101 protein-coding genes and 4 pseudogenes (1 of these 105 cut by a window edge) are annotated in these 114,154 nt (G+C 64.6%); 49 read left to right on the forward strand and 56 right to left on the reverse strand.

Annotation, left to right across the window (positions count from 1 at the left end; translation table 11 throughout):
* Positions 1-214: 214 nt before the first annotated feature.
* A pseudogene (locus PQQ53_RS24765) lies at positions 215-1,021 on the forward strand (ISNCY family transposase); the annotation flags it as partial.
* Positions 1,022-1,565: 544 nt separating this feature from the next.
* On the forward strand, positions 1,566-4,304 hold the full coding sequence (locus PQQ53_RS24770; RefSeq protein WP_408326885.1) for a winged helix-turn-helix domain-containing protein: 2,739 nt from the start codon (positions 1,566-1,568) through the stop codon (positions 4,302-4,304).
* Positions 4,305-4,341: 37 nt separating this feature from the next.
* Here the strand turns inward: PQQ53_RS24770 and PQQ53_RS24775 are convergent, their stop codons facing one another.
* Positions 4,342-5,988 (reverse strand): fatty acid--CoA ligase, encoded by a 1,647-nt coding sequence (locus PQQ53_RS24775; RefSeq protein ID WP_408326888.1) that lies wholly within the window; start codon positions 5,986-5,988, stop codon positions 4,342-4,344.
* A gap of 226 nt (positions 5,989-6,214) precedes the next feature.
* Between PQQ53_RS24775 and PQQ53_RS24780 the strand changes: the two genes are divergently transcribed.
* Positions 6,215-6,664 (forward strand): hypothetical protein, encoded by a 450-nt coding sequence (locus tag PQQ53_RS24780; protein ID WP_408326891.1) that lies wholly within the window; start codon positions 6,215-6,217, stop codon positions 6,662-6,664.
* 18 nt (positions 6,665-6,682) lie between these two features.
* On the opposite strand, the gene PQQ53_RS24785 is transcribed toward PQQ53_RS24780, so the two are convergent.
* The 5 genes from PQQ53_RS24785 to PQQ53_RS24805 all read right to left on the reverse strand — a co-directional run bounded on the left by PQQ53_RS24785 (position 6,683) and on the right by PQQ53_RS24805 (position 13,340).
* Positions 6,683-8,170, reverse strand: coding sequence for an MdtP family multidrug efflux transporter outer membrane subunit (locus tag PQQ53_RS24785; RefSeq protein WP_408155759.1), 1,488 nt, complete (start codon positions 8,168-8,170; stop codon positions 6,683-6,685).
* A complete protein-coding gene (locus PQQ53_RS24790) occupies positions 8,167-10,266 on the reverse strand; it encodes an FUSC family protein (RefSeq protein WP_408326894.1) in 2,100 nt (699 codons plus the stop codon). The genes PQQ53_RS24785 and PQQ53_RS24790 overlap by 4 nt, the downstream gene beginning before the upstream one ends.
* A 7-nt stretch (positions 10,267-10,273) precedes the next feature.
* Complete coding sequence (mdtN, locus tag PQQ53_RS24795) at positions 10,274-11,332, reverse strand: multidrug transporter subunit MdtN (RefSeq protein WP_408326897.1); 1,059 nt, start codon at positions 11,330-11,332, stop codon at positions 10,274-10,276.
* Between the two features lie 19 nt (positions 11,333-11,351).
* On the reverse strand, positions 11,352-11,594 hold the full coding sequence (locus PQQ53_RS24800) for a YtcA family lipoprotein (RefSeq protein WP_408141381.1): 243 nt from the start codon (positions 11,592-11,594) through the stop codon (positions 11,352-11,354).
* Between the two features lie 309 nt (positions 11,595-11,903).
* Positions 11,904-13,340 carry a sensor histidine kinase gene (locus tag PQQ53_RS24805; protein ID WP_408141380.1) on the reverse strand — a complete coding sequence of 479 codons (1,437 nt, stop codon included), beginning with the start codon at positions 13,338-13,340 and terminating at the stop codon, positions 11,904-11,906.
* Positions 13,341-13,873: 533 nt separating this feature from the next.
* Between PQQ53_RS24805 and PQQ53_RS24810 the strand changes: the two genes are divergently transcribed.
* Positions 13,874-14,197, forward strand: a complete 324-nt coding sequence (locus PQQ53_RS24810) for a DUF3331 domain-containing protein (RefSeq protein ID WP_408326899.1) — start codon at positions 13,874-13,876, stop codon at positions 14,195-14,197.
* Between the two features lie 77 nt (positions 14,198-14,274).
* Here PQQ53_RS24810 and PQQ53_RS24815 read toward each other — a convergent pair whose 3' ends face one another.
* The 7 genes from PQQ53_RS24815 to PQQ53_RS24845 form a co-directional block, all read right to left on the reverse strand.
* A complete protein-coding gene (locus PQQ53_RS24815; RefSeq protein ID WP_408326902.1) occupies positions 14,275-15,708 on the reverse strand; it encodes an alginate export family protein in 1,434 nt (477 codons plus the stop codon).
* A gap of 26 nt (positions 15,709-15,734) precedes the next feature.
* Entirely contained in the window at positions 15,735-16,670 is a 936-nt protein-coding gene (locus PQQ53_RS24820; RefSeq protein WP_408326904.1) for a glyoxalase, read from the reverse strand.
* A gap of 47 nt (positions 16,671-16,717) precedes the next feature.
* The gene (locus tag PQQ53_RS24825) at positions 16,718-17,449 is read right to left on the reverse strand and encodes a YoaK family protein (protein ID WP_408326907.1); all 732 of its coding nucleotides are present in this window, start codon (positions 17,447-17,449) and stop codon (positions 16,718-16,720) included.
* The gene (locus PQQ53_RS24830) at positions 17,431-17,667 is read right to left on the reverse strand and encodes a DUF1427 family protein (protein WP_408326910.1); all 237 of its coding nucleotides are present in this window, start codon (positions 17,665-17,667) and stop codon (positions 17,431-17,433) included. Before PQQ53_RS24830 ends, PQQ53_RS24825 begins: the two co-directional genes overlap by 19 nt.
* Positions 17,668-17,712: 45 nt before the next feature.
* Positions 17,713-18,120: a DoxX family protein gene (locus PQQ53_RS24835; RefSeq protein ID WP_408326913.1), complete on the reverse strand. Its 408-nt coding sequence runs from the start codon at positions 18,118-18,120 to the stop codon at positions 17,713-17,715.
* A 13-nt stretch (positions 18,121-18,133) separates the two neighbouring features.
* The gene (locus tag PQQ53_RS24840; RefSeq protein WP_408141373.1) at positions 18,134-20,011 is read right to left on the reverse strand and encodes an amidohydrolase; all 1,878 of its coding nucleotides are present in this window, start codon (positions 20,009-20,011) and stop codon (positions 18,134-18,136) included.
* Between the two features lie 97 nt (positions 20,012-20,108).
* Positions 20,109-20,744 carry a hydrolase gene (locus PQQ53_RS24845; protein WP_408141372.1) on the reverse strand — a complete coding sequence of 212 codons (636 nt, stop codon included), beginning with the start codon at positions 20,742-20,744 and terminating at the stop codon, positions 20,109-20,111.
* A 446-nt stretch (positions 20,745-21,190) separates the two neighbouring features.
* Between PQQ53_RS24845 and poxB the strand changes: the two genes are divergently transcribed.
* Together poxB and PQQ53_RS24855 are read left to right on the forward strand one after the other, a co-directional pair.
* Positions 21,191-22,912, forward strand: coding sequence for a ubiquinone-dependent pyruvate dehydrogenase (gene poxB / locus PQQ53_RS24850; protein ID WP_408326916.1), 1,722 nt, complete (start codon positions 21,191-21,193; stop codon positions 22,910-22,912).
* Positions 22,913-23,128: 216 nt separating this feature from the next.
* Positions 23,129-24,403: an MFS transporter gene (locus PQQ53_RS24855; protein WP_408155775.1), complete on the forward strand. Its 1,275-nt coding sequence runs from the start codon at positions 23,129-23,131 to the stop codon at positions 24,401-24,403.
* A 139-nt stretch (positions 24,404-24,542) separates the two neighbouring features.
* Here the strand turns inward: PQQ53_RS24855 and PQQ53_RS24860 are convergent, their stop codons facing one another.
* Positions 24,543-25,181, reverse strand: a complete 639-nt coding sequence (locus tag PQQ53_RS24860) for a response regulator transcription factor (RefSeq protein WP_408155777.1) — start codon at positions 25,179-25,181, stop codon at positions 24,543-24,545.
* 803 nt (positions 25,182-25,984) lie between these two features.
* Between PQQ53_RS24860 and PQQ53_RS24865 the strand changes: the two genes are divergently transcribed.
* Positions 25,985-29,056, forward strand: a complete 3,072-nt coding sequence (locus PQQ53_RS24865; RefSeq protein WP_408326919.1) for a PAS domain-containing protein — start codon at positions 25,985-25,987, stop codon at positions 29,054-29,056.
* A 23-nt stretch (positions 29,057-29,079) separates the two neighbouring features.
* Here PQQ53_RS24865 and PQQ53_RS24870 read toward each other — a convergent pair whose 3' ends face one another.
* Positions 29,080-29,415, reverse strand: a complete 336-nt coding sequence (locus PQQ53_RS24870) for a response regulator (protein ID WP_408326922.1) — start codon at positions 29,413-29,415, stop codon at positions 29,080-29,082.
* 259 nt (positions 29,416-29,674) lie between these two features.
* Between PQQ53_RS24870 and PQQ53_RS24875 the strand changes: the two are divergent.
* Positions 29,675-29,995, forward strand: a pseudogene (locus PQQ53_RS24875) (sensor histidine kinase); the annotation flags it as partial.
* Positions 29,996-30,010: 15 nt separating this feature from the next.
* A pseudogene (locus tag PQQ53_RS24880) lies at positions 30,011-30,226 on the forward strand (response regulator transcription factor); the annotation flags it as partial.
* 69 nt (positions 30,227-30,295) lie between these two features.
* On the opposite strand, the pseudogene PQQ53_RS24885 reads toward PQQ53_RS24880, so the two are convergent.
* A pseudogene (locus tag PQQ53_RS24885) lies at positions 30,296-30,792 on the reverse strand (two-partner secretion domain-containing protein); the annotation flags it as partial.
* A 427-nt stretch (positions 30,793-31,219) separates the two neighbouring features.
* Here PQQ53_RS24885 and PQQ53_RS24890 point away from each other — a divergent pair.
* Entirely contained in the window at positions 31,220-31,945 is a 726-nt protein-coding gene (locus PQQ53_RS24890; RefSeq protein WP_408141366.1) for a DeoR/GlpR family DNA-binding transcription regulator, read from the forward strand.
* A gap of 90 nt (positions 31,946-32,035) precedes the next feature.
* Here PQQ53_RS24890 and PQQ53_RS24895 read toward each other — a convergent pair whose 3' ends face one another.
* The 7 genes from PQQ53_RS24895 to deoC all read right to left on the reverse strand — a co-directional run bounded on the left by PQQ53_RS24895 (position 32,036) and on the right by deoC (position 41,500).
* Positions 32,036-33,094, reverse strand: coding sequence for an ABC transporter permease (locus tag PQQ53_RS24895; RefSeq protein WP_408141365.1), 1,059 nt, complete (start codon positions 33,092-33,094; stop codon positions 32,036-32,038).
* A gap of 15 nt (positions 33,095-33,109) precedes the next feature.
* Positions 33,110-34,666 carry a sugar ABC transporter ATP-binding protein gene (locus PQQ53_RS24900; protein WP_408326925.1) on the reverse strand — a complete coding sequence of 519 codons (1,557 nt, stop codon included), beginning with the start codon at positions 34,664-34,666 and terminating at the stop codon, positions 33,110-33,112.
* A gap of 90 nt (positions 34,667-34,756) precedes the next feature.
* Positions 34,757-35,761 carry a substrate-binding domain-containing protein gene (locus PQQ53_RS24905; RefSeq protein ID WP_408326928.1) on the reverse strand — a complete coding sequence of 335 codons (1,005 nt, stop codon included), beginning with the start codon at positions 35,759-35,761 and terminating at the stop codon, positions 34,757-34,759.
* Positions 35,762-35,873: 112 nt separating this feature from the next.
* A complete protein-coding gene (locus PQQ53_RS24910) occupies positions 35,874-36,905 on the reverse strand; it encodes an ABC transporter permease (protein ID WP_408141362.1) in 1,032 nt (343 codons plus the stop codon).
* A gap of 34 nt (positions 36,906-36,939) precedes the next feature.
* Positions 36,940-37,902: a ribokinase gene (gene rbsK, locus PQQ53_RS24915; RefSeq protein ID WP_408326931.1), complete on the reverse strand. Its 963-nt coding sequence runs from the start codon at positions 37,900-37,902 to the stop codon at positions 36,940-36,942.
* Between the two features lie 162 nt (positions 37,903-38,064).
* A complete protein-coding gene (locus PQQ53_RS24920) occupies positions 38,065-40,473 on the reverse strand; it encodes an aldehyde dehydrogenase family protein (protein WP_408326934.1) in 2,409 nt (802 codons plus the stop codon).
* 16 nt (positions 40,474-40,489) lie between these two features.
* The gene (gene deoC, locus PQQ53_RS24925; protein WP_408326937.1) at positions 40,490-41,500 is read right to left on the reverse strand and encodes a deoxyribose-phosphate aldolase; all 1,011 of its coding nucleotides are present in this window, start codon (positions 41,498-41,500) and stop codon (positions 40,490-40,492) included.
* 252 nt (positions 41,501-41,752) lie between these two features.
* Here deoC and PQQ53_RS24930 point away from each other — a divergent pair, with 252 nt between their 5' ends.
* The 3 genes from PQQ53_RS24930 to PQQ53_RS24940 all read left to right on the forward strand — a co-directional run bounded on the left by PQQ53_RS24930 (position 41,753) and on the right by PQQ53_RS24940 (position 45,632).
* Positions 41,753-43,390 (forward strand): sugar ABC transporter ATP-binding protein, encoded by a 1,638-nt coding sequence (locus PQQ53_RS24930; protein WP_408141358.1) that lies wholly within the window; start codon positions 41,753-41,755, stop codon positions 43,388-43,390.
* Positions 43,387-44,388, forward strand: a complete 1,002-nt coding sequence (locus tag PQQ53_RS24935; RefSeq protein ID WP_408326940.1) for an ABC transporter permease — start codon at positions 43,387-43,389, stop codon at positions 44,386-44,388. Before PQQ53_RS24930 ends, PQQ53_RS24935 begins: the two co-directional genes overlap by 4 nt.
* 98 nt (positions 44,389-44,486) lie before the next feature.
* Positions 44,487-45,632, forward strand: a complete 1,146-nt coding sequence (locus tag PQQ53_RS24940; RefSeq protein WP_408141356.1) for a substrate-binding domain-containing protein — start codon at positions 44,487-44,489, stop codon at positions 45,630-45,632.
* 173 nt (positions 45,633-45,805) lie between these two features.
* Here PQQ53_RS24940 and PQQ53_RS24945 read toward each other — a convergent pair whose 3' ends face one another.
* Complete coding sequence (locus tag PQQ53_RS24945) at positions 45,806-46,657, reverse strand: LysR substrate-binding domain-containing protein (protein WP_408141355.1); 852 nt, start codon at positions 46,655-46,657, stop codon at positions 45,806-45,808.
* Between the two features lie 100 nt (positions 46,658-46,757).
* On the opposite strand from PQQ53_RS24945, the gene PQQ53_RS24950 reads away from it, so the two are divergent.
* Complete coding sequence (locus PQQ53_RS24950; protein WP_408326943.1) at positions 46,758-47,609, forward strand: alpha/beta fold hydrolase; 852 nt, start codon at positions 46,758-46,760, stop codon at positions 47,607-47,609.
* Between the two features lie 291 nt (positions 47,610-47,900).
* Entirely contained in the window at positions 47,901-48,284 is a 384-nt protein-coding gene (locus PQQ53_RS24955) for a hypothetical protein (RefSeq protein ID WP_408327069.1), read from the forward strand.
* Positions 48,285-48,311: 27 nt separating this feature from the next.
* Here PQQ53_RS24955 and PQQ53_RS24960 read toward each other — a convergent pair whose 3' ends face one another.
* From PQQ53_RS24960 to PQQ53_RS25020, 13 genes are all read right to left on the reverse strand, one after another.
* Positions 48,312-49,358, reverse strand: a complete 1,047-nt coding sequence (locus PQQ53_RS24960; RefSeq protein WP_408326946.1) for a vWA domain-containing protein — start codon at positions 49,356-49,358, stop codon at positions 48,312-48,314.
* Positions 49,355-49,915, reverse strand: coding sequence for a tetratricopeptide repeat protein (locus PQQ53_RS24965; RefSeq protein WP_408326949.1), 561 nt, complete (start codon positions 49,913-49,915; stop codon positions 49,355-49,357). The genes PQQ53_RS24960 and PQQ53_RS24965 overlap by 4 nt, the downstream gene beginning before the upstream one ends.
* Positions 49,912-50,898, reverse strand: a complete 987-nt coding sequence (locus tag PQQ53_RS24970) for a vWA domain-containing protein (RefSeq protein ID WP_408155798.1) — start codon at positions 50,896-50,898, stop codon at positions 49,912-49,914. Before PQQ53_RS24970 ends, PQQ53_RS24965 begins: the two co-directional genes overlap by 4 nt.
* Positions 50,895-51,833 (reverse strand): calcium incorporation protein MxaA, encoded by a 939-nt coding sequence (locus tag PQQ53_RS24975; RefSeq protein WP_408326952.1) that lies wholly within the window; start codon positions 51,831-51,833, stop codon positions 50,895-50,897. Before PQQ53_RS24975 ends, PQQ53_RS24970 begins: the two co-directional genes overlap by 4 nt.
* A complete protein-coding gene (locus PQQ53_RS24980) occupies positions 51,830-52,693 on the reverse strand; it encodes a DUF58 domain-containing protein (RefSeq protein WP_408141349.1) in 864 nt (287 codons plus the stop codon). Before PQQ53_RS24980 ends, PQQ53_RS24975 begins: the two co-directional genes overlap by 4 nt.
* Before the next feature lie 42 nt (positions 52,694-52,735).
* Positions 52,736-53,755, reverse strand: a complete 1,020-nt coding sequence (locus tag PQQ53_RS24985; RefSeq protein WP_408141348.1) for an AAA family ATPase — start codon at positions 53,753-53,755, stop codon at positions 52,736-52,738.
* 289 nt (positions 53,756-54,044) lie between these two features.
* Positions 54,045-54,500, reverse strand: a complete 456-nt coding sequence (locus PQQ53_RS24990) for a DUF3280 domain-containing protein (RefSeq protein WP_408326955.1) — start codon at positions 54,498-54,500, stop codon at positions 54,045-54,047.
* 128 nt (positions 54,501-54,628) lie between these two features.
* Positions 54,629-55,645, reverse strand: a complete 1,017-nt coding sequence (locus PQQ53_RS24995; protein ID WP_408141346.1) for a LysR family transcriptional regulator — start codon at positions 55,643-55,645, stop codon at positions 54,629-54,631.
* Between the two features lie 5 nt (positions 55,646-55,650).
* A complete protein-coding gene (locus tag PQQ53_RS25000; protein WP_408141513.1) occupies positions 55,651-55,989 on the reverse strand; it encodes a carboxymuconolactone decarboxylase family protein in 339 nt (112 codons plus the stop codon).
* 132 nt (positions 55,990-56,121) lie between these two features.
* Positions 56,122-56,877: a hypothetical protein gene (locus PQQ53_RS25005; protein ID WP_408326958.1), complete on the reverse strand. Its 756-nt coding sequence runs from the start codon at positions 56,875-56,877 to the stop codon at positions 56,122-56,124.
* Positions 56,874-57,788: a substrate-binding domain-containing protein gene (locus PQQ53_RS25010; RefSeq protein ID WP_408326961.1), complete on the reverse strand. Its 915-nt coding sequence runs from the start codon at positions 57,786-57,788 to the stop codon at positions 56,874-56,876. Before PQQ53_RS25010 ends, PQQ53_RS25005 begins: the two co-directional genes overlap by 4 nt.
* 29 nt (positions 57,789-57,817) lie before the next feature.
* The gene (locus PQQ53_RS25015) at positions 57,818-58,240 is read right to left on the reverse strand and encodes a c-type cytochrome (RefSeq protein ID WP_408141343.1); all 423 of its coding nucleotides are present in this window, start codon (positions 58,238-58,240) and stop codon (positions 57,818-57,820) included.
* A gap of 197 nt (positions 58,241-58,437) precedes the next feature.
* Positions 58,438-60,255 (reverse strand): methanol/ethanol family PQQ-dependent dehydrogenase, encoded by a 1,818-nt coding sequence (locus tag PQQ53_RS25020; protein WP_408141342.1) that lies wholly within the window; start codon positions 60,253-60,255, stop codon positions 58,438-58,440.
* Between the two features lie 452 nt (positions 60,256-60,707).
* Between PQQ53_RS25020 and PQQ53_RS25025 the strand changes: the two genes are divergently transcribed.
* From PQQ53_RS25025 to PQQ53_RS25065, 9 genes are all read left to right on the forward strand, one after another.
* Positions 60,708-61,106: a 4a-hydroxytetrahydrobiopterin dehydratase gene (locus tag PQQ53_RS25025; RefSeq protein ID WP_408141341.1), complete on the forward strand. Its 399-nt coding sequence runs from the start codon at positions 60,708-60,710 to the stop codon at positions 61,104-61,106.
* Between the two features lie 355 nt (positions 61,107-61,461).
* Positions 61,462-62,487 (forward strand): beta-ribofuranosylaminobenzene 5'-phosphate synthase family protein, encoded by a 1,026-nt coding sequence (locus PQQ53_RS25030; protein ID WP_408326964.1) that lies wholly within the window; start codon positions 61,462-61,464, stop codon positions 62,485-62,487.
* 135 nt (positions 62,488-62,622) lie between these two features.
* Positions 62,623-63,549, forward strand: a complete 927-nt coding sequence (locus PQQ53_RS25035; RefSeq protein WP_408326967.1) for an NAD(P)-dependent methylenetetrahydromethanopterin dehydrogenase — start codon at positions 62,623-62,625, stop codon at positions 63,547-63,549.
* A gap of 7 nt (positions 63,550-63,556) precedes the next feature.
* Positions 63,557-64,786 (forward strand): ATP-grasp domain-containing protein, encoded by a 1,230-nt coding sequence (locus PQQ53_RS25040; RefSeq protein ID WP_408326970.1) that lies wholly within the window; start codon positions 63,557-63,559, stop codon positions 64,784-64,786.
* On the forward strand, positions 64,761-65,789 hold the full coding sequence (mch, locus tag PQQ53_RS25045; RefSeq protein WP_408326973.1) for a methenyltetrahydromethanopterin cyclohydrolase: 1,029 nt from the start codon (positions 64,761-64,763) through the stop codon (positions 65,787-65,789). Before PQQ53_RS25040 ends, mch begins: the two co-directional genes overlap by 26 nt.
* The gene (locus PQQ53_RS25050) at positions 65,786-66,838 is read left to right on the forward strand and encodes an ATP-grasp domain-containing protein (protein WP_408326976.1); all 1,053 of its coding nucleotides are present in this window, start codon (positions 65,786-65,788) and stop codon (positions 66,836-66,838) included. Before mch ends, PQQ53_RS25050 begins: the two co-directional genes overlap by 4 nt.
* Positions 66,831-67,703 carry a triphosphoribosyl-dephospho-CoA synthase gene (locus PQQ53_RS25055; RefSeq protein ID WP_408326978.1) on the forward strand — a complete coding sequence of 291 codons (873 nt, stop codon included), beginning with the start codon at positions 66,831-66,833 and terminating at the stop codon, positions 67,701-67,703. Before PQQ53_RS25050 ends, PQQ53_RS25055 begins: the two co-directional genes overlap by 8 nt.
* A gap of 153 nt (positions 67,704-67,856) precedes the next feature.
* Positions 67,857-68,366, forward strand: coding sequence for a formaldehyde-activating enzyme (gene fae, locus PQQ53_RS25060; protein ID WP_408141334.1), 510 nt, complete (start codon positions 67,857-67,859; stop codon positions 68,364-68,366).
* A gap of 121 nt (positions 68,367-68,487) precedes the next feature.
* Positions 68,488-68,898, forward strand: coding sequence for a hypothetical protein (locus PQQ53_RS25065; protein ID WP_408326981.1), 411 nt, complete (start codon positions 68,488-68,490; stop codon positions 68,896-68,898).
* A gap of 79 nt (positions 68,899-68,977) precedes the next feature.
* Here the strand turns inward: PQQ53_RS25065 and PQQ53_RS25070 are convergent, their stop codons facing one another.
* Positions 68,978-69,469 (reverse strand): dihydroneopterin aldolase, encoded by a 492-nt coding sequence (locus PQQ53_RS25070; RefSeq protein ID WP_408326983.1) that lies wholly within the window; start codon positions 69,467-69,469, stop codon positions 68,978-68,980.
* 350 nt (positions 69,470-69,819) lie between these two features.
* Here PQQ53_RS25070 and PQQ53_RS25075 point away from each other — a divergent pair, with 350 nt between their 5' ends.
* From PQQ53_RS25075 to PQQ53_RS25085, 3 genes are read left to right on the forward strand one after another with little or no spacing between them, the layout of a single operon-like run.
* Positions 69,820-71,871, forward strand: a complete 2,052-nt coding sequence (locus PQQ53_RS25075; protein ID WP_408141331.1) for a sigma-54-dependent Fis family transcriptional regulator — start codon at positions 69,820-69,822, stop codon at positions 71,869-71,871.
* The gene (locus tag PQQ53_RS25080; RefSeq protein ID WP_408141330.1) at positions 71,868-72,464 is read left to right on the forward strand and encodes a flavoprotein; all 597 of its coding nucleotides are present in this window, start codon (positions 71,868-71,870) and stop codon (positions 72,462-72,464) included. Before PQQ53_RS25075 ends, PQQ53_RS25080 begins: the two co-directional genes overlap by 4 nt.
* Positions 72,443-73,825, forward strand: a complete 1,383-nt coding sequence (locus tag PQQ53_RS25085) for a DUF6513 domain-containing protein (protein WP_408326986.1) — start codon at positions 72,443-72,445, stop codon at positions 73,823-73,825. Before PQQ53_RS25080 ends, PQQ53_RS25085 begins: the two co-directional genes overlap by 22 nt.
* Before the next feature lie 7 nt (positions 73,826-73,832).
* Here the strand turns inward: PQQ53_RS25085 and rpe are convergent, their stop codons facing one another.
* From rpe to PQQ53_RS25125, 8 genes are all read right to left on the reverse strand, one after another.
* The gene (rpe, locus tag PQQ53_RS25090) at positions 73,833-74,540 is read right to left on the reverse strand and encodes a ribulose-phosphate 3-epimerase (protein ID WP_408141328.1); all 708 of its coding nucleotides are present in this window, start codon (positions 74,538-74,540) and stop codon (positions 73,833-73,835) included.
* A gap of 21 nt (positions 74,541-74,561) precedes the next feature.
* The gene (gene fba / locus PQQ53_RS25095) at positions 74,562-75,599 is read right to left on the reverse strand and encodes a class II fructose-bisphosphate aldolase (protein WP_408155824.1); all 1,038 of its coding nucleotides are present in this window, start codon (positions 75,597-75,599) and stop codon (positions 74,562-74,564) included.
* A gap of 32 nt (positions 75,600-75,631) precedes the next feature.
* A complete protein-coding gene (gene tkt, locus PQQ53_RS25100) occupies positions 75,632-77,683 on the reverse strand; it encodes a transketolase (RefSeq protein ID WP_408326989.1) in 2,052 nt (683 codons plus the stop codon).
* 55 nt (positions 77,684-77,738) lie between these two features.
* The gene (locus PQQ53_RS25105; RefSeq protein ID WP_408141325.1) at positions 77,739-78,611 is read right to left on the reverse strand and encodes a phosphoribulokinase; all 873 of its coding nucleotides are present in this window, start codon (positions 78,609-78,611) and stop codon (positions 77,739-77,741) included.
* Between the two features lie 78 nt (positions 78,612-78,689).
* Entirely contained in the window at positions 78,690-79,793 is a 1,104-nt protein-coding gene (locus tag PQQ53_RS25110) for a class 1 fructose-bisphosphatase (protein WP_408326991.1), read from the reverse strand.
* A 27-nt stretch (positions 79,794-79,820) separates the two neighbouring features.
* A complete protein-coding gene (gene cbbX / locus PQQ53_RS25115; RefSeq protein ID WP_408327072.1) occupies positions 79,821-80,819 on the reverse strand; it encodes a CbbX protein in 999 nt (332 codons plus the stop codon).
* Between the two features lie 111 nt (positions 80,820-80,930).
* The gene (locus PQQ53_RS25120) at positions 80,931-81,383 is read right to left on the reverse strand and encodes a ribulose bisphosphate carboxylase small subunit (protein WP_408326994.1); all 453 of its coding nucleotides are present in this window, start codon (positions 81,381-81,383) and stop codon (positions 80,931-80,933) included.
* 147 nt (positions 81,384-81,530) lie between these two features.
* Positions 81,531-83,024: a ribulose-bisphosphate carboxylase large subunit gene (locus PQQ53_RS25125; protein ID WP_408141322.1), complete on the reverse strand. Its 1,494-nt coding sequence runs from the start codon at positions 83,022-83,024 to the stop codon at positions 81,531-81,533.
* Positions 83,025-83,493: 469 nt separating this feature from the next.
* Here PQQ53_RS25125 and pqqA point away from each other — a divergent pair, with 469 nt between their 5' ends.
* The 3 genes from pqqA (at position 83,494) to PQQ53_RS25140 (ending at position 85,030) form a co-directional block, all read left to right on the forward strand.
* Entirely contained in the window at positions 83,494-83,568 is a 75-nt protein-coding gene (gene pqqA / locus PQQ53_RS25130) for a pyrroloquinoline quinone precursor peptide PqqA (RefSeq protein WP_113062024.1), read from the forward strand.
* Positions 83,569-83,668: 100 nt separating this feature from the next.
* A complete protein-coding gene (locus PQQ53_RS25135; protein ID WP_408326996.1) occupies positions 83,669-84,271 on the forward strand; it encodes a DUF447 domain-containing protein in 603 nt (200 codons plus the stop codon).
* Between the two features lie 18 nt (positions 84,272-84,289).
* Positions 84,290-85,030, forward strand: coding sequence for a (5-formylfuran-3-yl)methyl phosphate synthase (locus PQQ53_RS25140; RefSeq protein WP_408141320.1), 741 nt, complete (start codon positions 84,290-84,292; stop codon positions 85,028-85,030).
* Positions 85,031-85,156: 126 nt separating this feature from the next.
* On the opposite strand, the gene PQQ53_RS25145 is transcribed toward PQQ53_RS25140, so the two are convergent.
* From PQQ53_RS25145 to PQQ53_RS25155, 3 genes are all read right to left on the reverse strand, one after another.
* Positions 85,157-85,747: an amino acid kinase family protein gene (locus tag PQQ53_RS25145; protein WP_408141511.1), complete on the reverse strand. Its 591-nt coding sequence runs from the start codon at positions 85,745-85,747 to the stop codon at positions 85,157-85,159.
* A gap of 125 nt (positions 85,748-85,872) precedes the next feature.
* Positions 85,873-86,982, reverse strand: a complete 1,110-nt coding sequence (locus PQQ53_RS25150; protein WP_408326998.1) for a hydantoinase/oxoprolinase family protein — start codon at positions 86,980-86,982, stop codon at positions 85,873-85,875.
* A complete protein-coding gene (locus PQQ53_RS25155; RefSeq protein ID WP_408327001.1) occupies positions 86,979-88,025 on the reverse strand; it encodes an ATP-grasp domain-containing protein in 1,047 nt (348 codons plus the stop codon). Before PQQ53_RS25155 ends, PQQ53_RS25150 begins: the two co-directional genes overlap by 4 nt.
* Before the next feature lie 14 nt (positions 88,026-88,039).
* Here PQQ53_RS25155 and PQQ53_RS25160 point away from each other — a divergent pair, with 14 nt between their 5' ends.
* The 12 genes from PQQ53_RS25160 to PQQ53_RS25215 all read left to right on the forward strand — a co-directional run bounded on the left by PQQ53_RS25160 (position 88,040) and on the right by PQQ53_RS25215 (position 99,668).
* Entirely contained in the window at positions 88,040-88,789 is a 750-nt protein-coding gene (locus tag PQQ53_RS25160; protein WP_408155838.1) for a HisA/HisF-related TIM barrel protein, read from the forward strand.
* Between the two features lie 310 nt (positions 88,790-89,099).
* Positions 89,100-90,512: a molybdopterin-binding domain-containing protein gene (locus PQQ53_RS25165; protein ID WP_408327004.1), complete on the forward strand. Its 1,413-nt coding sequence runs from the start codon at positions 89,100-89,102 to the stop codon at positions 90,510-90,512.
* A complete protein-coding gene (locus PQQ53_RS25170) occupies positions 90,509-92,206 on the forward strand; it encodes a formylmethanofuran dehydrogenase subunit A (RefSeq protein WP_408155842.1) in 1,698 nt (565 codons plus the stop codon). Before PQQ53_RS25165 ends, PQQ53_RS25170 begins: the two co-directional genes overlap by 4 nt.
* A 37-nt stretch (positions 92,207-92,243) precedes the next feature.
* Positions 92,244-93,203 (forward strand): formylmethanofuran--tetrahydromethanopterin N-formyltransferase, encoded by a 960-nt coding sequence (gene fhcD / locus PQQ53_RS25175; RefSeq protein ID WP_408141314.1) that lies wholly within the window; start codon positions 92,244-92,246, stop codon positions 93,201-93,203.
* Complete coding sequence (locus PQQ53_RS25180) at positions 93,200-94,024, forward strand: formylmethanofuran dehydrogenase subunit C (protein WP_408327007.1); 825 nt, start codon at positions 93,200-93,202, stop codon at positions 94,022-94,024. The genes fhcD and PQQ53_RS25180 overlap by 4 nt, the downstream gene beginning before the upstream one ends.
* Positions 94,025-94,102: 78 nt before the next feature.
* Complete coding sequence (locus PQQ53_RS25185; RefSeq protein WP_408141312.1) at positions 94,103-94,681, forward strand: cytochrome b; 579 nt, start codon at positions 94,103-94,105, stop codon at positions 94,679-94,681.
* Entirely contained in the window at positions 94,678-95,688 is a 1,011-nt protein-coding gene (locus PQQ53_RS25190; protein WP_408327010.1) for an alpha/beta fold hydrolase, read from the forward strand. Before PQQ53_RS25185 ends, PQQ53_RS25190 begins: the two co-directional genes overlap by 4 nt.
* Entirely contained in the window at positions 95,685-96,623 is a 939-nt protein-coding gene (gene pqqB / locus PQQ53_RS25195) for a pyrroloquinoline quinone biosynthesis protein PqqB (RefSeq protein WP_408141310.1), read from the forward strand. Before PQQ53_RS25190 ends, pqqB begins: the two co-directional genes overlap by 4 nt.
* A 64-nt stretch (positions 96,624-96,687) precedes the next feature.
* Positions 96,688-97,458, forward strand: a complete 771-nt coding sequence (pqqC, locus tag PQQ53_RS25200) for a pyrroloquinoline-quinone synthase PqqC (RefSeq protein WP_408155848.1) — start codon at positions 96,688-96,690, stop codon at positions 97,456-97,458.
* A gap of 5 nt (positions 97,459-97,463) precedes the next feature.
* Entirely contained in the window at positions 97,464-97,754 is a 291-nt protein-coding gene (gene pqqD / locus PQQ53_RS25205; protein WP_408327075.1) for a pyrroloquinoline quinone biosynthesis peptide chaperone PqqD, read from the forward strand.
* Positions 97,755-97,758: 4 nt separating this feature from the next.
* Complete coding sequence (gene pqqE, locus PQQ53_RS25210; protein ID WP_408327013.1) at positions 97,759-99,009, forward strand: pyrroloquinoline quinone biosynthesis protein PqqE; 1,251 nt, start codon at positions 97,759-97,761, stop codon at positions 99,007-99,009.
* Complete coding sequence (locus tag PQQ53_RS25215) at positions 99,006-99,668, forward strand: response regulator (protein ID WP_408155852.1); 663 nt, start codon at positions 99,006-99,008, stop codon at positions 99,666-99,668. The genes pqqE and PQQ53_RS25215 overlap by 4 nt, the downstream gene beginning before the upstream one ends.
* Here PQQ53_RS25215 and PQQ53_RS25220 read toward each other — a convergent pair.
* On the reverse strand, positions 99,638-100,699 hold the full coding sequence (locus PQQ53_RS25220; protein WP_408327016.1) for an ATP-binding protein: 1,062 nt from the start codon (positions 100,697-100,699) through the stop codon (positions 99,638-99,640). The genes PQQ53_RS25215 and PQQ53_RS25220 overlap by 31 nt on opposite strands.
* Before the next feature lie 247 nt (positions 100,700-100,946).
* Between PQQ53_RS25220 and PQQ53_RS25225 the strand changes: the two genes are divergently transcribed.
* Positions 100,947-103,385 carry a TonB-dependent receptor gene (locus PQQ53_RS25225; protein ID WP_408327019.1) on the forward strand — a complete coding sequence of 813 codons (2,439 nt, stop codon included), beginning with the start codon at positions 100,947-100,949 and terminating at the stop codon, positions 103,383-103,385.
* Positions 103,386-103,429: 44 nt separating this feature from the next.
* Here PQQ53_RS25225 and PQQ53_RS25230 read toward each other — a convergent pair whose 3' ends face one another.
* On the reverse strand, positions 103,430-104,521 hold the full coding sequence (locus PQQ53_RS25230; protein WP_408155858.1) for a YVTN family beta-propeller repeat protein: 1,092 nt from the start codon (positions 104,519-104,521) through the stop codon (positions 103,430-103,432).
* A gap of 271 nt (positions 104,522-104,792) precedes the next feature.
* On the opposite strand from PQQ53_RS25230, the gene PQQ53_RS25235 reads away from it, so the two are divergent.
* From PQQ53_RS25235 to gph, 5 genes are all read left to right on the forward strand, one after another.
* Complete coding sequence (locus tag PQQ53_RS25235) at positions 104,793-105,548, forward strand: energy transducer TonB (protein ID WP_408327021.1); 756 nt, start codon at positions 104,793-104,795, stop codon at positions 105,546-105,548.
* Positions 105,549-105,583: 35 nt separating this feature from the next.
* A complete protein-coding gene (locus PQQ53_RS25240; protein WP_408327024.1) occupies positions 105,584-106,345 on the forward strand; it encodes a MotA/TolQ/ExbB proton channel family protein in 762 nt (253 codons plus the stop codon).
* Positions 106,336-106,758, forward strand: coding sequence for an ExbD/TolR family protein (locus PQQ53_RS25245; protein WP_408327026.1), 423 nt, complete (start codon positions 106,336-106,338; stop codon positions 106,756-106,758). The genes PQQ53_RS25240 and PQQ53_RS25245 overlap by 10 nt, the downstream gene beginning before the upstream one ends.
* 134 nt (positions 106,759-106,892) lie before the next feature.
* Entirely contained in the window at positions 106,893-107,708 is an 816-nt protein-coding gene (locus PQQ53_RS25250; protein ID WP_408327029.1) for an HAD family hydrolase, read from the forward strand.
* Positions 107,702-108,394 (forward strand): phosphoglycolate phosphatase, encoded by a 693-nt coding sequence (gph, locus tag PQQ53_RS25255; RefSeq protein WP_408155864.1) that lies wholly within the window; start codon positions 107,702-107,704, stop codon positions 108,392-108,394. Before PQQ53_RS25250 ends, gph begins: the two co-directional genes overlap by 7 nt.
* Before the next feature lie 54 nt (positions 108,395-108,448).
* Here gph and PQQ53_RS25260 read toward each other — a convergent pair whose 3' ends face one another.
* Genes PQQ53_RS25260 through PQQ53_RS25270 form a run of 3 tightly spaced genes read right to left on the reverse strand, consistent with a single transcriptional unit; the run spans position 108,449 to position 111,477 of the window.
* Positions 108,449-109,111: an ankyrin repeat domain-containing protein gene (locus tag PQQ53_RS25260; RefSeq protein WP_408327031.1), complete on the reverse strand. Its 663-nt coding sequence runs from the start codon at positions 109,109-109,111 to the stop codon at positions 108,449-108,451.
* 15 nt (positions 109,112-109,126) lie between these two features.
* Positions 109,127-109,747: a c-type cytochrome gene (locus tag PQQ53_RS25265; RefSeq protein ID WP_408141297.1), complete on the reverse strand. Its 621-nt coding sequence runs from the start codon at positions 109,745-109,747 to the stop codon at positions 109,127-109,129.
* Positions 109,744-111,477, reverse strand: coding sequence for a pyrroloquinoline quinone-dependent dehydrogenase (locus PQQ53_RS25270; protein ID WP_408155866.1), 1,734 nt, complete (start codon positions 111,475-111,477; stop codon positions 109,744-109,746). Before PQQ53_RS25270 ends, PQQ53_RS25265 begins: the two co-directional genes overlap by 4 nt.
* A 492-nt stretch (positions 111,478-111,969) precedes the next feature.
* Between PQQ53_RS25270 and PQQ53_RS25275 the strand changes: the two genes are divergently transcribed.
* On the forward strand, positions 111,970-112,845 hold the full coding sequence (locus tag PQQ53_RS25275; RefSeq protein ID WP_408141295.1) for an endonuclease/exonuclease/phosphatase family protein: 876 nt from the start codon (positions 111,970-111,972) through the stop codon (positions 112,843-112,845).
* Between the two features lie 47 nt (positions 112,846-112,892).
* Here the strand turns inward: PQQ53_RS25275 and PQQ53_RS25280 are convergent, their stop codons facing one another.
* Both PQQ53_RS25280 and PQQ53_RS25285 read right to left on the reverse strand, forming a co-directional pair.
* Positions 112,893-113,561 carry a hypothetical protein gene (locus tag PQQ53_RS25280; protein ID WP_408327034.1) on the reverse strand — a complete coding sequence of 223 codons (669 nt, stop codon included), beginning with the start codon at positions 113,559-113,561 and terminating at the stop codon, positions 112,893-112,895.
* Positions 113,558-114,154: the final stretch of a selenium-binding protein SBP56-related protein gene (locus tag PQQ53_RS25285; RefSeq protein WP_408155870.1), read on the reverse strand. 810 nt of this gene lie beyond the right edge of the window; 597 of the gene's 1,407 nt are visible here — the last part of the coding sequence; its start codon lies off the right edge, out of view — the gene reads right to left on this strand; the stop codon is at positions 113,558-113,560. Before PQQ53_RS25285 ends, PQQ53_RS25280 begins: the two co-directional genes overlap by 4 nt.

Below are 114,154 nucleotides of genomic sequence, written 5' to 3' on the forward strand. Positions count from 1 at the left end.
TCCGAAAGGTTGATAACTCTTATTATGTCAAATACGACAATCCACTGCGGACTCGCGCGCCGTAGCCGTCGGTTTGCGTAAATTTGTTCCCATTCGCTGCAGAATTTTGTTCCTTGAGTGAGTGGGCGTAAATTTCCTTTATAAAATAAAGTGCTCTTTAGTCTGGCGCGGCTGCCGGTGAATATTTTTCAGTTGTTTCTTTCTGACTTAAGGGCTGACCGTGCGCTATCGCAGCCAGGGCGCTTCGGGACTGCTGTCACGGCATCGTGGACACCCGAGCAACTACCGGTTGGCAGACGGCGTGGCCGAGCGCGCGTTGAACCTGATCCGGGATCGTTACCCGGACTTTGGACCAACGCTCGCCTGCGAGAAGCTGCGCGAATGTCACGGGCTGGCGCTGTCGAAGGAAACGGTGCGTCACCTGATGACGGATGCCGGCCTGTGGATTCCGCGACGGCAGCCACCATCGCTGGTTCGAGGAACGGGCGCCGGCGTGCACGTTGCTGGTGTATGTCGACGATGCGAGCAGCCGGCTGATGGCGCTGCATTTCACGGCCACCGAGTCGACCTTCAGTTACTTTGAGGTGACCCGGGCATATCTGGAACAGCACGGCAAGCCGGTCGCGTTCTACAGCGACAAGTACAGCGTGTTTCGCAAGACGGGGGCGAACAAGGATGGCAACAGCGTGACCCATTTCGGTCGGGCGATGTACGAGCTGAGCATCGACACGTTCTGCGCGAACAGTAGCCCCGCCAAGGGGCGCGTCGAACGGGCCCACCTGACGTTGCAGGACCGGCTTGTATAAGAATTGCGGTTGCGTGGCATCAGCACGGCTGCGGGAGCCAATGCGTATGCGCCCTCCTTCATTGCTGATTTCAACCGGCGTGTCGGCAAATCACCGAAGAGCGATCACGACGCGACCGTCCGTTGCGCGCTGACGAGGATCTGAGACAAATCCTGGCCTGTCGGGTGCCGCGCAAGATCTCCAATGCGTCTTGTTTGTCAGCACGGGCGGACCGTTCGGTCCCGCGACCTGCTGTAACGCTGCGCTGAAATTCTGATTGAATTCAGTGTACGTGTGCCACGTGCAATTGACAGCGATACCCACACACGGGCGCAGCCGCGTCAAAGCAGTACTCAAGGAAGAGAATGGGCCGCCACGCTCTGGTACTGGCGCGGGGCCGCAGACTGCCGAAGTCGAGCGTCGGCACCTTTGGACCGAACGGAGCCGCCCTCCCTGTGCATAGCGTTGGAACGCTATCTCGTCGACATGTTCGAGAGCAAGCCCAGCAACCGGTTTGCCGTTCGGTGCGGCAGACACGTCTCCTTCCGGGAGGTGGTTGGCGTATCATCGGGTGAACAGTGTGCCGCGCGGACACTCGCCTGGCGAGTTGCCACGGGCGGTGAGCCCTCGCACTGGACCATTTTCCGGCTGCACTTCGATCTCCTCTATGGAATCCATCGTGACTCCGCGTGGCGTTGCGCAATATCCCCCGCCTGGAGGAGCGCGATCGGCTGGACGGAGAACGGCAGCCAGCGTCGCCCCGAGTGTCCGGAGCCGCCGATGCAAGTGACTGACGAGTGTGCGCCAGGCAAGCCCTTGCCGCTTCTGGCGACGAAGCTTCTTCCGCCACGCTTGCCGCGCGGGTTGATCGAGCGCCCACGGCTGATTGAGCTGGCGGCGTATGCGGAAAACAAGCGGCTCACCGTCATCAAGGCGCCTGCGGGCTTCGGCAAGACTTCGCTGGCGCTCGCGTGGCTCAATCATCTGCGGAGCGACGCGCACGTTGCGTGGCTCTCGCTCGATACGGACGACGACGAACCCGCCCGCTTTCTCCACCATCTCGCGCAAACATTGTGGCAGGCTTGCGGCAACGTCGGCGCTTCGGCGATCGGGCTGACCGCCGAAGCCTCGCTCGTCCCTGCACAATGCATCGTGGCGACACTGATCAACGAGCTGGTAGACGTCGACGACGAAGTCTATCTGTTCCTCGACGACTATCACCTGATCAGCCTCCCTGTCATTCACGATGTCATGGCGTTCTTCATCGAGCACGCGCCGTCGCACGTGCATGTCGTGGTCTGCACGCGTGCCGATTCCATGCTTCCGCTCGCGCGCTTGCGGGCGAGGAACGAACTGCTGGAAATCGACGCATCGGCGCTGCGCTTTAACTTCGAAGAAACGCGATCCTTCATCGAACGCGAGTGTCCGGGCAAGCTGGGCGCCGGCACGATCAAGTCGATGTTCGCGAGCACCGAGGGTTGGGCTGCGGCGTTACGCATTTCTACCTCGGTGCTGGCACGGGAAGAGCACAGGCCAGGGGTGGAATCAGGCACGCCATCGGGCGCGTCCCGGCCATTCGCCGCCTACATCGAAGACATACTGAAACACCTGCCCGCGACGATGGTCGAGTTCATGCTGCGCACGGCGACACTCGAGCGGCTGAGCGCGTCGCTGTGCGAAGCGGTGACGGGCGACGAGAGCAGCCAGAGCATGCTGGAAGCGATCGCCGCGCGCCAGCTTCTGCTGGAGCCGATGGACGTCGAAGGGCACTGGTTCCGCTATCACCACCTGATGCGCGACTACCTGTGCCAACGGTTTGAAACGCAGTACCGCGACGAGGTGCCGGACGTGCACCGGCGCGCGTGTCATTGGTACGCGCAACAGGAGCAATGGACCGACGCTGTCAGACACGCCATCGCCGCAGGCGCGACCGACGAAGCCATCTCGCTGATGGCCCGCTGCGCGATGTTGCTCGTCACGAAAGGCGATCTGCTCACATTGCTGGGCTGGCAGCGCCAGTTCCCGGCGCACCTGATGCGAGAACAGTTACAGGTCAGGCTAGCGATTGCCTGGGGCATGGCGCTGGCACTACGCTTTGACGACGCGCTGGCGATGCTCGATGCGCTGGAGCGCGATGCCGCCGCCAGCACGGGCGCGGAAACCGAGCGCATGCGCTGGGAATGTCAGGCGATCCGTGCGGTTCTGGCTGCGCTGCAGGACGATCCGCAACGAGCGCTCGCGATGGCGCAGGCCTGTCTTGACCGGCCGTCCGCCGATGTCTGGACCACCAACGTCGTATCCAACGTTGTGCGATTCGGACACTGGAAAGCGGGCAACCTCGAAGCGCTGTATGCGACACCCTGGGTTCCCTATTCGATCGAGGACGACCAGCGCAATGTGTTTTCTTCGGTGTACCGGCTGTGCCTGCTCGGTCACACGGAAATGCAGCAGATGCATTTTGTGCTCGCCGAGCGGTATTTCATGGAGTCAATGCATCTGGCCGAGCGTTATTCCGGTCCCCAGTCCATCTCGGCCGCCCTGTGCGCGCCAATGATCGCGCAGCTCCGTTATGAGCAGGGCCGTCTGGATGAAGCGGAAGCGCTCCTGCTCGATCTGATGCCAATCGTCGATCTGGCCGTCATGCTCGATAGCGTGCTGATCGCGTATCGTCTGCTCATCCGGATCGCGGTTGCTCGTTCGAACTTCGCGGAGGCATACGCGCTGCTTGAACGCGCGCGAACCCTCGGCCACAGGCGCGGTTGGCGTCGTCTGATTGCAGCGGTGCTCGTCGAACGCACCCGGCTGCATATCAGCGAAGGAAGAATGGCGGAAGCCTCGGCGTGCGTTTCCGAACTCGATCGGCTCGCGGCCCGAGGCCTGCAACCATCCCCTCCTGTCTCGGCGGAGATCGACAACTATCGTTCACTCGCCACTGCCTGTGTTGCGATGGCCCAGAACCGGACGCACGAAGCCGTCGAATCGTTGAACGCCGCGTGGCGCAGCGCCGAAAGCCGTCACTGCGACTACCTCGCATTGCGCCTGCGAACCACGCTCGCACTCGCCTGGATGGGCGCGGGTAAAACGCGCGAGGCGATCGAGGTGTTTGGCGAGGTCGTGAAAGTGGCCGTGCCCGCTGGCATCTATCAATCCATTCTCGACCAGGGTTCTGAAGTCGGGACGCTATTGCAGGCGGTGCGCGATGGTACACGCAACGCAGCGCAGACGAAGGATGTGGTGAATCACATCGATCGTCTGTTCGATGGCTGGCGCGCGCTCTATCAGCCCAACAGCCAAACTCAGCGCGACGCCGAACGCGAATCGCTCAGCACAAGGGAACGCGAGATCGTCGGATTGATTGCGCAAGGGCAGTCGAACAAGGAAATCGCACGCAGTCTCGGGATTACGCCTGAAACGGTCAAATCTCATGTGAAGAGTATTTTCGTCAAGCTTGCGGTCGACAAACGCGCGCATGCTGTCTCACGCGCGCAAGCGCTGGGGCTGCTGCGCACTGGCAGTTAGCCAGCGCGCACGTTGCGCGACACACGGGTTCACCTCGCTATGCCAGGAACTGCGCGCGCAGCCACTTCTTGTTCATCTTGCCAACGCTCGTCTTCTCCAGCCCATCGACGAACTTGACGATTTGCGGCACCGCATACTTCGAGATCCGTCCTGCCGCACTGAACGTCAGAACATGACGCTTGATGTCGTCCTCGGTGATCATGACACCTTCACCGGGCACCACCAACGCCACCGGCCGCTCGCCCCACTTCTCATCGCTGATTCCGATAACGGCGACTTCGGCCACGCCCGGGTACTGCGAAATCAGGCTTTCGATTTCGAGCGATGAAATCCATTCCCCGCCCGATTTGATGACGTCCTTGATGCGGTCCGTGATCTGGAGATTTCCCTTCGGGTCGATATTCGCGATGTCCTGCGTATGCAGGTAACCGCCGCTCCAAAGGTCGGCAGAAGCTTCAGGGTTGTTCAGATAACCGTGGGTCAGCCAGGGCGCGCGCACGACGATCTCTCCATACGCTTTGCCGTCGTGGGGGACCTCGTCCATGCTTTCATCGACGATACGAAGATCGACAAGCGGGATGGGCAATCCTGTCTTGCAGCGCAGGCGCAACTGCTCGTCGGCGTCCAGCGCTTCGTCGCCGGGTTGAAGTTGCGCGAGACTCAGTATGGGGCCCGTTTCGGACATGCCGTAGCCTGTAAAGACATCGATACCGCGATCGACCGCCGCACGCGCGAGCCCGTGCGTGAGCGCCCCGCCGCCGATCACGACCTTCCACTTGCTGAAGTCGATGGATTTCGCTTCGGCGCAACTGAGCAGCATGTGCAGAATCGTGCCGACGCAATGCGAGAACGTCACGCCTTCGTCGCGCACGAGTTGCACCAGCCGATCCGGCAGATAGCGGCCCGGGTAGACCTGCTTCACACCCAGCACGGTGGCGATGTAGGGCATGCCCCACGCGTGCACGTGGAACATGGGTGTGAGTGGCATGTAGACATCGCCGCGGTGAAAGCGCTGTCCCGATTCGGGGCTCGACAACGCCGCCATGACGGTAACGGTGTGCAGCACCAGTTGACGATGCGAAAAGTAGACGCCCTTGGGCAGACCTGTCGTCCCCGTCGTGTAAAACGTCGTTGCGCGCGTGTTCTCGTCGAAGTCCGGAAATTCGTAATGGTCCGAACTCGCGGCAAGCATGGCCTCGTAGTCGGCGGAGATCGGAATCGAGTGCGTCGCGACCTCGCTGCCTTCCTCGTCGATCCAGACGAAGGTGCGCACCGTTTCGAGCCGGTCCCTGATCGTCTCGACGAGGGGCAGAAAATCGGTGTGGACGAACAATATCTCCGCGCCGGCGTGATTGATCGTGTAAGCGATCTCAGCCGGTGACAGGCGCACGTTGACCGTTTGCAGGACGGCACCCATCATCGGAACCGCGAAATAGCACTCGAGATAACGGTGACTGTCCCAGTCCATCACCGCGATGGTGCTGCCGTGCCGGGCGCCGAGGCGGCTCAACCCGTTAGCGAGCCGCGCGATGCGCTCGCGCAGTGTCGTATAGGTCATCCGTACCTGTCCGCGGTAGACGATCTCCTGCCTCGCCGCCTGAGCGAATGGCGTGTGCAGCAATTGCTTGATCAGCAATGGATAAGCGTAGGCCGTGGGCGAAGAGGCCTTGACATCGTCCCGCATCTGAATCTCCTGGCGTTCTGAACTGGAGGGCGGGCAAGCACGGCTTCATCGCTCAATCGCTCACAGTGTTGTCCCGACAGATCAATGATCGAGGCGAACCCGCGCTAGAAATATCCCCTGAATGGGGGAGCAAAGTGGAATGCGAGCGTGGGCGCATTCATTGCGGGAAAAATACGCGCACGGGCGCTAATATGGGTGACCGTGATTAGCAATGAGAACGTGCTCCATGAACGCATCGGCTATCTCCGCACTGGCGGCACTTGTCGGCGCCGCCATCGGCGGCCTGACCTCGGTTCTTGCCAGTTGGCTGATCCAACGCACTCAGGCTCGCGCCGAATGGCTGGCGCATGATCTCGCCTGGCGGCAGGAGCTGTACAAGGCGTTCATCGAGGATGCGACAAACTGCTATGTTCAAGCGCTGCAACAACACGAACCCGATCTCGCCGCGCTCGGCAATCTCTACGCGAAAATCGGCCGCATGCGCGTCCAGTCGTCACGCGAAGTCGCGGACGAGGCCGACGTGATCGGACGCACGATCGTGGACACCTACCTCGCGCCAGACAAGACTTTCATCCAGATTCGCGAGATGCTCGCGGATGGCTCGATCGATATCCTCGGCAAGTTCGCCGACGTGTGCCGCGCGGAGCTCAAGTCGCTACAGGCGCAGCAGTTCTGAACGCTGTGAGTGCGCCGTTCAACGGGGCTTCAGTTCGACGGGCGCGTCGGCGCGATAGCCGCCGCCGAGCGCCTTCGTCAACGCAATCTCCTGGCTCAGTATCTGGCCATTGAGCGTGAGCAGCGCCACCTGTTCCGCGATCACGGGCTGGCGTGCTTCGAGCGCCGCGAGCCGGTTCGCCAGTCCGCGTTGATAGTGGGCTTCGACGCTGTCCCTCTCGAACGCAATCGATTCGATCCGTTGCTTCTGCAACGCGCTCTCCGCATCGAGGGCCTGCAAGCGGCTGCCGGTCTGCGCGACATCGCGTACCGCATTGAGCACGGCCTGGTTGTACTGCTCGATCAGCAGGTTGCTGCCCTCGCGCGCGCCACTCAGGTTCGCGTTGAGCCTGCCGCCGTCGAAGATCGGCAAGCTCAGGCCTGGAATCAGATTGATCTGCTGGCTTGCATGCGTGAAGAGGTCCGCGAGATGCAGCGCGTTGAAGCCGAAGAACGCCTTGATGTCGAAGCTTGGGTAGAACGCCGCCTTCGCCGCATCGATCCGGTCGAACGATGCTTCGACGTACCATCGCATCGCCTGCAGGTCGGGCCGCCGGGCAAGCAGTTCGTACGAGAGCGTCGCCGGCAGGGCCGCTTGCGAGCGCGGCAGCGCGACGGGTTCGATGGCAGGCAACTCGTCTGGACCTGCGCCCAACAGCGCCCGCATCGACTCGCGAAGCTGCTTGATCTGCCCTTGCGCCGCCACGATCTGCCGTTCGATGCCCAGTTGTTCCGCCCGTGCCTGCTCGAGCTGGGTGCGGGCTTCGAGGCCGCGGCCCGCACGCCCCTCGTGTGCCTCCACCGCGAACGCCGCCACCTCATGCGACTCGTTCAGCAAATCGATGAGCTGATAGGTCGTTTGGATACCGTAGTAAAGCTGCGCGACATCCGCCGAGATTTCGAGTTCGACCGCGGAAGCCTCGGCAAGTCGCGCGTTGCTCACGCCGAGCGACGCGGCAATCTGCGCGCGCTGCTTGCCCCAGAGGTCGATGTCGAGGCTGGCGCCCAGCCCGACGATGCCCTCGGTGTACCACGGTCCCGTCAGCCCCAATTCCGGTTCGTTCTTCGCGAACGGGCCGAGAAAGCCGTTCGCGGAAACATGCGTGCGATCCAGCGACGCCAGCGCCGCCATCTGGAGGTTCGAGCCCGCTGTGACGAGCGCCACATCGGACCTGGCCTGCGCGACGCGGGTGCGTGCGATCACCATCGTCGGCGCGTTGGCGAGTGCCTGATCGATCAATGCGTCGAGTTGCGCATCGCGATAGCGTGTCCACCAGCGCGCCGCGGGCCACCCGTCGCGCGCGAGATGGATGTCGTTCGCGAGCTTGATCTGCTCGGGTGCAATCTCCGGATAAGGCGTGCCGTTATGGTGGATCAGCGCGCAACCCGGCAACACGCACGACATCCACGCGACGCATAGAAAGCATCGACGCCATCGCCAGTCGCGCACGCCCAGTCGCACACTCATGTTCGTATGGCCGGTGATGCGCTCGCCGCGACAGGGGCGTCCACGCGCCACTCCGGCAATCCCGCGAGCTGGCGCGACAGTTCATGCGCCGCGGCGATAAGGCCGCTGTCGGCCGGTTCCACCGTTGGCGCAACGATCCCGAGGCGTCGCGGCGAGCGGGCCGCGGGCGGGCTGGCCGCAAGTTCGTCCGCGTACCGGTTGAGTTCGACGCTCGCCTGTTCCTGTGTCGAGTGCACTGCATCGACCGTCAGCCCGCCTGGCAAATCCCCCTGCGCGGCTTGCAGGTTGTGCAGCACATCGCCCGCCAGCATGATCTCGCGTCCCTGCGCGAGAACCGTTTGCGCGCGTAGCGTCAGTTGCGCCTCCTCCCCTTCCTGCCAGTTGGGTTCGAGTGCGACACGCGAGAGCGTCGCCTCGCAATCGGCCAGCACCGCCCACGCCTGCAGCTGGCGCTGCGCATAGGGCACCTCGTCCAGCGCCCCGGCGCTCGACTGGGTTGCGCGCAGTTGCACGGCAACCGCGCGCAGCATGGTGGCGAGTTTCTGCCGCAGCACGTCTCCCTCGCCCTCCCGCCAGAACGACATCTGCACGAAGGTCGCTACGCCGACGCCCAGCAGGATGCCCATCATCCGGTCGCGGATTTCAGTGAGGTTCGTGGTCGGGCCGAACTGTTCGAGCAACGCGAGCGAGAATGTGAACATCACCTGGATGCCCGCATAGCCGATCCGCTCCGATCCGGCCGATATCCATGCGCCGAACGCGGCAACGGGCAGCGCCATCAGCAGCAGACCGACGACGTCGTCGAGATGCGGCACGACGAATACCACCATGAACAACGCCAGCCCACTACCGATGAGAGCCCCGCCCAGCCGCAGCAATGCACGCTGAGTCGAAGCGCCGAGGCTCGGCAGCGCGACGATCAGGCAAGTCAGCATGATCGTATGGACGCCCTGCCAGTCGGCAGCGTTGTAGAACACGTAGCAGACGAGAACCGCGAACAGCGTCTTCAGCGAAAAGCGCATGTACGCGGGATTGCTCCAGGCATCGGCCACGACCATCGGCTCGCTCGCGGGCGGCTTGCCGGATGCTGCGCCGCTTGCGACCAGATCGGAGAACGCGCGCATCGCCCGCTGCAATTCGGCAACTGCGGGCGTCATGTCGGTGGCATTGCGCGCTTCGATTGTCGCCGTGCTCACATAGCGATAGGGCTCGCCGGTCAAGACCGATGCGTCGAGCGCGCGGCAGTTCGCGCGCAACTCGCGCAACATCGACAGTTGCCCCGCCGACATGCCAGGCCAACTGGGCGGCAGATCACTCGCTGCGCGATATAGACGCGACACCGTTGCAATGCATGCAAGCTGCAACGCCTGATGCTCGCGATAGTGGGCGTCACGCATCGTCGTGAACCGCAATAGCTTCTGGAGCGCGAGCGCGCCTTGCTGTACCGCTGCCAGTGTAATCGGCGCGGCACTCGTGGTTCCGTCGATCAGCTCCGTCAGCCGCGTGTCCAGCGCCGCCAGTTGCCGATGGATTTCCGACTTGAGCTGCAATTGCGGTTCGGCGGGCAGCAGCAATGTGTTGACCACGAGTGTCAGTGCGATCGGGTAATTGACGGCGACCCACACCCACAACACGGCCCGGATCAGGAGATCTGCCTGATCGGTCTGGTCGACGAAGCTCTGCACGTAGATCACGACGATCGCGATGATAAAGAACACGACGCCGATCTTCAGCACCCGCATGAGGTACACGCTGCCGAAGAACAGCAGGCTCGCGATCACGATGCGCAGCAACGGATAGTCGAACGTGAATTTCAACAGCAGGATCGACAGGCCGATGGCGAGCGTCGATCCGACGATGAACATCACGCCGACCAGCCGCGTGACCACCACGTTCGACTGCGTGACGTAAAACACGACCAGCAGCGACAGTGCAAGCGACGGCACCTCGAGCGCCATCGACACGACGATCACGATCGCGCTCGTCAACGTGCAACGCAACATCACGTTCAGACGCCCGGGAAAAGGCGCAAGCTCGCGCTTCAGGAAAGCGCCCGCATCGCGCAGCGCGACGGGCAGATAGTCGGCGGCTGTCATGGGCTCCTCACTGGCGCTCGCCGTCGCCGCCGCGCCCGGGTTCCAGCACGGCCACCGCCGACGTCCCGACACGAAACAGTTCCGGATTCGGCTTGTCGACCCGGATCTTCACCGGGAAGCGCTGCGCGACATGAACCCAGTTAAGCGTGCGTTGAATGCGCGGTAATCCGCCGGGCAAAGCAAGGCCGGCTTCATCAGGCGCCACGCCATAACTGATCGAATCGACCGTGCCCTGGAAGCGCTGGCCGGTATCGCTCATCAGGTAGACCGTGGCCGGCGTGCCCGTGCGGATACCCTTGAGTTCGGTCTCGCGAAAGTTCGCCACCACGTACCAGTGGCGCGTGTCGATCAGCGTGAAGACAGGTTTGAGCGCGGTGGCAAACTGGCCTGTCGATGTCTTCAAGGACACAATGCGTCCGTCGAACGGCGCACGCACCGTCGCATACTCCAGGTTCAGTTCGGCCAGCGCGATCTCCGCCATGACAACCGCACGTTGCGCGACCAGCGCATCGACGCCGCTCACAGCCGCTGCCGCCTGCTGCGCCTGCAGTTGCGCCGCGCTGAGTTCGGCTTGCGTGGCGCGTTGCGCGGTGCGCGCATGGTCAACGTCTTCCGCCGACACATAACCGTGCGACAGCAGCGGCTCCATGCGGTGCAGCGTATCGGACGCCTGGCTGGCTGCGGCGCGCGCGCGCTCGACAGCCGCGCGCACCGACTGCGCGTTGTACTGCTGCGCATTGACCGTGCGCTGGGTCAGCTCGATCTGGCGGTCGAGCGCGACAAGGGACGCGTTGCCTCGCGTCAGCGCATCCCGGTACGGACGCGGATCGATACGGAACAACAGGTCGCCCTGCTTCACCGCCTGATTGTCGCGCACGGCCAGTTCAATGATGCGTCCGTTGACCTCGGGCACGACGTCGATCGTGTCCGCATAGACGTAGGCATCATCGGTACGCGGCGCGTGGTCCAGCAGTCGGATGACGTAGACAAGCAGCAGCAACGTCACGACGACCATGACGATCGCCGGCCACGTTCTCTTTAATGTCCTGTTGGCTGCGCTCGCCATTCACCCACCCGATGGAAATTCAATGTTGGAAGAACGTCAACCAGATAGCGAGTGCGAGGAAAGTGACCAGCGCGGGATACACCACGGCTGCGGGCCCGATCAGCCGATTGGCCTGCGAGCGCCTGAGAATCAGATGAATGACGACCGCGAGCGCGACTCCCGCGACGATACAGAACAGCCAGTCGGGAAAGTACGCGCCGAGCACGCCAATCGACGGCGCGTTCATGCACCCCGACATCAGAGTCGCGGCAATCACGGCCATGCTGATTACACGCTTTGAACAACTGCCTCTGGCAAGTGACATGGGTCGTTTAACAGTCGTCCCGGGGGCTCGAATCAATGTTACACCTCGCAGATTCGCTGATGGGTTTTCCTCGGGTTGCTGGCCGTTCCAGTCAGCGGCGATAGAGTGATTTCAGGTGTGCCAGTTCGTCACATTAATGCCCAAAGAGACATTCCGCATCACAGGAATATGCAATGTCGCCGCAACTAACATAGACGTAAAATTGCGTGCCTCGCTCGGGCCGAGTGTGAGCCTGGCACTCACCAGCGGGCACGTCCACGCGCCACACTATCGGCCTTCCCTCGTTGCGTTGGCGCTCCCGATCGGAAGGCTGAAGCTGAAGGTGACGCCGCGAACCTCATTGCGCACGGCCCAGATGCGACCGGCATGCGCTTCGACGATCGTTCGGCAGATCGCCAGCCCGATCCCCATGCCGGTTTGTTTCGTCGTGAAAAAAGGTTCGAATATCTTCTCGAAGTCGGCAAATCCTGTACCGCGATCCTCGACATCGATCACCACGCTTTGCCCGTCGCGACGGGAGCGGATCAATAACAGTCTCGGCCGTTCCGTCGTCGCTGCCAACGCCTCGATTGCATTGCGCACGAGATTGACGAGCACTTGCTGGATCTGCACCGCGTCGGCACGAAGTTTCGGCACGTCTTCGGCTAGCGTCGTTTCGAGCGAAACCGCGTTGCGCTGAATATCGTCAGCCATCAGTGTGCAGGCCTGAAGTATCAGTTTGTTGATATCGAGTTCGACCATTTCAGGAGCCGTATGCTTGAAAAGTGCTCGAACGCGGCTTACCACGTCCGCCGCGGCATTGCCGTCGCGCACAACGTGCTCGGCGGAGAGTCTGGCCTGTTCTATGTTGGGTGGCTCCGCGCGGAGCCATCGCAGGCATGCGCGCCCATGCGCGACGACCGCCTGCAGCGGCTGATTGATCTCATGGGCGATCGAAGCGGACAATTCGGCGACCGCTGCGATCCGCGATGCCTGCGCAAGCTTCTCCTGCGCATCGCGCAATGCCTCCGCCAGTTTCGCCGTGTCGTCGATGTCGACGTCAAGGCCGAAGAACTGCATCACGCGCGCGTCGGCGAGTTCGCCGCGGCGTTGCTGCCAGGCAGGATCAACTTCGAACCGGGATAACAGATGTGGCTCGCTCGATAACTGGTCGAGCAACTTGAGAAGTTCGCGCCGGCCGCCTTCGGACTGAAGTGGGCCTTCCTCGACCAGGCTCTGCCGATGGGGCCACCGGTTCCGGTGATCATGATCGGCCAGATAAGTGCGGACGATGATCTGGGCGATGAGATCGAAGTAGTCGAAAAGATATAGCGAGACGTCGAACAGCAGTTCTTTGGTAAGCCTTCCGTCCAGCTCACCCAGCGCGATGTACGTGCTCCAGATTTCTCGCAGGCCGTAGCGCAACGCCTGCAGCAGACTGTTCAACGGCACACGTTGGTGCTCGCGTCTTTGTCCGATTTCCCGGAAGACGGCCATATCGCGAGCCGATGGCGGCTCGCCTGACAAAAGCGTCTCGAACCACACTTTGGCCGACAGCGCGACTGAATCGTCGACGTCCCGCATGGCAGGAGGAGAAAGCAGCTTGTATCCATCGAGCGATTTCAGTATCCCAAGTGCACGTTCGACGACAACAGACAGATCTGCTGCGAGCGACGCGGTTTTTTCCCGCAAATCGCTGCTGATTCTTGGTACGTTGGCTAACACGACAATAGGCCTAAAAGTATCGGTCGGACAGTTCGAAGCGAACTTGCTGGCGCTGTGGGTGCGACCGCTGCTCGTCGGTTGAATCCCGGCACAGGCGGTGCAATGCGGGTCGATGCGGCTGGCGAGGCTCTGAGCGAGTGGGCGTATCCGGTGCCGGGAATGTGGCGGTTCCGGAAGTGTCCGGACAGCCACGGCGCAGCGATGGGCCTGCGCACGGTCCGCGGTGCGGGCCGTGCTTCAGATCCCATCCGTGTATGCATCGTCGCCCAGGACGGCGTGAGACAACATCCCCCTTTCGGGGGAGACGCGCCAGCAACGATGGGGGATGGGCAACAGCCACCCGCAGCCAGCGGTCCCGGGCATTCTCAAGGCGGTGCACTCCACATTCATGTAATGGCAGCCCGCCGGCCTGCTAGCTATCATCAAGTCACGATCGAGCGTCGGCTCAAGCTCCGCACGTCACATAATACGGTGGGCAGGCCACTGGCGTCGCACGGCCAGCGCCTGTCTAACGTGATTCGAGGAATCGCGCCATGCAAGCTCCCACTGGGACCCATCGCAACCGCCCGATGAACGGCGAAGGCCAATTTTCGACCTGTGCAATCCGGGTTCTGGAGCGCAATGGGCAGACCTCGGCAACGCTCGCGTGGAGCGACCCGACCTCCTGCTGCTACGGCGAACAGCTCTGGGGGCGCCGCATCGCGAAGAAAGCCGGCGTTTGCGCGCTGAGCGGCCAGGCCATCAAAACGGGCGACGCCGTCTATCGACCCAGGCGTCTTAAGCCGGCACCACGAAACGGCGAAGCGATGATTCTGGCCGCAGTCATGCAGGCCATCCCACTGGAGGAAGCCGCCTGAGGGTTGACATCGGCTCTTCGTGAACGCCGCCGCCTCTGTCACGATCGCCCGCAAAACCAGGGTCGCTCAAAACACGCTTACCATCCAAACTTCGCTTCGACACCCACATAGTCCGCATTACGGGCCCCCAGTGCGCGGATCGAATCGCCGACTTCGAAGTGCACCGCTTCCAACGCGAGCGCAACGTGGGAGTTGACGAGCCAGTCGGCGCGAATCTGCGCATACATGCCTGTCCAGCGCGTTCCTTTTCCCGCGGTGCCGGGGACGACAGCCATCCCTTGACCGTAGATCGCGTCGGCCGTCGTCGCGCGCCACTGGAAACCGAGCGCCGTCAGCAGCGTGATGCCGGGCGATACCTTGAACGTGATCGACGGCTTGACGTGCAGCAGGTTGCTATAGCCCGTGTACCCGGCCAGCGTGAAGTAATAGCCGTTGGGAAATAGCGGATTGAAGGTTTCGACGCGTCCGTCGCCGGGATGCCGGTCGCCCGATGCGCCATCCACCTGTACGCCGAGACGTGGCGTGCCCGCCACCGACGCGAGCGTATATCCGCCCAGCAACCCGAACGCCCACGCGCCGATGGTGTCGTTGCCGACGTGCCCCGTCTGCACCATCGTTTCGGCGTCCCAGTCGAAAGGGGCGGCCTTGCCCGCATAGTGCACGTCGAAAACGTCGCGATGCTCGGTGCCCGCCGCATCGAGAAAGCGCGCATTGTCGCGGTTATAGTGCGACCAGTACGCGGACAGATCGCCTGGCCCCACGTTCGCGCGTTCCACGCGCACTCCACTGAACGTGAGATGTCCATTCGACATATCGTCGAAGATCGTGACGTCGCGGTACTGCACCGGTTGCGTCATATAGCCGATGAAGCGCCACTTGTCGATTTCATAGTCGGCCCATAGCGCGTCGTATGCCTGGCGCACGTTCGGTCCGTCGCGCACGGAGACGAACCGTTGCAAGTCGAAAGCCATCTCCTGCCGGCCAATGCGCGCCTTGAACGTGCCACCGCCTAAGCCATAGACGAATGCGACGAACGCCTGTTCGATATCGAGGGGATTCTTGTCGACAGGCGAGACGGAGTCCTTGCCGAACGGCCGTGCGTCCACGAGTTGAAAGAACGCTTGCACATGCTGGCCGATGCGCGCATCAGCATGCACCTCCGCGCGCTGGATCACGTAGCTGTCGGGCCGCGCGCTGCCTAGCCCGAAGAGCGGCGTATTGTTCAGTTCGAAGCGCTCGCGCAGGTTCGCGCCGAGCGACAGATACGTCGACGGGTCGCTGGCGAGCGGCATGTACTTGAGCGCATCGAACGGCTGACGCGGCACGCACGGATTTGCGAGCGCCGACCAGTCTTCCTGCCAGCGATTGAACGACAGCGACGACGGCCGCTTCGCTGTGCATTGAGGCGCAGCGGCAGCGGCGGCATTCGCTGCGTCATCGGCGGCGAATGCGGTAGCGCCCTCGGTCAATCCGCATACGGCGAGCGCGGTGCTCGCAGCCACCTTCAACATCGCGCGTCTCATCGCTCGACACGCCGTCACTGTGTCGGTTCGTGAATCTCGGCAACATAGCCGCCTGGAAACTCGACCATCGCGGTGCGCCCTTCGACCGTCCGACTCACGGGCGCCAGTAATTTCACGCCGACGCCCTGCGCCTTCGCGAGCGTCGCGGCGAGATCGGCAACCTGATAACCCGTCGTCTCGCGGCCGAACGGATACGGCAGTTTGCCGTCGGTCACGAACACGAGCATATTGCCGAAGCCGGAAGTGATGCGCACGCGCCGGATCGTCTCTGCGGGCCGGCCGATTTCGCCGCCATCCGCATGGCGATTGTCGGACGCGACCTTGCCTCCCGCAAAATGCAGAAAGCGCTTGATGAAGTTGTCTGCGGATTGCGCCGACACGTAGACGCGATTGTCCGGCACCGTTTCGAGCGGCCCGTACGACGGCGCCTTCGTATGCCAGTACAACTGCATGTTCAGACCGCCTGGCCATTGGATGATCGCGTCCTTGCCGATCGGGTCGTCGAACGTATCGACGATCACGTCCGCACCCGCTGCACGCGCCGCGCGAACGGCCTTGTCCATGTCGGTGACGAGATAACCGGTGCGCTCGCTGCCGAACGGGTACGGTATCGGCGTCTGGAACGCGAACACCGACAACATGGCGACAGGCGTCTGCACGTATTGCGACGCTGTCCTGCTTGGCGTCGGCGTGACGGTGAACACGGCGCGTGGCGAAGCCTTGCCGCCGAACGTCGCGACAAAGCTGTCGACGAACGCGTCGATGTCCGCGCTCGCGACGTACACGTGCGTCGTGTCGTACTGCGCGCCGACGGCCACAGTGGGTGGGCTCCTGCCCACGCTTTGATGGCCCGCGTCGGCAAGAACCGTCGTCGCTGCAAGAGCCGCACTGAGAGCCGCCGCCAACACGGCGATGGCCCGAAACGATCGATACATCTCGACGATACTCATGAAACACTCCTTGTTGTTGATGCACGCCAACGCCTCGCGTGGCGCAATCAGATTTCAACTTGCGGCACGCCCGTATTTCGTGACAGCACCGCGAGCATGCACAGTGCGACGAGCGGCACAAGGAGCGCCCAGAACGACACGAGCAGATAACCCGCCGCGCCTGCGCATGCTCCTATTGCAAAGCCCGTGACGGCCGGCAGTGTACGCAACAGACGGGCGCGCGCCGCATCGCTCGCCTTCGCCTCACCGGACGAAAACAGCAAATCGAACACGTCGATCACCGCTTGCGTGACATTGCCCGTCATGACGGTGTTCGGGACGACCGAACGCACCGCCAGGCGTCCATGCGCATTCTGCACACCCATTGCGGACGCGCCGAGCAGCCCGCAGGCAATCGTCATCGGCGCGTGCGAATCGGTAAGCGGCACGGCAAGCACGCCCGCGACCATGTAGCCGGCCAGCAGGATCGTTTGCAGCGCATACAGCGCGCACGCACGTATGCCGGATACCCGATCGAGCAACCGGTTATGGAGGACGCGGGCAAACACGATTCCCGCGATGAACGCCGGAAACGCGAGCCACTTGATGAGCAGTCCATGCCCCGCGCCCGTGAGTTCCGCCCCGATCATGATGAAGTTGCCCGTAACGTGCGCAGTAAAGAGGCCGAATAGCGCGACGAAACCGAGCGTGTCGACATAACCCGCGATGGTTGCCAGCCAGGTGTCCTCGCCCGGCACACAGTCGAGCCGCGTGTCGCCACCTATTGATCTTTGCTGCATGGCGTAGTCGGCTTGGCACTCGCGACAGGCGGCACGTTGTGCGTTTGCGCATCGGGCGCGCGTATTTGCGCCTGGACAAACGGAATCGCGTGCTCGCCGATGACGATGCCGAGCAGCCCAGCGAGCGCGATCAACGGCGGCGCGGGCGACTGCACGCGCACGAGGTAGTACAGCAGGCCGATCACGAGGCCCGCGCCCAACGAAATCAGATATGACATGGTTCATCCCTCATACGCCGTTGCGGGCGTGCCGTGCGCGAGCGCTCAGACCTGCCGTCGCCCGGACCTGCGCGGCCGCCATGCGATGCGGTAGCGCCCTGCACCACCGATCGCGATCGTTCCGAACATGATCAGCAGCATCCATGCGAATTGCCCCTGGTCGAGCGTCCATTCGCGATGCACGAGACCCAGTGCGATCACGCTGACCAGCATGATCGGCAGCGCGGCAAGACGCGTCTCGATGCCCGCGATCATCAACAGCGGACATGCGATCTCCGCGAAGATCGCAAAGCCCAGCGTCAGCGTCTTGCCGATATGCAGCGGGTCTTCGATTGCATCGAGCTGGCTCGCGTAATGGATCGCCTTCGGCAGTCCATGCACGAGCAGCACGAGCACGCTCGCTGTCACGCGCAGGAACAGCAGCGCGGCGTCGGCGGTGCAGTAGCGGTTCATTGCGTGCTGGCTCCTAGAACGCGAAGCAACTGCAACCGAGCGCGCCCCAGAACGCGTTCGAGTCGCTGGCGGGTACATCGCTGCGCCACGCCCACGCATGCGCGTGGCGATGCACGCCGCACAGGTTCACGCAGGCATCGTTGCACGACAGTTGCAACGGCGCCGCCCGACGATAACGCGCATAGCCGCCGTACTCCGCAACGGGCGACCACGTCGGGCTGACGGGCAGCGCCGCCGGCCCGAGGGTTTCGAACTCGTCGGCCGCATAGACGACGCGGCCGTTGACCACCGTCAGCACCGACGTCAGATGCTTGATGTCGTCTTCGTCGATCGTGAAATAGTCGTCGGAGAGCACGGCGAAATCGGCAAGCTGGCCCGGCACCAAAGCGCCCTTGCGGGTCTCGTCGTTCGAGAACCATGCGCTGCCGACCGTATAACGGCGCAATGCCTCCATCCTGTCCAGGCGGTCCTGCTGGGCGTATAACGGCGTGCCGCCTACGGTGCGTCCGGAGACGAGCCAATACAGCGAGACGAACGGATTGAAGCTCGCCACGCGTGTGGCGTCCGTCCCCGCGCCGACGGGCAGACCGGCGGCCAGCATCTGCCGCACAGGCGGTGTGCGTGCGGCGGCCTCGGCGCCATAGCGCGCGATAAAGTATTCGCCCTGATACGCCATTCGGTGCTGGACGGCAATGCCGCCGCCCAGCGCGGCAATGCGCTCGATATTGCGCGCCGAAATGGTTTCGCAGTGGTCGAAAAACCAGCGCAGACCGGCGAACGGCGTGTCTACGTTTACGCGCTCGAATACGTTGAGAAAACGTTCGATCGACTCGTCGTAAGTTGCGTGCAGCCTGAACGGCCAGCGGTTTTGCACGAGCAGCCTGACGACAGCTTCGAGTTCGCTTTCCATGGCGCCCGGCAGGTCCGGACGCGGCTCCAGAAAATCCTCGAAGTCGGCGGCGGAGAACACGAGCATTTCGCCCGCGCCGTTCATCTTCAGGAAGTCGTCGCCGTCGCCGGGTTTCGTGACCTTGACCCACTTCGCGAAGTCCTCGATTTCCTTTTTGGCATTCTGCGTGAACAGGTTGTAGGCGATGCGCACCGTCAACTCGTTGCGCTTCGCGAGGTCCATGATGACCGCGTAGTCGTCGGGGTACGCCTGATAGCCGCCACCTGCATCGATCGCACTCGTCACGCCGAGCCGGTTCAATTCGCGCATGAAGTGCCGCGACGAATTCAACTGGTCCTCGAATGGCAGTTTCGGTCCTTTCGCAAGCGTCGCGTACAGCAGCCCCGCATTAGGGCGCGCGATCAACATGCCCGTAGGGTTGCCGTGGCGGTCACGCTGAATTTCACCGCCTGGGGGATTCGGCGTGTCACGACCATAGCCGACGGCTCGCAGCGCCGCCGCATTCAATAGCGCGCTGTCGTAGAGGTGCAGGATGAAGACGGGTGTTTCGGGCGCGATCGCATTGATTTCATCGAGCGTCGGTCCACGCTTTTCCGCGAACTGAAATTCGTTCCACCCGCCGACCACGCGCACCCATTGCGGCGCCGGCGTGCGCGCCACTTGCGTGCGCAGCATCTGGAGCGCGTCATGCAGCGAGGGCACGCCATCCCAGCGCAGTTCCAGATTGAAGTTCAAGCCCCCGCGAATGATGTGGAGATGCGAATCGTTGAGACCGGGAATCACCGTGCGGCCCTTCAGGTCGATGCGGCGCGTCGAGTCGTTTGTCCACTGCATCATGTCGTGGTCGTTGCCGCTCGCGATGATCTTGCCTTGTGCGATGGCAAGCGCCGTCACGAACGATCGCTTGTCGTCCTGAGTCGTGATCTTGCCGTTGTAGATCACTACCTCCGCCATTCTGGCGGGCTGACTGGGTACGCTCATCGTTGCTCTCCGTGGTGTTGGGTCAGGCGCGTGCCGCGCCCGACGACAGCCGCGCCGCGCGTGACACCTGGCAGGGAATAGATCGACATCGCGCCGGTCAGCCCGCCTCGTGCGCGTGGCCGCCGAGAATCTGCTTCGCGTAGCGCACGCCGATGCCATAGGAGGTGTGCGCCTTGAAGATCTCCATGACGCCGTCGTACGTTTCGCCACGCGCCCAGTCGCGTTGCAGTTCGCACATGAACTGCACCGACGTCATCGGCACCGCGCCCGCCTGGACGACGCGCTGAACGGCACGCTGATGTGCTTCCTCGGTGATGTCCCCGCAGGCGTCGGTCGGCACATGGATTTCGAATCCTTCGGCCAGCATTTGCACGGTTGGGAATGCGACGCACACTTCCGTCCACAGGCCCGCGATCACGATCTTCCTGCGACCAGTCGCCTTGATCGCGTCGCGAAATTGCTTGTCTTCCCATGAGTTCATCGACGTGCGATCGATCGGCTTTTTCTCCGGGAACACCGATTGAATTTCCGGCAACAGTTGGCCGCTAAAAGAATCGGCGGCGACTGTCGTCAGAACCGTCGGCACCTTGAAGAGCTTGGCAGTCTTCGCAAGGATCTGGACGTTGTGCAAAACAGTCGTGCGCTCGTGCGACTGCGTGCCAAAGAACATCTGCGGCTGATGGTCGATTAGCGCGAGCGCGCACGTGTCGGGTGTCAACAGCTCATAGGCCATGAGTAGCTCCATTTCGCAAGAATGCAAGGGGCCGCACGGTTGCATGAAGGCAACCGCGTCAGCGTCCGGTTAGTGGATGAATCGAGGCGACGTTGCAACGGCAACGCGAATGCGAACCGCTCGACCTCACGGGCTTAGATCCAAGTTCACGCTGCCGGACGGGCACCACGAACTGGGTCAAGCGTCCACAGACGCAACATATAACGTTGTGTTCTGCCGGGACATTGCATGTTTATGTAATGGAAGCCGCGTGGCGTGCGTGGCCCACCGCTCAACAGATGTTGGCGTCAATCGCCCCTTCGGACTGATTGCAGATTCATGTAATAGCCATCCTTCACATCACCCACTAGCATCAGGAACCATGGCATTGCGAGGCGTTCGATTCAGTCACTACGGTCAGGTAAATCCGGACCGTAGGAAATTTTTCTTATCCAGGGAGATGTGAAATGGCAACCATAGCTGCCGACTACATGGTCGGTGCACTAGTCAATGCGGGGGTCAAGCGTGTCTACGGTGTAGTGGGGGATTCGCTGAATGGATTCACAGACTCACTGCGCCGGGATGAGTCGATTGAATGGGTTCACATGCGGCATGAGGAAAGCGCGGCGTTCGCCGCCGGGGCCGAAGCTCATTTGACGGGGCAACTCGCAGTCTGTTGTGGGAGCTGTGGTCCGGGGAATCTGCATCTCATCAACGGCTTGTTCGACTGCCATCGCAGCGGTGTTCCTGTTCTCGCTATTGCCGCGCATGTTCCGAGTACGGAAATCGGTATTGACTATTTTCAGGCTACCCACCCCGAAATGCTGTTCAAGGAATGTAGTCACTATGTCGAACTCGTCCATAGTCCCGACCAGTTACCGCAAATTCTGGGCCGCGCCATCCGGACGGCGGTTGCGCGTAAAGGCGTCGCTGTGGTCGTTATACCTGGCAATGTGGCACTCGGGCCGCTCACGCAGCCGGTGCCGAACTGGAGCGCGCCTTGCGCGCCGGTGATGCGCCCGTCGAACGATGAAGTCGCAAAACTCGCACACCTGTTGAACCAATCGTCACGCGTGACGTTGCTTTGCGGGGCGGGATGCAAGGATTCTCACAAGGAAGTCGTGGAACTTGCCCGCAAGCTGCAAGCGCCGATAGTGCATTCGCTGCGTGGCAAGGAGTACATCGAATACGATAACCCGTTCGACGTGGGAATGACGGGCCTTGTCGGATTCGCTTCCGGCTATTCCGCGATGAAAAGCTGCGACATGCTCCTGATGTTGGGCACCGACTTCCCGTATCGTCAGTTCTACCCGGAGAAAGTGACCATCGCGCAAGTCGATACGCGGGCCGAAGCGCTCGGCAATCGATGCCCGATAGAACTCGGTGTATTGGGCACGGTCAAGGACACGCTCAATGAACTTCTTCCAATGATTCAGGAGAATACGGACAGCAGCTTCCTGAATCGCGCGCTCGACGACTATCGCAAGGCCCGCCAGAGCCTGAACGCGCTGGCGGAGCCAGAAGCAGGCAGCAACATCATCCATCCGCAATACGTAACCCGGCTCGTCAGCGAGCTGGCGGACGAAGATGCCATCTTCTCCTGCGACGTCGGCACCCCCATCGCGTGGACGGCCCGATACCTGAAAATGAACGGCAAACGACGACTGGTCGGCTCGTTCAATCACGGCTCGATGGCCAACTCATTGTTGCATTCGATTGGCGCGCAGGCCACTTTCAGAGACCGCCAGGTAATTTCGATGTCGGGCGACGGCGGCTTCACCATGATGATGGGAGAGTTTTTGACGCTGGTTCAGACAGGCTTGCCGGTCAAAGTCGTCGTGCTCAACAATGGAACACTGGGCTTCGTGGAAATGGAGATGAAGGCCAGCGGATTCATTGATACGGGATGCGACCTGAAAAATCCGAACTTCGCCGCCATGGCCAACGCGATTGGCATCAAAGGCGTGCGAGTCGAGCACCCCGCAGAGCTGGAACAGGCGCTAGGCGAAGCATTCGCCCATCCGGGTCCGGCTCTCGTCGACGTAGTGAGCGCGCGCCAGGAACTCGTGATGCCTCCTGCGACTTCCGGCGACCAGGCTTATCACTTTGGACTGTTCATGCTTCGTGCCGTCATGGACGGTCGGGGCCAGCAGCTCATCGACCTTGCAAAGGTCAATCTGTTTCGGTGACGCGGTCTGCAAGCGTAACGGGAATGTTATCCAGATCCCGTCGCTTGCTGCTTCATTCAACCCGGAGCCGTGTTGGATAACGGATATCCGAAGGGATATCGCACGCAGATTCGATCGAAAATTATCCGACCGAGTTCGGTCCGGATAACCCGATTCATATCTCCGCCGGGCGTTCGCCCGTACCCGAACACCGGGCAATTCAAGGGAAATCTAACCATGTCCAGCAAGGTCGCAAATAATGCGAGTATTCCATCAGATCGCGAGCACCTACACATTGGCTTCGTCATTGCCTGGCTTTTTTGCGCCGCGTTCTACTTCATGCAGTACGTGCTGCGTTCCGCGCCCGGTGTGATGGTGCCCGAGTTGAGTACGGCGTTCGCCCGCGATGCGCTGGGCGTGGGCACGCTCGTCGGGCTGTACTACTACACCTATGCGCTGTTCTCCATCGTTTGCGGCGCTTTGCTCGATCGGCTCGGCGCAAAGGCCGTCATTCCCGCCGGCATCGTGCTGGTTGCCGTTGGAGCGGCACTGTTCGGCATAGGTAGTGTGGAGGCCGCGCAAGTCGGCCGCCTGCTGCAAGGCGCGGGCTCGGCATGCGGGTTCATCGGCGCGGTGTATCTGGCTACGCATGGCTTTCCCCCGCGTTCTCTTGCGACTGCCGTCGGTTTCACTCAGTGTTTCGGCATGCTGGGTGGCTCCGCTGGCCAGTTTGCCGTTGCGCCGCTCATTCACGGCCTGCTCACGTGGCAGCAGTTCTGGAGGCTATCAGGCCTCCTGATCCTGTTGATCGCCGTGCTGGTGTTTATCGCGACGCCAGCGGCGCACGACGACACCCCAGCCGGCCAGGGCTCATGGATGAAGATGTTCGCGCCGTACAAGCAGGTGCTATCCAATCCGCAGTCGTATCTGTGCGGGTTCTGCGCTGGCCTGCTGTTCTTGCCGACTACGATCGGCGACATGATCTGGGGCATTCCGTTTTTGCGCAACGGTCTCGACGTCAGCTATGCAGAGGCCGTCAATCGCGCGAGCATGGTGCCGCTCGGTTGGGTAATCGGCTGCCCGCTTTTGGGCTACCTGTCTGACCGCCTGGGTCGCCGCAAGCCGGTGCTGATCGGAGGCGCACTGCTGATGCTGGTATCGGCTGCAGGCATTTTCTATCTGCCAGTCGGCGTGGCGCCGCGTTACGTGCTCGGCCTGCTGCTCGGTATCGGCTCTGGCGCGGCTATGCTGCCCTACACCGTCATCAAGGAAGTCAATCCGGACAACGTGAAGGGCAGCGCCAGTGGTGCGATCAATTTCCTGGTGTTCACGTTCAGCGCATTGCTCACGCCTGTGTATGGCAAGCTGCTCGGCCACCTCGCGAACGGTGGTGCAATGAACCTGCCGGTCTTCCGCACTGCCGGCTCGTATTTGCTCGGTGGCATCGTGCTCGCAATGGTGCTGGCGATGTTCATGCGCGAGACCGGACCACGCGGGCGGGTAAATGCATGAGGCTGTGCATGGAAGCAAGTGGGTTCATAAGAGATACCCCACGCGTCGGTCATCATCAATCCCGGTGACGATTCGAACCGGAGGTGCGAGCACTTCTTGCCTCCAGTTCATCTGGAACCGAAAAAGCTCGATGTTGGCGTCAAGCTTCCAACGTTGTCGTCGGCGAGGTGTCGAGTTGCAGTTTGCCTGCCTGTCTGACGAGCGTGGCAAATGAATCCGCCCGCATTTTCCTCATTATGTGGCCGCGATGTATCTGCACCGTATATCCAGTGATACCAAGGATTGACGCCACCTGCTTATTGAGCAGACCGCTCGCGAGCAGCGGCATAAGTTCCTGCTCACGCGGCGTCAGGGATTGATAGCGTGCCTGGAGGCTCGCCGCATCTTTCGCTTCCTTGTGAAGAACGTGTGCCCTGACAAGCGCCGCATCGACCGTGCGCATCAATGCGTCTTCGTCGACGGGCTTGGTGAGAAAGTCCACAGCCCCACCTTTCATCGCCAGAATAGCGGATGGCACGTCTGCTCTTCCCGTAATGAAAATGACCGGGATTCGGGAGTCCGTACTGACAAGCTTCTGGACTTCCAGACCATTCATGCCTGGCATACTCATATCGAGAATCAGGCATGCAACGACATTTCGACGCCGTGTGTCGAGGAACTCTCCACCGGAATCGAAGGCTTGAACGTCTCTTCCGTTCGCGCGTAGCAGCGTCGACAGAGATTCTCGCACTCGCCGGTCGTCGTCGACCACATATACCAGCTCATTTGCGGATTCCATGGAACCCCTCCGTGGTTAGGTAAAAAGCCTTTCCTAACGTCGGCACAGTCGGTCTCCGATAGACCCTCTGAATGTGCCTTTCGCGTGGGCGTGCCGACGCGAAATTATAGCCGTCGGAACCGCCTTCTGGGACGCTGGATAGCGTGTCGAGCATTACATGATTATGTAATGTCTTCACCGCCTAAGAAGTTGTAGCGTAACCGTTTCGTCTCATTGACCCTCTCAGTTCGACCATGCCCTTCAAAGTCGCCTCTTCCGGGAAATATGATCCGATAGCCGCCAGCAGCCCATCGCCATTGGTATGACAGATCCGTGGCTCCCTATTCGATTGGTACGGCCGGTGGCTCGTGCGAGTGGACTTCTTAAGTAGTACAGGAAATAGCCGCCAACACTCCCCGACCAATTTGTGAGCAACGCCATTTGCACATTAACGGGGAATTCAGCGTTCCACCATCTATGCGCCGACGAACTCCAAGGTTGACATGCTTACCGTGTTGATGCCACGCTCGTCTCGGAACGTTGCCCTCAGCGTCGCCGTATCTGGTGCGTCAGGTCTGGCAGGAATACTCGAACCACATACGGGCTGCCTTAGCCTCCTTTTGGTTGCCCTGTCCGCGCACTTTTTTGGTCGGAACTTTGGGCGTCTGGCCGCTGGATTCGCCTCGCTTGCGATAGCCGGCACGACGTGGGCATCCAGTCAACCTGATTTTTCTTCCAGTTCTATCGCCCGTTGCGCCATCGCAATTACCGCGGCGTGGCTGTGTGCAGAGCTTGTCTCTCGGCGCCCTCCGCTGCCAGATTCAATGGCCGGATTGAAGAATGCGTTCGACGAGCCAATCCGCCAACAAATGCAGACACTCCAAAGTATCAGCAGTCTCGTTCCCGGCCATATGTGGATCGCACTCCCGAATGGATACTTCGAATATCTGAGTCCCAGTTTGGGCGACCAAACCGGCCTCAAAGAAGCAATGACCTGCGACTTATTCCGAACCGCAATTCACCCGGAAGACCTGCGGGCAAACGACCGATATTGGGACGCACTCAATGCCGGAATCGACCCCGGGGAGCTTGAGTTTCGGCTCAAGCGCATCGACGGCGAGTATCGGTGGTTCCTCTGCCGTGTCACAGCCATACGAAACGACAACGGAAGACTACTACGATGGGTCGGTATGAACTGGGACATCCACGACCGGAAGATTTCGGAATCCCTTCTTCGAGCCGAAGCGGAGGCCCATCGACGCATTGTGGACAGTGTGCCCGCGTGCGTATGCGTCGGTGGGTCCACCGGTGCAATTCTCTACGTGAATAGAGTGGGTGTCGCCGCGCCGGGCAGAGCGCTGGAAGAGATCGTCGGTGACGGATGGATGGACCACATTCACCCCGATGACGTGCAAGCCGCGCGCCGGCAACGGAACTCGCACATGGCCGCGCGTGAACCGGTTGATATGACAGTGAGAATGTTACAGCACGACGGCATATACCGCTGGCAGCGTCTTCTGGCCGAGCTATCGCGCTGTACAAACGCAGACGTCGTCAACTGGTGCGTCATCGGAATAGAAATCGAAGAGACCATCAAGGCTCAACAGGCTTTGGCAGCAAGTGAAAGAGAAACCAGGGAGCGCCTCGATCGATTCCCGGGCCGATTCGCTATCCGGACTGGGCAAGATTTCGACTTTATCAACCAGCAGATGCTCGAGGAAGCGGGAACCACCCTTGAGGGCATGCGGAACCTGGGATTCCTGCAATTCATTCACCCCGATGACCAGGCCTGGGTTAAGGAAGGCTATCTGCGCTCCATTCGGGAAAAGAGCGCCTACGATACGAGCTACCGGTGGGCAGGCTGCGACGGAGATTATCACTGGCGTCACTCGCGCTCCGTTCCTTACCTTAACGATGACGGAAGTGTCTACAAGCGGTATGCCGTGAACATGGACATCGACGACCTGTATCGATCCAAAGAGATAATTCGTGAACGGGAAATGCAACTAAACTGGCTGGCGGAGAACGTTCCCAGTCTCCTCTGGCGTGCGGATTCCCACGGCCGTCTGGAATATGTGAACAAGCGCGCCGAAGCCTACACTGGCCTGCGGGTGGACGAATTGATATCGCACGGCTGGCTTCACCTGGTGCATCCCGATGACTGTGCGTCGACAGTTGAAGCCTGGCAAGAATCCCTCGAAAGCGGGAGACCTTACGACTCGGTCTATCGGCTCCGCGCAGCCGACAGTACGTACCGCTGGTTTCAATCGAAAGGCATCCTCATGCGGGATGTCAACGGTGATGCCGTGAATTGGTATGGTCTTTTGATAGATATCCACGAGCGGAAGTTGGCGCAGGAAGTCCTTCGCACCGAAGAGCTTAATTTGCGAAGACTCGTAGACGCATTGCCAGCTATGATCTGGAGGGCTACACCGCGAGGAGACGTGGACAGATGGAATCGGCAAATGCTAACTTTCATGGGAAACGGCGGCGAGGAATTCGACGGGGAAATGTTGCTTAGACTTATTCCGGAAGATGACCGTCTTCGTGTCCGCTCGCGCTGGAGACGATCTGTCCAGGAAGGTGCGTCTTACCAGGACACGTATGCCGTTACTGGCGCCGATGGGAAGCTGCACTGGTATCTCGCTCGCGGCGAACCATTTCGGGACGAAAACGGGCAGATTCTGCATTGGTACGGCGTATGTACGGATATCGACGATCTCAAACAGACGGAAGCCATGCTCGAACAGCGGGAGCACCAGCTACGCGAGTTGATCGAGACCATCCCTGCCATGCTCTGGTGCAATGATCCGCGAGGGGGACTCACCTACATCAATCGGAAAACCGCCGAATTTGTTGGCCTGAGTGTTTCCCAACTCACGGGTCTCGGCTTTGAGAACATCATCCACGCCGACGACCTGCACAGCCTGCTTCAAGCGTGGAAACACTCGGTCGAGACTGGCGAACCCTATAGCCACGTTGCGAGGTTACGCCGAAAGGACGGGACTTACCGATGGCATCAACACACAGCCGAAGCAATGAGAGACTCCGATGGCGCCATCGTCCAGTGGTACGGCCTCAGTCTTGATATCGACGAACCAAAGCGTGCGGAGGACCGGCTCCGGCAGACCCAGGCTGAACTCGCCCGCGCCACCCAGATCGCCACGGTCGCAGAACTCTCGGCATCCATCGCACACGAACTCAATCAACCTCTCACGTCCGTGATCGCCAATGCCCAGGCATGCAAGCGGTGGCTCGCCGCGTCTCCGCCAAACTTGACGGAAGCCCGGGCCTCTGTGGAAAGCGTAGTTCGAGATGCCCGCTCAGCTGACGACACGATGCAAAGCATACGTGCACTGTTCAAGCGGCAGACATGCCAGAAGCTGCAGCGAAATGTGAAAGACATGGTCCTCGGAGCTGTACGACTCCTGTGGGAAGATGAAAGCAGACATACCGCCGACATCGAGTTCGACTTGCCTGCCAGCCTGCCCGCGGTATTCGTCGATCAGATACAGATCCAGCAGGTCCTTCTTAACCTCATCATGAACGGGATAGAGGCCACGGAAAACTCGGGACGCACACCCAGGATTCTAATTGCCGCACGCGCCCCTGACGATAGGTCTGTGTTGCTCCAGATCATCGATAACGGTACGGGAATCGTTGGTGGCGACAGCATATTCGATTCATTTGTCACGACCAAAAGCAAAGGAATGGGCATCGGGTTGGCGGTGTCTCGCTCGATTATCGAAGCTCATGAGGGTCGTCTCACTGCCGCCAATAACGAGGGCCCAGGTGCAACCTTCAGCATCCTCTTACCAGTCTTACCCGCGCGAAATGCCGAACAGGAGGTGGGCGCCAAAATAGTGGAGCCTGGCAACGCTGCGCCGCTCCACTAGGCGTATACCGACCAACAGGATCTTCAAACGATTCTATCCAACAGGTCCAGCAACGCGTCACCGTCGACAGGCTTTCTGAAAAAACCTGCTGCGCCTTTCTGCAGATAGTAGCTTTCAGTATGCTCGCCCGGCTTCCCCGTGATAATGATGACGGGCATTGCGGAATCAGTATGAACCGTAGTCTCGAGCAGCTGCATGCCGTCGATTGGCCGCATTCCCAGATCGGTAATGACGCATACCAGTCCCGCCTGTCCATCGGCAAAAAAATCCAGCGCGGATTCGTAGACCCGTGTTCCGTACCCACCAGAGGCAAGCAGGTTTGCAAGAGATGTCAGAACGCGTCGGTCATCGTCGATCACTGCAACGGTTCGAAGCGGAGGCGCGAGCATTTCTTTCCTCCGGGTCATGGAGACTCGCAAAAGCTCAATGTGGGTTTCACGCTTACAACGTTATCGTCGACGAGCTGTCGAGTTGCAAATTACCTGCTGTCCGGGTGAGCGTAGAAAACGAATCCACCGGTATTTTATCGATTATATAGCCGTGATTTATCCTCGTCGCATATTTAGTATTAGAAATTATAGTCGCCAGGTGCTTTTCGAGGGGGCTGCTGGCGAGTAGGAGCAAGCCCGCATCGCGCGCGAACTGCATGATGACCTCGGTCAGCAACTCACCGCGCTGAAAATGGACGTTTCGGCGTTCGAACAGGCACTGGACGCATCGGCGAGCGCGCTGGGGCGTGAGCAACTGCAAAGCATGCGCAGGCTGATCGACGCCACCGTGGCGTCGGTCCGCCGCATTGCTGCCGACCTGCGGCCGGTCATGCTCGACGAACTTGGCCTGATCCCCGCGATAGAATGGCTGGCGAACGACTTCACCAACCGCTACGGCATCGACGTGGCGCGCGACATCGAAACCGGTGACGCGCATTTCAGCCCGGCGGACGACCGGGAGTTCGACGTGCTCAGGAGGATCGCCGCCGGCCAGACGATCACCGAAATCGCGGCTGAACTCTGCGTGAGCAGCAAAACCGTCAGCACCTACAAGACGCGTATTCTCGAGAAGATGCAGATCCGCTCGCGTGCGATTGCGCGATCGTGCCGTAATTCACGCCCGCCAGCAGGCCAAAGCCGCCATAGCCCCCGGTGTCATACAAAGAGCCTTTTACGCTGAGATTGCGCACGACCCCACTCGTGCCGATCACGCCGAACAACCCATGAGCGTAATAACCATTGGGCGGCTGACATCGCCACCACTGGAACTTATCTTGCCCAGGTTCACGACGCCGGCCTTTGAATCACCCGAGAACCTGAGCGAATCGCCCTTCATGAACGCACAGTTGCAAACGTCAAGGGTCGAGGCGACGAAACGTCCGCCGGTACTGATCACCCCCGAAGGCCCGACCATGATGCCTTGGGGATTAATCACATAGAGACTGCCCGTCGCGCTCAGCCTGCCGAGAATCTCGGATGGCGAGCCACCCGTGGCACGGTTGAGCGTGGCGCCTGAGCCGTTGTCGAAGACGACGCGGTTATGCTTGCCGATCGAAAAGCTGTTCCAGTCGATGACGCCGCGACTCGAGCCGGGTTGCGTAATGATCAGGCTGTTGCCGGCACCGGCGATAGAGCCTGACCCTGTGTGTACTGACCGCCCCGCGGCACGACGCCCGCCGCGAACGCGGCGCGAAAAAGGACAATACTGATCAATGAAGCGTCTGCGAACGCCACGACAGCCCGCATTGAACGTCCGGTGCGGGCAGTGTGTTCACTCGATCGAGCCGGCAACAGGAGAGACATGCATCGCTCCTTCGTGAAACTGCGCACGTCGCCTGGAGCGGCATGTTGTTGCAGGAAAACGCATGGAAAATCAGATATTCCTGTCAAACCAGCATAGCAGTTGCGCTGCGAAAAACTGGCCGACTGCTGATCGGGCATCTGCTTGACCCGCGCATCGACGTCGAGGTCAGCGCCGATGCGCGGATTGAATGGCCCGATTCTGACGGAAAAGAATCGCATGCTCGCCTTTCAGGCAATCCGGGAGTTCTACGATCGCGTTTCGCTGGAGAAACCCTCTCAAGCCCCTCGCCCCTCACCCCACCTCTTGTTATAATCCTTTCACCAAATCGAACAAAACATAACGCTCCTCACACCGCGCGACAGGACCTCCATGCTGAAACCCGATCGCCTCCGCGCCCTCGCCGATGCGCTGGCCAGGCAAAACGTGATGCGCTTGCGCGATGCCGCGAGCCTGCTGGGCGTGTCGGAGATGACTGTCCGGCGCGACATCGCTGGCAGTCCGGAACAATTCACGTATCTCGGCGGCTATATCCTCAGCGCGACGGATGTACCGAACAACGCCGGCTATTCACTCGAGGAAGAGAAAGACCATTTCGCGCAGGCCAAGGCCGAAGCCTCCGCGATTGCGGCGGGACTCGTCGTCGATCATGAAACGATCTTTATCGATTGCGGCACGACGCTGACCACGCTTGCGCGGCTGATTCCGGTCGAGCGTCATGTCACGGTGGTGTGCTATTCGCTGAACGTAGCGGAAATTTTGCGGCGCAAGCCCAACGTCCGAATGATCCTGCTGGGCGGCGTCTACGTGCCGTCGTCGGATTCGTTCGCGGGCGAAGAAAGTCTGGAGATGCTACGTCGCATGGGGATCAACAAGGCCTTCATTTCCGCGGGCGGCGTGGACACCGCGCGTGGCGTCACGTGCTGGAATTTTCATGAAGTCGCGCTCAAGCAGGCGGCCATGGCCAGCGCGGTGGAAAGCCATCTGGTGGTGGACCAGAGCAAGTTCGGCGTAGTCAAAGCCGTGCGCTTTTCGCAAGTCGACGACTTCGACTCCATCATCACCGAAAAAGGCCAGGCGCTCCGCAAGCGCAAATAAGCCCGCATGCCGCGCGTTCCCGAGCATAGTGGAGCGCGATGACGTGCAACGAAGCACGCCACGCGGCAACCCTGCGACCAGCAGCGGCGTTCAAGCCTTGCGTTGCAACGCGAAGAGCGTGCCCGCGATCAGAATGAAGGCGCCGATAATCACCTTCTGCCAGGTGCTCGGCACGCCGACCAGAATCAGCACGCTGTTGATCAGCGTGACGAGCACGACACCGAGCAACGTGCCCGCCACCGTCCCCGTACCGCCCGTAATACGCGCTCCGCCGAGGATCACCGCGGCGATCACATCGAGCTCCGAGCCCACGAGGTCGAACGGATTCGCGAGCCGGTTGTTCGACACATGCAGAATGCCCGCGATGCCCGCGAGCATCCCCGTATAGCCGAACACGAACAGATGGATCGCGCGCAGGTTGTAGCCGAGCCGCTCGGCGATCGCCAGACTGCCGCCCATCGCATAGACGCCCCGCCCCATCATCGTCCGGTTCAGCAGCCACCATGTGACTATGGCGGCCGCCAGTAGCGCGAGCACCGACACGGGCAGCACCGCGCGCAAACCATCGTTCGTGTGATAGAAAAACAGCGGAATGCGGCCGAAGCGATCCATGCTGTGCGGAATGTTCATGAAGAACGACGTGCCGATAAAAGTCAGCAGCAGCCCGCGAAACAGATACTGCGTGCCGATCGTGACGATCAGCGACGGCGCCTTCAGCCGATGCACCAGCACGCCGTTGACGATACCGAGCACGACGCCTCCCAGCGCGCCGGTGATGAGGATCAGCGCAAACGGCGCGTCCGGCCACCACGCGAACACCGCCTTGGTGATGCCGTACATCGTCAGCGCGGCGATCGCGGTGAACGAGACGTCGATGCCGCCGGACGCGAGCACGACGAGCGTGCCGAGCGCGAACAGCGACATGGTGGTAGCCGAATGCAGCAGATCGAATAGCGTCGCGAACTGGAAAAAGCGCGGGTTGATCGCGCCGACAATCAGGCACGTCACCGCGATCAACGCGACGGTAAACCATTCCGGATTGCGCGCGAGCTTCGCCCGCAAGCTGGGCGGCCTGACCTCGGGTGCGACTTCGGCAATGGTCGGCGTGGTCATGGTCTGCTTCATGCGCGAATCGATGCGCGAGTTCATGAGTAGGAACGTCCTTTATGCGGCTTCTGAAAGCAATGCGTGATACAGGTCGGCTTCGCTCAGCGTGTCGGCCTGATATTCGCTCGCCACGCGGCCCTTCTTCATCATCAGGATGCGGTCGCAGTTCTGCAACAGTTCAGGCAGATCGTCGCTGATCAGGATGATGCCGATGCCACGTTGCGAGAGGCGCTGCATGATCCGGTAAATGATGTCCTTCGAGCCGACGTCGACGCCGACAGTCGGCCCATGCAGGATCAACACACGCGGATCGATCGCCAGCCAGCGGCCGATCAGCACGCGTTGCTGGTTGCCGCCCGAGAGCGACTGCACGGGCTTGTCGATATCGGGCGTGGCAATCTGGAGATCTTTCACCGTCTGTTGCGCGAGTGCTTGCGCGCGCGTGCGGTCGATCTGGCCGAAGCGGTCGCGCAAACTGGAGATCATCGCGGTGATCACGTTGTCGCGAATCGGCTTGTCGAGAAACAGCCCCTCGTTCAGGCGGTCTTCAGGCACATAGCCGATGCGGTGATTTTTCGCATCCGACGGCGTGCGCAAACGGATGCTTTTTCCATCGAGCCGCACCTGCCCCGACTGCGCCGGCGCCACACCCGCGAGGGCGCGCGCGAGTTCGTTGCGCCCCGAATCGAGCAGACCGGTGACGCCGAGAATTTCACCGCCGTGCAGCGCGAACGACACGTCGCTGAACTGACCGACGCGCGTGTAACCCTGCACTTCGAGCACGACGTCCTGCCCAATCGCGCCTTCACGATAGCGCTCGTTCGACAGATGGCGACCCGTCATCAGTTCGCTGATCTGCGCTTTGGTGAATTGGGCGATCGGCCCTTGCGCCATTTTCTGGCCGTCGCGCAGCACGATCACTTCACCGCCGATCGCGTAGCACTCGTCGAGCTTGTGGCTCACGAACAGCACGGTCACTCCCTGCGCGCGCAGATTGGCGAGAACGGCGATCAGGTTGTCGACTTCCTTTTGCGTGAGCGACGTGGTGGGCTCGTCCATGATGACGAACTTCGCCTCGCTGGCGATCGCGCGGGCAATCGCCACGAGTTGCCGCGTGGCGAGCGGCAGTTGCTCGATGAGCGTCGCCTGAAACCCGGCATCGCCGGGCAGCCCGACCGCTTCGAGCGCGCGAGCTGCCGTGCGCGCCAGCTCGCGCCGGTCGAACGTGCGGGCGAGCCGCCCTGCGTGCGTGGCCAGCTCCGAGGTGAGCGCGACGTTCTCGGCCACGTTCATGTTGGGCAGCAGCGAGAGGTCCTGATAGACGGTCTCGATTCCCGCCGCGAGCGATTCGAGTGCGGAAAGGCGCGCGTGGCGCACGCCTTCGATGATCAGTTCGCCTTCGTCAGGCGGCTGCGCGCCGGAAATGATCTTGATGAGCGTGCTCTTGCCGCAGCCGTTTTCGCCGAGCAGATGGTAAATCTGCCCGCGCTCGAACGACAGGCTCACCCCGCGCAACGCATGCACGCCGGTGAAGCGCTTATGGACGCCCACGACTTGCAAAAACGGCTGCGACTCGTCGGATTGCGGCTGCGGTGACGATACGTCTTGATTCATGATGGCGAGTGGTGAGTTAAGGCGCGCCCGGGTGGGCTCGCCTCGAATGGCGTCCCCCGAGCGATCAGGGAACGCCGTGGCCGTGGCCCATCAGAACGGATACTGCTTGTAATTCGACTTGTCGACGTTCACCCAGCCTTGCCCGCGCACGATGATGCCCTTGCCCGGCCCTTTCGCGACCGTCACCTTCGTGTAGCCCGGAATGCCGAGATCGGCGCCGTTCTCGACCGTTTTTCCGTCGATCAGCATTTGCGCCACCTTGTTCATCGCGATGCCCGCGAGCTTCGGATCCCAGAACGCGATGCCGTTGACAGCGCCGCTTTCGAGGAACTTGCCCGCTTCCGTCGGCAGACCCGTTCCGTACACGCAGATCTTGCCTTGCATGCCGGCTTCTTCGACCGCCCGGCCGATGCCGATCACGTCGAGCGAGGATGAGCCCTGGAAGCCCTTCAGGTCCGGATGCTTGCGCAGCACTTCCTTCGCGACTTCATAGGCGCGCTCGCCGTCGTTATTGGTTTCGAGTTTCGGCTCGACCAGATTCATCTTCGGATACTTGGCCTTGGCGTTGCCGATGCCGCCATCGGCCCACTGGACCTGCGAGCGGCTGCCGAGCGAACCGACCAGCACGGCCCACTTGCCGTCGTCATGCATGCACGAGGCGAGACGTTCGTTCAGGCCGGCGCCGTAGGCGGTGTTGTCGAATGCCTCGATGTCGACCATCGTGTTCTTCGCGTTGTCCGCCTCGTGCGTCACCACCTTGATGCCGCGATCCATCGCTTTCTTCAGCGCTGGTTCGAGCGTCGGCGGGTCGTAGGGCACCACGGCGATCGCCGTCACCTTCCTGGCGATCAGGTCTTCGATGATCTTCAGCTGCTGCGCCGCATCCGCACGGCCGGGACCGGTCTGATACGCGGTCACGCCGGGGTTGTCCTTTGCGAATTGCTTGACGCCGTCGTCCATCCGGTTGAACCAGTTGATGCCGGTCACCTTGACGACCGTGACGACCGTCTCGTTGGTGGCAGCCTGCGCTGCGGCGATCACGCCTACCGTCAGCGCGCCTGCCGCAAGCGCGGCGCCCAGTCGAGTCAATTTCATGCGATGTCTCCTTTATCGTTCGATGTCGCCCCACTCCACCCTCACGGACAATCAGGGCTCGTTGTCCGTCGCGTACTGAAACCTCGGTGATGCTTCGCGTCTGAGCGGCGCGCTAACGTTTCGGGGCCGCGCTGGAGCCGCCGCCGAAGCCGAAGATCGCCCTCACCCGCTCGCCGCCCGCAAACGCGAGCGACAGCAACAACAGAAACCCCCACGCGCAATCGCCGAAAAACTGCGACACGCCCATCAGATTGAACAGGCTCGACAGAAACTGCAGCACCGTCGCGGCGAAAAATACGCAGATGATGCGGCCATGACCGCCGGCGGGATTCACGCCGCCCATCACCGCAATCAGGATCGCGATCAGCAGATAGGAATTGCCGTAGTCCCATTTCGCGCTGGAGGTGTGCGTCACGCTGATCAAGCCGGCCAGCGACGCGAGCACGCCGCACATCGCGTAAGTGATGATCAGCATTCGCGCGCGCGGAATGCCCGCATAGAACGCGGCTTTGGGATTCGTGCCCATCAGATAGAGACGCAGGCCGAACGGACTGCGTTTGAGCAGCCAGCCCAATACGATGACCGCCGCGATGAAGATGCAGAAGGCGATCGGCACCTGAAACACGGTGCCGTTGCCGATATTCGACAACGGGTCGACATAGTCGACATGCACTGAGGCGCCGTTGCTGAGCACCACCGCAAAGCCCGTGAACAGCAACTGCGTGCCGAGTGTGCAGAGAATCGGCGTAAGCCGCAGCCACGCGATGACCACGCCGTTCAGCAGCCCGCCGAGCAGCCCCATCGTCACGACGATCACGCAGAACAGTGCCGTGTAGAGCGCGGGCGAGTCGTCGCCGTTGAGAAAACGCGGCACGATCAGCGCGGCGACCATGCCGGAGAGGTTCGCGAGTCCGACGCCGGACAAGTCGATGCCGCCGTTGCCCGACACCATCGACAGCATGATGCCGAGCGCGAGCAGGCCGAGTTCGGGCAACTGGCCGCCCATCGACTGCAGGTTGTCGATATCGACGAATTGCCCGCGCGAGAGCCACGTCGCGACCAGCACGACGAGCACGTTGACGATCAGCAGAAAATTCAACTGCCGGTCGCCGAACAGTTTTCCAGCGGTGAACAAGGACTTCATGGTGACGACGATCTCCTTGAATCTTCGCAAACGGTCACGATGACCGGGACAGGTCCGCCGACTCGTTCAATACGCGCTTGACTTCATCGAGCGTCGGCATGGAAGGCGCCGTGCCAGGACGCGTTACGGAGATGCCCGCGAGCGCGCAACCGAAACGCATTGCGGCGATCGCATCGTCGCCGCGTGCGAGCGCCGCTGCGAAGCCGCCCGTGAAGCCATCGCCCGCACCCGCCGTTTCCACCACGCGGCCACACTGGTAGGCCGGCACGAGGACCGATTGCGTCGCCGAATGCAGCAGCGCGCCGGCCTCGCCGAGCGTCACGATCGCCGTGCCGACACCTTTGGCGAGCAGCACGTCGGCGGCCCGGCGCGCGTCGTCGGCGTTCGCGATCGGCACGCCGGTGAGCGCGGTGGCTTCGGTTTCGTTCGGGGTGATGTAGTCGCACAGCGGGAAGATGTCGTCGTCGAGCGACATCGCGGGCGCCGGATTGAACACGGTGATCACGCCGTGGCGGCGCGCCACTTCGAGCCCGCGGCGAGCGGCGGCGAGCGGCTGTTCGAGTTGCGTGACGAACACGCTCGCGGCGGCGATGTCCGCTTCGATTGCGTCGACATCGGCGGCATTCATCGTGCCGGCCGCGCCGGATGCGACGATGATGGCGTTCATGCCGGTGGTGTCGTCCACGAAAATATGCGCCGCACCCGTGGACACGCCGTCGATCACCGAGGCGCGCGCCGTGATGCCCTCCCTCGCCCACGTCGCACGCGCGATCTCGCCGAACGCATCGTTGCCGATGCGGGTGCAGAACACCACCTCGGCGCCCGCGCGCGCGGCCGCCACGGCCTGATTCGAACCCTTGCCGCCCGGTCCCATCGCGAACGCCGTTCCCGCGATCGTCTCGCCGATCACCGGCATGCGGGTGGCGCGAAACGTCAGGTCGGTGACGTAGATCCCGAGAATGACGACGCGTCCGTTCTTGCGCGAAGACGTATTCATTCGTGTTCCTCCCGAGCGGTTTGGTTCAGGAGGATTTCATTCAGTGCCCGACATGCTCGCGGCACATCGGCATTCAACAGCAGATCCAGATTCTTCAGCACGTTGTCTCCTCCATTTTCTGGTTGGCGTGCGTGTCGTTGATCCGTTCGGTACCGTTGCCGGTCAGTCTCCGTACGGTATCCAGATGTTCTTTACCTGCACGGCCTGACGCAGAAACGGCCGGCCTTCGCTCGCGCGGTCGAACCAGTCGAACTGGCGGCCGTGATCGACGAAGGTGCGTTTCAGGTTGCCGACCGACTCGCGTTCGACCAGCGTCGAGTCCGCGGCCTCACCGAAGCACCAGACGGCGTCGACGTCGCCGTGTTTGGCCAGTGCGGGCAGCAGCGCCGCGCGTTCGCCCGTGACGATGTTCAGCACGCCCGCAGGCACATCCGACGTCTCGACGACCTGATAGAAATCGGTGACCGTCAGCGGACACGCCGTGCCCGGCAACACGACCACGCGATTGCCCATCGCCAGCGCGGGCGCCACCAGCGAAATGAAGCCGAGCAACGGCGCCTCGTCCGGACAGGCGATGCCGATCACGCCGAGCGGCTCATGCATCGCCAGCGCGACGCCGCGCAGCGGCGGCGTATGCACGGCGCCGTCGAACTTGTCGGCCCACGCGGCGTAGCTGAACAGACGCGCGACGGATGCGTCCACTTCCGCCCGCGCCGCCGCTTCGGTCGCGCCATTGCGCACCACCAGTTGCCGCGCGAACTCGTCGGCGCGAACGGCAAGATTCTCGGCCAGATAGAAGAGCACCTGCGCGCGGTTATGCGTGCTCGCCTGCGACCACTTCTGCGCCGCGCGCGCCGCCTCGACCGCATTGCGAATGTCCTTGCGATTGCCCTCGCCCACTTCGCCCACCGGTGTGCCATCCGGCGCGTGAACCTGCAACGAGTAGCCGCTATCCGGGCGCACCTGCTTGCCGCCGATAAACAGCTTCGCAGTCCGGTCGATCGAGGTGACGATCGACGCGCCATCCGCCAACGGCCCCCCCATGAGCGCACCAGCAGATTGCTCGCCGCGCCGTGGCGCCTGACGCTGCGCAAGATTGCGCCACGCACGCGGTTTCAGATATTCGTATATGCCCTCGCGTCCGCCTTCGCGGCCGTAGCCCGATTCGCGATAGCCGCCAAAGCCGACCGACGCGTCGAACAGGTTCGTCGCATTGATCCACACGACACCGCATGCAAGGCGCGGCGCGATGTCGAGCGCGCGGCCGATCGTTTCGCTCCACACGCTCGCGGCGAGTCCGTAGCGCGAGTTGTTGGCGAGCGCAATGGCTTCATCCGGCGTGCGAAAGCTCATCGTCACGAGCACCGGGCCGAAGATTTCTTCCTGCGCGAGGACGGAAGCGGGCGCGACGCCGGTCACGAGCGTCGGCGGATAAAAACAGCCGCCGGATGGCAGCGAGGTTTCCGGTGATTGCCACACCGCACAGCCTTCGCGCCGCCCGCTTTCCACCAGCGACTGGATACGTTCGAGCTGCACCGGATCGACGATCGCACCGATATCGATGCTCTTGTCGAGCGACGTGCCCACCCGCAGCGTCGCCATGCGGCGTTTCAGCCTGGCGATGAAGCGTGCTTCTATTCCCTCCTGCACGAGCAGCCGTGAGCCCGCGCAACACACCTGCCCCTGGTTGAACCAGATCGCGTCCACCACGCCTTCGACCGCGCCGTCCAGATCCGCGTCGTCGAACACGATGAAGGGCGACTTGCCGCCGAGTTCGAGCGTCAACGATTTACCCGTGCCGGCCGTGGCCGCACGGATCGAGCGCCCGACTTCCGTCGACCCGGTGAAGGCGATCTTGTCGACTTGCGGATGCTCGACGAGCGCGGCACCGGTGCGGCCGTCGCCCGTCACGACGTTCAGCACGCCCGCCGGCAAGCCGGCCCGATGCGCGAGTTCGACGAACAGCAGCGCGGTCAGCGGCGTGTATTCGGCAGGCTTCAGGACGACGCAATTGCCCGTTGCAATCGCCGGTGCGATCTTCCACGCGAGCATCAGCAGCGGGAAATTCCACGGCACAATCTGGCCGACCACGCCGAGCGGCGCATAGTCGGCGAATTCGCTCTCCTGCAACTGCGCCCAACCCGCGTGATGCAGAAAGTGCCTTGCCACAAGGGGGATATCGATGTCGCGCGTTTCACGAATCGGCTTGCCGTTATCGAGTGCTTCGAGCACGGCGAACAGCCGGCTGTGACGCTGAACCATGCGCGAGAGCGCATACAGATGACGCGCGCGTCCCGCGCCGCCCAGCGCGAGCCAGCCCGGCTGCGCGGCGCGCGCAGCGGCCACCGCCGCGTCGATATCGGCCGCATCGCCCTGGGCGATGTCCGCGAGCCGCTCGCCCGTCGCGGGCGCGTGCGAGACGAAGCGCTCGCCGGCGGCCGGCGCATGCCACGCGCCGCCGATGAAATGCCCGAAGCTCGCCTCGTGCTGCGCGAGCCACGCGCGCGCGGGTTGATCGTCCTCGGGTGCGGGACCGTACTCCATCGATGAAAAATACTCGGCTACGCTCATGGGATCGGTCTTCGGTTCAGGCTACGGGGTGACGGTTGAAAGCGGAGTAACGGCCGCTCACGTGATGTTCGAGCTGGCGTTCGATATCGGCCAGCAGGCTCGACGCGCCGATCCGGAACAGCTCCGGTTCGAGCCACGGACGGCCCAGTTCCTCTTTCATCAAAATTTGATACGACAGCACGGACTTCGCGCTCGACACGCCGCCCGCCGGCTTGAAGCCGATCGGCACGCCGGTGCGCGCCTCGTATTCGCGGATCATGCGCACCATCACGAGCGAGACGTCCAGCGTCGCGTTGACGCCTTCCTTGCCGGTCGAGGTCTTGATGAAATCGGCGCCCGCCATCATGCAGACCATCGACGCGCGGGCGACGTTGGACAGCGTGCGGATGTCGCCGGTGGCGAGAATCGTCTTCAGATGCGCCGGTCCGCACGCCGCGCGGAAGTCGCGCACTTCGTCATACAAGGCCTGCCAGTTGCCGGTCAGCACATATTCGCGCGTCACGACGATGTCGATTTCCATCGCGCCGTCCGCCACCGACGCCTCGATCTCCTTGAGCTTCAGCGGATGCGGAATCAGGCCCGCCGGAAAACCAGTCGATACCGCCGCGACCGGAATGCCGCTGCCCTCCAAGGCATCGACCGCCGCCGCGACGAAGCGGTGATACACGCAGACCGCACCCGTGGTGATGCCCTGCGGCGCGATGCCGAGCGCTTCGAGCAGATCGGCGCGCACCGGCTGGCGTGCTTTCGCGCACAGGCGGCGCACGCGGCCTTCGGTGTCGTCGCCGTTCAGCGTCGTCAGATCGATGCAGGTGACGGCCTTCAGCAGCCACGCGGCCTGCGCATCCTTCTTGACGGTGCGGCGCGTGGCCAGCGTGGCCGTGCGCCGTTCCACCGCGGACTGGTTGACGCGCAATCCGTCCAGCCATGACGCGTCGAACGGCGTGCCCGGATTGCGCACCGGATGGATGAGCGGCCCGCCGCGCAGCGCGACGACCGACGAAGACAACGAAGGAGCTTCAGGCATGGGACATCCGGAAATTTGGCGCGGCGCACAACAGCCGCCGACAATTTGTTCGCACTTATGCTACAACGATTGATAGAATCATAACAAGCATTACGACGCAATCTTCACATATGCGGGCGCTTAAGCCCGCTGAAGCACCATGAATGTTATTGACGCACCAAATTCATGATGCGAGGATCACAACACCGGTCATGACCGGTCGCGCCAGGCGCAAAGAAAAATTTGGTCGCATCGACGAAGGAGACAAGCCAGATGAATGAGCCGGATGCGGTTGCGGCCGCGTCATCTCGTCGGGTTCCATTGATCCGCGTCGCGGGCGTCACCAAGCGGTTTGGCGGCGTGCAGGCGTTGCGCGGCGTCGACCTCGAGGTGCTGCCCGGCGAAGTTCACGCGCTGCTCGGCGAAAACGGCGCGGGCAAATCCACGCTGATCAAGATCCTCAGCGGTGTTCACACCTTCGACGAAGGCACCATCGAGATCGACGGCCGGAAAGTGGCGTTCGACTCGCCCGCGCAATCGCGTGCTGCCGGTGTCGCGGTGGTCTATCAGGATTTGAGCCTCGTCGAATCGCTGTCGGTCGGCGCCAACCTGATGCTGGGGCGCGAGCCCCGCACGCGCCTCGGTTTCGTGAAGAACCGCCAGTTGATGGCCACCGTCAGCGAATTTCTGCGCTTGCGTGGCATTCCGCTCGATCCGCGCACGCCAGTGGGCGCGTTGCCGTTCGCCTATCGGCAAATGACCGAGATCTGCAAAGCGTTGATGGGCGACGTACGGGTGCTGATTCTCGACGAACCGACCTCGGCGCTGACGGGCGGCGAAGAACAGATCCTGTTCGACGCGATTCGCGCGGTCACCGATCGCGGCGTGGGCGTGATTTACGTGACGCATCGCCTGAACGAAGTGTTCCGCATTTCGCAGCGCGTCACCGTGTTCCGTGATGGTGCCAATGCCGGCGTGTTCCAGACGGCCGACACCGACATGAAGCAACTGGTCGCGGCGATTGTCGGCTCGGGCCATGCGGCTCTGCATGCCAGAGAGGAGACTGCCGTTGGCGTGACCGACGCGGTGCCGGATACCACGACAACGCAGACCAGCGCCGCGCGAAGTGCGGATAGCGCACCCGTTCTGCGACTCTCGAACGTGAGCAACGACCGGCTTCATGATGTCGATCTCGCGGTTCGCGGCGGCGAGATTCACGGTCTTGCGGGCCTGATCGGCAGTGGCCGCAGCGAAATCCTGCAGACCATCTTCGGCATTCGCAAGATCGAAGCGGGCGCGATCGAAATCGACGGCCAAACCCGCTCGCGCAACACGCCCGCCGAAGCGATCCAGCTCGGTATCGCGCTCGTTCCCGAGGATCGCCATCTCGAAGGACTCGTGCTCGACCATTCGATCGAGCGCAACCTTACCTTGCCGCACCTGCCGCATTTTTCCCGCTGGGGATGGCTGCGCAGCCAGACGGCCGTGCAACAGGCGAAGCGCTCGATGAAAGAGCTATCCGTCAAGGCGCCCGGCGCCTCGACTGCGGTCAAGTTTTTGTCCGGCGGCAACCAGCAGAAAGTGGTCTTCGCGAAGTGGAATCACCCGCGCCCCAAGCTGCTTCTGCTCGACGAGCCGACTGTCGGCGTCGATGTCGGCGCGCGCGAGGAAATCTACGGCGTGGTCCACGACGCCGCGCAGGCGGGCACCGGCGTGCTCGTCGTGTCCTCGGACCTCGACGAACTCCTGCGCCTGTGCGACCGGATTTCGATCGTCGCGGACGGCTGCATCGTCAAGACCGTCGAGCGTGCCGAACTCGCCAACGCCGAAGCGCTTCATCACCTGATTCAACTGTCCCGTTCTTCCATCGAGTCTCCCGAGGGGACGTCCGTCGGAGCGCACGCAACATGAACGATTCCGTCTCGCCGCTGACGGCCAAACGGCAGGCATCGCTGCCGCAGAAAAGCCGCACGCGGCGCATTGCGCAACTCCTGCTGCAAGGCGACCGGCCCTACGCACTCTATGGCGCGTTCGCGATCCTGCTGGTGGTCTTCAGTTTCGCCTCGCCCTGGTTCTTATCGATCGACAACTTTCTGAACATCGGCCGGCAGACCGCGCTCGTGTCGATCGTCGCGATCGGCATGACCTTCGTGATCATTGCCCGGCAGATCGATCTGTCGGTGGGGTCCAGCCTCGCGCTATCGGGCATGTCCGCAGCACTCGCCATGACGTACGTCGGCGACAACTGGATCATCGGCGCGATCGCGGGTATCGGCACCGGCGCGATTGTCGGCGCGATCAACGGGGTGGTGACCACGCGGCTCAATATTCCATCGTTTCTCGTGACGCTCGGCTCGCTGAGCGCCGCACGCGGACTGGCCCTGATGGTCACGACGACCAAGCCCGTCATCATCACCAACGACTCGTTCATCGCGATCTTCGGCGAAGGCGACATTGCGGGCGTGCCGGTGCCGATCATCTGGACCGCGCTGGCCGTGATCGCCGGCATTCTGCTGCTGCACTACAGCGTGTTCGGCAGGCAGATCTACGCGGCCGGCGGCAATCCGACCGCCGCGCTCTATTCCGGCATCAACACGCGGCGCGTGACCACCCTCGCCTTCATTCTCACCGGCGCGCTGGCCGGGCTTGCCGCGCTCGTGCTCTCCGCGCGCTCGCACGCGGCACGCCCCGACGTCGTGCAGGGACTCGAACTCGATGTGATCGCCTCCGTGACGCTCGGCGGCTGCAGCCTGTTCGGCGGGCGCGGCTTCGTGCTCGGCACGCTGCTCGGCAGCCTCATCATCGGCACGCTCAACAATGGGCTCGTGCTGCTCGGCGTCAGTTCATCGCTGCAACTCGTGATCAAGGGGGTCATCATCGTCGCGGCGGTGGCGTTCACCCGGAAGTGATGCGGGACACGCCGACCACGCGCGATATCACGTGCCCCCGGTTCTTGTGAAATGGCTGGAGACGTAACACCGACAGGAAAAACCAACGGAGGAGAATCATGAAACATCGTCGTGGCTCGAGAAATGTTCTAACCGGGGTCCTCGCGGCGGCTGCCGTCGCGGCGCTCGCTTCGCCGGGCGCCTGGGCGCAATGCGTGACCAGCCTGCCCGCCGGGTCGATCGGTCCGAAGACGATCGTCGGGCAAGGACCGAACGGGGAAAAGGCGTCTTCGGTGGAGGCGATCAAGCTGACCGACGCCGATATCGCGAAGATCAAGGCCGGCAAGTTCAAGGTGGGCATTTCGATGCAGACCATGAACCTCGACTGGTCGCAATTGCAGGTGCAAGGCATCACCGATACGCTCAAGAAATACGGCGTGGAAGTGATCGGCACGGCGTCAGCCGAGTACCAGGTCGACAAACAGATCGCCGATATCGAGAACACGATCCAGCGCCATCCCGACGGCATCATCTCGATTCCGGTCGACGGCACCGCGACCGCCGCCACGTACAAGAAAGTGTCCGCCGCCGGCATCAAGCTCGTCTTCATGGACAACGTGCCGACCGGCCTGAAGCATCCGGAGCAATACGCGTCGATGATTTCGGCGGACAGCGAGGGCAACGGCCAGATCGCCGCGAAGGTGCTCGCGTCGTGCGTGCCGCAGGGCGCGACGATCGGGCTCGTGAATTTCGGCGTGGATTACTTCAGCACGACGGAGCGCACGAAGGCCGTCAATGACTGGATCAGGAAGAATCGTCCGGACATCAAGATCAAACAGGTCGCCTTTACGGACCCGTCGAAAGTGGGGCAGATCGCGGGCGATTTCCTCACCGGCAATCCGGACGTGAAGGGCCTGTTCGCTGTCTGGGACCAACCGGCGCTCGACACGCTGACCTCGATGCGCGCCCAAGGCGTGAACATTCCGGTCACGACGGTCGATCTGGGTCTTCAGTCCGCGATCGAGATCGCCAAGGGCGGACCGCTCAAGGCGACCGGCTCGCAACGTCCCTATGATCAGGGCGTGGCCGAGGCCACGGCGATGATGAAGGCGCTCATCGGACAGACGCCGCCGGCGTGGATCGGTGTGCAGTCCCTGCCGGTGGTTCAGTCGAACGTGCTCGAATCTTATAAGACCGTGTTCAAGAAAGATCCCCCGCCGCAGTTGGCCGATGCTTGCAAGAAGGCCAAGCCGGCTTGTGGGTGAGGCTACGGTTGAAACGCTGCGATAGCTCGCGCGTGGCCAACGGATTTGAAGCCGACCGCCGGTCCTGTTCGCCCGCGCGCATTCGGCTTCGGGTGGCAGGAAGCCCCGCCTGATCGCATCCACCCGGCGCGGGTGGATGCCCCGCTTCGCGCCCATGCCGGGCGATCGCGCGGCTAGCGCCGCAACTCCGCGACGATCTTCTCCGCCAGAAAATCACACGGTGGACGATTCGACGACGTACTTCGCGCAAGCACCATCTCCAGCGCCGGAATCTCGGGCAATCCGTGCGTGCGCCCGAGCCGCGCAAAGTGCGCCGGCACCGCGCATTGCGCGAGCGGCACGATGGCGAGCCCCGCTTCCGCCATCGACAGCAACCCGAGCAGGCTCGGGCTTTCATACGAGGTCCGGTACGGAATCTTCGCGCGTTCGAGGCTGCGAATCGCGTTTTCCCGCGCGACGCTGCCGGGCAGGAACACGGCAATCGGCAACGGCCGCTCGCGCCATATTTCATCGGCGCCCGGCGCCGCGGCCCACTCCATGGGTTCGAGCCGGATGAACTCGCCCGACAGTCCTTTGATCCGCGTCGCGCACACGAGGTCGACGGAACCGTCCTTCACCATCGGCGCGAGCGCCACGCTCGGCAAACCCACCACGCGGATTTCCACCTTCGGATAGGTCGCGGAAAACTTCTTGAGGATCGGCGGCAGCAGCGACGACGCGTAATCGTCCGGCACGCCGATGCTTACGCGCCCGGTCACGTCCGGCCGAACCACGGCCGCCCAGGCTTCGTCGCGTAACGCCAGCATGCGGCGCGCGTAGGTGAGCAGCACTTCGCCGTCCTGGGTCGGGCTCACGCTTCTCGGCTTACGCACGAAGAGCGGCTTGCCCAGCGCGATTTCAAGCGTCTTGATCTGCATGCTGACCGCCGATTGCGAGCGATGCACGACCTCCGCCGCCCGGCTGATGTTGCCGGTATCGGCGACGGCGACGATCATGGTCAGAACGTCGAGATCGAGAGCCTTCATGTGCGCAAGTCACTATCAGAAAAATTGATGGATTCGATCAATATTACGCGATTTTCCAGGACAAAGGAATCGGGCATAGTGCCGGCAAAGGAGCCAGTCAATGAACGCCCGTACCAACCTCGCAGTGCTTGCCGTACCGGAAATATCCTTTGCGACCATCGCATCGGGCATCTGCGTACCGTATGTCGAGTGCGGCGAGGGCGAACCCCTGCTGTTCGTGCACGGTTCGCTTTGCGACTATCGCTACTGGAGCGCGCAGACCGCGGCGCTGTCGCAGCACTTCCGCTGCATCTCGGTGAGTCTGAGCCACTACTGGCCGGCGAGCGAAGCTTGCATCCAGAGCGAGTTCGGCTGGCAGACGCACGTGGCCGAACTGGCCGAATTCATCGAGGCGATCGACCTGGGGCCGGTGCATCTGGTCGGCCATTCGCGCGGCGGCTGCGTGGCGTTCAATGTGGCGCGCGACTATCCGCGGCTCGTAAAGACGCTCACGCTCGCGGACCCGGGCGGCCCGCTGCACGTCGAAGGGATGACGCCGGCGACCCTGCCCGCCTCCACCAACGTGCTGCGGGCGCGCGTCGCCGAACTGATCGAGAGCCACCAGATCGACGAGGGACTGGAGCTGTTCGTCGACTCGGTGAGCATGCCCGGCGCGTGGCGCAAGAGCCCGGCTGCATTCCGTGCGATGGCGATCGACAATGCGGGCACGCTGCCCAAGCAGCTGCGCGACCCTTTGCCCGCCTATTCCCACGAAACGGCGCGCGAGGTGAAGTGCCGAACCCTGCTCATCGATGGGCAAAAGAGCCCGCGCATGTTTCGCAACAATGTGGAAAAGCTCTCCACATGGATCGACTATGCCGAACGACAAACCATCGAAGGCGCTTCGCATGGGATGAACGTGTCGAATGCGGGCGCTTTCAACCGGTTGCTGCATGCGTTCGTGAAGTATTGAAACGCGATTGAATCAAGTGATCTGCGCGGACAGCAGCACGGTGCGCGGCGCGGCGTTCGTGATGGACGTGGCCGCAATGCGCGGAACGTCGCGAGGTAAGCGCGCGTGCGCCTCTCCAGCAGCGACGGCTCGATCAAACTCCTCGACAGGCGTGGCGCCCGCCGCCTGCTGGCTTCGCTCGCGACGACAGCCCGAGCGAGGCCGCCAGGGATCGATCAGAGCCGGGAAAAGGCACCGACACAATATTGGGTAAGCTTGTCGTCGATCCCGTTACCCGAGACTTTTTCGCCGATGCCTTCTTCGATCCGCAATTCGCTCGTCTGGATATTCGACGCGTTCGAGCGCGATTCGACCTTCGTCCAGAAGCGGATGTTCGGCTGTGCTGCCGCCTATCTCGACGGCCTGCTGTGTCTGATCGCCGCCGACCGGGGCGAGCCGTGGAACGGTCTGCTGGTCTGCACATCGAAAGAGCGCCACGCCGCGCTTATCGCCGACATGCCGGCTTTGCAGCCGCATCCCGTGCTCGGAAAATGGCTGTACATCTCGCAGAACGATCCGGCGTTTGAAATCACCGTTGAACAGATGACGACCCTGGTGATGGCCCGCGATGAGCGTGTCGGTGTCGAGCCGAAGCCACGCAAGCGTCGCGGCAAACTCGCGTTGCCCAAAACATGAGGCGCCTCCCCCGCACTCCACCAGGGTTCAGACGTCTGCCTCCGTGACCCGCAACCTCTCCGATCGCGGCCGCTCCACCACCGGACGCTCCGGCGAGCGCGCCGCCAGCGCCGACAAGGTCCTCGCGGCAAGCCGCCGCATCGCATCGCGCCAAACCCGCAGCCAGGTCCAGACGACATCCGGCACAAACCGCCCGACCAGCAGCAACAGCGCAAACAGCGCGGGAATCCAGCGCATATCCACCGGCACCGGCTCGCGATGAGCGAGGCGCACGTCCAGCATGGCATCGCCCAACGCATTCGTGGCCCACAGCCGCCGATAACCGAGCCCGGTCTGCCCACCCACGAACGCGAGATACTGACCGCGCAACTCGGAAAGCTCCTCATGCGTCTCGATCCGCGGATCGGCCCCCGGCAAAGCGGGCACCTGTACCACGTCGTCGGCCTGCCAGTACCCGGTCCGATTGCCGTTGACGTCGGTCCTCGGAATCGCCGCGGGCTGGTCGCCGCCCACGCCGATCAGCCAACCTTCGATCCGCGCGGGATTCAGATCCCGCATCAGCGCCCGCGACGCCGGCAAAGGCGGTGCTTCCTGGCCATCGGTGATGAACACGACGGCCGCGCCACGACCGACCTCCTGCGCCACGCGCACCGCCGAATAAACCCCGCCCTCGGCGATACGGCTCCAGTTGGTCCAACGCATGCGCCCGTCGATACCGTCGAGCGACACCAGCAGCGCGTCGTAGTTGCCGCACACCTCGAGGGGCGCCAGCAACAGCAAGGTCCGTTGCCCGGTGAACACGCTCCAGCCCACCTTCGAGCCGCACGGCAACTGTCCGAGCGCGTCGCGCATCGCGGCCTGCGCGAACTTGAGCCGGCTCACCGGCGCGCCGTTCAGCACGACATCCTCGACGTCCATGCTTTGCGTGATATCGAACGTCACAATGTAGTCGAAGGTATTGCGCGGCAGCGTCACATCCGGCATCACGACCGCCGCGATCAACGCGACGAGCGCGAGCGGCGTCAGCCAGTGACGCACCCTCGCGAAGCCCGGCGTGTGGGCCCCGGCGCTCATGGCAAGTCCTTGCTCTCGGGGTCGCGCACTTTCACGTTGTGCTGCTCTTTCACATCCGGCTCGTCGAGCGCGGTGGGCGTTTCAGGCGCGAGCCAAAGCGCGCGTTCGAGGTTGTAGCGCGCGTCCCAATCGCCCGGTGACGCACGCAGCAGCAGCCGGTAGCGCGCCTTGGCCTCGCTGATCATCGCGATCGACCGGATGCCGTTCGACGCGCCCTCGCCGCCTCCCTCGCGCAGATACATATTGCCGAGATCGAACAGCGCCGTGCGGCCGAGGTCGTCGGGATGGTCGTGGATCAAACTTTCGTAGAGCCGCGCCGCCGTATCGTAGGCACCCGCTTTCGAGAGCGCCGTCGCGCGGGCCAGCAGAACCTGCGGCGCCTCTTCGTTCGAATGGTTCGGATGGTTCGCGTGGGTCTCGCGCGCATCGCTGCTCGCGGCGGCAATCGCCTGATTCAGCTGGCCGGCGTGCTGAAGGCGTATCCAGCTATACGCGGCGAAACCCGCGCAGGCCAGCGCCACAGTGGCGAACACGGCGTGAATGAGGGTGCGCGTCATGCCCAGCTCCGTACCTGAAACAGACGCATTGCCATCAGCATGGCCGCGCAGAACAGCGCGAGCGCGAAGCAATACGGACTCCAGTCCTGGCGAGGCAAATGCTCGACAAACGACGTCAACGCATTCTGCTGCCGGTTGATTTCGGCGACGGCCGCCATCATCGCCTTCGCGTCGCCGGCCTGGAAAAGGCGGTAAGGCGTCGGCAGCGACAGAAAATAGCGATGCAATTCGGCTTCGGCCGACGCCTCGCCGGCGGGCAACGTCGCGTTCAGATCGGGGCTGTAGATGCCGCTGCGCAAGTAGATGAAGTACAGCGCGATCTGATTGCGCAGCAGACTCGCCTGAATGCGCCGCCGCACCGTTTCGTCGAGCCGCGCGCCGCCGTCGGAGACGAGCACGATCGCGCGGCGGCCCGACGACGGGCGGCCTTCGAACTGATCGAGCGCGGCCAGCATCCCACGGTCGAGTTGCGTGTCCGGCATACCGCGTCCGATTGCCGTCGCGGCGATGGCATCGTCGATCGCACGATGGTTGTAGGTGAACGGCATCGCCAGCACGGGACTGGTGCCGAACATCATGAACGCGAGGCGGTCGTTGGGGCGCTGGCTCACGAAGCTCGTCAGCGACGCGCGCGCCACCTTGTTCTTCGACTCGCCGCGCGGCGACTCGACGCCCGGGCTCGCCATCGGCTCGTCCATGCTGGCGCTGCGATCCATCAGGATCAGGATCTGCGCGCCGCTGCCGGTGCGCGGCACCTGCAGTTGCGAGCGCCCCGGCCCCGCGAGTCCGACGACGATCGCCGCGATCGCCAGCACGCCGCACACGCGCGCGAGCCATCCCACCCAGCGTCCGACATGATCGGGCGGCAGCCACGCGACGCTGGAAAACGGCAGCGTATCGCTGCGCCGCGGCAGCAACGGCAGCACGGCGAGCGGCAGCAGGATCAGCATCCACGGAGCGGCGAAGTCGAGGGCCATGATCATCGCTGGTGACGCCGTTCGGCCCGATACAGCGCACGGCACAACGCCTGCAACGGAAATTCGGCGGTGTCCGGGACGGGTTTGAAAAAGCGCTCGGCCGACACCTGATAGAAATGCTCGAGTTGCGCGCGCAGCGGCTGCAAATACGGCGCGCGCGCAAGGAGACCCGGCAACGAACCTGCATGCACGACCTGACCCGCGGTTTCGTTCAATGCCCGATGCAGGCAGAACCACGCGTCCTTCGACGCGGCCGCTTGCGCACCTTCGAGCCGCCGCATCTGCCGCCATGCGCGTGCAAAGGGCAGCCGGTCCGACTCGCGCCGGTTGCGCCACGCCCACCATCCCGCCCACGCCAGCAACGTCGCGAGCAACAGACCCAGCGCCCACGCAATCTGGCGACGCAAGCCGGCGGTGGGCAGCAACGGCGCCCCGCGATCGGGGCGTAACGGCTGCAGGTCGCCGTCCGCGAAAACGGCCGGCGGCGTGAGCGGTGCGACGCTCGCCGGCCATTCGGCCACCCGCAGTTGCGCGCCGCTGGCCGAGCTCAGCGTCAATGCGGGCAATGCGATTTTGGTGAGCGTTTGCGGCGCATTGACGACCTGATAGCTGATCACCATCCAGCGGCGCCCCTGCGCATCCGTTTCGAACGACGCAGGCCCGCGTTCGAGCCAGACTCCGGTGCGGCCAACCGACGGCGGCGTGACCGCGCCCACGTCATGGCCACCCGCCTGCAGAAGCACGCGTTGCGTGAGCACATCGCCGAGCACGTAGCCGAATGCGCGCGGCTGTTCGACTGTGGCGGGCACCGCCGTGGCGGCATTGCCAATGGCCGCGTGCGTCGTGCCGATCAGCACGATCAGCGTGCTCAGCACTGCCGGCAGCACAGATCTGCACCAGCCCCCCCGAGCAACGCCGATCCGGAGCCCGCAAAGTCTCATACGGTCGTCTCCAGAAAATAGCGCGACATCGCTTCCGGATCGAAGGCGCCTTCGAGATAGAACGGCCGCATGCCGCGCGGGCCGAACGTCGCGCCGAGTTCCGCGCGACGGCGCACGACGCCCTCACGCCAGCGCTCGCGGATGCTGCCGCGCAGCCACACGCTGCGCTCCTCACCCGACTCGGCATCGTTGACGGCCAGCAGTTGACCGTTGCGCGGCGGCGAGATTTCCGCCTCGTCCCACACCACGATCGGCACCACGCACGCATGCACCAGCATGTCGAGCACCGCCGGCATCTGCACGAGCGGCCAGTGGAAGTCGGACACGACGAACACCAACGCCTGCCGCCCGGCAAGACGCGCCGCACAGCGCCGCAGCCCGTCGATGCCGCCGCGCCCCGCTTCCCGGGTCGCGCACGTGCGCAGCATCGTCGCGAGCAGATTGCCCGTGCCCCGGCCATAACGCTCCGGCATGAAGAGGTCGTCGCGTGCGCCAGCGTCGAAGGCCAGCATGCCCAGCCGGTCGCCGACACGGAATGCGCTATAACCCAGCGCCTCGACGAAGTCCGCGGCAACCTGCAACTTGGTTCGACGCGAGCCGAACTGCATGGACGCCGACACGTCGACGATCACCACCACCGGCACCGCCACGCGCTGCAGATTAACCCGCACGAGCCATTCCGAGCGCGCCGCGCGCACGCTCGCGCGCAAGTCCAGCCGGCGCGGATCGGGGTAGTCGAAGAGGCGCCCGTGCATCGCGAATTGCTGGCCGGAGCCGAAGCTCGAACCAGGATGCGAGCCCGGCCGCGCGCCGCCGGCGCGGGTCGGCAAACGGTAGTGGAATTCGGCTGTGCCGTTCATGGTTCGGAGCGCATCAGGACATCTCGCGCGGTTCGGCGCGCATCAGGGCACGGCCACTTTGGCCATGATCTGCGCGATCAGCGCTTCGGCCAGCTCCTGGCGGCGCAGTTCGTAGATCGGCGTGAAGAAGACCCGATGACCGAGCGCAGGCATCAGCACCTCGTGGATATCCTCCGGAACCAGATGCGAGCGTCCCGCGAGCCACGCGACCACGCGTGCGGCGCGCAGCAGCGCGCTCATGCCGCGCGGACTCGCACCGGCGAGAATCAGCTGCTGCATGTCAACGCCGTCGAGCGTAATGCCGAAGCGCAGCGGCGTTTCCGTCGCCTGCCAGATGTCGAGCGCGTAGCGTTCGATCGTCGCGCTCGCCTGCACGTCTTGCTGAATCGCCGCACCGACGCTGTTCAACTGTTCCCACGCGACGACGGCGGGCTTCAGCTGTGCGAGCAGCGCGTCGACGTCATGGAACATCGTATCGAACACCAGCGCGCGCCGGACGTCCGGCTCGGCGGGCGTGGGCATGTTCAGCTCGAACAGGAAGCGGTCGCGCGCGGCCGAGGCTAGCTCGAAGGTTTCTTCTTTTTCGACCTTGTTGCGATCGGCGAACACGGTCATATGCGGGAAGCGGTGTTCGCGGTCGAACGCCCAGACCGAACGCTCGGCCATCGCGCGCAGCAATAGCGACTGCACCTGCGGACGGGCGCGATTGATTTCGTTGAAGAAGAAGGTCGTCAACTGCTCGCCGTGACGCAGGAGCGGGCCGGGATCGATACGCGGCTTGCCGTCGGCGTCGACGTACGTGTGATAGACGAGGTCGCCCGGCATCAGATCGATGGTGCCTTCGACGCGCTCGAACTCGCCGCCGACCACCCGCGCAAACGCGCGCAACACCGTCGTCTTGCCGACGCCGACGCCGCCTTCGAGCAGCACGTGGCCCCGGGCGAACAATGCGACGTTGATGAGCCGCAGCGTTTGCTGCTGGCCGATGACAACCCTGGCGACTTCGCTTTCGATTTGCAGTGCGTGAAGACGCCAGTCCTGAAGCTGTTCGCCAGAACTCATCGATGCGATCTCCTCCTTATACCCTGCTGATTGTCGTGCGGCGCATGCTGTGTGCCGGAGCGGCGAAACGCGCCCGTCTTTCTGGTTCTGTTCTACCCGTGTGCGCGTCGAGTCCGGCTGAGTCCGGCTGCGTGCGCCTGCACCGGCATCCGTTCAAGCACGGTTTATGCCGGTTACCCATGACCCGCATGGAGCACTGCACCGCAGCCGGATCGTTGTCATCCTGTCACGACATTCGGGTACACACTGTGCCATTGGCACACCCCGTTGCTGCGGATTCGCGTCATTGTCACGGAGCCGCGTGCTTGCCTGACGCATCCGCGGCGTCTGCCTCCACGAGCAACCCGACCAGTGCGGTCGCGCCGCGACGCCACGACAGATCCGTGTTGCCGCGAATGTCGACCGAGCGTTGAAACAGGGTCCGGCCGCTCGCGACGTCTTCCACGCGCAAGTTCAGATTGAGAATGAGGTTGCTGACTTTCTGCACCCAGCAGACTGCCGCCTGTTCAGCGCCCAGCGCGCGCCCGACCTGCCGTGCGCAGCTATCGCAGGTGAACAGATCCTGCTCTGCGCCGAGTTTGGCGATCAGTTCGGCCGCCCGGGCGTTGTCGGCGACGCGGTAGCGCTGGCTCGCGTCCAGTTGCGCACGCACGGCATCGCTGATCATGCCGATTCGCGCCGCCTGGATGCGATTGGTCTCGGCGTCGTTGTAGGCGGCGTTATCGTCGATCAGAACGCAGTTCATCACCGCAATCGAAACCGGCCCGGCCCACACGGGCGCTGCACTTAACCCGAATCCGGCGATGACGGCAACGATGACGCACAACAGGCTCACACCACGCGCAAGCGAGGCACGCAACGAAAACCGCCGCCTCATTTGACGGGCCCCGCGCCGGCCGCAGCGCCCGTCACACCCACCAAACGTTCAAAGGGTGCGTATTCGTGCTCCAGATGCGTCGCCGCATGATCGAGCAGAAACTGGCGAAACACCACGCTGGTCGGCGACAACTGCTTGGACCGCAGATGCACGATCTGCCAGGTGCGCTCGATCGGCGTGCCGTTCACGTCCAGCAAAGCAATCTCGCCGGTACGCAGTTCCAGCAGCAGCGTGTGCAGCGAGATCAGGCTCACGCCCATGCCCGCCATCACCGCCTGCTTGATGGTTTCGTTGCTGCCTAGCGTGACGATTTTCGCGGGTGTGAACAGATGCTGCCGGAACATCACCTCGGCGGCCATGCGCGTGCCCGAGCCGGGCTCGCGCAACAGGAACGTGTCGCCCTTCAGTTCCTGCAGATCGAAGCGGCGCGCACCGCATAACGGATGATTCAGCGGCGCGATCACCACCTGAGGATGGCTGGCGAGCGGCTCGGTCGTCGTATCGAGTTCGGGAGGCGGGCGTCCCATGATCGCGAGATCGATCGCGTTGTCCTGCAGGAGCCGCAGCAGCGCATCGCGATTGCCGACCGAAAAGTGCACGTCGACCTTCGGGTACAGATGCGAATAGAGCGCGAGCAGTTTCGGCGCGAAGTAGGTCGCGGAACTGACGATCCCTACATTGATCGAGCCGCTGTCGGCCTGCTTGAGCGAGGTCATCGCATCTTCGGCGTCCTTGATCTCGCCGAGAATGCGGCTCGCGTGGTGCGTCAGCATCTCACCCGCTTCGGTCAGCGTGAGCTTGCGCGCGACGCGCTCGAACAGCCGCAGCCCGATCGCATCTTCGAGTTGATGAATCTGCATCGAGACGGCCGGCTGGGTCAGATGCAGTTCCTCGGCCGCGCGCGCGAAACTCGTATAGCGGCTCGCCACGACGAAGATCTGCAACTGCCGCAGAGTCAATGAGCGGATGAAATTCAGCTTGACCCGGTTCGTCGTGAAGCGCGCGGTCTGCATGTGGGCTAGCCGCTCTGCTGACCGAAGGCGTCGAGCGCGCGCGCGGAATAGACCAGCGCCGCGCCCGCGTTCAGCGCGATCGCCACCGACAGCGCCTGCGCCACCTCGTCCCGGCTCGCCCCTGCCTTCGCGGCGGCGGCGCTATGCAGCGCAATGCAGCCGTCGCAACGGGTGGTGACGGCGACCGCCAGCGCGATCAGCTCGCGCGTTTTCGCGTCCAGCGTGCCGGCGCGGGCAGCGGCGCCGTCGAGCGCCTGGAAGCCGGCGAGCGTGGCCGGCGCGGCGGCGCCGAGTTCGCCGATGGCCTGCTTCAGTGTCGGGGCGTAGTCGTGGGTGTCGATCAACATGCGTGAATTCCTTGTGGAAGTTGATGGGCGCGCGGCGGACGTAACACGGCACGGCCGCGCAATCGCGCGACAAGCGGCCAGCGACAAGCGGCCAGCGACAAGCCGCAACTGCCATCGCAGGCAGCCGCGCTAACGGCTCGCCCGTGGCGCATTCGACGACTTCAACGGCGCCTTCTCCGGTGTCGGCAATTTGCGCAGCACCGACTGGAAGCTCAGCGTCTCGGAATGCGCCGGATGCGCGAAGTCGTTGTTCGCGCCCGGCACATCGGTGCGAATCAGGACCACCTGGCCCGGCACGTCATCGGCAAGCAGGAAGGTGTAGCGCTTGCCCGTGAGTTGCGCGAAACGCGCCGCGTTCGGGTCGTTCAGATACGGCTGCACGACAATGCGCCGGGCACGCACGGACTTGCCGCCGGCTTCGGCCGTCACGCTCTCGATCTGCGGTCCGGCCGCGAGCGCGAGGCGCAGGCGCTGTTGAAAATAGCGCCGCTGTCCGCCCGTCAGACCCTGCATCTCCGTGATGTCTCGCTCCAGAAAATAGATGATCACGGGGTTGCATTGCAGCCCGCCGTTCGGCAACGGCACGCTGCCGCTATGGTCCGACACCTGGGCGTCGCCTTTCGCGTTATCCGGGCTGACCACCAGCACCTTGACGAGATCGGCGTTGCGCGACGGCTTTTCGGAATCGACCATCGCGTAGTCGAGCTCGGTCTGCGCAGCGACACCGTGCAGATGATCCGTCGTGAAGATCAGCTGTTCCGCCGGCGTGATGGCGCCGGTGCCGGGCGCATCCGCCGCGTGCGCGGCGAGCGGCACCGCGCACATCGCCCACATCGTCATCCATGCCGCCGCCGCGCGAAGCAAAGCGCTTCGTGCCTCCATCATGGCGACGCGTCGCCGGGTTTGGCCGCCGGCACGTCGACCGGCTTGAGCAGCGGCACCTGGTAGCTGGTGAGAATGTTGTCGATCTTGTCGTGGTTCGCGCCGATCCATTGATCCACCTTGTCTTTCCACGCCTTTTCGCCGTAACGCACGCCCATCGAGATCGCATAGTCGAAGCGGATGCCGGGCCCTGCGGGAAACGGCACGAGTCTGACCGTGTCGCCGGCGTGCTTCGCGAAGTAACCGGCGATCGGCCCCCACAGAAACACCACGTCGACGTTGCCCGCGCTCAGATCGTGTTCGATCATCTGGCCGGGATACTCCTGCGGATCGCCGCTTTGCACCCGGTACGAAACCGCCTGATCGATCAGATTGTGGCTGAGCAGCCAGTCCACCGCCGGGGTCTGCGAAAAGATGCCGAAGCGCAGTTTTTTCAACTGTTCGGGCGGCAGCTTCAGCAGGTCGTCGGGCGTCTTGATGCTGGCAAATTCGGGACGATTCGGGAACACCATCGCATAGGTCGATCGCAGATACGGCTGCGTGGTCGACGTCATGTCGTAGCCCTTCGGCACGCCGATGATCAGGTCGCACTTGAAGCGCTCGCTGCCGTCCTCCTTCTCGCGCAACGTGTGGCGCACGAAGCCCATGCGCTGCGGGAAGTAGGTGTACTCCAGCTTGTAGCCGAAATCGCTCGCCATCTGGCTCGCGATCCGGTTTTCGTAGCCCTCGCCCTTGCTGTTGGACAGCGGCATGTTGTTCGGGTCCGCGCACACTCTGAGGATGCCGTCCGCGCCGTCGTTATTGGGTAGCTCGGGGCCGTCCGCCCTCACCGCTGCGCTCGCGAGCGCAGCGCAGCAAAGCGCGGCCGCGCTGAGCGCGGCGTGCACGGACATGCTTCTTTTTTTATGACGCATCGTGAGCCTCCGAAAGAGTTGCGCCGGCCTCATTTAGCAGCATCGATGGCCTGCAGATCGCCCGGCTTGATCTGGCCGTCGGAGCGCCCTTTCAGATAAGCATAGAGGTTTTCCCAGTTCTTCTGCATCATCTGGCTCGTGCTGAAATCGGGCATGCCCTTCTCCACCCGGCCGCCGAACACCGTGCGATGAAACTCGGTCTTGTCGAGCGTCTTGAACGCGTCGATCAGCGACGGTCCCACCATGCCTTGCTGCTGCGCGCCGTGGCAGCGTTCGCAAGCGAGCGCGCGCCATGTTTTCCACCCTTGCAACGTATTACTGTCGACCTTGCTACCGTCGACCACCTTGTATGCGACCTGCGCAATCGAGGGATTGTTCTGAGCGTACCCGACGGGTAGCAGGACAAGTGCCGCGGGCAGTGTCGCGAGCAACAAGATTGATCGGCCTTTCATGCACATGTCTCCTTCAGGATGAACGGCGCCCCCGCTGCGTGTAGGCGACGCATCGGCGAAACGGGCGCGCGTGGGGTGATTCGTGTGTGCGGAACGGACTGGGGAGCCGGCCGGTGCGCCCTCCGTACAACGGACGCGCCGGCCGTGGGTATCAATCCGCTCCGGTGTTTCAGCTCCGGTGTTTCAGCTCCGGTGTTTCAGCTCTTTTCGCTCGGGATCGCGAACACGAAGAGCGTGCCGCCTAGCGCGGTGTACTTCGCGAGTTCACGATAGCCGCCGACCGCGCCCAGACCTTCGGTCGACTTTTCCAGACCGGCCGCCATGCCGATACCGGCCCAGCCGCCGATGCCCGAGTACACGCCGACGAACTGCTTGCCGCCGTACTCATACGTGAAGACGTTGCCGATGATTCCCGACGGCGTCTTGAAGCGCCACAGTTCCTTGCCGTCCTTGATGCGGACTGCCTTCAGGTAGCCTTCCAGCGTGCCGTAGAAGGCCACGCCGCCGGCCGTGGCGAGCACGCCCGACCACACCGAGAACTTCTCCGGCTTCGAGTAGACGATCTTGCCCTTGCTCGCATCCCACGCGATGAAGTTGCCCATCGCGTTGTTCTCGTTCGGGCCGGGATACATCGACAGCGTGGCGCCGACGTACGGCTGTCCCGACACGTAGTCGACATCGAACGGCTCGTAGTCCATGCAGACGTGGTTGGTCGGCACGAGGAACAGGTTCGAGTTCGGATCGAACGCAGCCGGTTGCTGGTCTTTCGAACCGAGCGCCGCCGGGCAGATGTTCTTCACGTTGTGATCCGAGCCTGCCGCCTGGGTCGAGTACGCCGCGTTGCGGATCGGCAGGCCGCTCTTCAGGTCGACGCGATCGGCCCAGTTCACCGCCGGGTCGTACTTCTGCGCGACGAGCAACTGGCCGGTTTCACGATTGAGCGTGTAGCCGAAACCGTTGCGATCGAAGTGGACGATCGAGGGCACCTTCTTGCCGCCGATGTTCAGGTCGGACAGGATCATTTCGTTGACGCCGTCATAATCCCATTCGTCGTGCGGCGTCATCTGGTAGACCCAGCGAGCCGTGCCGGTATTCAGGTCGCGCGCGAAGATCGACATCGACCATTTGTTGTCGCCCGGACGTTGCGTCGGGTTCCATGTGCCCGGATTGCCGGTGCCGTAGTAGATCAGGTTGAGTTTCGGGTCCCACGCATACCAGCCCCACGTGGTGCCGCCGCCCAGCTTCCACTGATCCCCCTTCCACGACTTGAGCGACGAATCCGCGCCGACCGGCACCATCTTGCCGTCGGTATAGGTCATCGTCTTTTGCGGGTCGAGCAGCATTTCGTTGTCGGGGCCCGTGCTATAGGCCGTCCAGACCGGCTTGCCGGTCTTGATGTCATACGCGATGAGCCGTCCGCGCACGCCGAATTCACCGCCCGAAATGCCGGTCACCACCTTGTCGCCGAAAACGTGCGGCGCGTTGGTGTTGGTTTCACCCGCTTTCGGATTGCCGTTCTGCGCGGTCCAGACCACATCGCCCGTCTTCGCGTTGAGCGCCACGAGTTTGGTGTCGGCCTGTTGCAGGAAGATCTTGCCGTCGCCATAAGCGAGACCGCGGTTGACGGTATCGCAGCACATCACGGAGACGACCTGCTCGTCCTGTTTCGGTTGGTATTGCCAGGCGAACGTCTGGTCCTTCAGGTTGATCGCGATGACCTTGTTGGGAAACGGCGAGTGGATGTACATCGTGTCGCCGATCACGAGCGGCGAGCCTTCATGGCCGCGCAGCACGCCAGTCGACATGGTCCAGGCGACCTGTAGCTTGCCGACGTTGTTCTCGTTGATCTGTTTGAGCGGGCTGTAGCGGTGATTCGCATAATCGCCCGCCTGGGCCGCCCAGTTGGATGGATTCTTCATCAGGCCGTCGAGCTGCGGATCGGCCTGTGCGACGATAGAGCTAAAGGCTGCCGATGCGAGGATCGCGAGCCCAAGAACCGTGGTGCGTAAGTTCATGTCTCCTCCAGAATTGTCCTGCTGTTCAACTCACGAATGACCCACGCTACCTCGCACGCATCGTGCGCGCCTTCTCGAGTGCAGGTAACGATTTACGCGCTGTCCCGATTCGACGTCGGGCTTCGCGGCGCATTAACGGCCAACGCATATTCCATGCCGACTGTGGCGCCGAAGGACAGCCTATGGCCGGCATCGGGTTGCCGTGCGGCACGCGAGCCCCGCTGCACGAGTCGCGCGTCGCGAGGCGGCCGTTGCAGGGCTCATCACCGATGCCGCGCAATGCGACGGATGTGACACGCGTGAACCCGTTGCGTTACGCGATGCGACACATACTGTGTCACGCCGGTGATACGAAGCGTGTCCTTTGCGAGTCATCTACCCGTGCGAACTGGCCCGGCACTTGCAGCATTCCGTAGTTCGGCGGGCGTTGCCCGCTTCCGAGGAGAACGGTCATGGCAAAGACAGAGCAGGTCTATTCCGACGAGGAGATCCAGCAACGCCTCGTCGGTCCGCTGCAGCACTGGTATCTCGAGGACGGCTGGCTGCGGCGCAAGTACCGGACCGAAGGCTGGAAGGGCACGCTGATGGTGGTCAATACAGTGGGCCATCTCGCGGAGGCCGCCTGGCATCATCCGGATCTGACGGTCTCCTACGCATTCGTGACCGTGAAGCTCAAGACGCATAGCGCGAAAGGCATCACGGACAAGGACTTTGCGCTCGCCACGAAAATGGAGTCGGTGATCCAGTGGCAACCCGGGCTCGAGGACGGTCCGCTCGAAGGCACGCCGTCCGACGATCAGCGCTTTCGCTATATCAAGTACGACGCGCCGAAACCCGCGCAAGGCGAGTGAGGGGTTTTCCCCTACCGCGCATTCCCGCTTGCCGGACGTGTGCCTCGCGGTGACCGCCGCGATGCGATGACGCCAGGGTGCAACACCGCGTGACACAGTGCACCTTCGGCGTCACACAGCGTCCACACGTACGCGGGACAACACGGCAGGCGGCGCGTTTCACCGCGACCTGAAGCGGCTATTCAAGTGGCCTGATTGTCGCGTGAGGCGGCGCTCTCCCGCGCTGGCCGCACGCCTGCGCGCCTGGTACGGCTTCTGCTTGAACTCGCCCGGCGCGCTGCCGCGATGCACCGCGCCGAATCCACCGGCGCCCTTCGGCCAGACCCTGTTCAGCGCACCCACAAGGATACTTGCGATGCCGCTCCAGTTTCGCCGCCTTCCGCCTCACACCGCCATCACCGTCGATGCGCCCGCGCGCCTGCATCTGGGTTTTCTCGACCCGAACGCGTCGCTAGGACGTGCGTTCGGCAGCCTGGGACTGGTGATCGACGCGCAGGGCACAAGGCTCGAAGCACGCCTCGCGGAGCGCGAGCGGATCGAGGGCGCGGTGACCGAAGCGGACCGCGAGCGCATCGCGCTTTGCCTCGCGCGGTTGCAGGCCGCCTACGGAGCGGCGACGGTCGCGATCGACGTCACGCATGCGCCGCGTGCGCACACCGGCCTCGGCTCCGGCACGCAGCTCGCGCTGGCCGTCGGCACGGCGTTCGTGCGCCTGCTCGGCCATCCGGCGAGCACCGCCGAGATCGCCGGGTTGCTCGGGCGCGGTGCGCGCTCCGGCATCGGCATTCTCGGTTTCGATGCGGGTGGCCTGCTGCTGGACGGCGGACCGGCCGGCGATCTCCATCAGGGCGTGCCGCCGCTGCTCGCACGCCAGCCGTTTCCGCACGAATGGCGCGTGCTCCTCGTGAGCGACCACGCCCGCCAGGGTTTGCACGGGGCAGAGGAGCGCCGCGCCCTCGCCTCGCTCGCGCCGTTTCCGCAGGCGCTAGCCGCGCATCTGTGTCATCTGGTGCTGATGCGCATTCTGCCGGGCGCGGCTGAGCATCACTTCGCGCCGTTCGCCGAGGGCCTCACCGACATGCAGCAGACCATCGGCGAATACTTCGCCAGCGCGCAAGGCGGCGTGTTCGCGAGCCCCGACGTCGAGCGCGTGCTGCGCGCGGTCGCCGCCGAACGGACGGCGGGCATCGGCCAGACTTCGTGGGGCCCGACGGGCTTTGCCATTCTCCCGAGCGCGCCCGATGCCGACAGCGCGCTCGCCACCGCGCGCGAAGCGACCCGCGCGATGCCGCATATCGAATGCACGGTCGTCGCCGCACGAAACAGCGGCGCGGTCATTCGCAACACCGACGCGCACGCGCAGCGGATCGACGCCGCATGACGCCCCTCAGGTCCTGCGCCCGTTGCAGGAGCCCGCACGCGGCGGCGCACCATCGCCACCATCGGCGCGCTGCCACGAGCCCTTCGCTTGCGCGGTCCACCACCTTGCCACTGAAACCGGAACGAGCCTGCTGCCATGTCCGAAACCATTGAAAGGCCCTATATCCTGCACATGCTCACGGCCACGCCGCAGATGAGTCCGTTCGACGTCAACATGGCGGCCGACGCGGGCTACCAGGTCATCGTGCCGTACTGCAACGTGCTGCCGAACATGGTCGCGAACCTGACCCAGGACGCGATCTTTTCGCGTGGCCCGAAAGGCGTGTCGCGCACCGGCATCTTCATCGGCGGACGCGACGTGATGCAGGCCGCCGACATGCTCGACACCGCGCGCAAGGCGATGGTGCCGCCGTTCGAAGTGTCGGTGTTCGCCGATCCGAGCGGCTCGTACACGACGGCGGCCGCGGCCGTCGCCCTCGTCGAGCGGCATCTCGGCAAACAGCACGGCATGGAGCTGGGCGGCAAGCGCATGCTGATTCTCGGCGGGACCGGCGCGGTCGGACGCGTCGCGGCGGCGATGGCCGCCTCGCGCGGCGCCGACGTGACGATCGCGAGCCACCACGATCGCGCCCGCGCGCTCGGTGTCTCGGCGGAAATCAACCAGCGCTTCGGCATCGTCACCAACGGCATCAGCGTGGCGACGCCGGACGAATTGCGCGGCGCGCTGGCCGATGCGGAGATCGTGCTCGCCACCGCCGTGGCGGGCGTCCAGGTGATCAGCAGCGACGACCTCGCGTTTGCGAAACGCCTGCTGATCGCCGCGGACGTCAACGCCGTGCCGCCGGAAGGCATTGCCGGCGTCAACGTGATGAACGACGGCAAGCCCATCGACGGCGTACCCGACGCGGGCGCGGTCGGCATCGGCGCGCTGGCGATCGGCAACGTCAAGTATCAGGTCGAACACCGGCTCTTCATGCGCATGCGCACCGGCGGCAAGCCGGTCTACCTCGGTTTTCCGCAAGCCTTCGACGAAGCCCGCGAGGTCGCGGCAGGCCTTGGTTGAGCCGGCCGTGACGACGCCGCGTCAGCCGCTCGCACAGGCGCCGTTCGTCGCGGTGGCGGGGCTGTCCGCGCGTCTGCTTGCCCAGTCCGCGACGCGCGCGGGGCTGCGGGTCGCCGCGCTCGACCTCTTCGGCGATCGCGATACGCGCGCGGCCGCCGAAGTGTGGTGCGATATCGGCGGAGGTGGCGGCGCGCTGACGATCGATCGCGAGCGGCTCAGGCATGCGCTGGAGCGCGTGGCGCGTCTGCCGCGTTTTCTCGGCTGGATCGGCGGCAGCGGACTGGAGCCGCTGATCGCGCAATTGTGTGGTGCACCCGGCTTGCCCCGTTTCATCGGCAACACGGCCGAAGCGAGCGCCGCCGTGCGCGAGCCACGACGTTTTTTTGCGCTGCTCGATGAACTGCATATCCCGCATCCTGCCGTTGCGTTCGCGCCACCTGCGACGGCCCAGGCGGGCTGGCTGTTCAAGCTCGCCGACGGTTGCGGCGGCACGCACATCAAACCGCTCGCGGCGCTCGGCGCGCAGAGCGTGCCCGCGCAAGGCTATTTCCAGCGCATCGGTCGCGGCCGGTCGCTGTCGGCGCTCTTTATCGGCGCGCAAGGCCGCGCGCAACTGATCGGTTTCGCGGAGCAACTCACCTGCGCACTGGGCGAACTGGCGTTCGTCCATGCCGGATCGATCGGTCCGATCGATGTGCCGCCGCAGGTCGCGGCGCGCGTGCAGTCCGCCCTCGACGCACTCTGTGCGCGAACCGGTCTGATCGGCCTCAACAGCTGCGACTTCCTGCTCGACGGCGACGCGTTGGAACTGCTCGAAATCAACGCGCGGCCCTCCTCCACGATGGCGCTTTACGAAACCGCGTCGCCCGATGCATGGCCGCACGGGCTGCTCCAATGCCATCTCGACGCGTGCCGTTTCGACCGGCTGCCGTCGAATCGCAGCGCGGCCCTGGCGCGCGAGCCGCGCTGGCGCGCCGGCCAGCGCGTGCTGTTCGCGCCGGCGCCGTTCACTGTGTCAGCCAAATTCTCCGACGCCTGTCTGCGCGATCGTCAGTGCCGCGACGTGCCGATGCCCGGCACGCGCGTCGAAGCCGGGCAGCCCGTCTGCACGCTGCTCGTGCGCGCGGCCTCGGTGGACGCGGTGCGGCGCACGCTCGATGCGCAGCGCGCCCTCGTCCTGCAACGAATCGAAACCTGCGATGAGCCCGACCATGCCCGCCTCCCCTCCCTCGCCTGACACTTCCCGCGCAGCCGCCGCACCCAGCGTCAACGCGCTGAGCGAGCGCCTCGTCGCCCGGCTGATCGACGATGCAGCGCGCCTTGGCGTCGTCATCAGCCATACAGCCGGCGGCACCGTGATCGCGGACGCCGGCGTCGAAGCCCCCGGCAGCATCGACGCCGGTGTGCTGATCGCGCGCATTTGCATGGGCGGACTCGGCCGCGTCGCGGTGCGCTCGAACTTCGACGCGGCGCCGCTCTGGCCCACGATGATCGAAGCGCGCACGTCGTCGCCGGTGCTGGCCTGTCTCGGCAGTCAATACGCGGGGTGGAGCCTCGCGGCCACCAAGGAGCAGACCGGCGGCAAGAAGTTCTTTTCGCTCGGCTCCGGTCCCGCGCGCGCGCTGGCCGTCAAGGAGCCGCTGTTCGCCGAACTCGGCTATCGGGACCGCCATGAGCGCGGTGTGCTGGTGCTCGAAGTGGACCGCATGCCGCCGCAGGTGATCATCGACAAGGTGCTGCACGATTGCGGCCTCGCGCCCGAAGGGCTCACGCTGATCGTCACGCCGACACACTCTGTCGCGGGGACGGTACAGGTGGTGGCGCGCGTCGTCGAAGTTGCACTGCACAAGACCCATGTGCTCGGTGTGCCGCTCGATGAAGTCGTGGAAGGCGCGGGCTCGGCCCCGTTGCCGCCGCCCGCGCCCGATGGCATCCAGGCGATGGGCCGCACCAACGACGCGATCCTCTACGGCGGCCGCGTCCATCTGACTGTCAGGCGCGACGACACCGCGCGGCGCCTCGCCGAAAGCTTGCCCGCCGCGAATTCGCGCGACTATGGACGGCCGTTCGCGGACATCTTCACGTCGTTCAATTTCGACTTCTACCAGATCGATCCGGCGCTGTTCGCGCCCGCCGAAGTGTGGGTGAGCAGCCTCGAAAGCGGCGCGACCTACCACGGCGGGCGGCTCGAAAGCGCGTTGTTGCAAGATCAATGGGGCGGCAAGCCCGTCGCGCCATGACGCTCACGCGAGCCGGTGCAACGCCCGCCACCGACCCTGACGCGAAGTCCGACGCAAAGCACGCGGGCGTGCGCATCGCGATCCTGACCGACGAAACCGGCTGGCACACCGGACGCCTGAAAAAAGCGTTCCGCGCGCGCGGCGCCGAGGCGCGCTGCGTCGATCTCGCGGATTGCCGCATCGACACCACGTGGCAACCTCACGGGCTGGTGGTGCCGGGCTTCGGTCATACGCTGCCCGACGCGGTCTTCGTGCGCGGCATCGCCGGCGGCACCTTCGAGCAGGTGACGCTGCGGCTCGGCATCCTGCACGCGCTGCGCGAATCCGGCGTGCCGGTCTACAACGACGCGCGCGCGATCGAGCGCAGCGTCGACAAATCGATGACCAGCTTCCTGCTGCACCGCGCCGGTGTGCCGACACCGGCGACGTGGGCGGTCGAATCCGCAGCGTTCGCGCAGCGGGTACTGATGCGCGAAGCGGCCGCGGGCCGCGAGGTCGTGCTCAAGCCGTTGTTCGGCTCGCAGGGCCACGGCCTCAAACGGCTCGGCGCGCGCCGTGGCGGGCTTGCGCCATTGCCGTCGCTGCGGCCTTACCGGCAGGTCGCTTATCTGCAGCGCTACGTCGCCGGCGGGCGGCCCGGGTTCGACTGGCGCGTGCTGGTGATCGGCGGGCGCGCGGTGGCGGCGATGCGGCGCGTCGGCGGCAAGGACTGGATACACAACTTCGCGCAAGGCGCGCTCTGCGAGCCGGCCGAACTCGATGCGCCGCTCGCGCAAACGGCCGTGCAGGCGGCCGCCGCGCTCGGCCTCGACTATGCCGGGGTGGACCTGATCCCCAATCCCGAGGACGCCGCGCGTCCGCTCGTGCTCGAAGTGAACGGCGTGGCCGCATGGCGCGGCTTGCAGTCGGTCACGCGGCTCGACCTCGCGGCGGCGCTCGCCGATGACCTGCTCGAGCGCAAGCTCGCCGCGCAGCGGCGTTTGCTCACGCAGTCCGATACGTCAGCCGATACAGCGGCCGTCGCCACGCTGCCCGCACGCCATGCCTGAGACCGGCGCGCTCACACCGGACCAGGTTCGCGCGGCGTTCCTGCAAGCGTGCGCACTCGACGTCGCCACGCCCAAGCCCGGCAACGTCAGCATGCAAAGCCCCGGCCACGGCATGAGCGCCGCGCAGTTCCTCGCCAGCGCGGACGCCGCGGCGGACGTGCTGCTCGCGCGCGGCGCACCGGTCGGCCGGCGCATTCTCGATGCGGTCACGCGCACGCGCGATGCGGTCGGCTGCAACACGAACCTCGGCATCGTGCTGCTCGTCGCACCGCTCGCCGCGGCGCTGGAGGATTGCGCGCAAGCACCGTCGGCGCACGCGTGGCGCGCGGCGACTTCACGCACGCTGGCGGCCCTCGACGTCGACGACGCGCGCCTCGCCTACCGCGCGATCGCCCTCGCCAATCCAGGCGGCCTCGGCGACGCCCCCGAGCAGTCGGTCCATGCGCCGCCGACGGTCGGCCTGCTCGACGCGATGCGGCTCGCCAGCGACCGCGACAGCATCGCCCGTCAATACGCGAACGGCTGTCAGGACATCTTCGAAACGGGTCTCGCCGCATATCGCGAAGCGCCAGCGGACGCGCCCGAAGCGGCGATGCTCGGCGTGTTCCTCGCGTTTCTCGGCGGCTGGCCCGACTCACACATTGTGCGCAAGCACGGCATGGCGCTGGCGCAGAGTGTCACGCTTGCGGCACGCGAACATCACGCGCGCTGGCGGCAAACGGCGCTTCATGCGTCACGCGCGGAGGCGGCCGCGCAGCTCGACGCATGGGATGCCGAGCTCAAGGCGCGCGCAATCAATCCGGGCACCAGTGCCGATCTCGCGGTCGCCACGCTGTTCGTCGCCGCTTGCCTCGAAAGCCTCTGAAGCACCGGCCTCACCCGATCCGGGCCGCGCACTGGCACGGAACATGTTAGTTAGTACCGCCGTACATCAATACGCCGCCGTGCGATGCAGGAGCAGCACGATTGCAGGCGGCGGCCAATCAGCAGGTCCGTTACCACTCATCGGAGGAACAGAATGGCCAAGATCAACCGCGTCATGATCGGGGAGTCGCTAGTCGGCGACGGCAACGAGGTCGCGCACATCGACTTGCTGATCGGACCGCGAGGTTCGGCTGCGGAAACCGCATTCTGCAACGCGCTCACCAACAATAAGGATGGCTTTACATCTTTGCTCGCGGTCGTCGCCCCGAATCTGCTCACCAAGCCGAACACGATCCTCTTCAACAAGGTGACCATCAAGGGCGCGAAGCAGGCCGTGCAGATGTTCGGCCCTGCGCAGCACGCGGTTGCCCTCGCGGTCGCCGACAGTGTCGAGGACGGCACGATCCCGCAGGACGAGGCTGACGATCTGTTCCTGTGCGTCGGCGTGTTCATTCACTGGCAGGCGGAGGACGACAAGAAGATCCAGCAGTTCAACTACCAGGCGACGCGCGAGGCCATCAAACGCGCCGTCAACGGCGAACCGAGCGCGGCGGAAGTCGTCGCGAAGAAAGGCACCGTCGCGCATCCGTTCGCACCGAACTGATTACGCGCGGTACGGGAGGAGACGCGGCGCTCGCAGGGGCCGCCTCCTCGCGCATCCTGTTGCACGGCTGACCGCACCTATGTTCGACAAGCAGGCTCAATGCTCCCGCAGAGGCATGAAAATGACCATAAGATGTCGCGCGCTTTTCGCCTTCACCTGCCTCGCGCTGGCAGCACCGCTCAGCTGGGCGGAGGGCGATGCGCCAATCGGGCCCGCTCCGGCGGGCGGCTACAACTATCCGACGCAGGGCCGCGTGGAATACGTGCTGACCTGCATGGACGACAACGGGCACGATTTCGCGAACGTCTATAAATGCTCGTGTGTGATCGACAAGATGGCGGCCGCCCTTCCGTACGACGAATTCGTCGCGCAGTCGACCTTCTCGAAGTACGCGACGCTCGGCGGCGAAGGCGGCTCGGAATTCCGCGTCGACCATGCGAAGTCGCAAACGAAGAAATTCCGCGCGCTGCAGATGACTGCATATCAGGCGTGCGGATTGGGTTCGCAGAAGACACCTACGGCCGCGAAGTAGTGATGCGGTGCACCGCCTATGCGGGGCATGCATGGGGTGAATGGCGCCGCTAATGCGGCGCCGCGTCAACTGCCGCGTTTCAGTTCGGCACCAGCCCTTCTCCCAGCGATGCGTAACTGACGACGCCGGCACCGGACGCGGACAGTGCACCACGTCGCCGTTCGATCTGCACACCCACCGCCGCGACGTCGTCGAATTTCGCCGGCTTCGCGAGCGACACACGCACCCAGTGAGCGCCGAAATCCGCAATCAGTAATTGCGCGATGTTTTCCGCGAGCGCTTCGAGCAACCGGACCCGATGTGTCGCGAACAGATCGAGCAATGCACTGCGTACGGCCGCATAGTTGACCGTGTCCTCGATCCGATCCGTCGTGCAGGCGCGAATCGCCGGCACGCCGATTGCGAGATTCATGCGCACCGGCTGCGGGACGTGCTGCTCGCTGCTGTCGATACCGATGACCGTCTGGCCTACGAAGTTTTCGATGAAGACGATGTCCATGCGTTCGGGCATTGCGGCGGTGTCGGAGACGCCGGGAAAAGCGGCAAGGCGAACAGTATCGATACGATCCATGGTGTACTCCGCCGCGACGCGGCTTGGGGTTAATACTGCATCAGGAACAGCGGCGACGGCGGCGGCACACTCTGTGCCGAAGCTGCCACAACGCCATCGAATAGGCCCGTCAACAACGCAACGAATAGAGAAAAGCAAATATCGGGCACAGTCGGTGGTGATAATGCGACTTCCTGTTGAACCAAACCGCCATCGGGCGTAGAGTTTTAAATAGCCGCCTGAGAGAGGCCGGTCGCGTAGGCGCATGCGAACGTACGAATTCGCGGCGTCAGGGGAATACAGGATTGATAAAGCGGCATTCGTGGCGTGCTCAAAAGCAGGTCCGAAATGCCGCAACGGAGACAAACCCCATGTCGTTGCTCGCTGACAGCAATACGCACGTCCGAGAGGTGCTGAACGTCGTGAATCATCAGTTGACCACACGCCCGACGAGCCAATCCGTCGCCCAATCGTGGGCGCGCTGCATCAACGAATTTCAGCTCGACCCCTCGCGTTTCGTCACCCCGCCAGTCCTCACGCAGTACGAATTAAGCGCGCGCCGCGAAGCGCTCGGCGATCTGATCGCCTGCTCGAAACTCGAGATGACGACGCTCTATCAGCAACTCGCCGACCCCGAACTTGCGGTCGTGCTAGTCGATGCGGGCGGCGCGATCGTGCATCAGGTGTCGTCGGTGCCGTTTGCCGAGGCGGTCGCCGAAGACGGCTTCCGGGTCGGCGCGCTATGGAGCGAGCGCGAAGCCGGCACCAACGGCATGGGCACCTGCCTTGCCGAGCGCGACTGCATCGCCGTGTGTCAGCACGAGCATTTCTATCCGCGCTATACGTCGCTCACCTGCTCCGCCGCGCCGATCTTCGACGACAGCGGCGAGATCGCGGGCGTGCTCGATGTGACGAGCCGCTCCAAGCTGCTGCAACAGCACTCGCTGGTGCTCGTCGGCATGTCCCGGCAGATGATCGAAAACCGTTTGCTGGACGCGCGCTACCGTCACGCGAACATGATCCACTTTCACAGCCGTCCGGAATTCGTCGGCACGCTGCACGGCGGCAAGCTCGCCGTCGCGGACGACAGCACGGTGCTCGCCGCGAATCGCAGCGCGCTGTTCCAGCTCGGCTTCCGCTCGCTCAGCGAACTGCGCGGGCGGCGTATCGAAGAAGCGTTCAACGCGTCGCTCGAAGACATGATCGCGCGCAGCATCCGCGGCTCGTTCCATCCGGTCACCGTGTACAGCGCGAACGCGACGAACCGCTTCTTTCTCGTTGCGCAGACCTCGCAGAACAACAGCGGGCGTGTCGCGCGCGTGCTCGGCAGCGACGCGCCCGCCGCTGCTCGCCATAGCGCGCCCGAGAAGCGCCCGCCCGCGCCGAAGCTCGACGAGATCGCGCACCTGGAGTTCGGCGACCCGCGCATGGCGTCGCAGATTCAACTGGCCGCACGCGTGATCCAGCGCAAGATTCCGATCGTGCTCAGAGGCCAAACCGGCACCGGCAAGGAAGTGTTCGCGCAGGCGCTGCATAGCATCAGCCCGCATGCGGGCGGTTCTTTCGTGCCGGTCAACTGTGCGTCGCTGCCCGAGAACCTGATCGAGAGCGAACTGTTCGGTTATCGCGCCGGCGCGTTCACCGGCGCGCAGCGCGAAGGACGGCGCGGCAAGATCGTGCAGGCCAACGGCGGCACGCTCTTTCTCGACGAGATCGGCGACATGCCGCTCGTGTTGCAGGCGCGTCTGCTGCGCGTGATCGAGGAACACGAGGTCACGCCGCTCGGCGCCGAGACCACCGTCAAGGTCAATTTCCAGTTGATCAGCGCGAGTCACCGCAATCTGCTCGAACTCGTGCACAGCGGGCAATTCCGCGAGGACCTGTATTACCGGCTCAAGGGTGTCGAGCTAAACCTGCCGCCGCTGCGCGAGCGGCTCGACAAGCTGCCGCTGATCCACCATCTGCTCGCGAACGAGACCGACGATCCGCCGGAACTGAGCCCCGAAGCCGAACACGCGCTGCTGAGTTACGCGTGGCCGGGCAACATCCGGCAACTGCGCCACGTGCTGCAAATGGCGATCGCGCTGTCCGACGGCCAGCCGATCCGTTGCGAGGACTTGCCGCCCGAAATCACGCAACGCGCGCCGGGCGGGGACATGCCTGCAGCCCTCGGCCTCACCAGCGCGGACATGGACGCGCATCTGACCGACGACGCGGACATCTCGGCGCTCAATGCGATCCAGTTGAACGAGCGCGAAACGGTGTTGTCATTGCTCGACGAGCATCGCTGGAACGTCAGCAATGTCGCGAAGGCGCTGGGCATCAGCCGCAACACGCTGTACCGGAAGATGCGCCGGCTGCACATCCGGCTGTCGCATGAAGGCTCGCCGTCCGACGGAATGCCGCTCGATCTCGACGCATGACCCACACGCCCGCACGCGATCTCGCCGACTTCAAGCCGGACGCGCGCTTCGCGTGGTGCGTGACCGGCTCCGGCCATCTGCTCGAAGAGTCCATCGCGCTCGCGCTGCAATTGCCGCGCGTGGACCTCTTCCTGTCCGCGGCGGCGGAGGAAGTGCTGCCGCTGTATGGCTGGCCGATCGACAAACTGCGCGAAAAATTCCGCGTGCTGCGCGACAATAGCGCGAGCGGCGTGCCGGTCGGGATGCTCTATCACGGCGTCTATCACACGGTCGTGATCGCGCCGGCCACCAGCAACACGGTCGCCAAATGCGCGTACGGCATCTCGGACACGCTGCCCACCAACATGTACGCGCAGGCCGGCAAGCAATGCATTCCGGGCATTGTCTTTGCATGCGACACCGAACCGACCGTGATCACGGCGAGCCCCGACGAATGGGTCGAACTGCGGCCACGGACGATCGAACTCGACAACGTTGAGCGCCTGTCGCGCTTCGAATATACGACGCTCGCCCGCTCGCTCGACGAACTCAAAGCGGCGCTCGATCAACGCCTGTCGACCCTCGATCTTGCATGGACCACATCCTCTTCCTGACCGGCCGGCTTGCCGAACCGAGTCTGCTGCGCGTGCTCGACAGCATGGCGCCGACGCCGTTCAGCTGGGAGGTCCGCGAAATCGGTCTGCAGGTCGCCGCGTTGATGACGGCCGACCTGATCCAGCGCCGCGTGCCCGCCCCGCTCACCGCGCAACGGGTGATCGTGCCCGGGCGCTGCCGCGGCGATCTCGATGCCCTCGCCCTTCACTATGGCGTGCCGTTCGAGCGCGGTCCCGACGAGGTCAAGGACCTGCCGCAATTTTTCGGCCGCAAGGCGAAGCCGTTCGATCTGAGCCGCTACGAGACAAAAATTTTTGCGGAGATCGTCGACGCGCCGCGCCTCGACCTCGACGGTATCGCGCGCCGCGCGCGCGAGTATGCGGCTCAGGGCGCCGACGTGATCGACATCGGCTGTCTGCCTGAAACGCCGTTTCCCCATCTCGAAGACGCGGTCCGGCGGCTGAAGGCCGAAGGCTACCGCGTGAGCGTCGATTCGATGCGCACCGACGAACTGCTGCGCGGCGGCCGCGCGGGCGCCGACTACCTGATGAGTCTGAACCTCGACACGCTCTGGATCGCCGACGAAGTGCCGTCGACGCCGATCCTCGTCGCGCGCGAGCCGGGCGACCCGGCCTCGCTCGATACCGCCATCGAACAGCTGTCCGCACGCGGTCGCGCCTTCTACGCCGATCCGATCCTCGACCCGATTCCGTTCGGGCTTGCCGTGTCGGTGGCGCGATACGTGCGCTTGCGCGAACGTTATCCGGACATCGCGATCATGATGGGCATCGGCAACGTGACGGAGTTGACCGAAGCCGACACGAGCGGCATCAACGCGGTGCTGCTCGGCATGGCCGCCGAATTGCGGATCGGCGCGGTGCTGACCACGTCGGTGAGTCTGCATGCGCGGCGCGCGCTGCGCGAAGCCGACGTCGCGCGCCGCGTGATGCATGCCGCGCGCGATGCGCAAGTGCTGCCGAAAGGCATCAACAGCGATCTTGCGACCGTGCATGCGAAGCGGCCGTTTCCCTATAGCGCCGACGAAATCGACGAACTGGCGCGGGGTGTGCGCGATCCGAATTTCCGCGTCCAGGTCAGCGCCGAGGGCATTCACGTCTACAACCGCGACGGCCATCGGCGCGCGGAAGACCCCTTCGCGCTCTATCCGCAACTGAATCTCGACACCGACGGCCGCCACGCGTTCTATATGGGCGTGCAACTCGCGCGCGCGGAAATCGCATGGCGGCTCGGCAAGCGTTTCGATCAGGACCAGCCGCTCGACTGGGGCTGCGCGGTCGACCGTCCCGACGAAGACCTGCTCGCCTGGCGCGCACCCGGCGAGACGATGAAGAAAGGCTGACGGCCAGTCATCCCAGCGCGGCCACGCCCGCGCTTTCCGCCACCGTATCGAGCTCGTCGCGCAAGCGACCGATTGCCTGCTTGCGATCGGCCGCGCCGAACACGGCCGAACCGGCCACGAACACATCGGCGCCCGCCGCGGCGATCCGCGCGATGTTCGACGCGTTCACCCCGCCATCGACTTCGATCAGGAGCGGCCGGCCGGTACGCTGCATGGTGGTGTCGACACGCTCGCGCAGGAGCCGCAGCTTGTCCAGCGTTTCCCCGATGAACGCCTGCCCGCCGAAGCCCGGATTGACCGACATCACGAGCACGACGTCGAGCATTTCCATCACGTGATCGAGCATGGCAAGCGGCGTGGACGGGTTCAACGCGAGTCCGGCGCGCACGCCGTGCGACTTGATCAGTTCGATGGTCCGATGCACATGCAGCGACGCCTCCGGATGAAAACTGATCGAATTCGCGCCCGCCTCGGCAAAGGCGGCGACGAGCGGATCGACCGGCATCGTCATCAGATGCACGTCGAACGGCATCGTCGCGTACGGCCGGATCGCCGAGCACACCAGCGGCCCGACGGTCAGGTTCGGCACGTAGTGGTTGTCCATCACATCGAAATGAAGCCAGTCCGCGCCGGCTGCGCTCACGTCGCGAACCTCGTCCGCGAGACGGGCGAAGTCCGCCGACAGCAGCGACGGCGCAATCAGGAATTCACGCATCACGTTCTCCCGGCCAATGGTTTAGTGATAGCGGCGCGCCATCGCGTCGAGCGGGAGCGGCTTGATCCGTGCCGCCTGGCCCGCGCAGCCGAACGCCTCGAAGCGCTCGACGCAGAGTGCGCTCGCGGCCGCCGTCGCAGCCTTGAGCGCCGCGCGCGGATCGAACTCGGAGCGCGCGTTGGCGAGCGACTTGCGCATTGCGCCGCTCATCGCGAGCCGGATGTCGGTGTCGATGTTGACCTTGCGCACGCCATGCGCGATGCCGCGCCGGATTTCCTCGACCGGCACGCCGTACGTCTGCGGAATCTCGCCGCCGTATTCGCGGATCACCGCCAGCCATTCCTGCGGCACTGAAGACGAACCATGCATCACGAGATGCGCGTTCGGAATCCGTTCGTGAATGTCGATGATCCGGTCGATCGCGAGAATGTCGCCGGTCGGCTCGCGGCTGAACTTGTAAGCGCCATGCGACGTGCCGATCGCGATCGCGAGCGCATCGACGCCGGTCGCTTCGACGAAGCGCCATGCTTCCTCGGGGTCGGTGAGGAGATCGTCGCGGGCGAGCTGGCCGCTCGCGCCGACGCCGTCCTCCTCGCCCGCCGTGCCGGTTTCGAGCGAGCCGAGGCAGCCCAACTCGCCTTCGACCGAGACGCCCACCGCATGCGCCGCCTCCACGACACGGCGGCTCACCTCGACGTTGTAGTCGTAAGCGGCGGGCGTTTTCTGGTCCGGCAGCAGCGAGCCGTCCATCATCACCGACGTGAAGCCCGAGCGGATCGCCTGCTGGCAGACGGCCGGGCTCGCGCCGTGATCCTGATGCAGCACCAGCGGGATATCCGGGTGCGCTTCCAGCGCGGCGAGCACGAGATGGCGCAGATAGGGCTCGCCCGCATACTTGCGCGCGCCCGCCGAGGCCTGCAGGATGACCGGGCTGTCGGTCGCCTCGGCGGCGCGCATGATCGCCTGAATCTGCTCCATGTTGTTGACGTTGAACGCAGGCACGCCGTAGTCGTGTTCGGCCGCGTGATCCAGCAGTTGCCGCAGGGTGATGAAGGCCATGACTGACTCCTCGAGATGAAAACCGGTTCGGCTCAGTGCGCGCGTTGCGCGACGCGGCGCGCGGCGTCCACCACCGCCTGCGTGCTCAGATTGAAATGGTTGAACAGCGCGGCGGCCGGGGCCGATTCACCGAACGAATCGATGCCCACGACGCCGCCGTCCAGCCCGACGTATTGCCGCCAGAACGCGCTGACGCCCGCCTCGATCGCGACGCGCGGCACGCCCGGCGGCAGCACCGCCTCGCGCCACGCGGTCGTTTGCCGGTCGAATGCGGTGGTGGACGGCATCGACACGACGCGCGCGGCGATGCCCGCGGCTGCGAGTGGCGCGACGGCATCGAGCGCGAGCGCGACTTCGGAGCCGGTTGCGATGAGCACGACGCGTGCGTAGGGCGCAAGCGCCGGGTCGCCCGGCCAGTCGCGCAGCACGTAACCGCCCCGCGCGATGGCCGCGATCTGTTCGGCGCAACGGGTGACGAAAGGCAGGTTCTGCCGGCTCAGCAGCAGACATGAAGGCCCGTTCCGTTCGACCGCGGCAACCCATGCCTGCGCGGTCTCGACCGTGTCGCACGGGCGCCAGACGTCCAGCCCCGGGATCAGCCTGAGGCTCGCCGCATGTTCGACCGCCTGGTGCGTCGGGCCGTCCTCGCCGAGCCCGATCGAATCATGCGTGAAGACGAAGATCGTGCGCGTTTTCATCAGCGCGGCCATGCGCAGCGCGTTGCGCGAATAGTCCGAGAATGTGAGGAACGTGCCGCCGAACGGCAGATGCCCGCGATGCAGCGCAATGCCGTTCATCACCGCGCTCATGCCGAATTCGCGCACGCCGTAGTGCAGATAGTTGCCGCCTTGCAGGCCGCCGTCGTCGGTGCGGACTTCGGTTGCGCCTTTCCAGTCGGTCAGGTTCGAGCCGGTCAGATCGGCCGAGCCGCCGAGCATTTCCGGCAAGCTGCGCGCGAGCGCCGCGATCGCCTGTTGCGAGGCCTTGCGCGTCGCAATCGATTCGGCCGCGCAATCGGCGTCGCGCACCAGCGCGCGGGCCGCGTCGCGCCAATGCGCGGGCAGCGCGCCCTGCACGCGCCGCTCGAACTCGGCGGCCTCGTGCGGGTAGTGCTGGCGGTACGCCTCGAAACGCGCGCGCCAATCGGCTTCGACGGCCTCGCCACGCGCGCTCGCGTCCCAGCTTGCGCGGACTTCGTCGGGCATCTCGAACGGCGCATGCGCCCAGCCGAGCGCGTGGCGGGTTCGCGCGACTTCGTCGGCGCCGAGCGGCGCGCCGTGTACGTCATGCGTCCCGGCCTTCGACGGCGAGCCCTGGCCGATCACCGTCTTGCAGCAGATCAGCGTGGGGCGCTCTGCTGCACGCGCGGATTGCAGCGCGTGATCGACGGCATCGACATCGTGTCCGTCCACGTCGCGCACCACGTGCCAGCCATAGGCGGCGAAGCGCGCCGGCGTATCGTCGGCGAACCATTGCTGCACGTGACCGTCGATCGAGATGCCGTTGTCGTCGTAGAGCACGGTCAGCCTGTCGAGCTTCAACGTGCCGGCAAGCGACGCCGCTTCGTGCGAGATGCCTTCCATCAGGCAGCCGTCGCCGGCGAACACGTAGGTGCGATGATCGACGATCCGGTGTCCCGGCCGGTTGAATTCGCGCGCGAGCAGCGCCTCGGCGAGCGCCATGCCGACGCCGTTCGCGAGCCCCTGACCGAGCGGGCCGGTAGTCGTTTCGACACCCGGCGTGACGCCCACTTCGGGATGCCCCGGCGTTTTGCTATGCAACTGGCGAAAGCGCTTCAACTCGTCGATCGGCAGGTCGTAGCCGCTCAGATGCAAGAGGCCATACAGCAGCATCGAGCCGTGTCCGTTGGACAGCACGAAGCGGTCACGGTCGGGCCAGGCCGGATTGCGCGGATTGTGTTTCAGATGGCGGTCCCACAGCGCGACCGCAATCTCGGCCATGCCGAGCGGCATGCCGGGATGCCCTGATTTTGCCGCTTCCACCGCATCGATCGCGAGCATGCGCAGCGCGTCGGCCATCAAGCGGGTGGCGGGTATGACCACCGATTCTGCGACAGCACTCATCGAATCTCTCCTTGCGAAATGAACACGCTCCGCGCCGGCAGGCACACGGCACGTATCAGGCACGCGCGCGCCGGTCGATCAGTTGCAGAATCATCGGCGTGAAGATCAGCTGCATGGCGAGGCCCATCTTGCCGCCCGGCACGACGATCACGTTCGGGCGCGACATGAACGAGTCGTGCAGCATCGTCAGCAGATACTGGAAGTCGATCCCCTTCGGCCGCGCGAAACGAATCACCACGAAGCTCTCGTCCGGCTGGGGAATCTCGCGGGCGGTGAACGGATTCGAGGTGTCCACGGTCGGCACGCGCTGGAAGTTGACATGCGTGCGCGAGAACTGCGGGCAGATGTAGTTCACGTAGTCGGGCATGCGCCGCAGGATCGTGTCGACCACGGCTTCATGCGAGTAGCCGCGCATCGTCTGATCGCGGTGCAGCTTCTGGATCCATTCGAGGTTGATGATCGGCACCACGCCGATCAGCAGATCCGCGTGCCGCGCAATGTCCACCTTGTCGGTGACGGCCGCGCCGTGCAGCCCCTCGTAGAACATCAGGTCGGTGCCGGGCGCGACCTCCTCCCACGGCGTGAACGTGCCGCCATCCTGTTTGTACAGCTGCGACTCGGCGGCGTCGTGCACGTAGTGGCGCAGCTGGCCGGTGCCGCTTTCGCCGTAGCACGTGAAAAGCGTCTCCAGCTCTTCGAGCAGATTCGCCTCCGGGCCGAAATGGCTGAAGTTCGGTGCGCCGTCGTGTTCATGCTCCTTCATGGCCGCGCGCATGCCGTTGCGGTCGTAACGATGGAATGCGTCGCCCTCGACGATCTGCGCATTGATGTGCTCGCGTCTGAAGATATGGGTGAAGCTCTTCATGACGGTCGTGGTGCCGGCGCCGCTCGAACCGGTCACCGCGATGATCGGATGTTTGACTGACATAGGTTGTCTCCGGATGGCAATGTTCTGGCCGCCTTCGCGACGGGCGGTGCGTGGCCTGCTGTCTCTGCTAGCGGCGCGTCACGCGGTGAAATCCGGCAGAAACAGCGAGCGCGGGCTGAACAGCGGCGACGTGAACGGCTTGTCCTCGCCACGGTCGTATTCGCCGTGATAGCGCGCGATGCGTTCGACTTCGTGCTTCGAGCCGAGAATCACCGGCACGCGTCCGTGCAGCGCATGCGGACGGACGTCGAGAATGCGTTCGCGCCCGGTGATCGACAGGCCGCCCGCCTGCTCGACCAGAAAGCTCATCGGGTTCGCTTCGTACAGCAGCCGAAGACGACCTTCCATCGCCGGCGTTTTAGAATCGCGCGGATACATGAAGACGCCGCCGCGCATCAGGATGCGATGCACCTCCGCGACCATCGACGCGATCCAGCGCATATTGAAGTCCCTTGCCCGGCAACCGCTGCGGCCGTCCTTGCACTCCTGCACGTAGCGGCGCACGGGCGGTTCCCAGAAACGTTCGTTGGACGCGTTGATCGCGAACTCGACGGTATCTTCAGGAATCCGGATGTTCGAATGCGTGAGCACGAAATTGCCGATATCGCGCTCCAGCGTGAAGCCGTGCGTGCCGTTGCCGACCGACAGCACGAGCATCGTCGACGGCCCATACACCGCGTAACCGGCCGCGACCTGTTCGCAGCCCGGGCGCAGAAAGGCGGCCTCGCCCACCGCGTTCCTGTCGCCGCCGTTCACACGCAGCACCGAGAAAATCGAGCCCACCACGCCGTTGATGTCGATATTCGACGAACCGTCGAGCGGATCGAACGCAAGCAGATAATCGCCACGCGGATAGCGCGGCGGAATCGCGTACACGTCCTCCATTTCCTCCGACACCATCGCCGCCAGCAGACCGTCCCACTCGCATTGCTGCACGAAGATCTCATTGGTCGCGACGTCGAGCTTTTTCTGCTCCTCGCCGTGTGTGTTGACGGTCTGGGCGGACCCGTAGTTGCCGCCTAGCGAGCCTTTCGTGAGCATCGCCGAGATCGACTTGATCGCGGCGGCCACGTCGATCAGCAGCGCCGAGAGTCCCGCTGTTTCCACACCGTTCCCGGGCGACGGCTGCCGGTCGAGCGTGTCGATCAGGAACTTCGAGAGTGTCGTGCGTCCGTCCTGCATGGCGTTTCTCCTGGAGGGTGTCATGACTCAGCCCGACGGCGCCGTATGGGCGCGCGATGTCGGTATGGACGGCAGCGGCTCGTCGAAGACGCGGCTCGCGCGCACGTCGGTCGCGTCGATCAGCGTGAGCGCGGCCGAGTCGATCGGCGCGCCGCCGTCGAGCGCGCTCGCGAACAGCCGGTTGGCCTGGCGCAGCCGCGCGCGGTCGAGCGCATTGCGCACCGAACGGGCATTGGCGAAATTCGGCTGACGGATGCGCCGCGCGAGATAGTCGGCGAACGCATGCCGCGACGCGGCGTCGAAGCGGTAGTGCGTGGTGCCGAGCATGCGCTCGGCGATGTCGAGCAGTTCGGCCTCGGCGTAATCGGGAAACGTGATGTGATGCGCGATGCGCGAGCGGAAACCCGGATTGCTCTCGAAGAACACTTCCATGCGCGAAGCGTAGCCGGCCAGAATCACCACGAGATCGCCACGCTGGTTCTCCATGGTCTGCAGCAGGATCTCGATCGCCTCTTGCCCATAATCGCGCTCGTTTTCCGGGCGATACAGGTAATACGCTTCGTCGATGAACAGCACGCCGCCCATCGCGCGCTTGAGCACATCGCGCGTTTTCGGCGCGGTATGGCCGATGTACTGCCCGACCAGATCGTCGCGCGTGACGGAGACCAGATGATTGCGGCGAATGTAGCCGAGCCGGTGCAGCACCTCGGCCATGCGCAGCGCGACGGTGGTCTTGCCGGTGCCGGGGTTGCCCGAGAAGCACATATGCAGCGTCGGCGCGGCGCCCGCGAGGCCGAGCGAATCGCGCGCGCGCTCGACCAGCAGATGAGCGGCCACCTCACGGATGCGGGTTTTCACCGGCGCGAGGCCGACCAGATCGCGATCGAGTTCGCCGAGCACGTCGCCGATGCCGGAGTCGCGATACAGCGCCGCGAGATCGACATGCGGCGTTTCGTTGCCGGGGGGCGACGCGTCGGCTTGCGGCGCTGCGGTGCGCGTGTCCGGCGCATCGGCGCTTCGCGGCATCGACGACAGGATTGCGTCCGCTATGGCAGCGTCGTCTCTCATGGCTTCTCCTTGTGGCGATTCGTCTACGATGCGGCGAAAATCGCTTCACGCTGCATGCCCCGCGTGCAATCAGCGCGCTGTCCGTGGCCCTGACCCTGACCCTGACCCATACCGCTCGCCCGACGGACGGTCGCTCGCATAGCCCGCGAGACCGTAGCGCTGCACGCGCCCTTGCCCGTCCTGACGTGTGAGTCGGAAGCCCGGCTCCTCGCCCGGCCTGTTGACGATGAACGACAACCGCATCGTCTCGAAGCTGCGCACCGAATCGAACGCATTGACCTTGATGTAGTGCTGCGGCCGTGCCGCGCGGCAGGCTTTCACTTCCTGCAACACGCCGGCCGCGTCGTGCAGATCGAACATCGGCAAGCCCCACATTTCCCAATAGGTGTTGCGCGGATGCGGGTCGTCGGTGAATTCGACCGAACATGCCCAGCCCTGGCGCAGCGCGTAGTCGATCTGCAAGCCGATCTCTTCGTCGGTCAGCTCGGGCAGAAAAGAGAACGTTCCTTGTGTAATGCGCATGACGAACCTCGTTGTTTGATGTCACGTTCGGATGAACGGCGCCAGCACTTCCTCGCGCGGCGCGGTGGCACCGCCGTATGGAGCCGCTGGTGAATCGGCAACGGGCGCTGACCCGATGCCTCGCGTTGCTGACGTCGCTTACATCGTCTAGGCCGCCGTCGGCGTGGCGGCGAAATCCGGCGTATCGGTGGACGCGTAGTTGAAAGTCACATCTCGCCACGTGTCGAGCGCCTGCTTGAGCGGCGTGCACCAGCGAGCGGCGGCTTCGAGCACCTCCGGCCCCTCGTTGAGAATGTCGCGGCCTTCGTTGCGCGCCTTGACCATCGCTTCGAGCGCGACGCGGTTCGCCACCGCGCCCGCCTGAATACCGCCCGGGTGACCGATCGTGCCGCCGCCGAACTGCAGGATCGCGTCGTCGCCGAACAGGTCGAGCAGTTGATGCATCTGTCCCGCGTGAATTCCGCCCGACGCCACCGGCATCACCTTGCGCAAGCCGGCCCACGGCTGATCAAAGAAAATCCCGCGCGACAGATCGACCGCGTTGCGCGCGTCGCGGCAGACGTTGTAGTAACCCTGCACCGACAGCGGATCGCCTTCGAGCTTGCCGACCGCCGTGCCCGCATGCGCGTGATCGACACCCGCCATGCGCAGCCACTTCGCGATCACGCGAAACGAGATGCCGTGATTGCGTTGCCGCGTGTACGTGCTGTGCCCGGCGCGATGCAGATGCAGGATCATGTCGTTCCTGCGGGCCCAGCGCGACATCGACTGAATTGCGGTCCAGCCGATCACGAGGTCGATCATCACGATGCATGAGCCGAGTTCCTTCGCGAATTCGGCGCGCTCGTACATGTCCTCCATCGTGCCGGCCGTGACGTTCAGATAATGACCTTTGACTTCGCCGGTTTCCGCTTGCGCGCGGTTCACCGCGTCCATTGAAAACAGGAAGCGGTCGCGCCAATGCATGAAGGCCTGCGAGTTGATGTTTTCATCGTCCTTAAGGAAATCGAGTCCGCCGCGCAAGCCTTCATAGACGACCCGCCCATAGTTCTTGCCCGACAAACCCAGCTTCGGCTTGACCGTCGCGCCGAGCAGCGGCCGCCCATACTTGTCGAGACGTTCGCGCTCGACGACGATGCCGGTCGGCGGTCCCTGGAAAGTCTTCAGATAAGCAACAGGTATGCGCATGTCTTCGAGACGCAGCGCCTTGAGCGGTTTGAAACCGAACACGTTGCCGATGATCGACGCGGTCAGGTTCGCGACCGAGCCCTCTTCGAACAGGTCGAGGTCATAGGCGATGTACGCGAAAAACTGCGGCTCGTCGGCGCGCGAGGCCGGCACCGGCTCGACGCGATAGGCTTTGGCGCGATACATGTCGCACGCGGTCAGCCGGTCGGTCCACACGACCGTCCACGTCGCCGTCGACGATTCGCCGGCCACCGCGGCCGCCGCTTCCTCCGGGTCGACGCCGGGTTGCGGCGTGATGCGAAACAGCGCGATGACGTCGGTTTCCTTCGGCTCGTAATCGGGTTGCCAGTAACCCATCTCGCGGTATTTCATGACACCTGCTGCGTACCGTTCGCGTGGATTGCGCGGATTGCGTTCGGGCTCGATCACCACCGGTTGACTGAAATCGTTCATGACGTGTCCTCGAATGTGGCAAGCGCGTTGCCGGAAGAACGAAGCGCTTGAGTTGCACTGTAGGCACGGACGACGCCAAGGGGAATTCACGATTTTATTTGGCAGACTTAACCGATCCGTTATCGATTGCATATTGCGAAGCGGATTCCCGGCAGCGTTCGAGGAATCGGTGCAGAATGTGTTGGAGGCGATGCGAGGATCACGTGACAGCGCAATGAGCGTCACCCGATTGCGATGGAACACTTTGCTTCGTTTTCGCCACACCGCGCGGCAGCCCTTCCGGGCAGGCTGTGTGGCCGTGGCGCCGGTGTAATTCGGCAGACGCTGTATTGCGGTGCCGACGCGCGCCGGCGCATACCGTCGGCATCACACATGGGCATAGAGCTTGCGTGATGCCGGATGCCGCCGAAGTCCGGCACCATGTCGGGCCGGTGGCGCAACGCTGTTTCAATCCATGGAGGAAGCACGTATGCAATGGACCACTCCGAGCTACACCGATGTGCGTCTCGGTTTTGAAATCGTGATGTATGTCGCTACGCGTTAAACCCGCAGAAGGGCCGCCTGGCGCGGCCCCTCTGCGGTCTGTGATTGTCGTTAGCTAACCGGCCGGCCTTTCGGCGCTGTCAGGACACGCGTTCTCACTCATGATCCACGAAACGATCGTCACCACGGCAGCGTGCGATGGCCGTCCTCACATCGCCCCGATGGGGGCGCGCTATGAGGGTGACCATGTCATCCTTTCCCCTTTTCGCCCGTCCACGACACTCGACAATATCGTCGCGTCGCGGGCAGCGGTTCTGAATTTCACCACCGACGTGCGCGTCTTTGCAGGCTGCGTCACGCATTACATGACCGACTGGCCCACGCTGTCCGCAAGCTGCGTCGCCAGCGTGCGGCTCGCCGAATCGCTCGCGCACGCCGAACTCGAACTCGACGAATTGCGCGACGATGCCGAGCGCCCGGTGCTGCGCATGAAATGCGTGTACCACGAAAATCACGCGCCGTTTGCCGGCTTCAACCGCGCGCAGTCGGCGGTGGTCGAAGGCGCGATTCTCGTGAGCCGCCTCTTCATGCTGCCCGCCGACAAGGTCGATCGCGAGATGGCCTACCTGCAGATCGCGATCGACAAAACCGCCGGCGACAACGAGCGCACGGCATGGGGCTGGCTCGTCGCCGCGGTCGCGCGGCATCGGGCGAGCCTCGAATCGTCCGGCGGCCACACCGCCAGCGCCGCCGTCCACCACTAGTTTTTCCGGAGATGACCGATGACCGCACTGCTTGCGAGCGTCCGCTCGGATGACGAAGCATTCGACGCCGCTCGCGCCGGCGCCGAACTGATCGACCTGAAGGAGCCGAACGCGGGCGCGCTCGGCGGACTCGCGATCGGCGAGATTACGAACATCGCCCGGCAGTTGCGCGCGCGCTACCCGGTCAAGCCGATCAGCGCGACGATCGGCGACGTGCCCGCCGACGCGTTCGACGAGATCGCCTCGCGTGTGATCGAAGTCAGCGACGCGGGCATCGACTATGTGAAGGTGGGCGTGGCGCGTGGACCGTGCGCGCGACGCTGCATCGAGCAGCTCGCGAATCTGCCGGCGGCGGTAGTGCCCGTGCTCCTGTGCGACGGCGGCATGGACGACGATCTGGTCACGCACACCGCTGCGCTCGGCTTTGTCGGCGTGATGTTCGATACCGCCGGCAAGGACGGCAGCACGCTGTTCGATCACGTGGATGTCGATACGCTCGCGCGTTGGCTGCGGCTCACGCGTGCGCGCGGCGGGATGGGCGGCATTGCCGGTGCGCTCGGGTGGGCGCAGCTCGAGCAGATCCGCGCGCTCGCGCCCGATGTGGCGGGGTTTCGCACCGCGTTATGCGCGGATGGGCGGCGCTCGCGGCTCGATCCGCAGCGCGTCGCGCAATGGGCCAGCGCCTTGCATCGGCCCGGCGGGCGGGGCGTAAGCGGCGGTGCATCGGCGCAAGACGATGCGAGCGCGGCGCGGCCATAACGAGTGCGGGGGGACGTCGGCACGCCTCGCGTCCCTGTCGTTCTGCTCACCCGGCAAGCACAGGTGCACCGACGGGAGCGACCCATGGAACCCCAGCAGAGCCGATGGAACCGGTCAGCCAATCCCTCACGTGACCGGGCTGTTAAGCAACCGGTCACGCATCAACGCCACGCTGTTCTTGTCGAATAGCTCGACCACATAGTTCGCATCCTTCACGTAGTCCACGAAACGGCGATCGACCACGCCCGCCGCGGACAGCGTGTCGAGCGCGTCGTCGGCGGCGATCGGACAGGACTTCACCACGATCAGCCGCTCCGCGTTGAGCATCGTCGACAGCCAGGCCGCGAGGCTGTCCGAGGTCGTGTCCCAGTTGCTCATCGCATCGGGCGTGTCGCGCATCAGCGCGGTCGGCACCCACACGGCGACATGCCCGTCGCGCAACGTGCGGCGAATCTTGGCCTCGCTCGAGGCCAGCACGAGTTCGGGGAACACGCCCTTCATCAGCAGCGCGTACTGGGTCATCGCGAGCAGCGACATGTTGTGCGCGGCGAGATCGTCGAAGCGCCACTCGTTCTGGTATTGCCGCACCTTGTCCGCGAAATCGCCGCCGCCCGGTACGATGACGACGCGTCCGCCCCCGATCTCGCATAGCTCGGCGAGCCAGTGGCGCAGCGTCGGCTCATGACTGAGACTGCCTCCGATCTTGACCACCCACATGACTGTTGTCCTCACTTCCGGTTGAGTGCCCGTCTGTTGCGTCATGCTGCCAATCACATTCTTCGGCGCGCATGCCTGCTTGCGCGTCCTATCGTTGGACGGCGCTGCGCGCCGCCGTTTTCATCTCACGCCACACGGCGCACCCCGGGCTCGCCGGTGTGGCGCTCGCTCAGTGCGAGCAGCGCGACCGCCACGCTCGGCGCGCAAGTCGCCGCCCACGCCGCGCAACTGTCCGGCACGCCCGCCAGCGCGCCGAAATCGACATAACCGCGCGCCTCCTCACGCGCCAGCGCGGTGGCAAGGAAGCGGCCGCAGCCCGCGCCCACCAGCGGCGCGGCGCTCAACGCCGGATGCGCCGCGGCCACCCGTGCGAGGTTCGCGCCGATTTCGCGCAACTGCAGCGCGCGCCAGCGCTGCGCGAAGCGGCGCCATTCGATCGCGTCGGCTTCATGCACATCGCGCCCGATCATACGGGCGAGCCGCGCACTACTCGCGGCCTGCGTCTTCGGTCCCTGGTCGGCGCTCGGATGCACGTCGTGCAGCGGGTTCAGTTCGCCGGTCAGCCGGTAAATGTCGGCGCTGGTCGCGAACCATTCGTTCATCACGTTGACCGTGACGCCGCCAAAGTCGATGCGGTGCGCGATGCCGCACAACGGCGTGCGCACGACCCCCTGGTACACGAGTTCGCCGGTGGCGAGGCGGCCGGCGTCGGTCACGGCGCGCGCGACCACGCGGCCGCCGACGATCGGAATGATGTCGGTGGTCGTGCTGCCGATATCGACGAGCACCGCGTTCGGCACGCCGGTGGCGACCCAGCGCGCGGTCGCGAGCCAGTTCGCCGACGCGATGTGGCGCCAGTTGGCCGCGCAGGCGTCAGCGGCGAACCAGCCGGCGTCGCCGCCGTAAAACCTGAGCCGCGCGCCGAGCCGCTGGCCGAGCGTGGCGACGATCGCGCGCACGCCTTCGGCGCGGTCCGCGAACAGGTCGACCATCTCACCGGTCATCGTCACCGCGTGCCGCGCGTCGGTCGCGCGAGCCTGCGGCCAGCGCTCGAACACGAGCTCGACGGTGCGCTCCAGATGGTCGAGTCCCTGCCACAGCGGGCAGGCCCATTGCGCGACATCGAGCACGGCGCCGCTGCGATCGGCCATCGACACCTTCACATGCGCGCCGCCGACGTCCCAGCCGAACGCTGTGGCGTCCGACGCCGCACGTGCGGGATGCGCGGCGCTCAAGGCTGTGCCCCGAGGGTCGGCTGCGGACCCGCGCACGTCGCGGCGCATCGCGCGATGCGCACCCCGTGCGCCTCCAGCAACGCGCACGCGAGCTTGCCGCCGCGTGTCGCCGCGAGCCCGGCATAAGCCACCGTGAGACGCGGATTCACCTCGATCACGACTGGTCCGCGCTGCGGATGCCACACCACGTCGATGCCGACGAAACCCCGCAAGCCCGGCAGCGCCATCGCGACGCGCAGCGCGAGCGCGGTCAGCGTGCGGCCCTCGTCGCTGAACCGATCGAACTGATCGACCAGCACGCCGTCGAATTCGACGATCTGCGGCTGCCGGGACGACCCGACACCGGCGCTCAGCCCGATCTGCTGACGATTGATGCTGATGACTTCGGCATGCCGGTCGCGGCAGATCAGCGACAAACTCAGCGGCTCGCCGTCGACCCATTCCTGCAGCACCGGATTGCGCGCCGCGGCCGCGCGCGCGTCGTACTCGGCGCAGGCATCGGCGAAACGGTCGAAGACGAAGGTATCGAGACCGCCCGCGCCGTCGTCGGGCTTCACGACCCAACGGCCGTGCGCCGGTTCTCCCGCTTGCCCGGGTTCGAGCACGGACGTTGCGGCAATGCCGTGCGCGGCGAGACACGCCGCAGTCGCGCTCTTGCTCGACGCCACGCGGATCGCCTCCTTCGCGCAGCCAAGCCAGCGAGCCGAGCCGACCGCATCGTAAAAGCGCAGCAGCAAGCCGTCGCATTCGGGCGCGATGATCCACGCGTAATCGTGTTCGCGCGCGGCACGCGCGACGAAGGCCGTCATCGATTCGCCGGGCGCGGCCATACAATGGCGCTGCCCCGGCGCGGGTGTTTCGAAGCGCGAGGTCGCGAAGGTGACCTGCACGCCGTCGAGTTCGCGCAGATCGGCGACCAGCGCGTCGCGCATCACGCGTCCTTCGACGATCAGCGCGCTCAGGTCGGCGAGACTGCCTGCGTCGGCCAGAGCGGGATCGATGCCGCCGCCGGTGAGATACTCGTAGACAAAGATCTTGGTCAAAGGAACGCGCCCCTATGCAGGTGATACCGGTTCTCGATCTGCTCGACGGCCATGTGGTGCGCGCGGTGCGCGGCGAGCGGACAGCCTATCGGCCCATCCAGTCCCGCCTCGCCGCCGCCAGCGAGCCGCTTGCCCTCGCCCGCGCGCTGCTTGCCGCGAGCGGCGCACGCACGCTGTACATCGCCGACCTCGGCGCGATCCTGCAAGGCGGCGCGCATGCCGCCGAGCTCGCCGCCTTACGTGCCGCGCTGCCCGGTATCGAGCTCTGGCTCGACGCGGGCTATGCGGACTACGCGTCGATGCGCGCGCTGTTCGACCACATCGACGCCATCGGCCAACGCGACGGCCCTGCTGCTCACCACCCACCGCTCGCGACTCTCGTGCCCGTGTTCGGCACGGAGACGCTGCGTGACATCCACGCACTGCATACCGCGCAGGCCGCCGGCCTCGCGCCGATCCTCTCGCTCGATCATCGGGCGGGCCGCCTGCTCTCGGTCACGGCGCTCGAACCTTCGTCGGCGTGGTGGCCCTCGCGTGTGATCGCGATGACGCTCGATCAGGTCGGCAGTTACACGGGCCCCGACCTCGACACTTTCGAACGCATCCGCGCCAGCGCCGGGTCGCACACCACGGTGATCGGCGCGGGCGGCATCCGCCATCGCGCCGATATGGACACCGCGGCCAGCGCCGGTGCAACAGCGTGGCTCGTCGCCTCCGCATTGCACGACGGGCAGATCGGCGCCGCGCAACTCGAATCGCTGTAGGCTTGCCATACAATTTCCATGCCACGCGGCGCGCAGGCCCTGCATGTAAACGAACGACAAGCCAACGGCAAGCCAGACAGGCTGCGCGTGACACTCTGCTCCAGCCGCGCACACAACCTGTACGGCGCACACGCGCTGAAGCATGTTGATTGCATCGCGACCGAATGTTGATCAGAGGTTGCTGGCGAATGCGCGTCGATCGTCCGAATCCCGCTGTGCGCAAAGCAGCACGACCGTGCACGTCAGGCGCGATACGACTGCGCCGGCAGACCGTTGCATCGATCGGCATGGAGCTTGCTAAAAGTGCGCCATGCATCTTTCGCCCACCGATCCATCGACCTCACGCACGAGCGCATCGGGCGCTGCCGGCGCACCGGCGATCACACGCGACTGGACCTGCCCGTTCTGCCCATTGCTCTGCGACGACCTCGTCGTCGCATCGCATGGTGACGGCACGCTCACCGTGCCGGACACCGAATGCCCGCGGCTTTCGCAGGCGCTCGCGCAGTTCGGTGCGGCGGACACACGATGCGGCGCGCTCGTGGACGGCAACGAGGCGGACCGCGATACCGCGTTGGCGCGCGCCGCGCAGATTCTGGCGGATGCGCGGCGTCCGCTATTCGGCGGACTCGCCACCGACGTCGCCGGTGCCCGGGCGCTCTATACGCTCGCGGCCGGCTGCGGCGCGATGCTCGATCATCTGCACGGCGACGCGCTGAGCCCCGCGACGCTCGCGTTGCAGGACCGTGGTTCGTTCTTCACGACGCTCTCCGAAGTGCGCTCGCGGGCCGACTTGCTAGTGTTCTTCGGATGCCAGCCCTCGCAGCGTTATCCGCGGTTTTTCACGCGGACGCTGGCGGGCACCGATAGCGAGCGTGAGCTGGTCTTCGTCGGCAGCGCGGTGGACCCGGCGACGGCCGGCCTCACTCATGCGCGAACGGAAACGCTGCTGCCGCACAGCGATCCCTATGACACGCTCGCGCTGTGGTCCGCGCTTGCCGAAGGGCGTGCCCCCGAGGCGCTGCACAACGACAGCAGTCACGCCGACCCCGGCGCAGCGGCGACGCTCGCCGCACTGCAGGCACGCATCGCCGCAGCGCGCTACACGGTCCTCGTCTACGAGCCGGCCGCCTTGCCCGGTCCACATGCGGCGCTGCTCATCGAAGCCCTGAACCGGATCGTCAAGGCGGCGAACCGCACGACGCGTGCGGCCTGTCTCGCGCTCGGCGGCGACGACGGCGCGTTGACGGTCAACCAGACGGTGACATGGCTCTCCGGCATGCCGCTGCGCACACGCGTGTCGACGCCCGCGCGGCTCGCCGGCACCGCGCCGCTCGACCACGATCCGTACCGCTATCGCACTGCGCGGCTGCTCGCCGACGGCGAAGTGGATGCGCTGCTGTGGGTCGCGAGCTTCGCGCCGCATGCATGGCCGGCCTCGCTCGATCCTGCCGTTGCGCTGATCGTGCTCGGTCATCCGGCGCTTGCAGCGGCAACGAAGGCGCGCGGCGCGAACACGGTGTTCATTCCGGCCGCGACGCCGGGCATCGACGGCACCGGTCATCTGTTTCGCGTCGACGCTTCGGTGGTGATGCCGCTGGCCGCCGCGCGTGGCGCCGCGCTGGACACCGTGGCGTCGCTTGCCGCTCAGCTGAGTGGGCGGTTGACGGCGCAGCAGACCACGCGCCCCGCTGCACCGCGCACCGAGCAGGAGCACCCATGACGCTGGTCCGACTGAAAGGCGGCACGATCTTCGATCCGGCCAACGGCGTGAACGGCGAGCGCCGCGACCTGAGCTTCCGCGACGGGCGCATCGTCGACGTGCCGGCCAATACGCCGGCCGACCGCGAATACGACGCCACCGGCATGATCGTGATGGCGGGCGGCATCGACCTGCACTCGCATATCGGCGGCGGCAAGACCAATCTGTCGCGGCTGCTGCTGCCCGAAGACCATCGCAGCGATCCGCTGCGCGACGCCGCCTACGAATCGGTGCAGGACGATGCAGGCCGCTATCTGCGTCTGCCGTCGTGCGGCGTTTGCACGCCCGGCACGCTCGCCACCGGCTACCGCTACGCCGAAATGGGCTACACGGCCGCGTTCGAACCGGCGATGATGCCGTCCAACGCGCGCCACACACACCTCGAAATGGGCGACACGCCAATCATCGATCACGGCGCCTACGTGATGCTCGGCAACGACGAACTGTTCCTGCAAATGCTCGCGGCGCGCGACGACTTCGAGCGCCTGCGCGATTACGTCGGCTGGACGATTCACGCGAGCAAGGCGCTCGGTGTGAAAGTGGTCAACCCCGGCGGCATCTCCGCGTTCAAGTTCAACCAGCGTTCGCTCGACGTCGACGAGCCGCACGTGCATTACGGCATCACGCCGCGCGAGGTGCTGCACACGCTGTCGCGCGCGCTGACCGAATTGCGCGTGCCGCATCCGCTGCATGTGCATGCGAGCAATCTCGGCGTGCCCGGCAATCTCGATTCGACGATCGCGACCATGGACGCCGCCGACGGCCTGCCCATCCATCTGACGCACATCCAGTTTCACAGCTACGGTGTCGAAGGACCGCAAAAGTTTTCGTCGGGCGCGCGGCAGATCGCCGATGCGGTGAACGCGCGGCCGAACGTATCGATCGACGTCGGCCAGATCATCTTTGGACAAACCGTCACGGCCTCGGGTGACACGATGATGCAGTTCCGCAACACACCGCTCGCGCGGCCGCACAAGTGGGTGGCCGGCGACATCGAATGCGATGCGGGCTGCGGCGTGGTGCCGTTCCGTTATCGCGAACAAAGCTACGTGAACGCGTTGCAGTGGATCATCGGGCTCGAGATTTTCCTGCTGGTCGACGACCCGTGGCGCGTCGCGATGACCACCGATCATCCGAACGGCGGCCCGTTCACGAGTTATCCGCATCTGATTCGCCTGCTGATGGACAAGTCCTTTCGCGACGAGCAGCTTGCGAAGCTGCATCCCGATGCGCCGGTGGCGAGCGCATTGCCGGAGTTGAAGCGCGAGTTCTCGCTCTACGAAATCGCCATCATCACGCGCGCCGGTCCCGCGCGGCTGCTGGGTCTGCGCGATCGTGGCCATCTGGGTGCGGGCGCGGCGGCGGACATCGCCGTCTATCGCGACGAGCCGGACCGCGAGCGGATGTTCACGTCGCCCGCTTATGTGTTCAAGGACGGCGAGCTGGTCGCGCGCGACGGCACGCTCGTCGCCACGCCGACCGGCGGGATCCACTTCGTCGCACCGGAATTCGACCGCGGCATCGAGAAAAGACTGCGCGCCTATAGCGACGCGAACCTCGCGAGCAACTTCGCGCACGCCGCGATCAGCAACGACGAAGTCTGCCTCTGCTGCCGCGGCGGGCGTCTGTTGCCCGTCGACTGTCTGGCTCACTGATCCACGCGAACCCATCAAGGCTACCCAAGCGCCCCCAATGAACGCCCCGGCCACCCTCGAGATCAACGGCACCGCGATCGACGCCACCTTCGCGGAGGCCTTTCCGATGAAGGCGACCCGGCTCATCATCACCGCCCATACGCCCGTCTGGGCGATGCACGCGGCGAACTCGCTGACGGGCTTCGCGACTTCGGTGATCGGTTGCGGCTGCGAGGCGGGCGTCGAGCGCGCGCTCCCGCCCGACGAGACGCCGGATGGCCGACCCGGCGTCGCGGTACTGCTGTTCGCGGTGTCGTCGAAGGAACTGGCGAAGCAGATCGGGCGGCGCGTCGGACAATCCGTGCTCACCTGCCCCACGACCGCCGTGTTCAGCGGCATCGATCCGGCCACGAGCCGCGCGCCGCTGTCGGATCGCGCGGCGCTCGGCAGCGGCCTGCGTTTTTTCGGCGACGGCTGGCAGATCTCGAAGATGATCGGCGACACCCGTTACTGGCGCGTGCCGGTGATGGACGGCGAGTTCGTCTGCGAGGACACGGCGGCGACCGTCAAGGCGGTCGGCGGCGGCAACCTGCTGTTTCTCGCCCGCGACACCGACGCCGCGCTCGCCGCCGCCGAAGCCGCCGTTGCGGCGATGCGCCGGCTGCCGAACGTGATCATGCCGTTTCCCGGCGGCATCGTCCGCTCGGGCTCGAAGGTCGGGTCGCGCTACAAAGGCGCGAGCGCCTCGACCAATGACGCGTTCTGTCCGAGCCTGATCGGTCTGTCAGCGCACAGTGAACTCAGCGCGGAGGTGGGCTCTGTGCTGGAGATCGTGATCGACGGCCTCACCGATGCCGACGTCGGCGCGGCGATGACGGCCGGCATCGCCGCGGCCTCGGCGTTGGGTCTGGCGCGCGGCGTGCTGCGCATTTCGGCGGGCAACTACGGCGGCAAGCTCGGGCCGTACCACTTTCATCTGCATGCGCTGGCGGCGGGTCTCGACGGAGGCCGCGCATGAGCACGACGACCTTGCGCGTGAAGTCCGCGCCCGGCTTTCGGGTCGACGCCGCCGCGCTGCGGCCCACGGCGCTGGCCGCGCTGAGCGTCGCCGACATCGAGCGCATCGTGCTGCCGTCCGGCAACGAGTGCTGCGCGGTCGGCGACGTGTTCCAGGTGTCGCGCGATGAGACGGCCGACGACTCGGCCGCGCTGATCATCGAAGACGCCGCCCCCTGGCTCGACCGGCTCGGCGCGCAGATGGACGGCGGGCGCCTCGCCGTGCACGGTTCGGCGGGCGACTACAGCGGTTTCCGAATGACAGGCGGCGAGTTGAAGATCGATGGCGATGCACGGCATTTCACCGGCTGCGAGATGCGCGGCGGCCGGTTGACGGTCAACGGCGACAGCGGCGATTTCATCGCCGGCGCGCTGCCGGGCGATATGGAGGGCATGACCGGGGGCACGCTGACGATCCACGGCAACGCGGGCGCGCGCCTCGCCGACCGGATGCGCCGCGGCCTCGTGCTGGTCGGCGGCAATGCGGGCGAATTCGCGGTCTCGCGGCTGGTCGCGGGTACGGTGGGCGTGGCGGGCCGCCTGGGCCCGCATTATGCCTATGGGATGAGGCGCGGCACGCTGCTGCTCGCGCAGCGCCCCGCGCATCTGCCGGCGACATTCACCGGCGGCGGTCACGGATTCGACGTATTCTGGTCATTGCTCGTGCGCAGCCTCGCAAACGACATCGCGCCGTTTTCGCAGTGGCGCGCCGAGCGCCTGCCGGCTCGCTATACGGGCGACCTCGCGGTCGACGGCAGAGGGGAAATACTGATCGCCGGGTGACGTAATCAGGCCGCGCGGGACCCCGGCCAGACTGAAACGGTGTCGGCAAGAGACAGCCGGACAAAGAAGGAGACAGGCATGAGGACAGTGCATTCGCCAGATGCGAAGCCAGCTCCCGGCATCGAGGCCGGCGCGCGGGGGCCGCGCTATGCGGGCGTGCTGATCGCGCTGCACTGGCTGATCGCGTTCGGCATCCTCGGCCTCCTGGCGGTCGGCTTCTATATGGTCGGATTGCCGAAGGGTTTGCCGGTCAAAGCGACGTTGATCAACCTGCACAAGTCGCTCGGACTGACGGTTTTCCTGCTGGTGCTTCTGCGCATCGTGGCGCTGGCGGCCTTCAACCGGCCGCCTTTGCCGCCGATGCGAGCGTGGCAACGCGCCGCCGCGCGCATTACGCAGGGTCTTTTATACGCCGGCATGATCGTGATGCCGCTGGCCGGCTATCTCGGCTCGTCGTTCAACCGTTTCGGGACGCGTTTCTGGGGCCTCGCGCTGCCGAAGTGGGGCTGGGAAGATCCGCCTCTGCGCAAGCTTTTCTTCGGCATTCACGAAGTCACGGCCTACGTGCTGATTGCTTTGATCGTGCTGCACGTGGCGGGCGCGCTCAAGCATCAATGGATCGATCGCGACAACCTGCTCGCGAGGATGCTGCCATGACGATACGCCGCCGCGAGCCCGCCGCGCGGCACGCATTGCCGCCGCTCGAAGCCGATACGCTGCGCACGCGCGACGGTCATCGCGTGTGGTTCGCGGCGGCCGGCGCGGCCGACGGCGTGCCGGTCGCGGTATTGCATGGCGGCCCCGGCAGCGGCAGTCAGCCGGGTTCGCTGCGGCTCTTCGATCTGAACCGTTTTCGCGTCGTGCTGATCGACCAGCGCGGCACCGGCGCGTCGACGCCGCATGGCAGCGTGCGCCACAACCGCACCGATTATCTGATTGACGATCTCGAAGCGATCCGCGAACGGCTCGGCTTCGAACGCTGGGGCGTGCTCGGTGGATCGTGGGGCGCGGCGCTCGCGCTCGCGTATGCCGGGCAGTGTCCGCAGTCGGTCACGGGCGTCGTGTTGCGCGGCCTCTTTCTCACCTCCGCACGCGAAGTTCGTGGCCTGTTCGTCACGTCCCGCCGACGCGCGCCGCGCGCGTGGTCGCGCTTGCGGGCGGCAGCCGGGTGCGAGCGGCCTGTGGATCTTGCGGCCCGTTGCGCGGCCGGACTGCAATACGGTGCGAACGGAACGCGGCAACGCGCGCTCGCGTGGCGCGGCTATGAAAACGAGGTGCTGGCGAGCGCCGCCACGGGCCGCGCAGTGCCGCCTCGCACGCGACACTCGCCACGGCTCGCCCGCCAGCTGATCGGCAAATACCGGATTCAGAGCCACTATCTCGCGCATCGCTGCTGGCTCGGCGAAACCCGCTTGCTGTCGCTCGCGCGCCGTGCGGCATCGGCCGGTGTGCGGCTCGCCGCGGTGCATGGTTCGCGCGATCCGGTCTGTCCGCCGGCGAATCTGCGGCGCCTCGCGCGCGCGGTTCCCGCCGCGCAGCTCGAGTGGGTCAGCGCGGGTCATCTGGCGAGCGACCCGGCGCTTCACGAACGCGTCGCGCAGACCCTCGCCACGATGTTCATCTCAACCGTTCAGGAGGGGCGCAGCCTGCGCCACGCAGCATGAAAATCAAGGTGCTCGGCTCATCGGCGGGGGGCGGCTTTCCTCAGTGGAACTGCAACTGCCGTAATTGCGACGGCTTGCGCCGAGGCACGCTCAGGGCCACGCGCCGCACGCAGTCGTCGATCGCGGTGAGCGCGAACGGTGAGGACTGGCTGCTCGTCAATGCGTCGCCCGATCTGCTCGCGCAGATCGCCGCGCATCCCGAGCTTCAGCCCGCTCGCCGCGCGCGCGACAGCGGCATTGCCGCCGTGCTCGTGATCGACGCGCAGATCGACCATGTCACCGGCCTGCTGATGCTGCGCGAGCGCGATACGCCGCTGCCGCTCTACGCGACCGACGCCGTGTGGCAAGACCTGCGTTCCGGCTTTCCGGTCGCGCCGATCCTCTCGCACTATTGCGGCGTCGAGCATCGCCGCATTGCGCTCGACGGCGCGCCGCTCGCCGTCGACGCATTGAGCGGCGTGCGCATCGATGCGCTGCCGCTGTCGAGCAAGGCGCCGCCCTACTCGCCGCATCGTGATGCGCCCGAGCGGGGCGACAACATCGGGCTCGTGCTGACCAACCTGCAATCGGGCAAGCGCGTGTTCTACGCACCGGGACTCGGCGCGATCGAAGACCACGTGCTCGCCGCGATGCGCGAGGCGGACCTGCTGCTGGTGGACGGCACGCTGTGGACCGGCGATGAAATGATCCGCCTCGGCCTGTCGAAGAAGACGGCCGCCGATATGGGGCACCTGCCGCAGACCGGCGCGGGCGGCATGATCGACACGCTGGATTCGCTCGATGCGGACCCCGCGGGCAAGGCGCGCAAGGTCCGCAAGGTGCTCATCCATATCAACAACACCAACCCGATTCTGGTCGAAGACGGCCCCGAGCGGCGCGTGCTCGCCGAGCACGGCATCGAGGTCGCCTACGACGGCATGACGTTCGAACTTTGAAGCGTGAATGTATCAAGGAGCACTGACGAGGCGCGGCTGTATTCGATAAAAACACGGAGACGGTATGAACGCGAAAGATACTCATGAGACGCCGCCGATGCGCGACGCGAGTGCAATGACGGGTACGCAGCGGACCTCGGGCGCCGACGCGCCCGCGTGGAGCCGCGAGGAATTCGAGGCGCAGTTGCGCGCGAAGGGCACCGCCTATCACATCCATCACCCGTTCAACGTGAAGATGAATAGCGGCGGCTGCTCGCGCGAGCAGATTCGCGGCTGGGTCGCGAACCGCTTCTACTATCAGATCAACATTCCGCTGAAGGACGCGGCGGTGCTGTCGAACTGTCCGGACCGCGAGACGCGCCGCCGCTGGGTGCTGCGCATTCTCGATCACGACGGCTATGACGGCGCGGAAGGCGGCATCGAAACCTGGGCGCGTCTCGCGGATGCCGTGGGCCTGTCGCGCGACGAACTCTGGTCGCTCGAACACGTGACGCCCGGCGTGCGCTTCGCCGTCGACGCCTATGTGAATTTCGCGCGCCGCGCGCCGTGGCAGGAATCGGTCTGCTCGTCGCTCACGGAAATGTTCGCGCCGCAGGTTCATCGCGACCGGCTCGCGAGCTGGCCGGAATGCTATCCGTGGATCGAGCCCGAGGGCCTTGCGTATTTCCGCTCGCGCATTTCGCTCGCGCAGCGCGACGTGGAGCACGGACTCGAAGTCACGCTTACGCATTTCACGCGGCGCGATCAGCAGGAACGGGCGCTCGAGATCCTGCAGTTCAAGCTCGACATTCTGTGGACCATGCTCGACTCGATCGAAAAGGCCTTTCCACAATGAACGCCATGAACGACCCCGCACGCGCCGGCGGCGCCACTGAAGCCGCCCTTCCGCTGACGATCGCCAGGCCCTTCCGCCTGCAGTGGGAACCCGCGCAGAACGCGCACGTGCTGCTCTATCCCGAGGGCATGGTGAAGCTCAATCAAAGCGCGGGGGAAATTCTCAAGCGCTGCGACGGCACCCGCGACATGAACGCGCTGATCGCCGAACTGGAACAGACGTTCAACACCACCGGGCTCGGCGCCGAGGTGCGAGCCTTCATTGCCGACGCGCATACGCGCGGCTGGCTGGAGTAGCGTGATGACCGATCTATCGCAACCGGTTGCTCAACCCGTCGTCGGCATACAGCCCGACAATCCCGACGCCGTGCCGCCGCCGCTCTGGCTGCTCGCGGAGCTGACCTATCGCTGTCCGCTGCATTGCGCGTTCTGCTACAACCCGCTCGACTATACGGATCACAGCCGCGAACTCAGCACCGCGCAATGGATCGACGTGCTGCGCGACGCGCGCGCGCTCGGCGCGGTGCAACTCGGTTTTTCGGGCGGCGAGCCGCTGGTGCGCGACGACGTCGAAGTGCTGGTGGAGGAAGCCCACAAGCTCGGCTTCTACACGAATCTGATCACCTCGGGCGTCGGTCTCACCGATAAGCGGCTCGACGATCTGAAGGCGGCGGGGCTCGACCATATCCAGTTGTCGTTTCAGGATTCGACGCAACAGTTGAACGACTTCCTGAGCAGCACGCGCACCTTCGATCTGAAACAGCGCGTCGCTACGTCGATCAAACAGCATGGCTTTCCGATGGTGCTCAACTGCGTGCTGCATCGCTATAACCTGCCGCACGTCGACAAGATCATCGAGATGGCGCTGGCGATGGGCGCCGAATACCTGGAGCTCGCGAACACACAGTACTACGGCTGGGCGCACGCAAACGAGGCGCAGTTGATGCCGACGCGCGAGCAGCTCGAGGAAGCCGAAGCGGTGGTCGCGCGCTATCGCCGCACGCATGGCGAGCGCTGCAAGATCTTCTTCGTCGTGCCCGACTACTTCGAGAACCGCCCCAAACGCTGCATGAACGGCTGGGGCGCGGTCTTTCTCGGCGTCGCGCCGGACGGCGCGGCATTGCCGTGTCATGCGGCGCGCGGGCTGCCTGGCCTCGTGCTGCCAAACGTGAAAGAGACGCCGTTGCGCGAGATCTGGTACGAGAGCGACGCGTTCAACCGCTTTCGCGGCTTGAAGTGGCTCAAGGAGCCGTGCCGCAGTTGCGAAGAAAAAGAGCGCGATCTCGGTGGTTGCCGCTGCCAGGCCTACATGCTCACCGGCGACGCCGCCAACGCCGATCCCGTGTGCGACAAGTCGCCGTTTCACGAGAGCGTGGTGAAAATCGTGCAACGCGCGGCGTCGGCGTCGGCTTCCGCTTGCGCAGGAACGGCCGCGCCGCGCGAACAACCGATCCTGTTTCGTAACGATGCCAATTCGCGCAAGCTCGCGAGCGAGGCCCGCGAGCCCGGCGGCAGCGGCGGCAGCGGCAGCGGCAGCAGAGCAAAACCATGAGTGCGGGAACCATCTCCGTCCTGCTCGTCGACGATCATGCGGTCGTGCGCGAAGGCTACCGGCGTCTGCTCGAACTGAACGCCGACGTGCAGGTGTGCGGCGAGGCCGCCGACGCCGCCCAGGCTTATCAGCGCTTTTGCGCGTTGCGGCCCGACGTGGTCGTAATGGACGTGTCGCTGCCCGGCGCGAGCGGCGTCGAGGCGATGCGGCGCATGCTCGCGCGTGAGCCGGATGCGTGCGTGCTGATCTTCAGTGTGCATGAAGAGTCGATCTTCGTGCGCCGCGCGCTCGATGCCGGCGCGCTCGGCTACGTGACGAAAGCCAGCGCGCCCGACGTGCTGGTGGAAGCGGTGCGCTCCATCGCGCGGCGCACGGGCTATCTGAGCCCGGATATCTCACAGGCGCTCGCGATGCGCACGGCCTTCAGCGAAGGGCCGCCCGGGCGTCAGTTGTCGGCGCGCGAGTTCGAGGTGCTGCGTCTGCTCGTGCAGGGCTATACGCTGCCGAGCATCGCCGAGAAGCTGGGGTTGAGCCAGAAGACGGTGGCGAATCATCAGTCCGTGATCCGGCAGAAGTTCGGCGCCGACAACGGCGTGCAGCTCGCGCAGATGGCGAGCCGGCTCGGCCTTCAGTTCACGGGTTCGGCCAGCCCGGCGTGAGCGGGCACGCGCGCGCAGAACAGAAAGCCGCCTTGCGGCTCGCTCGCTACGTGGAATTCGCCGCCGAGCGCTTCGACGCGCTCGCGCATGCCGATCAGCCCGAGGCCGGCGCGCGGCTTCGTGAGGTCCGTGCCGGGGCCGTCGTCGGCCATGGTCACGACGATCTCGTCGGTCAGCGGGTCGGTCCCGTCCGTGCCGTGCGTCTCTCGCGGCGCGCGCACCATGAACACCTCCACGCGTGAACTGCGGGCGAACTTCGACACGTTCGTCAGCCCCTCCTGCACGAGCCGGTAGAGCGTGATGGTCAACGCGTCGCTCAGGCCGCTGTAATCACCTTCGATCGTCAGAGAAAACGAGGCATCGGGCAGCCGCTCGCGCCAGCCGTCGACGCAATGTTCGAGCGCGCTCGGCAAGCCGAACTCGTCCAGTCCGATGGGACGCAGGCGGCGGATCATGTCGCCGATCTGCCGGTACACGTGGCTCGCACTCTGGATCAGACCGAGCGCGACGCGATGGATCTCCGGGTCGGGAGCGCGGGTGGCTGCGGGAACTTGTGTGCGGCTTTGCACAATGTCCTCACCACTGGACAGATCGCGGATGCGCGCCGCGTCCAGTGCGATCGCGTTCAGATACTGGCCCAGTTCATCGTGCAGTTCGCGCGCCAGATGACGGCGCTCGAGTTCCTGCGCCTGCAGCGCCTGATTGGCGAGCCGCCGGTTGTCGGCGAGCAGCCGTTCGGCCTGTTCTTCCAGCGCGCGGCGGCGGCTCAGTTCGCGGCGCGCATCGCGGTAGCGGCGCCACGCAAACCATGCAAGGCCGATGGAGAGCACGCACAAGGTGGCCGGCAATTCGTCGAGCTGGAAGCGCTCCATGCCACGCGTGAACCGGTAGGCCCGTTCGCTGAGATCGAACGCGGCGCCTAAGACCCCGGCGAGCGCGGTCACGGCCAGCACCCATGCGAGATCGCGCCAGATGGCCGAGACGGGCGACGGGCTGCCGGCGGAGGATGAGTGGATCGGTTCGCTTGACATGACGTCTGCATTCTACCCAGCGCGATCGCGAGCGGCGGACTTTTGCGGGTCTTTTGGGAACGTCTCCCTGGCAGATCGGGAAAAGCTCCCGCGCGGCTTGACGGCCTCGTATGCGAAGCTTTCAACGCACACAACAGAACGCGCGATCAGCGCGATGGGCGCGGCAAGCGCCGAACCGGCAGCGACTCAGTCGCACGCGACCAGAGGACGGCGCCCAGGCTCCCGCTCTGATCGACAGGAGACAACAATGAGCATGCGATCACAAGCACGCCGCAAACGCCGCCTGCAACGGCGCGCCGGCATCACACTCTGCTTCGGCGGGGCGCTGGCCAGTCTATCCGCGGCCGCATGGGCGCAGGGCGAAGCGCCTGTGGCGGCGTCGGCACCCTCCTCGTCTTCCGCCGTTCCCGCCGTTCCCGCCGTTCCCGCCGTTCCCGCCGTTCCCGCCGTTCCCGCCGTTCCCGCCGTTCCCGCCGCGTCCTCCACGTCCGACACCCCCGCCGCGAACGCCGCCCCGGTCACGACGCTCGCGCCGATCGTCGTGGTGGGCACCACGCCGCTGCTCGGCATCGGCACGCCGCTCTCGCAGGTGCCGGCCAACGTCCAGACGATCCGGTCGGAAGACCTCCTCCGGCAGCGCCGCAGCACGCTCACCGAGTACATGGCGAGAAATCTGCCGAGCGTCGACGTCGCCGACGCTCAGGGCAATCCGTATCAGATGAATCTCACCTATCGCGGTTTCACCGCGTCGCCGCTGCTGGGCACGCCGCAGGGCCTGTCGGTGTTCGTCGACGGCGTGCGGGTGAACGAGCCGTTCGGCGACGTGGTGAACTGGGACCTGCTGCCGCAGCAGGCCATCGACACGATCCAGCTGATTCCGGGCTCGAATCCGACCTACGGCTTCAACACGCTCGGCGGCGCATTGTCGATCACCACGAAAAACGGCAGGGACGACCCCGTCGGCGAGGCCCAGGTCTCGTTGGGCTCGTGGGGGCGCAAGAGCGCGCAGATCGAACAGGGCGGCACCCTCGGCCAGAACCTCGATTACTACTTCACCGCCGACGCCACGAACGACAACGGCTGGGCCGAGCAGAACGAGAGCCGCATACGCCAGGCGTTCGGCAAGCTGCGCTATACCGACGCGGATACGACGCTGTCGCTCTCCGCGGGCGGCGCGGACAACGATCTGCACGGCACGCAAACCATTCCGCGCTCGTTTCTTGGCAACCCTAAGCAACCCTACACGTATCCCGACCAGAATCAGAACACGGTCGGCTACCTGACGCTGTCGGGCGATCATTACTTCAACGATCATGTCGAACTGAGCGGCAACGCGTACTACCGGCATTTCCGCAACACCAACATCAGCAGCAACGTCAACGACGACTACGGCACCGTGGAAGACAATGGCGACGTCGATACCTTGCAGGCGACCAATGAGAAGTCGGTCGTGGCGACCGAAAGCTACGGCGCGAGCCTGCAACTCACGCTGCTAGGCAAACTCGGCGGCATGCAGAACCAGTTCATTGCGGGCATGGCCGTCGATGCCGCGAATTCGCAGTTCACGCAGTCGTCGCAGGATGCCGCTTTCACCGATTCGCGCGCAACGATCGGCCTCGGCGATTTCGCGCAGCAGACCGACGCGAAGACGCACAACACCAACTACGGCCTCTACCTGTCGGACACGCTGTCGCTGACGCCGCACTGGTCGGTGACGCTCGCGGGCCGCTACAACTGGGCCGACGCCACGATCGGCGATTCAAGCGGCCTGCAGCCCGCTCTCGACGGCCACCATACGTTCTCGCGATTCAACCCGGCCTTCGGCATCAACTGGAATCCGACGCCGGGCTTCACGGCCTACGCGTCCTACAACGAGGGCATGCGCTCGCCGACCGCGATCGAGCTGGCCTGCGCCGATCCGGCCGCGCCGTGTTCGCTGCCGAACGAGTTCATCTCCGACCCGGCGCTCCAGCCGGTGATCTCGAAGACGTACGAAATCGGCGCGCGCGGCAAGCTCGGCGCGGCCACGACATGGAGCGCCGCCGCGTATCGCACGACGCTCGACAACGACATCGAGTTCATCAGCAGCAATGGCGCGGGCAGCTCGCAGGGCTTTTTCCAGAACGTCGGCCGCACGCGCAGGCAAGGCGTCGAACTGTCGGGGCATAGCAAGTTCGGCCCGGTCGCGGTGACTGCGAGCTACAGCTATGTCGACGCGACCTACCAGTCGGCCTGGACCGAAAGCAGCCCGAGCAACTCCAGCGCCGACGCCGACGGCAACATCAACGTCAAGCCGGGCAATCACATTCCGGGGATTCCCGCGACCACCGTGAAACTGCGGCTCGATTACGCGGCCACGTCGAAATGGAACCTGGGCACCAACCTCGTGTGGCGCGGCAGCGTCTACGCGCAGGGCGATGAAAACAATCAGGACGAGAATGGCAGGATTTCCGGCTATCTGCTGATCGATCTGGACACGACCTACCAGGTGACGAAGCAGTTGCAGGTCTTCGCCTCGGTGTCGAACCTGCTCGACAAGCGCTACGCCAGCTTCGGCGCGCTCGGCCAGAACTTCTTCAACGGACCGAACCACACCTTCGACGGCGCGAACCCGGTCAACGAACAATTCGTCGGGCCGGGTGCGCCGCGGGGCTTCTGGGTGGGCTTGCGGTATGCGTGGAAATAAGCGTGAAAACAACGGCGCACGCTATCGGCGTCGGGTCGGGTCGCTCAATGCGACTCGATCGAACCGTCGCTGTGCGGATACGTGACGATACCCCAGGCGAGCGGCAACTCGCCGATCTGCTTGATCGGCTGATAGCTCTTCGCATCGAGCACATAGACCGCATCGGAGCGTCCGCACGCGACCATCAGTTTCGAGCCGTCGGGCGTAAAGCTGAAGTGCCAGCAGCGCTGTCCGACCGGCACGTCGGCGACGTGTTCGTAGGTGTGGCCGTCGAAAACCTGCACCGTCTTGTCGCGCGAGGCAGCCACGAAAAGCCGCTGGCCGTCCGGACCGAACGCCACGCCGTACGGTCCCAGTTTGGTATCGACGGTCTTGAGCACTTCGAGACTATGCGCGTCGATCACGACCAACTTGCTGAGCGACTCCAGCGTGACCACATAGTGCTTGCCGTCGGGCGACAGGCGGATGCCGCGCGGACGGCCGCCCGCGGCCAGCTTCACGGTCTTCACCGGCGCGCCCGTGCGCGCGTGATAGACCGATACGGTGTCGTCGCCTTCATTGGTGACGAGCATCGTCTGCCCGTCGCGCGAGAATTCGATGCCTTCGGTTTCGTGACCGCTCGTCACCGAGCGGATCACGCGCCACGTTTTCATATCGACGATCGCGATTTCGGCGGGTAGCTTGTTGTCATCGTCGTCCGCGCCGGGCTTGCCGGGCGGCTTGCCATCGGACCTGGCCGCCGTCTGCGGCGCCCCGCCCGACTCGCCGGGCTCGTACGTCACGTAGACATAGCCGTTGTGGACCCGTACATACTCCGGATTCTTGCCGATCTTCACGCGCTTGACGACCTTGCCCGACGCCGTGTCGATCACCGACAGATCGCCGGTGTTCTTGTTGGCGACCATCAGACGCGAACCGTCCGCGTTCAGGCTCAGGCCGCGCGGGCCGTCCGCGCCCACCGGAAACGTTTTGGCCAGCGTCATCTGATCGAGGTCGATCACGCCGACGCCGGCCTTCTCGCTCGTCACATAGGCAAGCGGCGCGGCGGCATGCGCGGCGCTCATGGCCAGCACGCACGCGGCGGCCAGCACGATGGAACGGCGTGGTGTTCGGGTGGGATTGCGTGTCTCCAGCATTGTTGTACTCCGTGGTGAAATCGCTGCGCCGCGATAGCTCGCGTCATCCATTCAAAGTATCCCACCGGGCGATTGTTTGACAACGCGCATCGGACGGGAGAATTTCCCGAATTGACGCGCGGCGAAGGACGCCGGTTCTAAAACTCCAGGTGCGGGAGGACAATGAACGGGGAGGTGGCCAAGGGTCCGGGCCGTCCCGAAGCGCACGCATGCCGCGATTTGCGCGGATGAAGGAACCCTTGTCTGGCCGCGAACGATGCTGCAAGTTGTCATGACGAACCCTGCACACCCTACGACCCCGGCGACGCGATATCGTCGCGGGGTGATCGTGCTGGGCGCGGTGATCGGCGCGCATCTGCTGTTGCTGTTTCTGGCGGTGTCGACGCGCGACAGAATGGTCGAGCGGCCGGTCGAACCCGCAACGATCACCGCCATGCTGTTGAGTCCGCAGGCTGAACCGGTGACGCCAGCCGCACCGGCTGCCGCGCTACCGGCGCCGACGCCGCCTGCCGCGCGCCCTGTCGTTCGTGCGAAACCGTTGCCGCAGATGCAGCCGCAAGCGCGATCACGCGCGTCACGCAGCGCAGCGGCCACGCCGGCACCGGTTGCGCCACTCGCGCCAGCCGACAGCGCCGCGCCGTCCGCCACCGCTCAGCCGGCCCCCGCCGCGCCGACACCGTCACCCGCGACAGCACCCGCAACCGAAAGCGCCCCCGCCACCGGCCGTACCCCCGCCGCCCCGGCCGAGCCACGAAACGTCGCTCATATCGATTGCGCCATCCCGAAGCCCGACTATCCTGACATGTCGAAGCGGCGTCGCGAGAACGGCACCGCGATCGTGCGATTCGTCGTGGGGCTCACCGGCCGTATCGAAACGATGCAACTGCAAAGCAGCAGCGGCTATGCGCGGCTCGACGAGGCCGCGCTCGCCGCCGTCCACGCGAGCGTCTGCCAGCCGTACAGCGAAAACGGCGCCGTGGTTCGCGCCGCGTACTCCCAGTCGTTCGTCTTCGGACTGACCGATTGACTGCGCCACCGATCACAGGACAAAGGAAAACAGCCATGCAACATTACGGACTCGCGAATGTCTGGCAAAGCGGCGACGTCGTCACGCGCTGCATTCTGAGCGTGCTGGCGATCATGTCGGTGATGTCGTGGACGGTGATCATCGTCAAGCTGTGGCAGGTGCTGCGGCTCAGACGCGTGACCCGGCAGAACGACGCGCGGTTCTGGAGCGCGGATCGCTTCGAGGACGGCTTGAGCAGTCTCGGCCACCCCGAGATGGCGCCATCCGAGAATCCGTTGCTCGCGCTCGCGCTGGCGGGCCACGAAGCGGCGACCCACCATCGCCAGACGCAACAGCATCTGCAGGACCGTATCGACGTCTCCGACTGGATCACGCGGCGTCTGCAGGACACGATGGACGAGACGGTCGCGCGCCTGCAGAGCGGCCTCGCGATCCTCGCGTCGATCGGCAGCACGGCGCCCTTCGTCGGGCTCTTCGGCACCGTGTGGGGCATCTATCACGCGCTGATCCTGATCGGCGAAACCGGCCAGACCTCCATCGAACACGTGGCAGGACCGGTCGGCGAATCGCTGATCATGACGGCGTTCGGGCTCTTCGTGGCGATTCCCGCCGTGCTCGGCTACAACGGCCTGAATCGCGCAAACCGCACCATCGTGGCGCGCCTGAAACGTTTCGCGCACGGCCTGCACGCGTACTTCGTGACCGGCTCGCAATTGCGCTCGAGCGCAGGCGCGCAGATGCACGTGGTGCCGCGCGAGAACACCCCGCCCCGTGACGGAGACTTCAGATGGCAATGAGCCCCTTCTCCGACGATGACGATCAAGGCCTCATGAACGAGATCAACATGACGCCGCTGGTGGACGTCATGCTGGTCCTGCTGATCATTTTTCTCGTCACCATTCCGGCGATGCAACATGCGGTGAGGATCGACCTGCCTCACGCGAGCAGCCAGCCGGAAGCGGTCAAAGCCACGCACGTGGACGTCGCGGTCGACGCCGACGGAGCCATCCTGTGGGACGGCCAGGCCGTCACCGAAGAGGGCTTGCGCGCGCGCATCGCCGAGGCCGCTCATGCGACGCCGCAGCCGGAACTGCATTTGCGCGCCGACCGCAAGGTGCCCTACGAACGGGTCGCCGAGGTGATGTCGGCCGTTCAGGCCGGCGGTTTGACGAAGATGGGTTTCGTCACTACGCCCAAGCCGAAGCCCTAGCGCGGCGCCTCGGGCGCGTGAACACTCAAAGCGTCGCTTATCGGACGCGAAAGAATCTCTGAATTTGAATCGGCCCGTGGCTCCGCTATCGTGGTGCGTGTCTGAACGGCAACCACCATGACGAGGACCGGACGATGCAAGCCCTTATCTTCGACGTCGACGGCACGCTCGCCGACACCGAGACCGCTCATCTGCAGGCCTTCAATGCGGCTTTTGCGGAGGCCGGGCTCGACTGGTTCTGGGACGAGCCGCTCTACACGCGCCTTCTCAAAGTGGCGGGCGGCAAGGAACGGCTGCGGCATTACTGGCGCACGCTCGAACGCGAGGAAGCGGATGGCGCGAAGGCGTGGGAGATTGTCGAGGCGCTTCACGCGCTCAAAACCCGCCATTACACCGGGCGCGTGCGCGGCGGCCTGCCGCTGCGCCCGGGCGTTGCGCGTCTGATGGACGAGGCGCAGGCGCACGGCATCCGTCTCGCCATCGCGACGACCACCACGCCCGCAAATCTCGACGCCCTGTTGCAGGTCCACTTCGGCGCGGCCTGGCGCACGCGCTTCTCGGCGATCGGCGATGCCGCCACCACGCCCGCGAAGAAGCCTGCGCCCGATGTCTATCATCACGTGCTCGAACAACTCGATCTGCCCGCGACAGCGTGTCTCGCCTTCGAGGACTCCGGCAACGGTCTGCTCGCGGCACGCGCGGCGGGTATTCCGGCCGTCGTCACGCCGACCGGCTACACGGCGCAGGACAGCTTCGATGGCGCGCTGGCCGTGCTGCCCCACCTTGGTGATCCGCAAACGCCGCTCGTGCAGGCTGTGCCTGGCGAACCACATCGCTGGGTGGACCTGGCGATGCTGCAGCGTTGGCATCGGAGGACGCTGCCGCACGCCGAGGCGGCTTCGTTCGCGGCGCCGGACGCGCGGGCAACTGCGGCGAGCTCGCCATGCTAAGCGCCTCCCGCCCGGCCGTGCTGATCGATCTCGACGGCACGATGGTCGACACCGCGCCGGACCTTGCCGCCGCCGTCGGCCGCATGCTGGAGGACCTCGGTGCAGCGCCCTTGCCGCTGGACGCGGTGACCGGATTCATCGGCAAGGGTGTGGCGAACCTCGTACGGCGCTCGCTGGAGGCGGCGGGCCTGGGCGAGCGGTGCGAATTCGAAGAAGCGCAGCGTGTATTCGAACGGCACTATGCCGATACCAACGGACGGATCGGCCGGGTCTTTCCCGGCGTCGCGGCGGGCCTGCGCGCATTACGCGAAAGCGGCTATCGCTGCGCCTGCGTGACCAACAAGCCGCAGGCGCTGGCGGCCGCGCTGCTGACGCGCACCGGCCTCGCCCGTTATCTGGAGGTGCTGGTCGCGGGCGATACGCTGGCGAGCATGAAGCCTTCGCCTGAGCCCTTACGGCATGCCTGCCGGCTGCTCGACAGCGAGCCTGCGCACTGCGTCGTAGTCGGCGATTCGCCGGTCGATGTCGCCGCGGCACGCGCGGCCGGTTTGCCTGTGTTCATCGTCAGCTATGGGTATGCGGGCCAGGACGGTGCGCACGCATTGCACTGCGACGCATTCATCGACTCGTTCGAAGCACTGCCGGCGATGCTCGCGCAGAGGTGGCGTCTGGCTGATTCGAAGTAACAGGCAGGCATCTGCCGACTCTGCGCACTGCGAGGCATGCGGACGTGTCCGCGGCTAGCCGGCGGACAGCACGCCGCTCGCTCTCGCCGACTTCGTCTGCACCGCGATATCCTTCGCCGTCATGCCGCGATTGTCCTTCAGCGCCGGGTCCGCGCCGCGCGCGAGCAGCAATTGAACGGTCTCCGCGCGATCGTATCCCGCCGCCCACATCAGCGCGGTGAGATCGTTCTTGTAGAGGCGATTCACGTCGACCCCGGCGTCGAGCAGCCGGCTCACCACCTTCGTTTGTCCCTGCCCGGCCGCGTACTCCATCGCGGTCTTGCCGACCCGATCCGTCGTGAACATGTCCGCACCATGCGCGAGCAGCAGCGCGACGATTTCATCGAAACCGCCATAGGCCGCGGCCATCAAGGGCGTGACGCCGGGCGCGCTCGCGTGCCCGACGTTCGCGCCGTGCTCGATCAGCGTGCGCGCCATGGCCGCGTCGCCTTGCTTGCAAGCGGTGATCAACGCCGTATCGCCGATGCGGTTCATCGCGTCCACGGCGGCGCCGCGCTCAAGCGCGGCAAGAAGCGACTGCTGGTCGCCGTCCTTGGCGGCGGCGAGCAGTTGCCGGTTGGTTTCGCCATCGCCTTGCGCGCTCGCGGGCAGGCACGCGCCGAACGCGACGGCAAGCAGCATCGCGGTCGCGATGAAGCGGGTGAGCGTCATTTTCATGGTGTCGGTTCCGTGCTACTGGAGGTTGTTCACATACGCGGCCAGATTGCGGATGTCCTCGTCGCTCAGATTGCGCGACACACTGGCCATGTTGCCCGCATCGTTGGTCCGCGTGTGCGAGCGGAAGTCCTGCAATTGCTTGACGATGTAGGGATACAGCTGGCCGGACACGCGCGGAATCTCGTTCTGCCCGGCGAAGCCGCCGAGATGGCACATCGTGCACAGTACTTCCGCGGACTTTTTGCTGCCCGCTTCGATGCTGGCGCTATCCGATTTGTACGGCACGGACACGAGCTTTTGCGCGGCGAAGTAGTCGGCGAGGTCCTGCATGTCCTCGCGCGACAGATTGGCCGCCATCGGCGACATGCGCGGGTCGCTGCGCCGCCCTTCCTTGAAGTCCCGCAGTTGCAGATAGATATAGCGCGCGGTTTGCCCGGCGAGAATCGGATAGTCCGGCGTGGTCGAGTTGCCCATCGGTCCATGACAGGCCACGCACACCTGCGCCTTCGCCTTGCCCGCCTCGGCGTCGGCGCGCGCGTTCAGCGGCAGCCATGCGGCGGCGAACCAGCCGCATAGCAATGCCGCCCCTGCACGGCGTGTCGAACGCAACCGCGAGCGCAGCATCGGCCCCGTCATGGCAGCGCGAAGACGAGCACGGTGTTGCCGCGCTTGAAATCGAGCTGCGTATTGCCGCCCGCCGCGACCGCGACATACTGCTTGCCGTGCACCGAGTACGACACCGCGGGTGCATTGACGCCGGCGCCGCACTGGTACTCCCAGAGCTTCTTGCCGCTGGCGGAGTCGAACGCGCGGAACAGGCCGTTGCCTTCGCCGTTGAAGACGAGGCCGCCCGCCGTCGCGAGCACGCCGCCGATCAGCGGCTGTTCGGTCTTGTAGTCCCACGCGACCTTGCCCGTGTCGACGTTCACCGCGGACAGCTTGCCCCATTGCTGCTCGTTCGCAATCACCTTGAACGCGCCGCCGAGCCACAGCTTGCTGCCGCCCGGATAAGCCGCCTCCTCGACCTGATACGTCATCGGCTGATGCAGATTGGCCGCGTAGACGAGGCGCGTCTTCGGATCGAAGGCCATCGGCGACCACTCGACCCCGCCGTTCGCACCCGGCAGCATGCGCGCGCCGGCAGCCGTGGGCAGCGTCCACATGTTTTCTTGCGGGATCATCGCCTGCGAATAGCGGATCAGACGTCCGGTGGCGCGATCGTGAACGTACACGTGGCCGGTCTTGCCGCCGTGCACGATGCCCGGAATCATCTTGCCGTCGTTGTCGCGCACGTCGATCAGGATCGGCGGGCTGACCGCGTCGAGGTCCCACACGTCGTGCGGCACGTACTGGTAGTGCCATTTGTATTTGCCGGTGTCGAGATCGATCGCGACGAGCGAGTCCGTATAGAGATTGTCTCCGGGCCGGATCGCGCCATACAGGTCCGGTGACGGGTTGCCCACGACGAAGAACACCGTCTTCGTTTGCCGGTCGATGGCGGGCGTCATCCACACGCCGCCGCCGAGCGTCTTGTAGAAGTCGCCGCCCTTCGCGGCAAGCTGCTTCTTCTCCGCGTCGATGTCGCGCTTCTCGTCGCGGCCGGTCGCGTCCTTGGTCGCCCACACGCCTTCCTGGCCGGTCTCCGGAATCGTGTAGAAGGTCCACAGCAACTGGCCGGAATTCGCATCGAACGCTTTGACGAAGCCGCGAATGCCGTACTCGCCCCCGTTCGTGCCGATCAGCACCTTGCCGTCGACAACCGCGGGCGCCATCGTTTCCGAATAGCCCTGGTCGGGATCGGCGATCTCGGTTTGCCACAGCACCTTGCCGGTCTTCGCGTCGAGCGCGACGAGTTTCGCGTCGAGCGTGCCCATGAAAAGCCGGTCGCCCGAGATCGCCACGCCGCGATTGTTAGGGCCGCAGCAGAACGTCGTGACCGGTCCCATCTTGTGCTTGTAATGCCAGAACTCCTTGCCCGTCGCCGCATCGACCGCATACACGTGATTGAACGACGTGGTGATGAACATCACGCCATTCGAGACGATCGGCGCCGTTTCCATCGATTCGTTGACGGCGGTCTGGAAGATGAACGCAGGTCTGAGCTTCGCGACGTTGGTCCGATTGATTTGCGCGCCATGGTAGTAGCGCGTTTGCGCGTAGGAACCGTTCGAATGGAGCCAGTCGGCCGTCGCGGTGGCGGCGCGGTCGAGCTGCTCCTGACTGACGGGCTGGAGCGTCGAAGGCATCGGCGAGGCGGTGGTGGTCGACGTGTTCTGGACTTCGTCGGCGGCGTGAGCGGCAGGCAGGCCAAATGCGATGGCGAGCAGGGGCAGGCCGACGACACCCCGGGTGAGTGTGAATGGCATGAGCGTCTCCTTGGCTTCTTATCGTTCGAGCTTTTCAACGACGGAGTGCGGCATTCATCCACCGGCGGATAGCGTGGAAAAGCAGGATGGCGCAGCCCTCTCAAACAACAAAAGCGTACGATTTTGAACCGTTAATTGCTTTGTCCGGATGGGTCGGCTGCGCAGAAGGGAAACGGGGCGAAGTGCTCGTCCCCTAAAAGGCCGGCTCGCTTAAGGGTAGGCTATGCGCTTCGGTTTTTCTAGAACGTCGATGCGTTTTTATCAAGCGTGACTCGATACGTATGAGGATTTTGCCGGACGGCGGGTTTGCCGCTTGCGGTAGCAAGACGATTGCGCCGGGGCCGATGCCGCCCGAACGGCCAGGCGCGGAATTCGAGGCGCCGATATGTCGGCGCCTCGACCGCATCACATCCCCGCATCACATCCTCGAATCACAGAATCACATCCTCTACTCAGCGATAAACTGACCGTCTGAGTGTCAAGGAGAGCGCCATGAAACTCGTCGACTGGAACATTCAGTGGGGTTGCGGCGTGGACGGCCGTGTCGACCTCGGCCGGATCGTGCGGGAAGCGCGCGCGCTGTGCGACTTCGATGTCCTCTGCTTGCAGGAAGTCACGCGTGGATTCAATGATGAGCCGCTGACCGGCGGATTGAAAGGCCGTCCGTCGCTCGATCAATTCGCCGAGCTGGCGGCATTGCTGCCCGAGATGACCGTGATCGATGCGATCGGCTCCGATCTGCCATCACTGCGCGACAGCCGGGCGCCGCGCCGACAGTTCGGCAACGCCATCGCCACCCGCCTGCCGGTGCGTCAAGTGCTTCGGCATTCGCTACCGTGGCCCGCCGATCCCGCCAAACCGTCGATGTTGCGCATCGCGCTCGAAGCCGTGCTCGACACCGACGCCGGCCCGCTACGCGTCATCACCACGCATCTCGAGTTCTATTCGGAGCAGCAGCGGCTCGCGCAAGTGGAGAGACTGCGCGCGTTACATCGCGAAGGATGCGATCACGCGCGCCATCCCGCGAAAGCGGAAAAGCCGGACAGCCCGTTCGCCGACACCGCTCGCCCGATGAGCGCGATTCTGTGCGGCGACTTCAACAGCGCGTACGAAGATACCGCCTATTGCCGGATGCTCGAACCAATCGCCGACGCTCCGGCCTTCGCCGACGCCTGGTCCTGCGCGCATCCAGACGAGCCGCGCGCCGCGACGGTCGGCCTGTACGATCACGAGCAATGGGCCGGCGGACCCTTCGCGTGCGATTTCATTTTTGTCACGGACGACCTCGCGCCGCGAGTGACGGTGTGCGACGTGGATCAGCACAGCCGAGCGTCGGATCATCAACCGATGTGGCTGGCGCTGCGCTGAAACGAAGCGGCGTCCAGCGCGCGGCTTGCACCAACACGCCACGACGCTCAGCCGAGCGCGGCATGCGTCAACGCGATCGCGCCCACCAGCATGAGACTCGACGCCCAGACCGCATCCAGATTGAACCAGCTGCGCGACACGAACTTCAGCCCCAGATAGCGATAGACGAGCCAGGCCAGCAGTCCGCCGGCCGCGATCATCGCCGCACCGTGCACCGCGGAGACCCACAGCGCCATGCGAAGGCTGTCATCGATCAACGCCTGGGCGGCCGGGTGCGCGTGATCCATGCCGTAAGAGCGGCACAGCCCGAGATAGATCGGCACGAGCATCAACCCCGCGCCGTGCGCAATCGCTATCGCGAACGACCAGAGCGCGAGCCTCGATGGCGGAATCCGCGCGAGCATGCGCGGGTGGCGTCGGCGGATCAGAAGACAGGCGCCGAAGGCGATCACGAGCACACTCGCGCCGACCTGGATCGCGCGCTGCCATTCGAGCAGAACCGCCAGCATCGCGAACGGCAGCATCACCACGAACATGGCGAGCACGTGCCCAGCCGCGAGATAGAACAGCGCGGCAAACAGCGCCCGCGCACGCCGCTGGATCAATCCGTTCGACACGGCGAGCGGCCAGCCCATCGCCGGGTTGAGCCCGTGATAGAGACCGCTCGCAAGGATAGCTAACCAAAGGCCGAGACGCGGCCAGCCCTCCCCGGTCAAATGCCCACCGACGGGTAGCAGAACGAATCGGTCGAGCAGTCGCCCCCTTCGAGCCGGATCTGGTGAGCCCGATAGCCATCGGGAAAGCGCACCCAGTAATCCTCGGCCAGCGCAAGGCCGCCGCCCGGTTCCGCCCGCGCCATGACCTGCGCCGCGGGCACGCCCGCCGGGTAGAACTGGTCATCCCAGGTCGAATAGAGCGAGTTGGTCCAGTACACCCGCTTGCCGTCGCGGCTGATCTCGACCATCTGCGGGCCACCGGCGAACGCCTCACCGTTCGGATGCGGTGCGCGCCGCACGATCCCGCCGAGCTGCACCGTGCCCGCCAGTTTCGGCTTGCGCGGTTCCGTCACGTCGTATTGACGCATCTCGCCGGTGCCCCAGCAGGCGACGTAGAGGAATTTGTCGTCGAGAGAGAGGTCGATGTCCGTGACGAGCGGCGGCACCGCGCCGAAACCCTGCAACAACGGCGGCAACAGTTCGGCGGCGGCCGGTTCGGGTGGGATGGTCGCCGTCTTTTCGATGTGGAACTGTCCGTCCTCGCGCCACCAGGTCCAGATCGACCCTTCGAGGTTCGTCGTGTCCACCACCAC

This window comes from Paraburkholderia strydomiana (assembly GCF_046030495.1).
GTDB lineage: Bacteria > Pseudomonadota > Gammaproteobacteria > Burkholderiales > Burkholderiaceae > Paraburkholderia > Paraburkholderia strydomiana_A.

What these genes read in the sequence shown, in the direction of transcription:
- PQQ53_RS24770 (WP_408326885.1), top strand. Translation starts at nt 1,566, where the DNA reads ATGCAAGTGACTGACGAGTGTGCGCCAGGCAAGCCCTTGCCGCTTCTG.
- PQQ53_RS24775 (WP_408326888.1), bottom strand. Translation starts at nt 5,988, where the DNA reads ATGCGGGACGATGTCAAGGCCTCTTCGCCCACGGCCTACGCTTATCCA.
- PQQ53_RS24780 (WP_408326891.1), top strand. Translation starts at nt 6,215, where the DNA reads ATGAACGCATCGGCTATCTCCGCACTGGCGGCACTTGTCGGCGCCGCC.
- PQQ53_RS24785 (WP_408155759.1), bottom strand. Translation starts at nt 8,170, where the DNA reads ATGAGTGTGCGACTGGGCGTGCGCGACTGGCGATGGCGTCGATGCTTT.
- PQQ53_RS24790 (WP_408326894.1), bottom strand. Translation starts at nt 10,266, where the DNA reads ATGACAGCCGCCGACTATCTGCCCGTCGCGCTGCGCGATGCGGGCGCT.
- mdtN (WP_408326897.1), bottom strand. Translation starts at nt 11,332, where the DNA reads ATGGCGAGCGCAGCCAACAGGACATTAAAGAGAACGTGGCCGGCGATC.
- PQQ53_RS24800 (WP_408141381.1), bottom strand. Translation starts at nt 11,594, where the DNA reads ATGGCCGTGATTGCCGCGACTCTGATGTCGGGGTGCATGAACGCGCCG.
- PQQ53_RS24810 (WP_408326899.1), top strand. Translation starts at nt 13,874, where the DNA reads ATGCAAGCTCCCACTGGGACCCATCGCAACCGCCCGATGAACGGCGAA.
- PQQ53_RS24815 (WP_408326902.1), bottom strand. Translation starts at nt 15,708, where the DNA reads ATGTTGAAGGTGGCTGCGAGCACCGCGCTCGCCGTATGCGGATTGACC.
- PQQ53_RS24820 (WP_408326904.1), bottom strand. Translation starts at nt 16,670, where the DNA reads ATGAGTATCGTCGAGATGTATCGATCGTTTCGGGCCATCGCCGTGTTG.
- PQQ53_RS24825 (WP_408326907.1), bottom strand. Translation starts at nt 17,449, where the DNA reads ATGCAGCAAAGATCAATAGGTGGCGACACGCGGCTCGACTGTGTGCCG.
- PQQ53_RS24830 (WP_408326910.1), bottom strand. Translation starts at nt 17,667, where the DNA reads ATGTCATATCTGATTTCGTTGGGCGCGGGCCTCGTGATCGGCCTGCTG.
- PQQ53_RS24835 (WP_408326913.1), bottom strand. Translation starts at nt 18,120, where the DNA reads ATGAACCGCTACTGCACCGCCGACGCCGCGCTGCTGTTCCTGCGCGTG.
- PQQ53_RS24840 (WP_408141373.1), bottom strand. Translation starts at nt 20,011, where the DNA reads ATGAGCGTACCCAGTCAGCCCGCCAGAATGGCGGAGGTAGTGATCTAC.
- PQQ53_RS24845 (WP_408141372.1), bottom strand. Translation starts at nt 20,744, where the DNA reads ATGGCCTATGAGCTGTTGACACCCGACACGTGCGCGCTCGCGCTAATC.
- poxB (WP_408326916.1), top strand. Translation starts at nt 21,191, where the DNA reads ATGGCAACCATAGCTGCCGACTACATGGTCGGTGCACTAGTCAATGCG.
- PQQ53_RS24855 (WP_408155775.1), top strand. Translation starts at nt 23,129, where the DNA reads ATGTCCAGCAAGGTCGCAAATAATGCGAGTATTCCATCAGATCGCGAG.
- PQQ53_RS24860 (WP_408155777.1), bottom strand. Translation starts at nt 25,181, where the DNA reads ATGGAATCCGCAAATGAGCTGGTATATGTGGTCGACGACGACCGGCGA.
- PQQ53_RS24865 (WP_408326919.1), top strand. Translation starts at nt 25,985, where the DNA reads ATGGCCGGATTGAAGAATGCGTTCGACGAGCCAATCCGCCAACAAATG.
- PQQ53_RS24890 (WP_408141366.1), top strand. Translation starts at nt 31,220, where the DNA reads ATGCTGAAACCCGATCGCCTCCGCGCCCTCGCCGATGCGCTGGCCAGG.
- PQQ53_RS24895 (WP_408141365.1), bottom strand. Translation starts at nt 33,094, where the DNA reads ATGAACTCGCGCATCGATTCGCGCATGAAGCAGACCATGACCACGCCG.
- PQQ53_RS24900 (WP_408326925.1), bottom strand. Translation starts at nt 34,666, where the DNA reads ATGAATCAAGACGTATCGTCACCGCAGCCGCAATCCGACGAGTCGCAG.
- PQQ53_RS24905 (WP_408326928.1), bottom strand. Translation starts at nt 35,761, where the DNA reads ATGAAATTGACTCGACTGGGCGCCGCGCTTGCGGCAGGCGCGCTGACG.
- PQQ53_RS24910 (WP_408141362.1), bottom strand. Translation starts at nt 36,905, where the DNA reads ATGAAGTCCTTGTTCACCGCTGGAAAACTGTTCGGCGACCGGCAGTTG.
- rbsK (WP_408326931.1), bottom strand. Translation starts at nt 37,902, where the DNA reads ATGAATACGTCTTCGCGCAAGAACGGACGCGTCGTCATTCTCGGGATC.
- PQQ53_RS24920 (WP_408326934.1), bottom strand. Translation starts at nt 40,473, where the DNA reads ATGAGCGTAGCCGAGTATTTTTCATCGATGGAGTACGGTCCCGCACCC.
- deoC (WP_408326937.1), bottom strand. Translation starts at nt 41,500, where the DNA reads ATGCCTGAAGCTCCTTCGTTGTCTTCGTCGGTCGTCGCGCTGCGCGGC.
- PQQ53_RS24930 (WP_408141358.1), top strand. Translation starts at nt 41,753, where the DNA reads ATGAATGAGCCGGATGCGGTTGCGGCCGCGTCATCTCGTCGGGTTCCA.
- PQQ53_RS24935 (WP_408326940.1), top strand. Translation starts at nt 43,387, where the DNA reads ATGAACGATTCCGTCTCGCCGCTGACGGCCAAACGGCAGGCATCGCTG.
- PQQ53_RS24940 (WP_408141356.1), top strand. Translation starts at nt 44,487, where the DNA reads ATGAAACATCGTCGTGGCTCGAGAAATGTTCTAACCGGGGTCCTCGCG.
- PQQ53_RS24945 (WP_408141355.1), bottom strand. Translation starts at nt 46,657, where the DNA reads ATGAAGGCTCTCGATCTCGACGTTCTGACCATGATCGTCGCCGTCGCC.
- PQQ53_RS24950 (WP_408326943.1), top strand. Translation starts at nt 46,758, where the DNA reads ATGAACGCCCGTACCAACCTCGCAGTGCTTGCCGTACCGGAAATATCC.
- PQQ53_RS24955 (WP_408327069.1), top strand. Translation starts at nt 47,901, where the DNA reads ATGCCTTCTTCGATCCGCAATTCGCTCGTCTGGATATTCGACGCGTTC.
- PQQ53_RS24960 (WP_408326946.1), bottom strand. Translation starts at nt 49,358, where the DNA reads ATGAGCGCCGGGGCCCACACGCCGGGCTTCGCGAGGGTGCGTCACTGG.
- PQQ53_RS24965 (WP_408326949.1), bottom strand. Translation starts at nt 49,915, where the DNA reads ATGACGCGCACCCTCATTCACGCCGTGTTCGCCACTGTGGCGCTGGCC.
- PQQ53_RS24970 (WP_408155798.1), bottom strand. Translation starts at nt 50,898, where the DNA reads ATGATCATGGCCCTCGACTTCGCCGCTCCGTGGATGCTGATCCTGCTG.
- PQQ53_RS24975 (WP_408326952.1), bottom strand. Translation starts at nt 51,833, where the DNA reads ATGAGACTTTGCGGGCTCCGGATCGGCGTTGCTCGGGGGGGCTGGTGC.
- PQQ53_RS24980 (WP_408141349.1), bottom strand. Translation starts at nt 52,693, where the DNA reads ATGAACGGCACAGCCGAATTCCACTACCGTTTGCCGACCCGCGCCGGC.
- PQQ53_RS24985 (WP_408141348.1), bottom strand. Translation starts at nt 53,755, where the DNA reads ATGAGTTCTGGCGAACAGCTTCAGGACTGGCGTCTTCACGCACTGCAA.
- PQQ53_RS24990 (WP_408326955.1), bottom strand. Translation starts at nt 54,500, where the DNA reads ATGAACTGCGTTCTGATCGACGATAACGCCGCCTACAACGACGCCGAG.
- PQQ53_RS24995 (WP_408141346.1), bottom strand. Translation starts at nt 55,645, where the DNA reads ATGCAGACCGCGCGCTTCACGACGAACCGGGTCAAGCTGAATTTCATC.
- PQQ53_RS25005 (WP_408326958.1), bottom strand. Translation starts at nt 56,877, where the DNA reads ATGATGGAGGCACGAAGCGCTTTGCTTCGCGCGGCGGCGGCATGGATG.
- PQQ53_RS25010 (WP_408326961.1), bottom strand. Translation starts at nt 57,788, where the DNA reads ATGCGTCATAAAAAAAGAAGCATGTCCGTGCACGCCGCGCTCAGCGCG.
- PQQ53_RS25015 (WP_408141343.1), bottom strand. Translation starts at nt 58,240, where the DNA reads ATGAAAGGCCGATCAATCTTGTTGCTCGCGACACTGCCCGCGGCACTT.
- PQQ53_RS25020 (WP_408141342.1), bottom strand. Translation starts at nt 60,255, where the DNA reads ATGAACTTACGCACCACGGTTCTTGGGCTCGCGATCCTCGCATCGGCA.
- PQQ53_RS25025 (WP_408141341.1), top strand. Translation starts at nt 60,708, where the DNA reads ATGGCAAAGACAGAGCAGGTCTATTCCGACGAGGAGATCCAGCAACGC.
- PQQ53_RS25030 (WP_408326964.1), top strand. Translation starts at nt 61,462, where the DNA reads ATGCCGCTCCAGTTTCGCCGCCTTCCGCCTCACACCGCCATCACCGTC.
- PQQ53_RS25035 (WP_408326967.1), top strand. Translation starts at nt 62,623, where the DNA reads ATGTCCGAAACCATTGAAAGGCCCTATATCCTGCACATGCTCACGGCC.
- mch (WP_408326973.1), top strand. Translation starts at nt 64,761, where the DNA reads ATGCCCGCCTCCCCTCCCTCGCCTGACACTTCCCGCGCAGCCGCCGCA.
- PQQ53_RS25050 (WP_408326976.1), top strand. Translation starts at nt 65,786, where the DNA reads ATGACGCTCACGCGAGCCGGTGCAACGCCCGCCACCGACCCTGACGCG.
- PQQ53_RS25055 (WP_408326978.1), top strand. Translation starts at nt 66,831, where the DNA reads ATGCCTGAGACCGGCGCGCTCACACCGGACCAGGTTCGCGCGGCGTTC.
- fae (WP_408141334.1), top strand. Translation starts at nt 67,857, where the DNA reads ATGGCCAAGATCAACCGCGTCATGATCGGGGAGTCGCTAGTCGGCGAC.
- PQQ53_RS25065 (WP_408326981.1), top strand. Translation starts at nt 68,488, where the DNA reads ATGACCATAAGATGTCGCGCGCTTTTCGCCTTCACCTGCCTCGCGCTG.
- PQQ53_RS25070 (WP_408326983.1), bottom strand. Translation starts at nt 69,469, where the DNA reads ATGGATCGTATCGATACTGTTCGCCTTGCCGCTTTTCCCGGCGTCTCC.
- PQQ53_RS25075 (WP_408141331.1), top strand. Translation starts at nt 69,820, where the DNA reads ATGTCGTTGCTCGCTGACAGCAATACGCACGTCCGAGAGGTGCTGAAC.
- PQQ53_RS25080 (WP_408141330.1), top strand. Translation starts at nt 71,868, where the DNA reads ATGACCCACACGCCCGCACGCGATCTCGCCGACTTCAAGCCGGACGCG.
- PQQ53_RS25085 (WP_408326986.1), top strand. Translation starts at nt 72,443, where the DNA reads ATGGACCACATCCTCTTCCTGACCGGCCGGCTTGCCGAACCGAGTCTG.
- rpe (WP_408141328.1), bottom strand. Translation starts at nt 74,540, where the DNA reads ATGCGTGAATTCCTGATTGCGCCGTCGCTGCTGTCGGCGGACTTCGCC.
- fba (WP_408155824.1), bottom strand. Translation starts at nt 75,599, where the DNA reads ATGGCCTTCATCACCCTGCGGCAACTGCTGGATCACGCGGCCGAACAC.
- tkt (WP_408326989.1), bottom strand. Translation starts at nt 77,683, where the DNA reads ATGAGTGCTGTCGCAGAATCGGTGGTCATACCCGCCACCCGCTTGATG.
- PQQ53_RS25105 (WP_408141325.1), bottom strand. Translation starts at nt 78,611, where the DNA reads ATGTCAGTCAAACATCCGATCATCGCGGTGACCGGTTCGAGCGGCGCC.
- PQQ53_RS25110 (WP_408326991.1), bottom strand. Translation starts at nt 79,793, where the DNA reads ATGCAGGACGGACGCACGACACTCTCGAAGTTCCTGATCGACACGCTC.
- cbbX (WP_408327072.1), bottom strand. Translation starts at nt 80,819, where the DNA reads ATGCCGCGAAGCGCCGATGCGCCGGACACGCGCACCGCAGCGCCGCAA.
- PQQ53_RS25120 (WP_408326994.1), bottom strand. Translation starts at nt 81,383, where the DNA reads ATGCGCATTACACAAGGAACGTTCTCTTTTCTGCCCGAGCTGACCGAC.
- PQQ53_RS25125 (WP_408141322.1), bottom strand. Translation starts at nt 83,024, where the DNA reads ATGAACGATTTCAGTCAACCGGTGGTGATCGAGCCCGAACGCAATCCG.
- PQQ53_RS25135 (WP_408326996.1), top strand. Translation starts at nt 83,669, where the DNA reads ATGATCCACGAAACGATCGTCACCACGGCAGCGTGCGATGGCCGTCCT.
- PQQ53_RS25140 (WP_408141320.1), top strand. Translation starts at nt 84,290, where the DNA reads ATGACCGCACTGCTTGCGAGCGTCCGCTCGGATGACGAAGCATTCGAC.
- PQQ53_RS25145 (WP_408141511.1), bottom strand. Translation starts at nt 85,747, where the DNA reads ATGTGGGTGGTCAAGATCGGAGGCAGTCTCAGTCATGAGCCGACGCTG.
- PQQ53_RS25160 (WP_408155838.1), top strand. Translation starts at nt 88,040, where the DNA reads ATGCAGGTGATACCGGTTCTCGATCTGCTCGACGGCCATGTGGTGCGC.
- PQQ53_RS25165 (WP_408327004.1), top strand. Translation starts at nt 89,100, where the DNA reads ATGCATCTTTCGCCCACCGATCCATCGACCTCACGCACGAGCGCATCG.
- PQQ53_RS25170 (WP_408155842.1), top strand. Translation starts at nt 90,509, where the DNA reads ATGACGCTGGTCCGACTGAAAGGCGGCACGATCTTCGATCCGGCCAAC.
- fhcD (WP_408141314.1), top strand. Translation starts at nt 92,244, where the DNA reads ATGAACGCCCCGGCCACCCTCGAGATCAACGGCACCGCGATCGACGCC.
- PQQ53_RS25180 (WP_408327007.1), top strand. Translation starts at nt 93,200, where the DNA reads ATGAGCACGACGACCTTGCGCGTGAAGTCCGCGCCCGGCTTTCGGGTC.
- PQQ53_RS25185 (WP_408141312.1), top strand. Translation starts at nt 94,103, where the DNA reads ATGAGGACAGTGCATTCGCCAGATGCGAAGCCAGCTCCCGGCATCGAG.
- PQQ53_RS25190 (WP_408327010.1), top strand. Translation starts at nt 94,678, where the DNA reads ATGACGATACGCCGCCGCGAGCCCGCCGCGCGGCACGCATTGCCGCCG.
- pqqB (WP_408141310.1), top strand. Translation starts at nt 95,685, where the DNA reads ATGAAAATCAAGGTGCTCGGCTCATCGGCGGGGGGCGGCTTTCCTCAG.
- pqqC (WP_408155848.1), top strand. Translation starts at nt 96,688, where the DNA reads ATGAACGCGAAAGATACTCATGAGACGCCGCCGATGCGCGACGCGAGT.
- pqqD (WP_408327075.1), top strand. Translation starts at nt 97,464, where the DNA reads ATGAACGACCCCGCACGCGCCGGCGGCGCCACTGAAGCCGCCCTTCCG.
- pqqE (WP_408327013.1), top strand. Translation starts at nt 97,759, where the DNA reads ATGACCGATCTATCGCAACCGGTTGCTCAACCCGTCGTCGGCATACAG.
- PQQ53_RS25215 (WP_408155852.1), top strand. Translation starts at nt 99,006, where the DNA reads ATGAGTGCGGGAACCATCTCCGTCCTGCTCGTCGACGATCATGCGGTC.
- PQQ53_RS25220 (WP_408327016.1), bottom strand. Translation starts at nt 100,699, where the DNA reads ATGTCAAGCGAACCGATCCACTCATCCTCCGCCGGCAGCCCGTCGCCC.
- PQQ53_RS25225 (WP_408327019.1), top strand. Translation starts at nt 100,947, where the DNA reads ATGAGCATGCGATCACAAGCACGCCGCAAACGCCGCCTGCAACGGCGC.
- PQQ53_RS25230 (WP_408155858.1), bottom strand. Translation starts at nt 104,521, where the DNA reads ATGCTGGAGACACGCAATCCCACCCGAACACCACGCCGTTCCATCGTG.
- PQQ53_RS25235 (WP_408327021.1), top strand. Translation starts at nt 104,793, where the DNA reads ATGACGAACCCTGCACACCCTACGACCCCGGCGACGCGATATCGTCGC.
- PQQ53_RS25240 (WP_408327024.1), top strand. Translation starts at nt 105,584, where the DNA reads ATGCAACATTACGGACTCGCGAATGTCTGGCAAAGCGGCGACGTCGTC.
- PQQ53_RS25245 (WP_408327026.1), top strand. Translation starts at nt 106,336, where the DNA reads ATGGCAATGAGCCCCTTCTCCGACGATGACGATCAAGGCCTCATGAAC.
- PQQ53_RS25250 (WP_408327029.1), top strand. Translation starts at nt 106,893, where the DNA reads ATGCAAGCCCTTATCTTCGACGTCGACGGCACGCTCGCCGACACCGAG.
- gph (WP_408155864.1), top strand. Translation starts at nt 107,702, where the DNA reads ATGCTAAGCGCCTCCCGCCCGGCCGTGCTGATCGATCTCGACGGCACG.
- PQQ53_RS25260 (WP_408327031.1), bottom strand. Translation starts at nt 109,111, where the DNA reads ATGAAAATGACGCTCACCCGCTTCATCGCGACCGCGATGCTGCTTGCC.
- PQQ53_RS25265 (WP_408141297.1), bottom strand. Translation starts at nt 109,747, where the DNA reads ATGACGGGGCCGATGCTGCGCTCGCGGTTGCGTTCGACACGCCGTGCA.
- PQQ53_RS25270 (WP_408155866.1), bottom strand. Translation starts at nt 111,477, where the DNA reads ATGCCATTCACACTCACCCGGGGTGTCGTCGGCCTGCCCCTGCTCGCC.
- PQQ53_RS25275 (WP_408141295.1), top strand. Translation starts at nt 111,970, where the DNA reads ATGAAACTCGTCGACTGGAACATTCAGTGGGGTTGCGGCGTGGACGGC.